Genomic DNA, 115,343 nt, shown 5'->3' with positions numbered 1-115,343 from the left:
CACCCGAAACCATAAATCCCACGACGATATCGAGGTTTTGGAATACAAGGCAGTGGAAGAGGAGAATGAAGTGTCGGAAAACAATGCCCACTTACAATTTGCCCTAAGCCAACTTGATCCATACGACAGGGAGCTCATTATCTTGAACCGATACCAGGAAATTAAGTACGATGACCTTGCGGAAATTATGGGAAGTACCCCTGGAGCCGTAAAGACCAGAGTGTGCAGGATTTTGAAAAAATTGAAGAATATCTATTTAGAAAGTATAGAGCCATGAAAAAGCAACAAGTTTTTGACCTAATACCTGACTATTTGGATAATACGATGGATGCAACGCAGAGAGCCGAATTCGAAAAGCATATCCAACGATATCCTGAGTGCAGAAAAGAACTGGAAGAGATGAAATCCTTTTTGCAGGTTTTTGAAGAAGAGATACCCACTCCTACAGATAGACTCCAATCCAAGTTCGAGGCAGCTCTGGAACTGGAAAAAATACAGCAGGGAAAAGTGGTTCACATGAAGAGCCAAAAATCATCCAACTGGGCAGGGAATGTATTGAAAATTGCAGCAAGCATTGCCCTATTGGTGGCTGCTTTTCAGATGGGAAGCATTTTTCAACAAAGAAAAGTAGACACGGATATTGCCCAACTCCAAGATGAAACCAAACAGATGAAGCAAACGGCGATGTTGTCCCTAATGGAAAATCAATCAGCAAGCAAGCGTATTCAAGGGGTAAACTATATCGAGGAATTTGAACAGCCCGATGAAGCCATTATCCAAGCTCTTGCCGACCGATTGCTGTACGATGAAAACGACAATGTACGGATGACCGCATTTGAAGCGCTGGTGAAATTTACCTCCTCCGAAACGGTAAAAACCACTTTTATCGAGGCCTTGGAGCAAGAAAAGAATCCAAGCATACAAGTGGCCATCATTCAAGCCTTGGTACAAATCCAGGAGAAAAAAGCGGCCGAACCCATGAAAAAATTATTGGAAAAAGAAGACACACAACCCTTTATCAAGGATCAAATCAGGGCAGTATTGCCAAGTATATCATAAACATCAAAAAAGCGAATATCATGAGAAAATTCACAATTATTGCAATGGCCCTTTTTGCAGGGGCCGTGGCCAAAGCGCAAAACGATTACACCAAATCCCTAAACGGAATACAATGGGTGAAAATCGAGTCCAAAACGGATATTGTGGTAAAAACACACAACACCAATGAATTGTTGATCAAATCCGGACCAGAGGTTAAAACACCTGATCGCGCCAAAGGCTTAAAATTGGTAGGCGAAGGTGGCACGGACAACACCAACGTAGGCTTCTCCGTGGTGCAGGACGGGAATACACTAATCGTGTACAACCTACGCAAAAACAAAGGGGCCGAAATCTATTTGCCCGCTTCGCAGAACCTCGCTGTAAAAAGCACTTGGAACGGAGATATTGAAATCGACGGTTTTTCGGGTGAAATTGAAGCCGATGCCCAACTCAATGGAGGGGTACGTATCACCAACGTAAACGGACCTGTCACCGCCAACTCCCTAAACGGACAACTGGAAGTAGTTTTTGGAACGGTAACCCAAAACTCTCCTATTTCTTTGTATTCGACCAACGGTGCAGTAGATGTCAGTCTTCCAGCCAACACTCCGGCCAATTTGGCCTTGAGCACCCTCAATGGAAATGTGTACACGGATTTTGACGTAAAAGCCGAGGATAAAAACGGATTAAAGTCCGTCTTGGGAAGGGATATCAAGGCATCCATAAACGGAGGTGGCGTCAAAATTTCCATGAAATCCACCAATGGAAACATGTACCTCAGAAAAAAATAAAGAAAACTGTTACATCTCGACTGCGCTCAAGATGACAAAACATCTATTCAATATTAAAATCAAAAATCGAACAGTCATGAAAAAAATCATTATCACGGCATTTTTAGGGTTGGCCACACTTACCCTAAGTGCACAGAAAGTCATCGAAAAAAACTTCAACTACTCTGGTCAGTCCATAGATTTGGATGTCAAATTTGCCAACAGCATCGAGGTAAAGACATGGGACAAATCCACCATTTATTTTAAGGCCGACATCACTATTGAAGATGGAAAGTACTTGGACAAGTTTAAACTGGATATTGATGAAAGCAACAGTTTCCTAAGCATCGCTTCCAACGTAAAGGATGTTTTTGACGCTTTTAAAGCCGAGTGGGAGAAAACAAGACCAAATAAAAAGGGATATTATTTTAAAGGGGACAGTTATGAGTTCAACTATGTGCTTTATGTACCCAAGGGAGCTACTTTCAAGGTAAGCAGCATTAACGGTGACCTTTCATCAGATTATGTTGAAGGAGACTTTACCGCAGATTTGATCAATGGAGATATCGAAATCAAGAAATACGATGGCAATATGGACCTTAAGACCATCAACGGCGAAATAGATTTGGTGATGAAGGATTCCAGATTGGTAGCAGAGACCATCCACGGGAATATTTATGCAGATGAAGGCTTAAACCTCACCGTGACCGACCGTTACGTGGGGCAAAAAGTGGAAGGCCGTTTCGATAACGCCACGCACCGCCTACAGCTGAATACCATTAATGGGAATATGTACCTGCGCCTCTAGATTAAATTGGCAACAAAGGAATAAAGCAAAAGGGCCCAACCAACGACCAACAATAGTCCCCCGATTGGGGTCACTGGGCCCAAAAAACGTGGCTTGTTGCCTTTTACCGCTCCCAAACAGAGTGCGTAAATACTAAAGGAAAAGAGTAACGTGCCAAAAATAAAGCAGTTGACTATCCAACCATCCAATGGCTTATCAAAGTTAAGGTTAAAGCCCAGGATCATTAGCACAATGCCATGGTACATTTGATATTTGACCCCTGTCTCAAAACTTTGTAGCAGTTCGGGGGTCAATTTCTTTTTTAGGGCATGGGCGCCAAAAGCTCCAAATATTACTGCTAAAAGTCCGTACAACGCGCCCATGAGCTGGGCCATAAAAATTGTTCCCATAGTACTGTTGGATTAAAGGTCAATATGGATTTCGTGGTCCGAAATCATCTTAAAAGCGCACTCGTGATATTTGGGCGGACCAAACGTCTTCATCTTGGCATTGGAGAATGCCACCTTTTCCTTGGGTATGCCCAACCAATTGGTGTCGAGTTTGCCGTTGTTGTTTTCATCATGAAATACGGCCAAGGCATATTCTCCAGGTGGAAGATCGGCAATATGGAGTTCCACACTGCCTATATTCGCAGCTACGCTGTCGGATTTCAACACACGGTCGAAGGATAAAAAGGTTTCGTCCGAATTATATACCGCAACACTGATACGACCTTTAGGATTGGCCACGTTGTTCACCCGAACGCTCAATGTGTTCTGTGCGAAGCCCACAACGGGCAATAAGAGAAAAAAGAGAAATGCCTTCATACCTATTGGACTTCTTTTTCGGTTTCCGTTTTGTTCAATAATTCAGTCCGTAAAATTGCGAATAATTCGGCAGTTTTAAGACTATCTCTCAAATTCACATACATCTTTAAGGAATCGTGGTGCACCAACTTTATTTTTTGTTGATACAAATCATCCACAAAAACATAGACCTTGGTGTTGGTGATGGAATCGTTAAAGACCCCTTTCTCCCTTTCCATCCAAGAAAATCCACTGGACCGTTCCATTTCCGGTAGTTTTTCCACCAAAAACACACTATCCAATTCCGCCAAAGGTATTTTTTGATAATAGATTCCAGAGTATATCTTAAGATACCCCTCCTCAATCTTGTGCCAGTTTTTATAATGTTCCACAAATACAAGAACACACAGCAACAGGGTCATGACAATCAACAAATTCCATAACCAATGTCTCTTTTTTGATTTCATCATATGTCTCGAAAATTCCTGTGCACAAATAAGCAATGCGTCACAAACAAAAGTAATCAATAGAACAACATGTGAATCTGTAGAATATTGTGTGCTAACTTATTATCTTTAAACAAACCACTAGCCATGCCGACCATCTTTAGAAAACTCAGGAAATCCCTATTGACCGAGAACAAATTCTCAAAGTATCTTGTTTATGCCGCGGGGGAAATTGTACTTGTAGTAATCGGTATCCTGATAGCACTGCAAATCAACACCTGTAATAATCAAAAAATACAGAACGACAAGGAACAGTTTTACCTCAGCGAAATCAAATCGACGCTCATTCAAGATTCATTGGCCATAAAAAAGGTGTTGGAATACAACATCCAAAAGAAGAAAGTGATCGGCGAAATGATGGGCATTTTTTCCGATACACTCAACAATAGGGAGCGCCTTGCCATATTAGATCGATCTACGGACGTATTTGTGGATTATCGCCTTTTTGAGCCCAGTTCCACCACCTTCAACAATATGATTTCGGCTGAAACAATTAGTGTAATCCAGGACAACCAATTGAAAAATATGTTAACCAATTACTATGAATACAACTATGCGGAAGGTCTCCAAGAACGTTTGGTGCAAATGAACCGAAAAGTAGTGGACGAGGCTTTTCCTGAATTCTTTACTCGGGAATTTGCCAAAGCACAATTAAACTTGGATACGGAGCTCAAACCCATTGATGAGGTGGAACTGCATAAAAGTTCTGTTTTTCTTTCCGATCTTTACGGCATCAGTTATCTTATCAATATGCAGGATGATTTTCTTAAACGAACCTTATCCGACATTGATAAACTCATCAAAAAAATAGACCAGAACTTAGACTAGCTATATTTGACCCTATGGATTTTACAGGAAAGTACGTATTGATAACAGGAGCTTCAAGAGGTATTGGAAAAGCGACCGCCATGGCATTTGCCAAAAAAGGCGCCAAGGTGGGCCTCAACTACAGGAGCAATGATGAAGTGGCAAAACAAACACTGACGGAATTACCGGGCGAAGGCCACCAACTTTTTAAAAGGGACATTTCCCAAAAACAAGAGACCGAAGCGCTCATTGAAGATTTTGTGAAAGCATATGGCCGACTGGACGTTTTGGTGAACAACGCCGGCATTTCCATTTTTCATGAAATTGACCAAGTGAATTTTGACCATTGGACCAATGCTTGGGAAAAAACCTTTGAAACCAATCTTTTTGCCGTGGCTAATTTGTGCTATTGGGGAGCCAAGGCCATGATGAAAACGGGGGGCGGACATATCGTAAATGTATCGTCGCGCGGAGCGTTTCGGGGAGAACCCACCAAACCGGCGTACGGAGCCAGCAAAGCTGCCTTGAATTCCATGAGCCAATCCCTTGCCAAAAAACTGGCACCCCATCACATTTATGTTGGAGTGGTTGCCCCTGGCTTTACCGAAACCGAAATGGCCAAAGAAACCCTAACCCCCGCCGAACGGGAAAATTTACTTCGCGAATCACCCTTTAAACGAATGGCCCAACCGGAAGAGGTAGCGCACGCCATTCTTTTTTTGGCATCTTCCGAAGCGGCCTATTCTTCTGGGACGATTATCGATGTAAATGGCGCATCTTACCTAAGAAGTTAAGGAATGAAGGCTGCTACCATTACACAACTCAAGAAAGAATTACAGTTCAAATCGCAAGAAGAGACCTTGCAGCTATGCCTTCGTTTGGCCCGCTTCAAAAAAGAAAACAAAGAATTGCTCACCTATTTGCTTTTTGAATCCGACAGCGAAGAAGGCTATATTGAGTCGGTAAAGGAAGAGGTCGACGCCATGTTTGAAGACATCAACACCAATAGTTATTTCTATATCAAAAAGAGTGTTCGGAAAATACTTAGGACCATCAAAAAATACATTCGATACTCTGGAAACAAGGCCACCGAAGTGGAACTGCTGCTCTATTTCTGTGAGAAGATGAAATCGCTACGGCCGTCCATCCACAGAAATAACACCCTAACCAACTTGTACAACCGCCAATTGGAGTATATCAAAAAGAAAATACCGTTGCTGCATGAAGATTTGCAGCATGATTATGGAGTGATTCTGGAAGAGCTTCATTATTGATTGACTTGTAAGAATCAATATATTCTTTCGAATAGTTCAAAATATTCAACGGTTTGGGTGATTTGGATCAATTTTCTCATCGATATTGAGTAAATTGTGTCATAAATTTTAACTACTCACAACCAACCTTTGACATCATGAGAATGCCAACAACCTCGATGAAAACATGGATATTACTCTCCATGTTCCTTTCAACATTGTTTATTTACGCACAAAATGCATCCCCTAGTATCGTCGACACCAGCTTTTATAGCGGTTTCGAATGGCGGAACATTGGTCCTAACCGGGGCGGACGTTCATTAGGAGCAGCTGGGAGTCCCTCTAGACCCAACGAATATTATTTTGGAGCCACAGGAGGCGGTCTTTGGAAAACTATTGACGGCGGAAACACCTGGAAATGTGTTACAGATGGCCAAGTAACGAGTTCGTCCGTAGGAGCTGTTGCCGTAGCCGAAACCAATCCGGATGTCGTCTATATTGGGATGGGCGAAACTCAGCTTCGTGGAAGCATTACCCAAGGAGACGGTGTATACAAATCCTCTGATGGCGGTGAAACCTGGACCCATTTAGGGCTGGAAGAAACCCAAGCAATTTCCAGAGTTCGTGTAGACCCCACCAATGAAGATATTGTTTACGTTGCCGCATTGGGACACCCCTACGGAGAAAACGAGGAACGTGGTGTTTTTAAATCCGTGGACGGAGGCAAAACATGGAAAAAAGTGCTCTACGTAAGCGACAAAGCCGGTGCCGCTGATTTGATCATAGACCGAAACAATCCCTATGTGCTGTACGCCAGTACTTGGCAAGTATACCGAAAAGCATGGAAAATGTGGGGCGGTGGACCCGACAGTAAACTTTGGAAGTCTACCGATGGCGGGGAAACTTGGACCGATTTGACCGAAAATCCTGGAATGCCCGAAGGTCCCATTGGTAAAATTGGGGTGACCGTCTCCCCGGTCGATTCCAACCGAGTTTGGGCTATTGTGGAAGCAAATGAAGGCGGTGTTTTCCGTTCCGATGATGCCGGAAAAACCTGGGAACTCACCAACAACGAACGTAAACTCAGACAACGCGCCTTTTATTATTCTAGAGTTTATGCAGACCCAAAAGACAAAGATGTGGTCTATGGATTAAATGTAGGGTTCTATAAATCCACGGATGGAGGCAAAACGTTTGATGAACGTATTACCACTCCACATGGTGACAACCATGATTTGTGGATTGACCCGAACAATCCTGAACGGATGATAAGTTCGAATGATGGAGGTGGCGTGGTAAGCATTAACGGGGGTAAAACATGGACCGAACAGGATTATCCAACCTCGCAATTTTATCATGTGATGGCGACCAGCGATGTCCCCTACCATGTTGCCGGCGCACAGCAGGACAATTCCACTCTGGCTATGCCCAGTGACGGCTGGGACTTTATGCAAGCTCGAGGACCGAGTTCGGAATGGTACTACGCTGTTGGTGGCGGAGAAAGCGGTTGGATTACGCAAAGCCCGACCAACCCCGATATTTTTTATGCAGGAAGCCAAGGAGCATTGTTGACCAGATACGACCGAAGCAATGGACAAACACGCGACATTCAGGTGTATCCAAGGTTTTTCTCCGGTGAACCTGCCAGTGCGTTGCCCGAGCGTTGGCAATGGACCTTCCCCATTATGTTTGCACCAAAAGACCCAAACGTAATGTATACCTGTTCCCAACATGTTTGGAAAACTACCAACGATGGACAGACTTGGGAAAAAATAAGTCCAGATTTGACCTATGCCGACCCTGAGACCTTGGGCAAAACCGGTGGGGTCATTACTATGGACATGAACGGCCCGGAGATTTATGCCACGGTATTTGCTTTGGCACCATCCAATCACGACATCAACACCATTTGGGCAGGGTCGGATGATGGAAAAATTCATATTACTCGGGATGGCGGTAAAAACTGGGAGGACATTACTCCTACGGAACTCCCAAAGTACTCCAGAGTAAGCATCATTGAGGAATCCATACACAATCCAGGGACTTTGTATGTGGCCGCCAACCGCTACCAAGTAGATGATAGGTCCCCGTATGTTTTTAAAACACATGATTACGGAAAAACCTGGACGAAAATCATTAATGGAATAGAAGACGGTCACTTTGCCAGAGCGATTCGCGAAGACCATATTAGGGAAGGCCTGTTGTTCTTGGCTACCGAGCATGGGGTTTACTTCTCCATAAACGATGGCGCCGAATGGCAATCCCTTCAATTGAACTTGCCCGATACCCCGATCAGGGATTTGGTGATAAAGGACAACGATGTAGTATTGGGCTCCCACGGCCGAGGATTCTGGATCTTGGATGACATTCAGCCGTTCAGGGAATACTCCGAAGACCTCAAAGAGCAGAGAAATGTTCTTTTTAAGCCCACCAATGCCATCAGAGGAATTTACAATGCCAATTTCCAATACTACTTGGAAGAAGAGGTGGACACTATCACTTTTTCTATTTTTGATGCAAACAACAACCTTATCGAATCTTTTGGTGGCAACCAACCCAAATATGAGGATTCGGGTGAATCTTCGTGGTGGAGCCGTTTTAGCAGTACCAAACCCACCACGGCAAAGGGCATCAACACTTTTACGTGGAACTTAAGGTATCCTGGACCTACCACTTTTGATGGTATCATTATTTGGGGAGCATCTGCTGAGGTTGGCCCGAAAGCTCCACTGGGTACTTATACCGTGCAAATGAAAGTAGGGGATGAAGTCATCAAGAGCTATCCGTTTGAGATTGAAATAGACCCCAACCTGAAGGGAATTACAGCGGAAGACCTACAACAACAGTTCGAATTGGCTTCCAAAATCACCCAAAAAGCCACTATTGCCAATGAAGCAGTCATTCAAATTAGAAGCATTCGCAAACAATTAGATAGTTTGGGCAAGGGAATCACCAGTAGAAAGTTTACAAAGCTATCCCAAGATTTTATGGAAACCTTGACCGAAATCGAGGAGGACCTCTATCAAACCAAAAACCAATCAGGACAAGATCCATTGAATTTCCCCATCAAATTGAACAATAGGTTCAATGCTTTACAACGAAGCATTGAAAACGGGGATGCACGTCCAACGGATGCCGCCTACGTGGTATACGAAGAACTGACAGAAGAGTTGAACGGCCACATGGCCAAACTAAACAATGCATTGGAGAACGACCTTCCAAAGGTGAATGCTATTTTAGCTGAGAACGGAATTTCAACCATAGAGGCCCAATAAGGGCCTCATGGTTTTAAAATGAGACTGATCCTAAATTAGAATCCCATAGGCTTCCTACGACCTATTATTTGTAATTTTATGTCGTCAGGATGAATAAAATTGTAATCATAGGGATATCCTTGCTCGTTCTGCTCCAAAGTGCCAATATCCATTTAAAGGATTTGATTGAACTTGGAGAATTAGTTGAGCATTACCAATTCCACAGTGAGGAATATGGTGACGACTTTATGGTATTTGTATCCAAACACTACGGAGAGCTCAAGGCTTCCCACAGCCAAAAACACCAAGAGGAACAGCAAGAGCACGAAAAACTTCCGTTTCAGCACCATCAAACCTCCTGTGCCCAACCACTCGTCTTTATTTTGAGTCAAGACAGTTTCATTAATTCCTGTCCGGAGTTGCTTCTAATCGATAAAGGAAATTTCCATTATCAAATATCCTATTCCCACATTTGGGGAGACAACCTTTTTCAACCTCCCAGACACGCATAATTCATAGTATTTCAGCTTTGCTGAACCACTTTTTACAAGCTTTATTCCATTTTTAATAATGCTATTATTCTATGAATCATGTTTTCAAAAATTATCAACTTTAGCATACGGAACAAGTTTATTGTTCTTCTTTTTACGGTAGCCATAGCCTTGGTGGGGCTATACTCGCTATCACAAATACCTATCGGGGCCGTTCCCGATGTCACCAACAACCAAGTGCAGGTCATCACTACCTCAAGGAGCCTTTCTACCCAGGATATGGAAAAATTTGTAACCTATCCCGTAGAGTTGGAAATGGCGAACCTTCCTGGCGTTAAGGAAATCCGTTCTGTTTCCAAGTTCGGTCTCTCGGTGGTCACTATCGTCTTTGAGGATGACATGGGCACTTTTTTGCCACGACAGCTCATTGCGGAAAAAATCAAATCTGCATCCAGTCGAATACCCGAAGGCTTTGGAACCCCGGAGATGGGTCCGATCACCACGGGATTAGGAGAAATCTACCAATACATTTTGGATGTAAAACCTAAATATAGGGACCAGTACTCCTCCACGGAGCTGCGCACCATCCAAGATTGGATCGTAAGACGGCAGCTTTCCGGAATTCCAGGAGTGGTCGAGGTGAACACGTGGGGAGGGCACCTCAAACAATACGAAGTGGCCATACAGACGCAAAAATTGAACGCTTTCAATATCACCGCCAGAGAAGTGTTCACTGCCTTGGAAAAAAACAATAGTGTTACCGGCGGTGGCTATATCGAGAAAGTAAACCAAGCCTATTTTATTCGAGGTGAAGGTTTGGTGAGCACCCTGAGCGATATTGAGAACATCGTGGTCACCACAAGGGACGGAATCCCAATTTACATCAAGGATATATCCAAGGTCGGTTTTGGAAGTGCGCCACGTTTTGGGGCGATAACAGGAAATGGGGAGGGCGAAAAGGTCCTCGGGCAAATCATGATGCTAAAAGATGCCGACTCCAAACGTGTTATCGAGGCGGTCAAGGAACGGGTCGCAGCGATATCGAAATCCTTGCCCGAAGGAGTTTACATCAACCCCTTCTTGGATCGTAGTGAACTGATCGGAAGAACAACCTTTACCGTTACGGAAAACTTGGTCTTGGGGTGCTTGATCGTCATTTTTGTGGTCGTATTGCTCCTGGGCAACTGGCGCTCTGGACTGGTGGTCGCCTCGGTTATTCCACTCTGCCTGTTGTTTGCCCTAACCTTGATGAACATTTTTGGGGTGGATGCCAATTTATTGAGTTTGGGAGCCATTGACTTTGGAATCATCATAGATGGTGCCGTAATCATTGTAGAGTACATTGCATTTCAAATAACCCGAAGGCAGGGAGAGCTGGTCAACTTGAGCAAGGACGACACGCAATCCATAAAGGATAAAATAACAGTTGAGGGCGCTACCAAAATGATGAACTCTGCCGTGTTCGGCCAGCTGATCATTTTGATCGTATTCATCCCAATCCTATCATTGAGCGGTGTAGAAGGCAAAATGTTCAAACCTATGGCGTTGACGTTCAGTTTTGCCCTTTTGGGAGCTGTATTGTTTTGCTTTACCTATGTGCCAGTGGCATCAGCACTGTTCTTAAAACCATCCAAGGAGTCCTCCAAAAACATATCCGTCCGTTTGGTAAACTGGATCAATAAGCAGTATGAACCTGTTATAGAATGGGCCATGAAAAGCAAAAAATTAGTGCTTTCCATCGCCGCTGCACTTTTGGTAGGAGCCATAGCCTTGTTCTCTTCCATGGGAGGTGAATTTGTGCCCACTTTGGACGAAGGGGATTTTGTGATTCAACCGGTACTAAAAACCGGGACTTCTTTGGCCAAAACCGTAGAAACGACCACCAAAATCGAAAAAATCCTAATGGAGCAATTTCCCGAGGTAAAACAAGTGGTGAGCCGTATCGGTGCAGCAGAGGTACCCACAGACCCTATGTCAATGGAGGAAAGTGACGTTATCATTTCCTTGAAACCAAAGAGCGAGTGGACCTCTGCAGAAACCAAGGACGAACTGGCCGATAAGTTTAAAGAAGCCCTCTCCATAATCCCAGGGATGGAAGTGGAATTTACCCAGCCCATTGAAATGCGTTTCAACGAATTGATCACAGGGGTACGGGCCGATATTGCCATCAAAATATTTGGGGAGAATCTGGAAACCTTGAGCAAAAAGGCCAACGAAATCAAAGATCTCATCCAAAACGTGGAAGGAGCGTCCGATATCGTCGTAGAAAAAGTGGAAGGTCTTCCCCAGATGAACGTCTCCTTCGATAGAGCCAAAATTGCGCGGCATGGGCTCAACATTGCCGATCTCAATGAAATGATTTCCATGGGTTTTGCCGGAAAGGTAGTAGGCAGCGTTTTCGAGGGGGAACGTCAATTTGATTTAGCTGTTCGCTTGGATTCAGAGAACCGACAAGATATTTCTAACCTGCGGAACCTTTATGTGGACATTCCCAATGGAGGAAAAATCCCGATGAGCGAACTGGCAGAAATTACCTATCAAAAAGGTGCAGCCAAAATCTCCCGTGATGATACCAAAAGACGTATCGTTGTAGGTATCAACGTCAGGAACCGAGATCTTCAATCTGTGGTCGATGATATCCAATTATTGGTTAAGGACAACATCGCTCTGCCCCCAGGCTATCTTATTACCTATGGCGGACAGTTCGAAAACCTCCAAAATGCCAAGTCCCGATTGATGGTTGCCGTGCCCATTGCTCTATTACTCATCTTTATTATGCTCTATTTTGCCTTTGGATCGGTCAAGGAAGCTTTACTTATTTTTTCCGCCATCCCGCTATCAGCGGTAGGTGGGGTACTCTTGCTTTGGTTACGCGATATGCCCTTCAGTATTTCGGCCGGGGTAGGCTTTATTGCCCTTTTTGGTATTGCCGTACTCAACGGCATCGTACTCATCGAACATTTCAAGGAACTCAAGGGAAAGGACTTTGATTCTATGGAAGATTTGATCAAACAGGGTACCAAGGACAGGCTTCGTGCGGTTTTATTGACTGCTTCGGCGGCAGCATTGGGCTTTTTGCCCATGGCCGTATCCACCAATGCGGGTGCCGAGGTACAGCGACCCTTGGCTACCGTGGTCATCGGTGGATTGGTAACGGCAACTATGCTCACCTTGGTCGTACTGCCTGTTTTATACGCTTATTCACATCACATAAAATTCCGTGGAATAAGAAAAAGAAGAAGTATGGGTAAATTGAACAAAAATACGCTAACCGCGTTATTGCTTCTGGTCAGCATTTCAGGTTTTTCGCAGACCCAATTGAATTTGGAAGACTTGATGGCCCTATCGTTGGAGCATAACAAGGGTATCCAAGCCCGCTCCTTAATGGTAGAGCAAGCGGAAACGCTTAAGGGAACCGCTTTTGAGTTTGACAAAACGGATATTTACTATCAATATGATGAGAACAACTTGGCTATTAACAATCAGCCTATACGGGTGTTTGGGGTACAACAGCAATTTGAATTCCCTACCGTTTACGGAGCCAAGAATAGGCTTCAGAAATCGAACTATGAGCTACAGAGATCATCGTTTGAAATTCAAAAGAAGCAATTGTACCAGGCCCTGAGCAATGCATATTACCGATACCAGACCTTACACCAAAAAGCAAAGCTTTACCGGACACTGGACAGTGTTTATAGTAGGTTTGCACATGCTGCCGACAGACGTTTTGAACTTGGCGAGACCAACTATCTGGAAAAGGTGACGGCCACGGCCAAACAACGACAGATTGTAAACACCTATGCCAAGATAAATCAGCAGCTGTTGACCACCTACGGTCAGATTGCAAGTCTGGTCCAGACAGAAGACAGTTTGCAAATAGCGACCGAAATGCCAGAAAAGCTTGCCGTGGTCAATATGCAAGGGATGATGCCAACGGAAACTTCTTTTTTGGACAATCGCCAACAGCTGAGCAATGCCCAAAAAAGCTTAGAGGAAAACCGATTGCTGCCCGATCTCAACTTGGAATATTTTCAAGGAACCAACAGCGGTCTGGGTACATCCCTTTACGGTCTTCAAGTGGGGGTACGCGTTCCCATTTTCTTCTTTGGGCACAGTAGTAAGGTGAAATCGTCCAAAATTCAAACTAAGATTACGGAAATGGAAAATACGGAGATTAGCGTAGCCATGGACCAGCGATATAAAACGCTGATGGGTCAATTGGAACAACAGGCCAAGGAGCTCTCCTATTATGAGGACGAAGGCGGTCTACTTTCCGATCAAATTTTGAAAGCGGCCACGGGAAACTTTCAAAATGGAGAAATCGACTTTTTCCAATACATCCAAAGTTTGGAAAATGCTTACGAAATCCAACTCAATTATTTGGATGTGCTCAACCAGTACAACCAAACTGTAATCGCTATTAATTATTTGACCATAACATTATAACAATGAAACATATATTTCAAATATCTGCTGCACTCCTTTTGATGGTGAGCTGCGGTAATAAAAACAGTGAAGCATCTAGTGCTGAAGAACAAGGAGAAGAAACAGGAATCGTGGTCACACAAGACCAATTCGATACCAATAATCTGATGATCGGCACCTTAGAGAAAAGAACCTTTCCCAAAATCATAGAGACCTCTGGAATGATCGACGTTCCTCCAGAAAACAGGGCCAGTATTACGGCATTTATGGGAGGATTTGTAAAGCAGACTTCCCTTTTGGTAGGCGATCGAGTAAAAGAAGGTCAACTTTTGGTGGTTTTGGAAAACCAAGAGTTTGTGCAGATGCAACAGGATTATCTCGAAATTTTCAACCAGTTGGATTTCTTAAAAGCTGAATTTGAAAGAAACCAAACACTGTTTGAAGAGAAAATTGCCTCTCAAAAGAACTTTCTTCAGGCCAAGAGCAATTATGATACAGCCAAAGCAAGATATCAAGGGTTAAAGGAACAATTACAGATGCTCAATATTTCCCCTAGCGCTGTGGAGCAGGGAAAAATCTCATCACAGGCTGCCATTTATGCCCCTATTACAGGAAGTATCACCAAAATGAACGTGGCCAAGGGAAGTTATGTCTCCCCTGCTACAGAAATATTGGAAATTGTAAACAATGATCACATTCACCTAGAGCTAACTGTTTTTGAGAAAGACATTTTGAAGGTGAAGAAAGGACAAAAGATCCTGTTCAAGATTCCCGAGGCGTCCGAGACAAGTTTTAATGCGGAGGTATACTTGGTGGGAACATCGATTGACAGCGATAAGCGAACCATAAAGGTGCACGGGCATTTGGAGCACGAAGAGGATACCAACTTTTTGCCAGGGATGTTTGTGGATGCCATGATCATGACCGATACGGTACAAACATGGGCATTGCCCGAAGAAGCGGTAATCGAATCTGAAGGAAACCATTACGTCCTAAAATTAATCAAGAAAGAAGATGGCTATACCTTTGAACGCATCCCCGTAGCTCAGGGAAATTCGTATGATGGTTATTCGGAAATCATTTCGGAACAACTAACCGAATCCGACGAATTTTTGATCAAAGGTGTATTCGATTTGATTGGGGGATAGTTTACCCCAATCCTACATCCAAGGTCATCATAATAATAAATCCACCGATAAAACCCATAGTGGCGATATCGGTGTATTTGTCCTGTTGCGTTTCTGGGATTACCTCTTCAACCACTACAAAAATCATGGCTCCTGCGGCAAATGCAAGGGCATAGGGCAAAATGGGTTCAAAGGTCAATACGGCCCAAGCGCCCAGTACACCGGCAATAGGTTCCACAATGGCGGATGCCTGACCATACATCCAACTTTTTCTGCGGCTGAGTCCATGCCTGCGCATTGGCACCGCAACGGCAAAGCCTTCCGGAAAGTTTTGCAGCCCAATACCCAAAGCCAAGGCCACGGCACCGCCAATGGTAGCGCCTTCAAAGCCGGAGGCTACACCCCCAAAAAGGACACCTACGGCCAATCCTTCGGGAATATTGTGCAGGGTAATGGCCAAAACCAGGAGTGTAGTGCGGTGCCAAGGTGTTTTGACCCCTTCTGCTTCGTCCATTTTAAAATTGATATGGATATGGGGCAGAATTTTATCCAGTCCAAAAATAAAGGCTGCGCCCAATAAAAATCCAACAGCCGCTGGTATGACCTTGACAAAGCCTTCCCCTTCGCTCATCTCAATGCCCGGTGCCAATAGGCTCCAGAAACTGGCGGCGACCATAACGCCACCGGTAAAGCCCAACATGCCATCCATTAGGGCCCTTTTTGGACTTTTAAACAAAAACACAAGACCTGCCCCAGCCGCGGTCAATCCCCAAGTGAACAAGGTGGCATAAAGCGCTGCCAAAATAGGGTCGATACCTTCAAAATAATCGATTACTGCTTCCATTAGCTATTCTTTTTCACAAATAAGTTTGATGCAATTTGATGGGATATCCGCATTTCATTCCCCTCCATTCGTATCCGAAGGGAATTGTCAAAATCCTCTTTATCCAAAATCTGGATGGTATTACCCAAAGCGATGTTGTTCTTGTCCAAAAACTTGAGAAAGGGAACCGAAGAATCCTTCACTCCAACGCACACCCCTTTGGAGTTGATGGGCATTTCGCTGAGCAATTTCTCATCTCGCTCCTGAAACTTCCCATCCTTGGTGGGAATGGGGTCACCATGAGGGTCATACTTGGGAAAATCCAAGAGTTCATCTATTTTGTCTATCAGCTTTTCACTTTTGATGTGTTCCAATTGCTCGGCCACTTCGTGTACCTCATCCCAAGTAAAATCGAGCTTCTTGACCAAAAAAACTTCCCACAAACGGTGCTTACGGATAATGGACAATGCTGTCTGTACCCCAGCCTCGGTCAACGAAACGCCTTGGTAGCGCACATAGTCCACCAACCCTTTCTCGGACAATTTCTTGGCCATATCCGTGACGGACGAGGGTTTGGTTTCCATCTGTTCCGCTATAGCATTGGTGGTAATGGATTTGGAATCTCCGCCACCCAAATGAAAAATGGCTTTTAAATAATTTTCCTCTGATCGCGTCATCAAAAATGTTTTTTCAAAAATACATTTTTATTTAACAAAATTTATTTTTCGTTTTGTCTAAATTAAATGACGGGCATTGGACACTGTTCCCTAACCCTAAAGGATCATTCTCTACGAAAGTAACTTCTTAGTATGCTTTTAAGAGTCCCTGAACAAAAAATAGAATAGTTATCTTGTAAAGGCTTAATTTTAAAAAATGCCTAAGTCCCAACCGTACTTTTTTGCCTGTTTGGCGATTATTATCATTGTCATAACACTCTTGATAAGCGGCTCCTCCATTTTGACCGTCCCGATTTATGAAGGGAGTTCCATTCCGATGGGAACCCCAATTACGTGGATGGGCCTAATTGCATTGCCCTTGACGATTTATTTTGGCGTGAAAAAGTTTAGAGATCATAACACAACATACAAACTCCTCAACCAACTTCTTAAGTTTTCCGTAGGTTTTGCAGTTCTTTGGGTACCCATATCGTATTTACTTTCTGGGAATTTATCGTTTTCATTTTCGGGAACGGCGACTGGTTTTCAGGGAGGCCAACTGGCCATGAAATTATTCTGGGGATACACTTACGGAATCGCTATTTTGCCCATGATATTATTAATCATACATTGGTTTTTGAAATTGATAAATACAATTAGAAAATAATATCGAATGAAGATTCATTTCCTATCCATTGTGGTAATCCTGTTTTCCCATTTTACAGGTTTAGGGCAAACTGAAAGAATTGAAAAACAGCTTATGGATTGCTACTATCAATCTTATGCCGATGACGGAGAGGGCTACAAACAATTATTGTTTGATTATCAAAATCTTCTGATTCGAGAGGGGTTCTTGATTGACGAAAGTGGAAAAAGCTATATCCAGTTGCTAAAAGGAATGGTTAATGGGACACATCCCAAAAAGGAACCGTCCAAGCTATTCTGTTTAGAGAGTCAAAAATTAAGAGGATATGATCCTCAAAAGACTATAGTTTGCAATCAGATCAAAAGTGCTGATTCAACAAATTACAATAAGTCAATAGTAAAACAGATAGAACAATTTGCTTTTGATTCTCCGAAATCCTTAGCCAGAAAGATGTTGGAATTATTATCCAAAGAAGATTTTACCCTAGATTATTACAAAAGACTGTCCTTTCTAGTCTTTTGCATGGTTGATACCCAAGCGGGAATAAACGAGGATTTCCAAGAAGTCAAAGATTACGACCCAGACAAGGCATTGCATATAACGATCACTGAAAAAGATGAAGTCTATGTTGGTCACAATCAAGTTTCAAAAGAAAAATTAGCCAGCTACATTGAACAACACGCTTTAAGAAACAAATCCGAGGCAACATTTGTGGTAGCCTATAGTGGTAAGACAACATATTCTGTTTACAGGAACACGATAGATATCGTTTATAATACAGTTAATGATTTAAGAGAAAAGCTTTCGCTAGAAAAATTTGGTGCCAGTTTTGAAGACTTGGATGATAGCCTTAGAAAACAAATAACAGCAATCTATCCTTTAATAATCGTAGAGGAATAATTGGAGTAAAAGAAAAAGTTATTCGAACTTTCAATTGCCTATTTTTGACAACATGCCCAACTACGACTACATCATCATAGGTGCGGGAGCCGCTGGTCTCCTTTTGGCGGATACCTTAGGAAAGGACCCTTTCTTTGCCTCCAAATCCATTTTGGTGTTGGATAAGGACGATAAATCCAAAAACGACCGCACTTGGTGCTTTTGGGAACGGGGCATCGGTCGATTTGACGACTTAATTCACAAAACTTGGAACCACATTTATGTGGGTGGCCAAAAGTTCCAACAATCCACATCCATTGCCCCCTATACCTATAAAATGCTGCGGGGGATTGATTTCTACGATCACTTTGTCCCAAGAGTAAAAGCCTACCCCAACGTCACTTGGATACAGGAAGAAGTGCAACAATTCGAAGAGCACGAACATGAGGTTGTTGTGACCACAGTTACACAAGAATTTACAGGACAAACGGTATTTTCCAGTCTGTACGACCCTTCCCTGCCGCTAAAACAATCCATATTCCCAGTTCTGCAACAACATTTTTTGGGATGGCATATAAAAACAGACCGGTCGGTTTTTAACCAGAGTGAAGCGACCTTCATGGATTTTTCAGTGCCCCAAAAGGGCAACACTCGATTTATGTACACCCTCCCCTTTTCGGAAACAGAAGCCCTGTTGGAATACACACTCTTCTCCGAGCATCTATTGGAAAAAAACGAGTATGAGGAAGCGATCAAGGCCTACATCGCCCAAAATTTTGGCGACATAGCCTACTCCGTTCAAGACACCGAATTTGGAAGTATCCCGATGACTTGCTATCCGTTTCATCAACATAATTCAGAGCAGATTTTTCATATCGGGATTGCCGGTGGATGGGCCAAACCCAGTACAGGATATACGTTTTACAACACCGCTAGGCAAGTACCCCAACTGGTTGCGTATCTCAAAACAGGAAGACCGTTGACCCAATATCACCAAAATAGCCGGTTCTTGTACTATGACATGTTACTATTGGACATTTTGTACAAAAAGAATCACTTGGGGCATGATATTTTTGAATCCATGTTCAAAAAAAGAAAAGCTTCATTGATATTGAAGTTTCTAGAAAATGAGACTAATGTTTGGGAAGAACTCCAAATGGTGACAGCTCCCAAACCCATGCCTTTCATCAAAGCCTTGCTCCATCGGCTTTTCTAAACCGTGCGCTCCATCAAACTTTGGCCGAACTGTTTCAACAACGCCTTATTTTTGTCAGGCAGTCCTGTTTCTGACAAAGCGTCAAATGCTTTTTGGGTGAAATCCTGTATCGCTTTTTTGGTTTCATCCACAGCTCCACTTTCCTTAAAAATGGTCTTAACGGCGGCTACTTTGGCCGTGGAATCGTCAGGTTTGATGGAATACAAATGCACTAGCCCTTCCTGATTGTCTTTAGAGGCGTTTTCGAGGGATTTGAGGTACAGATAGGTCTTTTTGTTCTCCATAATATCGCCCCCTACCTGCTTGCCAAAGGTTTTTGGGTCGCCAAAGGCATCCAAATAATCGTCCTGCAATTGAAAAGCAATACCCAGATTCCGGCCAAATTCGTAAATGGCATCGGCATCCTTTTGAGAAGCTTTTGCCACAATAGCACCCATCTTCATGGCAGCTGCCACGAGTACGGAGGTTTTGTATTCAATCATTTTTAGGTACTCGGGGATGGTCACATCGTCCCGGGTCTCAAAATCGACATCGTACTGTTGACCCTCACATACCTCAAGGGCGGTTTTACTAAATAGTTTGGTGAGTTCAGCGTACGTTTCAGGCGCGTAGCTTTCGAAACATTGATAGGAAAGTATCAACATGGCGTCCCCGGATAGAATTCCAGTATTCACATCCCACTTTTCGTGTACTGTGACCTTCCCTCTACGCAATGGGGCATCGTCCATAATATCGTCATGCACCAACGAAAAATTATGGAACATTTCCACGGCAAGAGCCGCATCCATGGCATCCTCAATTTTTCCGCCAAAGGCCTCGGCCGTCATCAAGGTGAGTATGGGCCGCATTCGTTTGCCCCCCAATCCCAAAATATACTGTACGGGTTCGTATAGGTTTTTGGGTTCCGCCAATTGGGTTCTTTCTTTGAGATACGTAACAAACTGCTCCCTGTACTGACTAATGATATCGATTTCTGACATGGAATCAAAAATACGTTCAAATATTGAAATTGAGAATGGCCCTCTTTCAAAATTAGAGTTGACCCATCCCAATATTCTAATTATGAGGTTTTTGAAAAAATTTTTCAAAAAAACTGCAATAGAATTCTTTTTACCCGTCTCTATAAGTGAAGTGCAACCTGAAGTAACCGAATGGCAGCCAAAACCGATAACCATAACAACCTGACCAACTTCTTTACGGAGGAGTATGGCTCGTTACGGTCGTATGTGCAGTCGAAGATCAGGGACACATCGGAACGGGATGCCGAGGATATAGTGCAGGATGTTGCGTTACGCATATTTTCGAGGTCAGATGATGCCATTCCCATCAATAACGTGGGTGGATTTGTGTACAACGCCATTCGCAACAGGATCATAGACATTATGCGGGGAAGGAAGGAAAAAAAACTGCCCAGTGAGCACATCGAACAACAATGGCGGGAGTTTGCGGAGTTTTTTTATGGTGATGCGGACAATAGTTACTCTCCCGAAATGGAGCAGGCCCTAAAAAAAGCGGTACAGGACCTAAAACCTCCCTACCGGGATATCGTCATTGCCATAGATTTTGAAGGATACCATTACAAAGAAATAGCAGAAAAAACAGGAATACCGGCAGGCACACTAATGTCCAGAAGACACCGCGCCATGTCGGAACTATCAAAAAAATTGGAAAACTTAAAAGAAATGAGTCATGGAACATAAAAAAGAATTCGAGAAAGCTGTAGAAAAAAAGGTAGAGAACACGGTAAAAAAAGTAATTAAGGTCATAGCCATGGTCATCTTGGGGATTTTGGTCTTCCTCTTGGCCAATTATCTGCTCATGCGCCTTTGGAACTGGCTCATGCCCGATCTATTCGGAGTTGGAACCGTCTCCTATTGGCAGGCACTGGGAATATTTGTTTTGGCCAAATTGTTGTTTGGCTTTGGTGGCGGTGGTGGAAAAAGCAAGGGCGGCAGTCACAAAAAGAAACTGAGGTCGTCCAACAAATGTGGTTCATGGAGACGGGATTTTGATGAATGGAAACACTACGATCAATTTTGGAAAGAAGAGGGCGAAGAAGCCTTCAAAGCATATGTACAAAAAATCAAAAACGACAATCATGATGAATCAAAAGAAGAATAGTCCCAGAAAAAAGTACCTGTATCCATTGCGTCCATTCTTTTGGCGGTTGGGCACCTCCATAGAAAAGGAATCCCACCAAAAAACAGCGGTGGTTCCTGTGTTTGCCCAAGGCAAAAAACGTAGTTAAAACAAATAATCAATCCTTCGTTAAAAAATTGTAAAACCATGGAAACTTTTTTTGTTTTTAAAGTTTCCATGGTTACATTTGCGCCCGATTATGAGGGAGACTATTATACAGAAAGCAACCGAAATGTTCTTAAATCTAGGCTTTAAGAGCATCACCATGGACGATTTGGCCCATGAGATGGGGATATCCAAAAAGACCATCTATTCACATTTTAAAAACAAAACGGAACTGGTGGAAGAATCTACCATGACCATGTGTGATTTTATCACTTGCGGAATCGACAACATTGTAGAACTGAAAAAAAATCCTATTGAAGAACTGTATGAGATCAAAAGATTTGTAATGGTGCACTTAAAGGATGAGAAGTCCTCACCCTTGTACCAATTGCAAAAATATTACCCAAAAATCCATGCAACCCTTAAGGAGAGGCAATACAGTTCCATGCATGGCTGCGTTATCGAAAATGTGAAGCGAGGCATGCAAATGGGCATCTACCGCGACAACCTCAACGTGGAATTTGTTTCCAGAATTTATTTCTCCGGGGTCATGAGCATTAAGGATAACAACCTTTTCCCCACCAAGATATTTAACAAGGTAGAACTACTGGATTACTATCTGGAATATCATCTAAGGGGCATCGTAACACCCAAAGGAAGACAAATACTCAACTCAATCATCAATTCAAATCAAGAATAAATGCGACAAACACTAATCACCTTACTATTCATATTGCCCTGGTTGGCTTCCGCTCAGGATTCCATACCCAGCTTTAGCTTGGGTCAGGCTATCACCTATGCACTGGAGCACAATTACACCGCCCAAAATGCAGAGAGAGATATACTGGATGCCCAAAAGCAAAAATGGGAAACCATTGCTTCGGGACTTCCGCAGATCAACGGAGGGGTAAGCTACCAAAATCAGTTAAAGCAACCTGTGGCCCAGATTCCGGCCGAATTTTTTGGTGGAGAGCCAGGCACCTTTCAGGAAGTGGTCTTCGGACAGCCACAATCCATGACAGCTACGGCAACCTTGACCCAGCAGATTTTTGACGGATCCTACATCGTGGGCGTTCAGGCTACCAAGACCTTTTTGGATTATAGTCAAAACAACAAGGAAAAAACCGAATTGGATGTACGTAAATCGGTGGTAGAAGCCTACGGCAATGTGCTCTTGGCGCAAGAAAGTGTGTTGATTTCCGAAAAGAACAAAGCCACTTTGGAGGAAAACCTCTACGAGACCAAACGTATTTACGAGAACGGCCTTGGAGATGAAGAGAGTGTGGACCAATTGCAGATCACATTGTCTTCCGTTGAGAATCAACTTAAGAATGCCCGTAGGATGGAGAAAATCACACGGCAAATGTTGAACCTGGTACTTGGACTCCCTATTGACGCCCCAACAGTGTTGACCGAAAATTTGGATGACCTTACCCAGAAGCAAATCGATTTGGGATTGATAGAATCTGAATTCAACATTGAAAAAAACGTGGACTTTAAAATGGCCGCCAACCTCAATGAACAGCGTTTCCTTGAGTTGAAATTGGCCAAGAGTAGAGCACTTCCAACCTTGAACGCTTTTGTCAACTATGGTGGAAACTCCTTTAGCGATCGTTTCAACTTTTTTAGCAGCGGCCAACAGTGGTTCGGTTCCTCTATTTTAGGGGTAGACCTCAACATTCCCATTTTTAGTTCGTTGCAACGAAGCGCCAGCACCCAACGTGCCAAAATTGCGTTGGAAAAAGCCAAGACCCAGTTTACGGAGACCCAATCTCGGATTCGCCTTCAGCTCGAAACGGCCAAGAGCGATTATATCCTGGCCATTGAGCAATATGGCACTTCCAAAGACAACCTGGACCTTGCAGAACGCATCGAAAAAAAGAACCAGATCAAATATTCCGAAGGTTTGGCCACTAGTTTTGAGTTGAGACAGGCACAGACCCAGCTATACACAAGTCAACAAGAATATCTACAATCCATGGTCGACGTAATCAACAAAAAAACGGCGTTGGAAAACATTATAAATCAATAAACAAAGGAGAAAACCATTCCATCATGAAGAAAGCAATATATATCACAATAACCGCCTTGATCCTGGCTTCGTGCGGAAGCGGGAGCAGCAATTCCGTAGAAAACGTAATAGCCAGCAAAGACGTGGAAGCCATTCGCGCCAAGCGTAATTCGGTTACCGAAGAATTAAAGGCCTTGGAAGCACAGGTAAAACAATTGGACGAGGCCATTGGCGAACTGGACGACAATTCCAAATTGCCGTTGGTTTCCGCACTTACCGTAGCGCCGCAAAAGTTCCAGCACTTTTTGGAATTGCAAGGAGATGTGATGACCGACCAAAACGTTTTGGTATACCCAGAAATGGCCGGAACCCTCTATCGCGTTTATGTTAAGGAAGGACAGCAAGTATCCAAAGGTCAACTCTTAGCCTCCATTGATGATGGCGGACTTTCCAGCCAATTGGCACAATTGAGGACCCAGGCAGAGCTGGCGAAGACTACTTTTGAGCGTCAAAAAAGGCTTTGGGAACAGAATATTGGTTCGGAAATACAGTACCTACAGGCCAAAACCCAGTACGAAGCCCAACAGAGCGCCGTGAAACAATTGGAAAGCCAAGTGGGGAAATCTTCCATACGTGCCCCCTTCTCGGGAATTGTTGACAACATTATCAAAGACCAAGGTACCGTAGTAAGCCCGGGGCCGGGGTCGGAGGTTTTCCGTATTGTCAACCTATCCGATATGTACATTGATGTGGAAGTACCCGAAAGTCATTTACCCAATGTGACCGTAGGTAAGGAGGCAGAAGTCTATTTTCCGGTATTGGGCGAGAGCATTACCACTCAGGTGCGTCAAACGGGAAACTTTATCAATCCCAGCAACCGTTCCTTTAGCGTAGAGATTCCTGTACCCAACAAGAACGGAAAAGTAAAACCCAATTTGACGGCCAAGGTAAAAATCAACGACTACACCAATGAGAACGCGATTCTAATTCCACAAAGTGTGGTATCGGAAAACGCGGAAGGAGAACAATATGTGTACCTGATTAGCGAGGAAAACGGAGAAATAATGGCCAAAAAATCAATCATTACCCCTGGAAAGACCCAAGGTGATTATTTGGAAGTGCTCGAAGGAATATCATCAGGGAGTCAAGTCATCGTGGAAGGAGCCCGAAGGGTACGAGATGGACAAAAAGTTCAGGTAATCGATTCAACCACAACTGCCAAAAACTAATTCAGCAAAATGAAAAAAGCCGAAAAAAACGCAAATAAGGAATTTCGACTGTCATCATGGGCCATAGACAACCCTTCTGTGATTTATGTGATGATCGGTCTGTTCTTCATCATAGGGCTATCCTCCTATTTTTCCATGCCTAGGGAAGATTTCCCAGAGGTGGAAGAGACCAAAATTTATGTAAGCACAATTTATCCCGGGAATACGGCCGAGGACATGGAACGACTGATTACCGATCCCTTGGAAGATGTACTGAAAAACATCAGTAATGTGGTCGAGATCACCTCCACTTCCCAAGAGGATTATTCCATGATTGTTGTGGAGTTTGATGAAGAAATTGCCGTGGAAACCGCGAAGCAAAAAGTAAAGGACGAAGTGGACTCAGAAAAGGCCGGTGAAGATTGGCCTATTTTTAATGGGGCCAAAGTGGAACCCAACGTATTCGACCTCAACCTCGCCGAGTCGTTTCCTATCATGAACGTGAACCTTACTGGGGACTATCCTGTTGAAAAACTAAAGGAGTTCGCCGAATATTTGGAAGACGAGATAGAAGACCTCCCACAGATCAAAGAGGTCGACATTAGGGGAGCCCAAGAAAAAGAAGTCGAAGTAGCTGTGGATGTCTATAAAATGATGGCATCCCGTGTGAGTTTTGATGATATTATCCAAGCCATTGCCAATGGCAACATGACCATGTCGGCCGGTAACTTGATTACCAGCGGCCAACGAAGGACCATTCGTATTCTGGGTGAAATTGAAAACCCATCGGAACTGGAAAACTTTGTGGTTAAATCGGAGAACGGGGCAATTTACCTGCGCGATATTGCAACGGTTACTTTCTCGGAAGAAGACAAAACCACATACGCCCGTGAACATGGCAGTCCAGTAGTGATGTTGGATATCAAGAAACGTTCTGGCAAAAATACCATCGAGGCCGCGGACCTCATCCGTGGTCTTGTGGATGAAGCCAGGGAAAACTACTATCCCAAAGATCTTACGGTAAGCATTGCCAACGATTCGTCCAGCAGAACCTTGAACCAAGTGGACGACTTGGTCAACAACATTATCTTCGGGATTATACTTGTGGTGACCGTTTTGATGTTCTTTTTGGGATTCCGAAACGCACTCTTCGTAGGTTTCGCGATACCTATGTCCATGTTCATGTCCTTCATGATTTTGTCTGCAATGGGCTACACGCTCAATACAATGATCCTGTTTGGTTTGATTATGGGATTGGGTATGCTGGTGGATAATGGTGTAGTGGTAGTCGAAAACGTATACCGACTCATGGAACAAGAAGGTATGTCCCGTAAAGAAGCTGCCAAAAAAGGGATTGGAGAAATTGCCATCCCTATCATCATTTCCACCGCAACCACAGTGGCCGCCTTTGTCCCGCTGGGCACATGGCCGGGCATTATGGGAGAATTTATGATCTTCTTCCCGATTACGCTCTCTGTGGTTTTGGGTTCCTCCTTGTTTGTGGCCATTTTTATGAACTCCATGCTTGTTTCCCAGTTTATGCAAATCGGGGAAAAAGAGCTTACGAGAAAACAATTGATTCGATTGAGCATCATTTTGGGCGGATTTGGGCTGTTCATCTACTTTGTGGGCGGACAAGTTCGGGGTCTTGGCACCCTAATGATCGTGGTGGCCGGCATGTTCTGGATCTATAAATACTTCCTGAAACCCTCGGCACGCCGTTTCCAGACCAAAAGTTTGGTGCGATTGGAAAACTTTTATGAGGGTCAACTGAAAAAGGCCCTAAAAGGGAAAAATGTCTATTGGTATTTTGGGCTCACCTCCCTTCTTTTGGTCCTTTCGTTTGTGTTCTTCGGGATGTCCCTGCAAACACAGCGAACCAAAGTGGAGTTCTTCCCGGACAATACCCCGAATGAAATTTATGTGTACATCGAGTATCCGCAGGGAACCGATATCGATAAGACCAATGCCATTACAAAGGATATTGAAAGTAGGGTCTACGGTGTCACGGACAGAAGTAAATACAACGATGGTGATTTCAACTATTTGGTACAATCCAGTGTATCCCAAGTAGGTAAAGGAGCGGAAAATCCTTTTACAGAGGGAGGGTCTGCTGCAGAGATGCCGCATCGTGGTAAGATCACCTTGTCCATGCGGGAGTTTAAATACCGCAATGGATTGGATACGGAACAACTTCGGCAGCAGATTCAGGATACCTTGACCGGCGTGTACCCCGGGGTAACCATTTCTGTGGAAAAAGATGCCGTAGGACCACCCGCAGGATATCCCATCAACATAGAGATTGAAGGCCAAAACTATGACACCTTGATCAACACGGCCGAACGGATGCGAAATTACATCAACAGCAAGAACATTGCTGGAATCGAGGAGCTAAAGGTCGATGTAAACAAGGGTAAGCCTGGAATGCAAGTAGTAGTGAACCGTGAAAAGGCCGGCGAACTTGGAGTTTCCGTAGGGCAAGTGGGACAACAATTGCGCAGGTCCATTTTTGGAGACAAAGCTGGAATTTATAAAAAGGATGGCGAAGACTACAATATCAATGTGCGCTTCAATGAAGACATTAGGTACAACACCAGCGCTTTGTTCAACCAGAAAATTATCTTTAGGGATCCTTCCAATGGACAAATCAAGGAAATTCCCGTATCTGCCGTAGCGGACCAAAAAAACACCTCTTCCTTTAGTGCCATCAAGCACGTGGACACGAAAAGGGTGGTAACGGTTTACTCGGCATTGAAACCTGGCTTTACAGATGCTGCGGCCATTGTAGCGGAAATACAGGAAGAAATGCAGGAGTTCAAAGGACTGCCCGAGGGAGTTAAAATTGATTATACAGGACAAATCGAGGAGCAAGAGAAACAGATGGCATTCCTTATGAGCGCATTCTTTTTGGGCTTAGGCTTGATCATGTTGCTTTTGATTTTCCAATTTGGCGGGATTTCCAAACCTGCCATAATCATGATGGCGATTTTCTTGAGTTTCATCGGCGTATTTGGCGGTCTCATAGTCACGGGATGGCCCTTTGTAATCATGATGACCATGATGGGAATTATCTCTTTGGCAGGGATTGTGGTAAACAATGGTGTGGTCCTCTTGGATTATACCCAAATCTTGATTGACCGTAAAAAAGTGAAACTTGGCATTTCCGACGACGATTTATTGAGTCGGGAGGATGTGACCGAAGCCATAATTACTGGAGGGAAAGCCCGTTTGCGTCCTGTATTGCTAACTGCCATTACCACGGTATTGGGCCTTATTCCATTGGCCATCGGATTGAACATCAACTTTGTCAGTCTCTTTTCAGATTTTGACCCTCAAATTTACATGGGAGGTGACAATGTGATTTTCTGGGGACCTTTGGCATGGACCGTGATTTTTGGTCTGGTAGTAGCTACCTTCCTCACACTGATTATTGTACCGGTATTGTTCAATATCTCGTACAGGCTTAAGATCAGAATCCGCCGGTGGACCTCCAAACATGAAACACCCGAGGTGGTAACGGAATAAATCTTTTTAAGCAGGAATATAAAAAAGCCCCGACCATTTGGTCGGGGCTTTTTTCTTAAACACTGATTTTAACTTATTGGTTGACCGTGACGGCATCGCCTTGGTTCCAATTTTTTACTTGTGCAACGCGGTTGTCTGAGTAATCCACTTCGCTTAATTCATCGTTCTGCCAGAAAAACCATTTACCGGTCTTTACGCCATTGTCGTATTGGCCAGTGGCAATTTTTTTACCTTCAACATTGAACATTACCCAGTCACCGTGTAACTTTCCGTTTAACATATAACCAGTTTGGGCAATTTCGCCGTTGTCATGAAAATAAGTGGCTTTCACCATTTTTCCCATTTTCTCAAAGGTCGGTTCAGTATCTTGAGCAGATACCCCAACCACAAACATCACCGCCAAAAATAATACTGCTTTTTTCATATTGTATGGGATTTAATATTGTTGATACCTAATTGATAACGTAACAAAGATACTTAAATTTTACATTAATAACACATTTAAGTAACATTTAGTTTACATTAAGTTAACATTTAAATTTTATTTTATTGGCTATCAGTATTTTAAATTCATAATGGTTGTATCATTGAAACCCTTTTAACGGATTTTTTAACCATTAAACACCCATAAAAATCACCAAAATGTAATTTTAATGTTAATTTAAAGTTACGTAATTATTTGTTACCAACCTTGAATATCCACCTAAAAGCGTCCAAAACAGAAAAAAGGCATATCCCCTGAAAATTACACACATTCCTATTAAATTTGCGCTCTAATAACAAGCAGTATGTACAGAAGCAATACTTGTGGTGCCCTTAGGGCATCGGACATTGGAACAGAGGTGGTTTTAAGTGGATGGGTTCACAAGCTACGGGACAAAGGTTTTGTGGCCTGGGTGGACCTTCGTGATCGATATGGGATTACCCAATTGGTCTTTGACGAAGAGCGAACCTCCAAAGAGCTTCTGGAAAAGGCACGGGAATTGGGTCGTGAAACCGTTATACAAGCCAAGGGTGAGGTTATCGAGCGCGCTTCCAAGAATCCCAATATCCCTACCGGGGAAATTGAAGTCCTCGTCAAAGAGCTTACCATTCTCAACACCTCCTTGCTTCCCCCATTTACCATAGAGGACGAAACCGATGGCGGAGAGGATATCCGTATGAAATACCGTTATCTGGATATTCGCAGGAATCCGGTTAAAAACAAACTGATCTTTAGGCACAAAGTGACCATGGAGGTCAGGAAATACCTGTCCGACCAAGGCTTTATCGATATTGAAACACCTTATCTCATCAAATCCACCCCCGAAGGCGCGAGGGACTTTTTGGTGCCCAGCCGTATGAACGAGGGTCAGTTCTACGCTTTGCCCCAATCACCGCAGACCTTCAAACAGCTGTTGATGGTGGGTGGCATGGACAAGTATTTCCAAATTGTAAAATGCTTTAGGGACGAGGACCTCCGTGCCGATCGCCAGCCCGAGTTCACGCAAATCGATTGTGAAATGGCCTTTGTGGAACAGGAGGACATCCTCAACACTTTCGAAGGTTTGACCAAGCATCTGTTAAAGGAAATCAAAGGAGTGGAAATAGAAGATTTCCCCAGAATGACCTATGATGATGCGATGCGACTTTACGGAAACGATAAACCGGACATTCGTTTTGGAATGCAGTTTGGTGAACTCAATCCAGTAGCGCAACATAAAGATTTCAACGTATTCAATTCGGCCGAGCTTGTAGTAGGTATTGCCGTTCCGGGAGCCGCCTCCTACACAAGAAAGGAAATAGATGGCCTCATCGACTGGGTGAAACGCCCACAAGTGGGCGCCAAAGGAATGGTCTATGTAAAGTGCAATGAGGATGGCACCTACAAATCTTCCGTGGACAAGTTTTATGATCAGGATGATTTGGCCCAATGGGCCGAGGTGACGGGGGCAAAAGCCGGCGACCTTATTTGTGTACTTTCGGGCAATACCAATGAAACACGCACCCAACTAAGTGCGCTTCGTATGGAGTTGGCAACGCGTTTGGGCCTTAGAAAACCGGACGAATTCGCTCCCCTTTGGGTGGTTGACTTCCCATTATTGGAACTGGACGAAGAAACAGGAAAATACCATGCCATGCACCATCCGTTCACCTCGCCAAAGCCTGGTCAGTTGGAGTTGTTGGATACCCAGCCGGGAGACGTTAAGGCCAATGCCTACGATTTGGTACTGAACGGAAACGAAATAGGTGGTGGTTCCATCCGAATTTATGACAAGGAGACCCAAGCTACCATGTTCAAACATTTGGGCTTTACCCCGGAAGAAGCGAAAGCGCAGTTCGGATTCCTGATGGATGCTTTCCAGTACGGAGCACCACCACATGGCGGTATCGCCTTTGGCCTGGACCGTTTAGTGGCCATTTTGGGTGGACAAGAAACCATTAGGGACTACATTGCCTTCCCTAAAAACAACAGCGGACGCGATGTCATGATCGATGCTCCAGCCAACATCGACGAAGAGCAATTAAAGGAGCTCCATTTAAAATTGGACTTGTGATATATTAAAATCCCGCTCACTGCGGGATTTTTTAATACTTTTATTAGTAGTACATACCTCAATGCCCTACAGCAACAAAAAACTGTTTACCCGATTTCTTAAATGGCGATATAGAAATATCTCCAACAGGACCTTTATTCAGTTTATGAGCCTGATCGTGGGCTTCTTGGCAGGAGCCGTTGCGGTCACCTTAAAAAACACCACCTATTTTATCGAGTCCCTTCTAAAGAAGGGAATTGTGTTCTCAGAAAACCAGCTATACTTCATATTGCCTACCATTGGGCTTACCTTGGTGTACCTCTATGTCAAATTTGTGCACAAGGAACCCCTTCAGCATGCCGTGTCATCCATCATTTTTTCACTGTCCAAGAAACGGGGACTGCTTAGGATAAAGGACATTTACACCCCATTGATTACTGCTCCGCTTACCGTTGGCTTTGGTGGTTCTGTAGGTTTGCTTGGCCCTGCGGTCAAATCAGGTTCGGCGGTGAGTTCCAACTTGAGCAGGCTTTTTCATATTGATGCCAAAACACGGACCTTATTGGTGGCATGTGCCTCGGCCGGGGCCATAGCCTCCATTTTTCAATCGCCCATTGCTGCCATCATATTTGCCGTGGAGGTTTTTACATTGGATTTGACCATGATGTCCATGCTGCCCCTACTGCTTGCCTCGATTTCCGGTGTATTGACGTCCTACTTTTTTCTGGGCAACGAGGTCCTGTTCAGCTTTTCCCTTTCTGAAGGCTTCGAATTGAACGACACTCCCTTTTATATTCTGTTGGGGGTAGGTACCGGTTTTGCCTCCATCTATTTTACCAAAATGTACTTTTACATCCTATCCCTTTTCAAGAAATTGAAAAGTCCCAAATACAAACTTTTGGTGGGAGGGATTGCCATCGGGATTATGCTTTATGCCATTCCCCCACTCTATGGTGAAGGTTTTGGATTTATCAACAACCTCTTGGACGGAGACCATTTGAAGGCATTGGGAACAACCCCCTTCGATGCCCATACTGATAATATTTGGGTGGTCATAGCCCTGTTGTTTGGCATCACTATTTTTAAGGCCATCGCCATGACCACCACTATTGGAGCCGGTGGTGCAGGTGGGATATTTATTCCCACCATGGTCATGGGCAGTGCCCTGGGCAATGTAGTGGCCAAGCTCATCAATAATTTGGGACTGGGATTCTCGGTATCCGAAAGCAACTTCACCCTGATCGGTATGGCCGGACTCATTGCGGGGGTAATCCATGCGCCATTGACCGCCATATTCCTTATTGCAGAAATTACAGGAGGGTACCAGCTTTTTGTTCCCTTGATGATTACCTCGGCCATCTCCTATTTGATCACCAAAAATGCCCTCGACTACACCATTTACACCAAAGAACTCGCCAAAATCGGTGCTTTATTGTCGCATAACAAGGACCAAATGGTACTTGGGCTGATGGAAATGGATGACGTGATCGAAAAAAATTTTAAACCCGTCCACCCCAAAATGTCCTTGGGAGAAATGCTGCACCAATCGGTTTCCAAGTCCAAAAGAAACCTGTTCCCCGTGCTGGACGACGATAAAAAGCTCATCGGCATCATCGTATTGGACGATATTCGGCCCATGATGTTCGACACGGAGCTATACGATACCGTCTTTGTTAAAAATTTGATGCATGCCCCGCCAGAGGTTATCTTTTACGAAACGGACAACATGAAAGAGGTGATGAAAAAATTTCAGGACAGCGGTGCTTGGAATTTACCCGTCATCAAAAAAGGAAAGTATGAAGGCTTCATCTCAAAATCCAAAATGTTAACGGCCTATCGCAGAAAACTCATCAATTATTCCCAATGAAAATCAAACTGAAACATATCATCTTTATCATCATGTTGGCATCCTTGGGTGCCATAGGTTATGGTCTTACCCTAGAAGAAAAGGATCCCCAAGCCCCCAAGTATATTGGAGGGGGAACGGTTGGACTTTTTTTGGTGGCCATGCCGCTTTTTCTTTGGAAGGAAAGTAGGTTTAAAAACATGAAAGATTACATGCTTACCAAGGAAAATATTATAAAAATGCAAGAAAAAGAGCGTAAAAACACTGAAAATCAATAATTTTCACAAGATTTAAACTTCATTTCACCCAATCAGTCGGAAAAAAAACTACTTTCGTATTTTAACATTTTATTTATTTTTTAATGACTGGTACAGTAAAATTTTTCAATGATTCCAAAGGTTATGGATTCATTACAAACGACGACACAGGAAAAGACATCTTTGTTCATGTTACAGCACTGAACGGGGTGGAATTGAACGAAGGCGACAAAGTAGAATACACAGAAGAAGAAGGAAGAAAAGGAGTGGTTGCTGCAAAAGTGCAGGTAATCGGATAATAATATTTTATTTTGAGTGATCTAAAACCCTGGCAATGCCGGGGTTTTTTATTTTAGTTCAGGTTCCTTCGCTGAATAAAGAATCTTTTAAGAAGTTCAGAGGCTTCCTTCTCCATCACCCCACCTACTACTTCGGTCTTAGGATGTAGATGTCCGCCCATCACGTTGAAGCCCCGTTCCAGATCTGATGCTCCATATACCACCTTGGATATTTGGCTCCAGTATAAGGCCCCTGCGCACATTTGGCATGGTTCGAGGGTAACATAAAGTGTGCAGCCCTGAAGGTATTTTCCGCCCAAAAAATTGGACGCCGCAGTAATGGCCTGCATTTCCGCATGTGCCGTTACGTCTTTTAGGCGTTCCGTAAGATTATGTGCCCTGCCTATAATTCTATTGTTCACTACGATTACCGCACCAACCGGTACTTCCCCTCGCTCAAAGGCCATTTCCGCCTCCTGTAGGGCCCTCTTCATAAAATAGTTGTCGTCAAACGGGTTTTCCACAATTTTTTACATCAATTTCATCAGATTGCTAAGCTACACATAAAATAATTTTGGCGAGAATCGATACTTTTGTTTTTTATTCGTTGGAAAGGCTACTATCACATATCGATTCCCCTGAAGACCTCAAAAAATTGACCTTGGACGAGTTACCCCAACTTGCCAAAGAATTGAGGGAGTTCATTATTGACATTGTCTCGACCAAGGAAGGGCATTTGGGGGCCAGCTTAGGGGTGGTTGAGCTCACCATTGCCCTGCATTACGTATTCAACACCCCATATGATAAACTTATTTGGGATGTGGGCCACCAAGCCTACGGCCACAAAATTTTGACGGGCCGAAAGGAAATTTTTGATACCAACCGTCAATTGGGCGGTATTAGCGGTTTCCCTAAACGTAGCGAAAGTGAATATGATGATTTTGGAACCGGGCACAGTTCCACTGCCATCTCGGCCATTTTGGGAATGGCCATGGCCTCTAAGCTAAAGGGCGGCCTATCCAAACAACATATTGCCGTAGTGGGCGATGCCTCCATTGCCAGTGGCATGGCCTTCGAGGGACTCAACCATCTCGGGGTAACGGATGTAAATGCCTTGATCATACTCAATGACAATGCCATTGGAATTGACCCAAGTGTGGGTGCCCTTAAAAAATACCTTACCAACGTCAAAGCAGGTACGGCAAAGGACGAGAATATTTTTGAGTGCCTCAACCTTAACTATTCCGGGCCCATTGATGGGCATGACCTAAAAAAACTGGTCGACGAGCTGAAGCGATTGAAACAGCTGGATGGACCCAAATTACTGCACATCATTACCACCAAAGGAAAAGGATTGAAACGGGCCGAAGAGGATCAAGTGGTATACCATGCACCAGGAAAATTTGACAAGATCACCGGGGAACGGTTGCCAAAGTCAGGAGAAGAAGAACCTCCTAAGTACCAGGACGTTTTTGGGCATACCCTAGTGGAACTTGCCGAAAACAACCCAAATATTGTGGGGATTACCCCAGCCATGCCCAGCGGTAGCTCCCTAAAATTTATGATGGACAAAATGCCCCACCGTGCCTTTGACGTTGGCATAGCCGAGCAGCACGCAGTCACCTTGGCTGCGGGTATGGCGACGCAGGGACTGGTGCCGTTTTGCAATATTTACTCTACCTTTTTGCAAAGGGCCTACGATCAGGTTATTCACGACGTAGCACTACAAAAGCTCCCCGTAATTTTCTGCCTGGACCGAGCAGGGCTTGTAGGCCAGGACGGGCCTACTCATCACGGGGTTTTTGACATGGCTTTTTTGCGATGCATCCCCAACCTCATGCTGTTCGCTCCCATGAATGAAATGGAGCTCCGCAACATCATGTACACCGCGCAATTGGGTCTCGACCTTCCCATCGCCATCCGATACCCAAGGGGACGGGGCGCAAACTTGGATTGGAAAAACAAGTTCGAAAAAATTGAAATCGGTACTGCGCGATGTCTTAAAAAAGGAAGCAAGCTAGCTATCCTAACTGTTGGACATGTGGGCAATACCGTTACCGAAATCATATCAAAACTGGATGAACCTGAAGAAGTAGGACATTACGATATGCGTTTTGTAAAGCCATTGGACAAAGAGACACTGCAAACCATTTTTAGCACATACGATCAAATTATTACGGTGGAAGACGGGACTATAATGGGTGGCTTTGGCTCGTCCGTTTTGGAATTTGCGAATGAAGTGGGTGTATCCATCCCAGTTTCCATTTTTGGAATTCCCGATGATTTTATCGAACATGGGGAAATGACAGAGACCCATCAACTTGCCGGTATAGATTTTGACACCTTATTTTCACACATACAATCAACCTTAAACCAATGCGATTAACTTGCTTTTTAATTCTTTTCCTTACGGTTTTCCTATCTGCCAACGCACAGGTAACCCGCATAAAAGCTTTTGAGATTGACAGTACGGATTCCGGTTTTCAAATTGTTCGCATCAAAGATGTCAAACTAAAATACCTCACCCGAAGCGCCAAGCTTACCGACCCAAGGACCGTACTGAACAGGGTAAAACCGTTAAAGGTATGGTACAACCGATTCAAACCTACCTCCTTTTGGAAAAAGGTGAACAAATTTGGGCTTAACATCAGCGAAGTGGCTTTTGTAAACTGGAACGCGGGGGGAGACAATTCGGTGACGGCCTTGGCAAGTGCGGATTTTGCCCGAAATTACAAGTTCAGGTATTTGAGTTGGAACAGTGAAGCACAATTTCGTTATGGCATAAACGCACAGGAAGGGAGAAAGTTGCGAAAAACGGACGACCAGATCCGAATGGCCTCTACCTTAAGTTTTAGAAAGGACACCATCACCAACTGGTACTATTCGGTCAGGGCCAATATAAGGACCCAATTCTCCAACGGTTACAAGTATCCCGACCGCGACAATCCCATTTCAAGGTTTATGGCCCCAGGTTATCTATTCGTGGGTATGGGTTCCTCCTACCTGCCACCTAAAGATCAATTCACGCTCTACATTTCACCAGCCACCATGAAATCAACCTTTGTTTTGGACGAAACGCTTTCCGAGCAGGGCGCTTTTGGTGTAGAAAAGGGTAAAAACCTCTTCTTGGAACTTGGTTTTTTGATTACCAATACTTGGGAAACCGAGGTAGGCCAAAATGTGCTGATGAGCCATCGGCTGAATCTCTACACCGATTACATTAGGAGTTTTGGCAACATCGATGTGGATTGGGAATTGAATTTTAACCTAAAGGTCAACGAGTACCTCAACGCAAATATTGGCACCCATATCATCTTTGATGACGACATCAAATTTAATGAGGAAATTGCGGAGGACGGGACCATCATAGACCCTGGGATAGCCCGAATACAGTTTAAACAGCTTCTCGGGGTGGGGTTGCTCTATTCCTTTTAAACCTTGCGCCCGGTCAATTTATCGTGGATGTGCACGGCTGCACTGTCCGACAGACTGGCCACGAAACAACTGGTGTCCAATAAGATGTTATAAATGGAAGTCGAGGTGTTCCTGTAGTTTTCCGGTAGACTTTTAATGAGCAATCGGTCATAATTGGTATCCAGACCTTTCTTTATATTGATCAATGCGGTAGTGTACATGTCCAATAAATCAGAAATGATTCGGTAACCCGCCAATTCCTTATCGATAACTTCTGTGGATTGATAAATTTTCTCCACGCTCAACTTGATGATATCGTCCACCTGTGCAGTATACTTTCCCTTGTCCAGTAAAGAAGTGTCAAACTCCCCCTTAAGGATTTTTTCTTCCTGCTGTACAAAAACATCAACGGCATCCCCGATCAGTGTGCTAATGGCCAAGGCCCTCAAATAGCTGAGTCGGTCACTGGACGTTGTCATGGCATTGTACTTTTTGGTATTGATATTATCCTTCACCAAATTGATTAGGTATTCCAAAGCATACTCCTCGGGTATCAATCCAAGGTTGATGCCATCCTCAAAATCGATAATGGTGTAGCAGATATCGTCCGCAGCTTCTACCAAATAGGTGAGCGGATGCCTTAAAAATCCCGTTTCGGGATGCGAAGGATTGGGCAAAAGGCCAAGTTCTTCCACAAGTTCATTGAAAAAAGCTTTCTCGGATTGAAAGAAACCAAATTTTTTATCGGCAATGTTCTTGGAAGGCTTTTTGGGCAAAGACCCTTTAGGGTATTTGATAAAAGCGCCCAAGGTACTGTAACTCAGTCGCAGACCACCCGGAACACCTTCCCGTGACTCGGTGAGCAGTTTGAATCCGTTGGCATTCCCTTCAAAATCGATAAGGTCTTGATATTCCTCCGGGGTGAGTATATCCTCGTAAAATTTTCCTGGTCCTTGTTTAAAATAATTCCCAATGGCCTTCTCGCCACTGTGCCCAAAAGGAGGGTTGCCAATATCGTGGGCCAGTGCAGCAGCGGCTACAATGGCTCCAAAATCGTTGAAATGGTGCCCGTGCACTTCGGCCAAAAATGGATATTTGTTCAATACTTTTTGCCCAGCGATGCGACCAAGGCTACGGCCCACTACGGAGACCTCCAAACTGTGCGTTAAGCGGGTATGGACGAAGTTCTTTTGGGAACCCACGGCGATGGGCATGGGAAACACCTGTGTTTTGTCCTGTAAACTTCTAAAGGCAGATGAAAAAATAATACGGTCGTAATCCACTTCAAACCCGAGGCGGGTCTCGTTCTGTTCCTTTCGAAGGCGTTTTCCTGTATCCCCGTGTCGCTTTAAAGAGAGTAGTTGCTCCCAATTCATTGATCAGTAATTTGCAACGAAGATATGGCAAAACCAGAACCTATGTCCAACACAAGAAAAATATTGATGCTTTTAGCGCCGTATTTGGTAACATTTTGTTAACCTTATTGCGGATTTATAATGGCATTTTTGTCATATTTCTGAAAGAATGGGTGAGAATATCTACATTTTTATGGTTATTGCCTTGGGCATCTTGGCTATTACCGATTTGGTTGTAGGAGTGAGCAACGATGCGGTCAATTTTTTGAACTCTGCCATCGGGTCAAAAGCAATTTCCTTTAGGACCATTATGGTTGTCGCTAGTATTGGTATTGCTTTTGGTGCCATATCGTCCAGCGGGATGATGGAGGTAGCCAGAAAGGGAATTTTTAATCCCGGTGAGTTCGTTTTCGAGGAAATCATGTTCATTTTTATGGCCGTGATGATTACAGATATTTTATTGTTGGATTTTTTCAATACCTTGGGAATGCCTACCTCCACTACGGTTTCCATCGTATTTGAATTACTGGGTGCATCTGTGGCCATATCCCTGATCAAAATTGCCGATACACAGGGTGGGGTTTCAGATTTGGTCACTTACATTAATACGGACAAAGCTGCCGAAATTATATTTGGGATTCTCCTTTCGGTTTTCATCGCCTTTTCTATTGGAGCTCTGGTGCAGTTTATTTCAAGGGCATTGATTTCCTTCAACTTCAAAAAGAAGTCGAAATGGGTAGAATCCATTTTTGGTGGTTTGGCTATTACCGCCATCGTTTATTTTATCTTGGTAAAGGGATTAAAAAGTGCTGCCCTTTTTGATGGCGCCCTTTCAGAGTTTGTCGCCACCCAACCTCAGACCTTTTTGGTAGGTAATTTTGTGTTCTGGACCTTGATTTCTTTCGTTACCGCCAGTCTGTTCAAGTGGAATATTTATCGCATCGTAATCGCGTTCGGTACGTTTGCATTGGCAATGGCCTTTGCGGGGAACGATTTGGTTAACTTTATCGGGGTCCCTATTGCGGCCTTACAATCATATCAAGATTGGCAAGCTTCCGAAATTGACCCAACGCAGTTCAATATGAAGGGGTTGGCTGCCGCAGTTCAGACCCCCACCATGCTCTTGCTGCTATCTGGAGCTGTGATGATTATAACTCTATGGTTTTCATCCAAGGCTAAAGGGGTTGTTAAAACCAGTGTGGATTTAGCCAGACAGGATGAGGGAGACGAACGTTTCCAACCCAACTATCTTTCACGGCAAATTGTAAAGTTTAGTGTTGTTGCCTTTGAAAATGTTTCAAAAGTAGTTCCCAATTCGATTCAATCTAGAATTGACAAGCAGTTTGTGCTTCCCAAAACATATGTGCCCAAAAGCAAGACTCAGGAACAACCGGCTTTTGACATGGTAAGGGCATCCGTAAATCTTATGGTTGCCAGTGTGCTTATTTCCATTGCCACTTCCATGAAACTGCCATTGTCCACAACTTATGTCACCTTTATGGTGGCCATGGGTACTTCTTTGGCGGATAGGGCCTGGGGAGCGGAAAGCGCTGTTTACCGAGTTGCGGGAGTACTCAACGTCATCGGCGGATGGTTCTTTACCGCGTTGAGCGCCTTTGTTGCAGCAGCCATAATAGCCTACCTTCTTTTCGTTGGCAAATTTGTATCCTTAGTCTTGATGCTCATCGCCGCGGCTGCAATTTTGTTGCGCAATTATATCTCCCACAACAAAAAGACAAAGGAAATTAAGGCCGAAGACAGCCTACGAAGAGCAGAAAGCAGTTCCATACAGGGAGTTATCGAAGAGACAGCAGCCAATATTGCCAATGTGGTAAAACGAAGCAATCGAATTTACTCCAACTGTATCCAAGGGCTATCCAAACATGACCTTGACTTTTTGAAGAAAAACAAAAAGCAAAGTAAAAAGTTGGCTAATGAAATTGAGGGTTTACGGAATGATACATTCTATTTTATCAAAAACCTGGACGAGGCCCATGTGGGAGCCAGTAACTTCTACATCAATATTATGGGGCACCTTACCGACATGTCCCAATCCTTGGAATATATTGGAAAGGTGAGCTATAACCACGTGAACAATAACCATAAAAAGCTCAAGTACAATCAGATCAAAGAGCTTAAGGAAATAGATGCGTCATTGGAAAAAGCATTTAACAACACTCAAAAGGCTTTCGAAGACCGCTCCTTTGAACAGATAGGTACCGTTTTAAAGTCCAAAGAGAAACTCTATGATTTGGTTTCACAGAAAATCAATCAGCAGGTTTCTCGAACAAGAACAGAGGAATCCAGTCCCAAAAACACTACCCTTTATTTCTCACTTTTATTAGAGAGTAAAGATTTGATTACTGCCATGATGAATCTTTTAGAGCAGTACTACGCGGAACATGACAGTTCCGTTTCCCCTGCCACCATCGAGAAGAAATAAAAAGCGGTATCTTTCATCCACATAATTTAGTTGTGATGAAAAAATACTGTTTTGTACTGGTTGTGGTAGGCCTGTTATGGGTTGAATCCGGATACTCCCAATCCACATCTGCCGAAGAGGTTCTGGAAAAGGCTATTGCCTTTCACGACCCAAATGGCAATTGGAAGCAATTGGAGGCTACCTTTAAAGTTGTCATGGAGACCCCAGATCGCCCAAAACGAACCAGTACCATTCATGTCGATTTTCCGAAGCAGCTATTTAGGTTAACCGTGGAGCAAGGGGAAAACACCTCTTTTTTTAACATTACCCCTAATTCATGCGTCATCACCTTAAACGATAGCGAAGATTTTTCGGAAGAGGATAAGGATAAGATGAGATTGACCTGCGAGCGAGGCAATTTTATGAAAGACTACTACACGTATCTGTACGGTTTGCCCATGAAGTTGAACGACCCCGGCACCCACCTCGACCCAAATATCCAAACTAAGACTTTTAAAGGTAAGGAGTATGTTGTTGTAAAAGCCACCTACGATGCCAAAGTGGGCAAGGATACTTGGTACTTTTATTTTGATCCCGTCACCTACGCCATGGAAGTATATCAATTTTACCATGATGAGCGTAAAAACGATGGGGAATACATCTTGTTGGATGGCTTGGAAAACATTGGAGGTATAAAAATGCCGAAAACCAGAGCTTGGTACACGAATAAGGAGGATAAGTATTTAGGGACGGATACCCTCTTCAAATTGTAAATCGATGAAAAAGACGTTAGTAGTTGCCATAGTTGGTTTTTGCAGTATTGGTCTATTTGGCCAAACTGAAGAGGGGGATTGGATGCTCGGTCCCTTTTATCGCGCTGAAAACGCACAACCTATTTTGCAAAAGGACAGTACGTCCACTTTTATAGATCCCATTTCACAAGAAACCGCACGTTGGGAATCCATGGCCACCTTTAACCCGGCCGCCATTGTAAAAGGAGATTCCATTTATGTACTGTACAGGGCCGAGGAAAAACTCGGGGAAAAGGAAATAGGTGGTCACCGTTCCCGAATCGGTATGGCGGCATCTGCCAACGGATTTGCTTTTACCAAAAGGCCCAGACCGGTTTTTTACCCCAGTCAGGATAATCAAAAGATACATGAATGGCCCGGCGGAGTGGAAGATCCTAGAATCGTGGAAACGGAAGAAGGGCTTTATGTGCTCACCTACACCCAATGGAACCGGAAAGTGCCCAAACTGGCCGTGGCTACTTCTAGGGACCTGGTGAACTGGCAGAAACATGGGCCTGTTTTTCAACATTATAGGGACGGAATGTATCACAATGCCGAGACCAAATCCGGAGCTATTGTTACCCAAATCAAGGATGGGAGATTGGTAGCTGCCAAAATCAACGGCAAATATTGGATGTACTATGGAGTGCCCCACGTATGGCTGGCCTCCTCCAACAATTTAATCGAATGGGAACCTGTGGAAAACTACGAAGGAAAATTGGCGCCTGTTTTAAGTCCAAGACCAGGCTATTTTGATTCGTGGCTGGTAGAGGCCGGACCACCCCCCTTGCTAACGGACAAAGGCATTGTAGTGCTGTACAATGCTGGCAATTCACAAAATATTGGAGTGAAAGCATTGGGTAACCGCGTATACACCGGAGGACAAGCACTGTTCGATTCGAACGAGCCATGGAAATTGATAGATAGAGTCAAAGAGCCCTTCATCCAACCTGAATTACCCTTCGAAAAATCGGGACAGTACAAGGATGGAACGACCTTTTTGGAGGGGTTGGTCCTTTTTAAAGAAACTTGGTATCTATATTACGGCACTGCCGATAGTATGGTAGGGGTGGTAACAGCGAAGGAGTAGGTCTATCGATAAAAATTCATCTCATCCATATAGGTCCAAACCGCTTCCGGTAGCAGGGGACGGATGTTTTTTCCAGCTTTGTGCGCCTTGCGAATGAAGGTCGAAGAAATTTCCATGATGGGGGCATCCACTTTTATAATCTTCGGATGGCCCTCAAACTGATGTTCTATTTTTCCTTCGGAAATTCGCGGATACACATGAATGGAATAATGCTCTAAAATAACCTCGTAGTTCTTCCACTTGTGGAAACCTTTCAGGTTATCTTCCCCCATGATAAGTGAAAAACGATGGTCCTTTCCATAGGTATCATCCAAATGGGCCAAGGTGTTCGTGGTATAGTTGGGCTGTGGAAGGTCGAACTCAATTTTACTCGGTCTCAGCTTGGGATAATCCTGCACCGCTTCGTACACCATTTGATATCGATGGTTGTTGTCCAAAAGTGATTGCTTCACCTTAAATGGACTTTGTGGCGTGATGACGAACCAAACCTCATCCAGATCGGAAAACTCCACCAAATGGTTCGCAATCACCAAATGGCCTATGTGTATGGGGTTAAATGTCCCGAAAAAAAGGCCTACCTGTTTCATGGCTTAGCTATCTTTTGAAGGAATCTCGACCCCTAAAAAATCGGCGACCAATTTATGGGCCTCATCCAAAGCGACATTCAGGTCATAGTTCTTGATGATCTTATCGAATTGGGGGGCCGTTGCCAGCTCTACGGAAGCTTTGGCTATCCTCATATTGATTTTATCGTCGCTTTCGGTACTTCTTTTTTTCAGCCTGATTTTTAGTTCATCAACGCTGGGTGGTTTTACAAATACGGCCAAGGTTTTATCCGGAAACTTCTTTTTGATTCGCAATCCCCCAGAAACATCAATATCGAAGATGACATTTTTGCCTTCTGCCCAAAGACGTTCCACCTCGCTTTTTAGCGTGCCATAAAAATTGTCGCGGTACACTTCTTCCCACTCCAAAAAGTCACCGTCCTTAATATGTCGTTTAAATTGGGAAACAGACATGAAATAATAGTTGACCCCATTTTTTTCCTTTCCTCTACGCGGACGTGAGGTGGCCGATATGGAAAAGGCCAGGTTCAGTTCGGGCTGGTCCAGCAAATGCTTCACTATCGTGGTTTTGCCACTGCCCGAAGGTGCCGAGAAAATAATAAGTTTACCGCCTTCTGTCATAGCACATTGAGCATTTGTTCCTTTATTTTTTCCAATTCATCCTTCATCTGTACCACCAATTGTTGCATTGGGGCGTAATTGGCCTTAGAGCCAATGGTGTTGATCTCCCTTCCGATTTCCTGAGAAATGAATCCCAACTTTTTTCCGTTGGAATCATCGGAATTTAAAGTGGTTTCAAAATATTTGAGGTGATTGGCCAAACGGACTTTCTCCTCGGTAATGTCGTACTTCTCCAGGTAATAGATCAGTTCTTGCTCAAATCGATTGGCATCCAACTCCACCTTTAGGTCGGCTACCGCCTTTTCCAAGCGTTCGCGTACCGTTCCCAAGCGTTCAGGGTCCATCGCTTTAACCGCCTCCAAAAGTTCGTTCAACGTATGGAGCCTTTCCACGAAATCCTGTTCCAACACTTTGCCTTCTTCATTTCTAAACTCGACAATATTGGAAAGTGCTTCGTTCATGGCTTCAAGGATTGCCTTGTATTCCTCTTCGTCGATAGCATCCTTTTCGGTCTTGAGGGTGTCTGGCATTCGCAAGGCCATTTCCAAGAGTTTGATGTCGTCTCCTTTTGCGATTTTAGAAAGCTGGTCCATGTAATTTTTGACCACCCCTTGGTTTACTTCGGCCGTAGTCTCTTCCCCTGTGATTTCAACATACAGATTAAAGTCGACCTTGCCCCTAACCAATACAGCTGCGATCATTTTACGTAACTCTAGCTCTTTTTCCCTGTAAAACTGGGGCAATCTGGCATTGATATCCAAATTCTTGCTATTCAGCGATTTGAGCTCTATGGTTATTTTTTTGGAAGGAAGCTGTAAAACGTGCTTCCCGTAGCCTGTCATGGACTGGATCATATATGTCTGTAAATTTTGCCAAAGGTAACCAAAATAGGTTTTGGCCCCTTATCGATTCTAACCGTCTAAAATGGACTAAGGGAGTTAATCCAACTCCCTTACCCAAATATTTCTGTAGCTTACCCTACTATTGTCTCCGTGGTCCTGCAAACGCAGTGGACCTTTGCCGTGCGGTGGGTTTTTGGGCCACCCAATGTAGGGTGTGGTGCCCTTGATCTCCACATGGTCCTGTATCAATACTCCGTTATGGATTACGGTAAGGGTTCCGGATTTTACCTTTTGTCCTTTTTCAAATTCGGGTGCGTGGTAGATGATGTCATAAGTGTTCCACTCGCCTGAAGGCACGGAGGCCATGGCCAAGGGTACGTGCTGTTTGTAAATGGACCCAACTTGCCCATTTACATAGGTGTCGTTATTGTTATTGTCCAATACCTGCACCTCATAAAGGTTGTTCAAAAACACGCCGCTATTGCCTCTGTTTTGGCCGTCACGTTGTACTTCGGCAGGGGATTTCCACTCGATATGCAGCTGAACGCTTCCAAAGTTTTGTTTAGTCTGAATGTCACCTGTACGGTCCTTCACCGTCATGCTTCCATCATCGTTCAATATCCATTTGGCCGCCGTGCTGTCCACGGAACTGATCCATTTGTCCAAGGAAGTACCATCAAATAGCACAATGGCATCGCTTGGCGGTGCGCCATCTTCCCCTGGGGTAACCTTGGGAGGAACAGGTTCGTAAATCTCCGTTTCCTCTGGTGTGGTGGGTTCCTTTTCTTGCGCTGTGGCCCATCCGAAAGTGAGCACAGCGAACATTAGTAAAAGATTTCTTGTTGTCATCTTATAACTCCTTAATTTTTATGTTTCTAAAGGCAACCATATCTCCATGGTCCTGTAATCCGATCTTACCTGTTGTAAAGGCGGCAAAATCTTCCCAATCGGCAAATTTTGAATCGGCGATCAATTGGTCCCAACCGGTCCCTTGCACGGGAAACTCTACTATTTTCGTCCCGTTCAACATCACATGGCCCTCATTGGTCTTATGGTTGATCATCAGTTCCACGGAATTCCATTCTCCCGCTGGATTTGTTACATCTTTGGACGGTGGAACCATGTCATATAAGGCTCCCGCCAAACGATCATCGCCATTTTGGGCATCGGGATGGCGTTCGTTGTCCAACACTTGTATTTCGGGGCCGGTAATATACGGCTGACCGTATTTTTCGTCCTCCTTTACGGCCCAAAAGATACCGCTGTTTCCTCCTTCGGCGATCTTCCAGTCCAAGGTCAGCACAAAGTCGGTAAACTCTTTATCGCTAACAAGGTTGTAACTGGCACCTTCGGGTCTTTCTTCAGGTGGATAAAACACCATGGCACCATCCTCCAATTTCCAAGGTTCTGTTACCTCTCCCCCGTTGTACAGATGCCAGCCATCAAAGCTTTCACCATCAAAAAGGGTAATCCAATCTGATTCTTTTTCTTCAACTACCTCGGTCATTTCTTCTTGAACTTCTTCTTGGTTCTCCTTTGGTTTATCCTTGCAGGCAAAAGCAACGGCAAGGGCTACGAATAGCAGTGTTTTTCTCATAATCCCAGTATGTTTTTCAGTTTTTCTTTATCAATGTCCGCTCCTGCGAAATCATCAAAGGTTTTGGTGGTGGCTTCTATGATGTGGTCTTGAATAAATTTCGCTCCTTCGCGTGCACCTTGCTCTGGACTCTTAATGCAGCATTCCCATTCCATTACGGCCCATACATCACAGCCATATTGTGTCAGTTTGGAAAAGATGGTCTTAAAATCAATCTGTCCATCACCCAAAGAACGGTACCTTCCTGCTCTATCCCCCCAATCATTGTAACCACCGAAGGCGCCTTTCTTGCCCGTTGGATTAAATTCGGAATCCTTCACGTGAAAGGATTTGATGAATTCATGATAGTGGTCGATATAGGCGATGTAATCCAATTGCTGCAACACAAAGTGGCTTGGGTCGTATAGAATATTCACCCGTTTGTGGTTACCGGTAGCTTCCAAAAATCGTTCAAACGTATCGCCATCGTGAAGGTCTTCACCGGGGTGGATCTCATAACAAACATCCACGCCTTCTTTATCAAAATGGTCCAAAATGGGCATCCATCTTTTGGCCAATTCCTCAAATCCCATTTCTACCAAGCCTGCAGGGCGCTGTGGCCAAGGGTGTGCGGTGTGCCAGAGCAGGGAGCCAGAAAAGGTGGCGTGCGCCTTAAGCCCTAATCTGCGGCTTGCGGTGGCTGCTTTTTTTACAGTTTCCACGGCCCATTGGGTACGTTCCTTGGGCTTTCCATGCAGTTCTTTTGGGGCAAAATTATCGAACATAATATCGTAGGCAGGATGAACCGCAACCAACTGCCCTTGTAAATGGGTGGATAGCTCGGTGATCTCCAATCCATAGGAATTGATCTTGCCTTTGAGTTCATCGCAATAATCCTGACTTTCGGCAGCCTTGTCCAAATCTATTAGGAACGATTCCCATGTTGGAATCTGAATACCTTTATAGCCTAAATCGGAGGCCCATTTACACATGCCATCCAAGGTGTTGAACGGAGGTTGACTGTCCACAAATTGTGCTAAGAACACCGCTGGTCCTTTGATTGTTTTCATTGAAATTAATTTTAAGGGATTGGATAACCCCAAATAAATTGGGATTTATCTTCTATATTTAAGAAAAAAACTATGCTATTTTTACGTCTCATGTGGTTAAGACCTAAAGATAGGAATTCGTTAACAATTAAAACAGCTAACCATTTTTTTTTAAACACTACTTATGGATAATGCTTCTGCCCGAAATCTATGGGGCGATTTTTTGGATGCCCATTTGGAATTTGCATCCGAGGACGCCCCGAAAGTCATTCACTTTGGCGACAATGAGAAAGATGCCAACCTATGTGCCGATTTGGTCTCTAAAGAGACCAAAAGAGCAACGTCCCATTCCTTACAGGCTTTACAATTAAAAGGGAAACCACTCCCGAAGATCGGAGACTTTGCGGTAGTGACCGATTGGGAAGGCAAAGCCAGGTGCGTTATTCGCACCGCTGCTGTTAAACTGCTCCCATACTTTAGTGTGAGGGAGGAACATGCGCGTTTGGAAGGTGTTGGCGATAAAAGTCTCGAATACTGGAAAAAAGTCCATTGGGAGAACTTTACGCGTGAGCTTGCCCAATTCGACAAGACTCCCAAAGAGAGCATGATCGTGGTTTTTGAACAGTTTGAAATGCTCTTTAAAAAGTAATGGCTGCCTGAAACAAGTTTTTCAACCTCAACTTTTTCAGGTTTACTTCGCTTTTTTCAAACAGCCACATGTTAGGTAGATGGTAAATCAATCCATATCTACCCAAATATTTCCTTGTTTGTGGGAAGCAACGGTATTCTCGATAAAATTAAGGCCCCTAACGCCATCGTTCATGGTAGGGAACTCACCACTATTGTATTCCTCGCCTCGAATGGCTTTGGCCACGCCAAGGTAAATATTGGCCATGGCATCAAAAATACCTTCTGGGTGTCCTGGCGGTAATTTGGTTCCGTCCAAAGAAAGTTCGGAATTGTATGGGTGACCCGGTTTATACACTTGCAACGGCTCTGGATCGTTCAGCTTATAGAGATAGTTGGGGTTTTCCTGTTCCCATTTCAATCCTCCTTTTTGACCATAAATGGCAATGCTAAGGTTGTTTTCTTCACCGGTGGCCACTTGGCTGGCCCTAATGACCCCTTTTACGTTCTTGTCCATTCGGATAAGTGCCGTACCGTCCATGTCCATTACGTTGTCGTCATACATATAATTGAAGTCGCACAGGAGTGATTGTACCTGTAATCCGGTAGTGAACTCAATCATGTTGAAGGCATGCACTCCAATATCTCCCATACAAGAGCTGATGCCGGCTTTTTTGGGGTCGAGCCTCCACACACTGCCTCTTTTTTCCTTATCGTGGATAATGGGGTTCATCCAACCTTGATAGTATTGGGCGTCTACCTTATGTACTTTTCCAATAACGCCTTCCTTGATCATCTCCCTCATTTGTCGCACCATAGGATATCCTGTATAGGTGTGGGTCACCGCGAAAACGGTCCCTGCTTTTTTAAGGGTCTCCTGTAAAATCTTAGCTTCTTCGTAGGTCGTGGTCATCGGTTTTTCGCAAATGACATGGAACCCGTGGTCCAACAGCTTTTTCGCCATGGGAAAATGAAGAAAGTTCGGCGTGAGAATAGAGCATACCTGAATACGTTCATCTTCCGGCAACTTCATTTCCTCCTCGACCAACGTATCAAAATCTTTATAGATACGGTTGGTAGGGATATCTATCTCTTTGGCAAAGGCAATACTGTCCTCATGGTTTGGATTAAAGACCGCCCCCACTATTTCGTAGTTGTCATTGATGAAGGATGCTACCCGGTGCAGCACACCAATTAGGGAGTCCCCTCCTCCACCAAGAATTCCTAGTCTAATCTTTTTTGGCATTTTCTACTCTTTATAATTATTAAACAATTTCTTCCGTTGCATGTCCCTGGGGCACTCTTCGCTCTTCAAGCTTTTTTCGCAAAAGGAACAAAATGAAGAACAGTACCGCTACCGCGAGCGGGAAAAACATCATTTTCCCCAAGGTCGCCTTTCCTGCGGTAAGTTCGGCCACTTGGTCGGCCAAACCAGAGGCCAGCGCCTCATTTTTTGCGGTGTCCAGCCATCCCCCGATTACAGGTTGCCAAATGGAAGTGGCAAACATGCCCGCTCCCCCTACCAGCGACATTCCCAAAGCACCTGTTTTGGGCAGATACTCAGAGGTAAATCCAATCATGGTAGGCCAAAAATAACAAACTCCCAAAGCAAATAAAATGGCTGCCAAATAGATCATGGATCCTTCGGCAATGCTCATACTATATACCGCGGCGGTAGTCACTACGGCAGACATGAGCAGTACACCTATCGGGTTGATGCGATGCACAATGGGCCCGGCAAAATATCGGCCAATGGCCATAATGCCCGTTACCATGGCCAACACCAACATGGGGCTTGCTCCAGAGTTTCCAAGAATACGCTCTACCCATTGCTGAGGGCCAAATTCGGAAATGGCCGTCAAGGTCATACAAATCATGATAAAGATGAACAAGGGGTCGGCAAGACCTTTGATGTTTTTGGTGGTATCCGTCTCGATATGTTCGCTTTCTGGGAACTGTTGCTTAAAGAACATGTAGCCGTAAATGAAAGTAGGTATCAACATGACCCCTATCTGCAATTGCCAGCCCATTCCAAAATCTGTCATGAACTTGGAAATCAAGGACCCGATTACGATACCTCCTGGAAACCATACGTGGAATTTGTTGAGCATCGCTGTGCGGTTTTTGGTGTACATGTCGGCTATCATAGGGTTACAGGCAGCTTCCACAGAACCATTGGCAAAACCGATAAAGAACGTGGAAATAATCAGCGTCCAGAACCCTCCGGCCACAATGGTGAGCACCAAGCCCAGTAAATGGCACACAAAGGCGGCTACCATAAGTTTACGGGCTCCAACCTTGTTGTAAAGTAGACCCCCAAAGATCATGGCAATCGGGAATCCAAAAAATGCCATACTATTGATCCAACCCAATTGTTGGTTGGAAAGTTCGAACTCTTCCCCCAGCTGGGTCAAAATGCCCGCCCGAATGGCAAAGGTCATGGATGTAACGACCAGTGAAATACAGGCCGCAATAAAAAGCTGGTTCTTGTTTACGTTTTTCATGTTTGTGTTAGTTGGTTTTGGTTGTACCTAAGATTTATATTCTACTTTTTCATTTTTAAAAAGTACGGCAAAAAGGATTCCGACCGCAAGGGCAAAGAACGCTGGGAACCTCCACACACTTACCCAATCGTGGGTATTATCGGGCAGTTGATAGGTGTCCACAATTTGACCTGCCACCCAGAATCCAATCAACATGCCCACTCCATAGGTGGCCAGGGTAATCAATCCTTGTGCAGCACTCTTGTATTTTTCACCTGCCTTGGTATCGGTATAAATTTGACCGGATACAAAGAAAAAGTCATAGCAGATACCGTGCAAGGCAATCCCGATGATGAGCATAAATATCAATTCGCCCGTGTTCCCATAGGCAAACAACACATATCGCACGAGCCAGGCAATCATTCCCACTAAAATGGTTTTCTTAAATCCAAACTTTTTAAAGAAAAAGGGCAGCAAAAGCATGAACAGGACCTCGGATATCTGTCCGATGGTCATCATACCGGCAGGTCCTACTTCCGAACCCACTACGTTTATAGAAGCTCCGATCTCTCCTAAATATTGACCCGCATGCTGATAATAGAATCCTAGGGGAATACAAATCAGAACGGAGGCTATAAAGAAAATCAAGTAGTTCCTATCATTTAAAAGCTTTAGTGCATCGAGTCCCAATATTTCCGAAATGGACACTTTTTCTTCTTTGTCCACCTTTGGAGGTGTTTTAGGAAGGGTAAAACTGAACACTCCCAAAATGGCCGAGGCAATGGCAGTCATGATAAAGGTGTTCCGCAATGCTCCGTTGGCTATATTTTCGGGAGAATCCCATTGAAATATCAAACTGATAAATACCAAACCGGCAATGATCCAACCGATGGTACCAAACACTCGGATAAAAGCAAATTCCTTGGATGGGTCCTTCATTTGGTTGAAGGAAACGGAGTTGACCAATGCCAATGTCGGCATATAGGCTATCATATAACCAAAAACATAAGGTACAAATATAGAAATATCGTCGGCCGAGGCCATTTGGTACATGAGGAAGGCCCCAATCAAATGGAGCACGCCCAAAATACGCTCTGCGTTAAAATACCTGTCTGCTATAAGCCCGATGATAAACGGGGCAATAATGGCTCCCCAGGATTGGCTTGAATACGCAAGGGCGGTTTCGCTGCCACTTGCACCCAAACTGTTTGGCAGATAAATTCCTAAGGTAACAAACCAACCTCCCCAGATAAAAAATTCGAGGAACATCATAAAGGAAAGTTGGAGTTTGATTTTGCTATTCATGTAAACTATACGTTAGCGGTTTCTATCTTTTGTAAAAAATATAATCCAAAGGTTCTGGCGTGCGCCCCGCATCGCGGAATGCACTCATCATTTGTCCCCGGTGGTGGGTTGAATGATTGATGATATGAAAAAGTATGTCCTTGACTTCGTTGGTGAATACCTTGCCCTCGCTATTGGTGTATTCCACCCGATTTTCGAAAGCATCCGTTTTGGAAACAATTTCAAAAGTGCTCCGTTGGTTGTCGTAATGGACATCTTCCCACATTTCGACCTTATGCAGGTCCCAAACCCCAAAATCGGAGGTATTCCCCAATATTCTTTGGTTCCAAATATGATGGGCATTGAGTATGTGACTAAAAAGTCTAATGCAGTTGTCCGGAACCTTGTCCGGACCACTGCATTGTTCAATCATTTTTTTGTTACAAAAAAATTGTAATCGAAGAGCTGTTGAAAAAATCCCTTCATCTACCCATTCATCGTTGATCGGATTACTCCAATATTCTTTCCAAGAGTCTTTTGGTGGCCAAAATACCTTCTTCTTCACTCAATTCGGAGCCTTCGTATTCAACTCCCACAAAACCTTCATATCCGGAATCGAGCACAATTTCCATGATTCTTGGGTAATCTACCCGTGTTTCATTTCCTTGCTCATCAAAACTGTAAGATTTGGCGCTTACTCCTTTGGCATAAGGCATCAATTCTTTGGTTCCTTTATAGCGATCGTACTCTTCCAGACATTTGGACGAATAGTAGTCGCCAGCTTCTCTTTTGATGCAGAAGTTTCCAAAATCGGGCAAGGTACCGCAGTTCTCCATACCTACTTTTTCCATCACTTCAGCCAATAATTGGGCATTGGATGATGGTCCTCCGTGGTTTTCCACAATAATATTGATATTCTTGTCCTTGGCATAGGTAGCCAATTGTGTAAGTCCGGCAACGGATGCTGGCATCCATACTTCGGGCTCCATGCTGCCGTTCAGGTTGACACGGATGGAGTGACAGCCCAATGCGGCGGCGGCATCTACCCATTTGTAATGGTTTTCCACAGCTTTTGCTCTCTCTGCTTCGTCCGGAACAGCGATATCGCCTTGTCCGTCCACCATGATCAACAGATTCTTTAAGCCGTACTTTTCACTTTCAGCCTTGCTCTTCTCCACCCAGCTGTTCATGGCTTCTTCTGAAAAATCGGCCGCTTCAAGTTCCTTGTAGTACAGGCCGCTCACATATTCCAGTCCTTCAAAACCCCACTCGCTAGCTTTTTCGGCAAAACTATAAGGATCCACGCCTTCCTCGAGTATCATTTTGTGCATGGACCATTGGGCCAAAGAAAGTTTGATGTCTGGTTTCGACGCTTCAACAGCCACTTCTTCGGTAGCGGTTTCATCTTCCGTTTCCTTCTTCGGATTCTGTTTACAGGAATAAAATCCCAAAAAAGCCACTGCGATCAAGGTGACGATACTTTTCTGTGCTAAACTACTTTTGTTCATATTTTTACGTTGGTTAATTTCTTCGAGAACCCAAAAACTATAACGTTATAGTGCTGAATTCTCAATAAACATAGGGTTTAAATGTAGAAAATTAATTTAATAATTAATACATTTAGCAAATAAACAATCCGAATAAATGAGTAAATTTTATTACAATCAAGAGCAGGAATCCTACGATGCCATTGTGGTAGGTACGGGCATCAGTGGAGGATGGGCTGCCAAAGAATTGTGCGAAAACGGTCTCAAGACCTTGGTCTTGGAGCGTGGGCCCATGGTGAAGCACCGCGACGATTACCCAACAGCCAATAAGGACCCGTGGGATTTTCCCCATGCAGGGCAGGCAACCCGAGAAGACATTAAACAGCAAGAAAAGCAATCCAGAACTGGGTATACCACATCTGCTGCATCCAAGCATTGGTTCGTAAACGACTTGGACCACCCGTATAACGAAGTAAAGCGATTCGATTGGATGCGCGGCTACCATGTAGGTGGGCGTTCCATTATGTGGGGTCGCCATAGTTACCGCTGGAGCGATATCGATTTTACAGCCAACAAGAATGAAGGTATTGCCGTGGATTGGCCTGTTCGCTATAAGGACATAGCCCCTTGGTACGATAAAGTGGAAAGTTTTATAGGTGTTTCCGGCGAAAATCTGGGCTTGCCACAATTGCCTGATGGCAAATTTGAGCCGATGATGGAGCTCAACTGTGTAGAAGATTTGGTGCGCGGCAAAGTGGCAGAGCACTTCAATGGTCGTGTGATCACTGCAGGAAGGGTTGCCCACATTAATAGCGATAAGCAATTTGAAGGCGATGGCCGTGTGCGTTGCCAATTTAGGAACCGTTGTATTAGAGGATGTCCTTTCGGAGCATACTTTAGCAGTGTTTCCTCTACGCTACCAGTTGCGGAGCGCACTGGAAACCTTACCCTAAGACCGGACTCTATTGTTCACGAAATCATTTACGACCCCAACACCAAAAAGGCCACGGGCGTAAAAGTTATTGATAGGGAAACCAAAGAAGCTTATGAATTCAAGGCCAAAGTGATTTTCCTTTGTGCTTCTGCGGTTGCATCCACTTCCATTTTGATGCAATCCAGATCGGACCGATTCCCCAATGGAATGGGTAACGATTCCGGTGAACTAGGCCATAACTTGATGGACCACCACTTCCAAGTAGGCGCTTCCGGTAAGTTTGATGGATTCGAAGACAAATATTATAAGGGCAGAAAACCCAATGGCGTTTACATTCCAAGATTTAGAAACTTGGGCGGTGACTCCGATGTAAGTTCCTTTAAGCGAGGTTATGGCTACCAAGGAGGTGCAAGCAGGGGCAATTACGAAGAATTGGTCGCTGAAGCATCCTTTGGTAAAGAGTATAAAGATGCCGTGCTGACCCCAGGTGGTTGGAACTTTAGCATCAATGCTTTTGGTGAGGTACTACCTTACCACGAAAACAAAATGACCTTGGATTACGATAAAAAAGATCAATGGGGACTGCCTACCGTTACCTTTGATGCGGAAATCCGTGAGAATGAACTCAATATGCGCAAGGATATGCAGGACCAAGCGGTTCAAATGCTTGAGAAAGCCGGTGCAAAGGACATTACTCCTTTTGACGCACCCTACGCCCTCGGTCTTGGTATCCACGAAATGGGAACCGCCCGTATGGGAAGCGACCCAAAGACCTCCGTGGTAAACGGGAACAACCAGGTGCATGGATGTGAGAACGTATACGTGACCGATGGAGCGTTTATGACCTCTGCCAGTTGTGTGAACCCTTCGTTGACCTATATGGCATTTACTGCAAGGGCTGCCAACCACGCCGCCCAAGAACTTAAAAAAGGTAATATATAATGGAAAGAAGATTAGCACTCAAAAATATGGGATTGGCTTTCGGATATGCCGTTGCCACCCCAACCCTGCTCTCGCTTTTACAGAGTTGTAAGGACAAGCCTGCATTTGCTGAATGGACACCAAGCTTCCTTAGCAAAGAACAGGGTTACGCCCTTGCACAGACCTTGGACGTAATTCTACCAAAAACGGATACACCCTCCGCTACCGAGATGAACGTACACGTGTTCATTGACGCATATTTGGACGAGGTAATGCCGTTGGAGCAAAGGGAGTTTGTAATGATGCAAATGAACAATTTCTACGACAAGGTTCTTACCGATTCCGGCAAAGAAGCACTGATGGACGTAGAACCAGCAGACATAGAACCAGCCTTGAAAACGTACTTAAGAAAAAGAACAAAAGAGGAAGAAGAAGCCCATTCCGAAGCCATCATGAACTACATGGAGGCCATTATGGAAGGTGGCGAAGGCATGCTGGATGACGAGGTCGTCCGTTTCTCCTTTGCCAACGATTTAAGAGGTTTGGCCACTTGGGCCTACAAATCTTCAGAATATGTCGGCGAAGAGGTATTGGCCTATGCTCCAATACCCGGGGAATACATACCCTGTGGCGATTTACAGACGTTGACCGGCGGAAAAGCATGGTCCTTGTAAATTTCACCGCATTGAAATCAAAAAAAAGCCTCCGAACTCGGAGGCTTTTTTGTATCCCTAATCATAAAAAAAATACCCCGGAATGTTCTATTGTGGGGTGAACTTGTCCGAGGTATTAAATCAATAAACACTATCACACGTACTGAAATGCAGTACCAAAACTGGTGATCAAAAAAATACCTTACTTTGATAAAATTCCAGACCTTTCCAGTTAACCTTTATGTATTACCTTTTAATGGAAAATGAATCCCTTCATTAGGCTGGACAAAGATTTAAAAATACGGTCAAATTCTAAAGCGTGTATGCTGCAAACACGGATAAAGTTTTTAACATAAAATGTTGACATCTAGAGGAAAGCGTAGCATTGGAATAAATAATGGGGACGGCTTTCTGCAAACAAAAAAGACCAAGAAGGATAACGACATCCCTGCTTGGTCTAACTTTTATGATGAACTGGCATAAGCCACTTATTACCAAAGAGTACGGCCTCTTCAATCTTGGTTTAAAAGATTCTTTTCTGTCCTAGGTAGTTCCCCCGAAACCTAAAATCAAATCTGAATCACACCTTGATCAAAGATGAATTGTGCAAGCGGTTTATACAATCAGATGATTGGTTGCTGTGGCCGTACCGTTATTGGTAATACAAAATTTTAAAGAACAAGTGTAACCCATGCTATTTCCTAGCTGCCATTTCTTTCCAGTCCGTGTTCCATTGAGCTTCTTTCTTCTCTGACACAGAGGCTAAGATCAACACGACCACAAAAATCAAGAACAAAACGACACATTTCCGCATGGCTTCATTAACTATTGGTTATTTAGTCAGGCCGAAGATAATTAACAACAAATACGGGATCGGGGTTCTATGTATGAACTGCATCATTTTATGTATAATTGGTTTGTGGTATTTGAACCCTTTGTAATCCTTTTCTTGTTTTTTGATTTTGATACTCTTAAAAAATGTAGCTTTTCCCCTTGATTTTGATTTTCATACCAGTTATACGTGCTGATTATCCATTAACACATAATTTTAGCACTATGTGAAGAATAATCCTAAATTTGAAATTAGGTATATAGTTATATGATAGAAGCCGTAATCGTTGATGATGAAATCAAAGCCCTTCAGAGTTTGAGTTGGGAGCTGACCAATTTGAGCGATGAGGTGGATATTATTGCATCCTTCACAGATGCCCGCGAAGCCTTGAACTATCTGGAACAGAACACTCCCGATTGTCTGTTCCTCGATATTGAAATGCCTTCCATGGACGGTTTTCAGTTTATCAAAAATCTAAAGAACAAGGATTTCCCCGTGGTCATTACCACAGCCTACAACCAGTATGCCTTGCAGGCCCTAAAAAACGAGGCCATAGACTACCTCCTTAAACCCATCGATTCGGATGATCTCGAGGTAACTCTTGCCAAGATCAAAAAGTATAATACAAAGAACCTGACCGTAGAGCGTCTGGAGAAAATCCTGCTCAATTTCAACTCGGAATCACAGAGTAAAAAAATCACTATCAACACGGACGGCAAATTGGTTTTTCTTCACAGCGACGATATTCTATATGCCGAATCGGACGGTAACTACAGTACTATTTTTTTGGCCGATGGGCAAAAGATACTTCTTACCAAAAAATTAAAGGAGGTTAATTCAATCCTGCCAGAAAACTGCTTTTTCAGAATCCATAATTCTTATATCATCAACCTGAACAAGATAAAGGAGTTCCTAAAAACGGACGGCTACGTAGTTTTGGAATCCAACCATAAAATCCCTGTGTCCCGTCAAAAAAAGTCCGACTTTTTGGATATGCTCTAATACCAGTTTTGCCGTGCCCATATCAAAGTTCCATCCCGTCGAAAACCTGCATCGAGCAAAAAGGTCGGTTACCTTGGCGTTATTGTTTGCCTGTTTTACTTTGGTGGGTGTTTGGGCCCAGGAAATCCCCCAAGCCTTTAAGGAAAAAGCCGAAACCCTCGTGCAACTGCAGCCCAAAACCTATGAAGTATTGGACAGGGAGCTTTATGAGGAAAAAAGGGATACCTCCCTATTACGCTATTTTGCCCATTTAAGTGCTGAGAACGACTATCCCGTGGGCCAGTCGTACGCCCTCAATTTATTGGGGATGAAGTACCGCAACATTTCCCAATACGAAAAGTCAGTGAATCTCCACGAGCAAGCTCTTGAGGCTGCCGAGAAGGGCAACAGTACCGATTTTAAGATTTTTAGCCTGAATATGCTTGGTGTGGTCTACAGGAGAACAGACGCTATAAAAACTGCTTTGGACTATAACCAACAGGCCCTGGAACTGGCAGAGCAAGTGGAAGATCCATCAAACCATATCAAAAGGAGCATCAATGTTGCCCTAAACGGAATCGGAAACCTGTACCAAACCTTGGAGCAGTACGATTTGGCCATTATGCAGTTTAAAAGGGCCCTTAAATTGGAAGAAGAGCTGAACAACAAGTTGGGACTCGCCATCAATCACCAGAACATAGGACACTGTTTGGAAGAAAAGGGCGATTTAGAGGGCGCGCTGGAAAACTACAGGAAATCACTGGCATACAATGAGGAAATCGATTCGGACATAGGTCGGGTCATCTGTAAAAACAGCTTGGCCCAAATCTACTTAAAGCAGGACATGCCCTATCTGGCGCTGGTACTGCTGGAGCCCTTACAGGATGAAGCCAAGAAAATTGGGGATTTTTCCATTACCTCATTGGTCTATATCAATACCGGATGGGCCCTTACCAAATTGGAGAATTATGAAGACGCGGAATATCATATTCAAGAAGGCTTACAAATGGCCCAAAATCGCAATATTCCAAGTAATATCGTCTATGCCTATGAAAAAATGTCCGATCTGGAAAAGACAAGGGGCGATTACAAACAAGCTTATGAATTTTATAAAAAGGCCAATAAGTACGATAAACAAATTTCCAGTGCCACCAACCTGCGGTATATGAACGACATCATCGTTCGGTACGAGAACGAGAAAAAGAACAACCAAATCGCGGTTCTGGCCAAAGAAAACGAAATTGTACGGCTGAGGCTTAAAAAAAACCAGACCACTCTCCTAGTCAGTGCCTTGATCGTAGGGCTGATTTCGTCCATCCTTTACATCCTTTACCGCCAATACCAGAGCAAAAACGAAAAAAGGGTACTCACCTTGGAGCAGCAAATGCTCCGTAGCCAAATGAATCCCCACTTTTTGTTCAACTCTTTGAATTCCATCAAACTCTACATCATCAACAACGAACAGAAAAATGCGGTTCACTACCTAAATAAGTTTTCCAAGCTCGTTCGGAAGATTCTTGAAGCCTCCTCACAGAAGGAAATCACTTTATCGGAGGAACTGGAAACCATGGAACTTTACATGAACATCGAAAACATCAGATTTTCCAATGAAATTGATTTTAAAATTGAAGTAGAGGAAGATATCAATGTCGACAACATCAAAATTCCATCGCTGACCTTGCAACCGTTTTTGGAGAACTCTCTATGGCACGGGCTTTCTCCCAAAGAAGGTGAAAAAAAGATTCAAATTAACGTGAAGCACAAAGACAGAGGCCATGTTTCCATCGAGATTGTGGACAATGGCATAGGTCGCACCATGGCCGAAGTAAACAAGGAAAATCGCGTTTTAAAACGAAAATCGCTGGGCATTCGGATTACCAAGGAACGCTTGGCCAATTTTGCCAAGGACTACCAGAATAAATTCGATGTGGATATTTTGGACCTGTTCGATGAAAACGGGGACCCCAAAGGCACCAAAGTGGTATTGGACATCCCTACGATCTAGCATTTTCAGCGGCAACTTCTTCCAATTCGCTGTACCATTTTTTACCAAACTTTTTGATGAGGGCGTCCTTCACAAATTTGTATATCGGCACTTTTAGTTCAGCTCCCAGGGTACAGGCAGGGTCGCATATTTCCCATTTGTGATAGTTCACTGCGGTAAATTCGCTATACTCACGTGTGCGAACCGGATATAAATAGCATGAGATAGGTTTCTTCCACTTGGTAGCTCCCGCTTCGTAAGCAGCCTCAAGACCACATTTGGCCACTCCCTGGTCAGAAAAAATTGCATACGCGCATTCGTTATTGTCCACCAATGGGGTTTCCCATTCACCATCCTCACCCTTTATAAAAGCTCCCTGCTCTTCAATGGCAGCAATACCTTCGGGACGTAGAAACGGTTTCACCTTTTGGTAGATATCCACCAACTTATCGGTCTCGTCGTCTTCCAATGGTGCCCCGTATTCGCCTCCCACGCAACAGGCTCCCTTGCATGCGGTGAGATTGCATACAAAATCGTTTTCCAAAATCTCTTCGGATACAATGGTTTTTCCAATCTGGAACATAGCTTGCCCTTACTTTTTGGGCAAAGGTAATCCAAAACCAAAAAATTGATGATTTCTAAACATTTTATGTGATCCAAAAGTATTTTTTACCCGTAAATTTGCCGTCCGAAAAAAATGACGCCATGAATTTTAACGTTAAGGAAATAGCGACTGCTGGAATGATTTTGTTTGCTGTGATAGATATCTTGGGCAGTATCCCCATAATTCTGTCACTTCGCCGTAAAGTGGGGCATGTGCAGTCCGAAAAGGCCTCTATTGTAGCCACTTGTATTATGATTGCCTTCCTTTTTGTTGGTGAAAGTATTCTAAAGTTGATAGGTATAGATGTCAACTCCTTTGCCGTGGCAGGGGCTTTTATCATCTTTTTCCTGGCCATTGAAATGATTTTGGGCATTTCCCTGTATCGGGATGACGAGCCCGAGACAGCTTCCATTGTTCCCATTGCCTTTCCCTTGATTGCCGGCGCGGGTACCTTAACGTCCATTCTCTCTTTACGGGCAGAATATCACGTGGAGAACATTATTGTGGCCATTATTATAAACGTTATCTTTGTATACATCGTGCTTAAATCCAGCGCCAAGATCGAACGGATTTTGGGCAAGAACGGTCTCAACATTATTCGCAAGGTATTTGGTGTTATCCTTATGGCCATCGCCGTAAAACTGTTTGCAACTAATGTAAACGAGTTACTGTCGCACGCTGCTTAAAATCATTGCTATGAACAAGACCTTTGCCGTAATTTTAATCGTACTTGCTTTGGCGCTCATTGCCTTCAATGTCACCCTGGTCGATTTTGAACAACCATTTCAAGGGGACAGCACCATTGCGTTGATAGGTATTTTCGCCTCCTTGTGCGCCATTGTGTTGATGTTGATTTTTATGACTTCCAAAAAAATCGACAAGAAGCTTAAGGATTGAATTAAGGTTTCATTTCCACAGCACCAAGTTGTGATGCTTCGATATCGGCCTTGTCCAGTTCCTTTACCCGTTTCAACATGCTGTCATAATCTCCTTTGATCTGCGCGGATAAGTTGGGCGAGAACAACTGTTCCGCAATATTGGCCTTTAGATAGGCCTTTATCTTGTCCTCGTAGGCGTAGAAGTCCAATTTTATCTTGCGGTCCAGTACAAATTGGATGAAATTATCAAAAAGGATGTCATCAACACGGAACTCATCCAAAAACTCGTTTTGGGTATATCCATCGTATCGTGTCCTATCCTCTTCCAAATGCTCAAAAACAAACCTGGCAAAGAATTGATAGGTCTCATCCATGCTCTCAATAGCTTCCTCCTGATTGCTTCCAATGGGTACAAAAACGTCGGGAATGATTCCTCCACCACCATAGACCACCTTGCCTTTTGGGGTGACAAACTTTAAGGAATCGGCTACTTTAATGCTGTCCGCAGAAAGCAGTTCCCCGCTTTCGTACCGTTCCATGAACCTATGGTAATAATCGTAATTGCCATCCTTATAGGATTTTTGGATGGAACGCCCAGTTGGGGTATAGTACCGGGAAACGGTAAGACGTACAGCCGAACCATCGCCCAGGTCCATTTCACGTTGAACCAGTCCCTTCCCAAAGGAACGGCGTCCTACAATGGTCCCAATGTCATTGTCCTGCAAGGCTCCTGCAATAATTTCACTGGCAGATGCGGAACGTTCATTGATTAGCACGTAAACCGGTTTATCCTCAAAATCGCCTTTTTTGGTAGCGTAGGCTTTGTTGATTCTACCCTTTTTGTTTTTGGTGAACAAAATCAATTTGTCCTCCCCCAAAAACTCATCGGCCAATTTCTCTGCAATGCCCAAGTATCCGCCAGGGTTATCCCGAAGGTCCAGGGTCAGCTTTTCAGCGCCCCGTAGCTTTAATTTTCTAAGTGCGTCCTTGAACTCATCAAAAGTGGACTCGGCGAAACGGTTGATCTTGATGTAGCCCATGTCCTTGGTGAGCATATAATAAGCATCCACACTGCGAATGGGAACCCTATCCCGAACCACGGGTACTTCCAATATGGTGTCTTCACTTTTTCGGTATACCTTTAGCTTCACCTTAGTGCCGATTTTACCCTTTAAGGTGGAAACCACATCGTCGTTGGCTATCCTACGGCCAAATAAGGTATCCTTGTCTGCCATAAGGATACGGTCACCAGGTTTGATGCCTCCTATATAGCTAGGGCCGTTTTTAATGGTCCTGATTACTGTAATGGTGTCGCGGTACATGTAAAAACTCACTCCTATTCCAGCAAAATCTCCTTTCATGCTCTCGGCAACATCCTTCATTTCATCTTTGGGAATGTATACGGAGTGCGGATCGAGCTTGCCCAAAATATTGTTTACGGTCACATCCACAATGCTATCGGTATCCACATCGTCCACATACTCATAGTCGATGTAGTCGATAAGCCTATTGAGTTTATCCTTTTTGGAATTGGTGGAGAAGAGTTTCTCCGGTGAATCATTAAAATGGAGCTTTCCTCCAACAAATATGCCGAGGGCCACCGCTAGAGCAAGTAAGGTAGGCCAAATATATCCTTTGATCTTTTTCATATAGCAATTATGGTTTTAAACCATTTCTTCCAAAACGGGCATGTGTACAATCTCCACTCCCGCTCTTTCCAGAAACTTCAGTCCAGAGTCGTCTTTGTACGCTTTCTGGTATACCACACGTTTTATGCCAGCTTGGTGAACAAGCTTACTGCATTCCCTGCAGGGGGATAGGGTAATGTACAAAGTCGCCCCTTCACAGGATTGTGTGGAGGAGGCTACCTTAAGGATGGCATTGGCCTCGGCGTGGAGCACATACCACTTGGTGTACCCTTCATCATCCTCGCAATGGTTTTCAAAACCAGTGGGAGTCCCATTGTAGCCATCGGAAATAATCATCCTATCCTTTACGATAATGGCTCCGACCTGCCTTCTTTTGCAATACGATAGTTTTCCCCACTCTTGGGCCATCCGCAAGTAGGCTTTATCGTATTTTTCTTGTTTGCTCGCCTTCATAAATCCAAAAACGCTGATATTTAATTAAATATACCCGCTTTGCAAGACCCTCACAACCTTATTCGATAAAATTTAACGAAGGTTCCTACTTGGGGAACGTAGCAATGAGCAAGGGTATTGTAATGGCAATGATCAAAATTGAGGCAACTGCGATAAAAATGGACCGCTTTACCTTTAATAGGTCCAGAACCACATAGGCGATGGCCAGAACCACCAATATAATGGTGATCTGGGACAGCTCGATTCCGGTTGCAAAACCTAAAAGCGGAGTTATCTTGTCCTCTTCTTCGGCCATTAACATTTTAAAGTAATTGGAAAATCCGAAACCATGGATCAACCCAAAGAAAGCCGTGGCCAATGCGTGCAGGAAGAGTCCAACGTCAAGTGCTTCCTTGTACACATAGGCAAAATTGAACAGGGCCGTAAGGAGTATGGTTACAGGAATCAAAAATTCTATCAGACTTACGTCAACGGTAGCGACTTCATAAACCGACAAAGCCAAGGAGAGACAATGTGTTATGGTAAAAATAGTAGCCAATATGAGCACCCGTTTCCAATGTCTAAAGGTAAAGGGTACGGCCAAGGCTGATAAAAACAAAATATGATCATAAGCGCCAAAATCCAGCACATGGTCCAGCCCAAGCTGGATATAAAATAAAAACTCTTGCATAGTTTATCGGTTAAGAAATACCTCTTTCTTTTTGTATGGTTTCGTAAGCCTTTTGCACTTCCTTGAACTTTTCCTCCGCTCCCTTTCGTATAGCTTCGTTCTCTGTCACCACCCTATCCGGATGGTACTTTTTGGCCATGGTTCGGTATGCCTTCTTGACTTCTTCGTCCGTGGCGGTCTTCTCGATTTCCAGAATTTTGTACGCCGTATCAGCCGATTTGATGAACATGGCCATGATACTTTCAAAATCGTGTTGGCTCAACCGAAAGTAGCCGGAAATTTCACGGAGCTTTTCCACTTCGCCCTTGCTTACCTGTCCATCTGACTGCGCAATTCCAAACAGAAAGTGCAACATCTGCAACCGTACTTCGTAACGGGTACGCTGCACCATAAAATTACAAATTCGTTGGGTAGATATCTCCCGTTTTTTAATGACCTCGTTAAACGTCCTGAAAATGGCGTTTGCCCTTTCCTTACCGTAGGTGCTCAAAAAATATTGGCGCACATAATCGAGCTCCCGCTGGTTCACCTGTCCATCGGCCTTAATAATGATGGAACACAAAGAAAGCAGGTTCAGCTCAAAATCGGCCGGGGAAACCGATTGCCGCGTCACATTCTCAAAAATGGAACCCGACCTACTGCTTGAACCGCCTAAATTGTCCAAGAATGTTCCTACGATAAATCCCAAAACAGCTCCGGGAAACCTAAACATAAAATAACCGATAAAGGCGGCTATCCACTTGATCATGCATCAAAATTTAAAGGGCAAAGATAGGGGTTTGATTGACAAACAAAGCTTTATGCAATGTTAAGGGTGATGAAAAAAACCAAACGATCCCTTATCTTTGTATCCTAATTAAATCGAAGTCTATGTATCCAGAAGAATTGGTAAAACCTATGCGCGAAGACTTGGCCGGAGCCGGGTTTGAAGAACTACATACAAGCGAAGCCGTTGAAAATGCTTTAAAAAAGAGCGGCACCACATTGGTCGTAGTAAATTCGGTTTGTGGCTGTGCGGCAGCCAATGCCCGTCCTGCAGCCAAATTGAGCCTCCAAAACAGCAAAACACCCGACAATCTGGTTACTGTTTTTGCAGGTGTTGATATGGAAGCTGTACAAACAGCAAGAAATCATATGGTTCCCTTTCCTCCATCATCACCAAGCATGGCCTTGTTCAAAGACGGGGAGTTGGTGCACATGATCGAAAGACACCACATTGAGGGCAGACCTGCCGAGCTTATTGCGGAAAACCTGATGGAAGCCTATAACGAGCATTGCTAACATCGGGCAAATCGTATAACAAATAGCCACCTTAACGGGTGGTTTTTTTATTTTTACGCAACCTATAAATTTTTAAGTGTGCCAAAACTGCTATCCTATCCGCTGACCATTATCTTTTTTTTGCTTTTTGGTCTGGTATTGGTCATTTTCCATCCTGTGCAATGGCTGTGTCTCAACCTGATTGGATATAATGCCCACAAAAAAAGTGTCTCCATCCTCAACTGGTTCATTATGCGATGTACCAATGTGTTGGGAACCCGATACACTTTTAGGAACAAGCAAGAAATCCCAACGGATAGACCGCTCATCATTGTTACCAACCACCAAAGCATGTACGATATTCCCCCAATTATCTGGTACATGCGCAAGTTCCATCCAAAGTTTGTCAGCAAAATCGAATTGGGAAAAGGAATCCCAAGTGTTTCCTATAACCTTCGCCATGGAGGTTCTGCGTTGATCAACAGAAAAGACCCGAAACAATCCATTGCCGAGCTTCAAAAGTTGGGCAAGTACATTGAAACCAATAACCGCAGTGCCGTGATTTTTCCTGAAGGCACCCGAAGCCGAAACGGTGTGCCCAAACCCTTCCGGACGACCGGCTTAAAAGTGATGATGAAAAATGCACCATCCGCCCTAATTGTGCCCATCAGCATTAATAATTCATGGAAACTGCTCCGTTACGGCAAATTTCCTATGGGATTGGGTTCCCATGTTACCTTTGATGTGCATCCACCTGTGGAAAATTCAGGAAATCCCGAAGCCTTGATCACCCAAGTTGAAAACTTGATTGTTTCTGGGATCAAAACTAAACCATAATGGAGAACCAGCTTATCCAAAATACCATCACTTTTGTAAAAGAAGAACTGAACAATGCCGAAGGAGGTCATGATTGGTTCCATATCCAACGTGTTTTTAATACTTCCAAACTGTTGTTAAAGCATGAAGAAGGGAATTCTTTGGTAGTTCAGCTGGCCGCTCTACTTCATGATATTGCCGACCCCAAATTCCATAATGGAGACGAACAAATAGGTCCGCAAACCGCCAAAATATTTTTGGAAGCACAAAACGTTGACAACGAAACCAAGGAGCATGTAGTCAATATCATCCGTCACATGTCCTTTAAAAATACTCTGGAACAGGGCGGGGAGCGATTCACTTCCAAAGAAATGGATATTGTTCAAGATGCCGACCGATTGGACGCCATTGGTGCCATTGGCATTGCCAGGGCCTTCAACTACGGAGGCTTCAAAAATAGGGAATTGTACAACCCAGCTATTCCGCCCAATCTCAACATGACCAAAGAGGAGTACAAAAAATCGAAAGCGCCCACCATCAATCATTTCTATGAAAAACTGCTCTTGCTCAAGGATGGGATGCGCACACCGACCGGCAAAAAACTGGCCGAAAAACGGCATGAGTTCATGTTGGGTTATCTTGAACAGTTTTACAGGGAGTGGAACGGGGCGGAATAAACCCTAGGATTTCTTTTGGCCTTTTTTGTATCTTGGGAACTGACATAAAAAATCAAACTAAACAAGATGCAAAGAAGAAAGTTCATCAAAAACACGGCAGCGGCTTCGGCTGCATTTTCCATTGTTCCGAGTCATGTGTTGGGCAAGACCCACGTTCCCCCCAGCGACACCCTGTATGTGGCAGGCTTTGGTGTTGGAGGTAGAGGGAACAGTGTGATCAATGGACTGAACAACACAGGACGTGTAAAATTTGTAGCGTTCTGCGACGTGGATGACCGCCGTGCCCAAGAAACCTACGAACAGTTCCCCGATGTAAAAAGGTACAAAGACTTCCGTAAGGTTTTTGATGAACGCTTGAGCGATATCGATGCCATTATGGTAGCCACGCCCGACCATACCCATGCCAGCATTGCCCTGCCCTTTATGCGCGAGAAAAAGCATGCTTACGTGGAAAAACCGCTCACACACAACATACAAGAGGCCCGTTTAATGACCAAGGTGGCCCGCGAAAATGGGATTACGACGCAAATGGGAAACCAAGGGGCTTCCAGCGACGATAGCCGTATCGCCCGCGAATGGGTCGAATCCGGTATTATTGGAAAAGTGCATACCATCGATTGTTGGACCAACCGACCCGTATGGCCACAAGGGGTACCCATGCCCACGCAAAAGGACCGTATTCCAAGAGGATTGGATTGGGACCTTTGGTTGGGACCGGCCAAAATGAGGGATTACAACGATGCCTACCTTCCCTTTAAATGGAGAGGGTTTTGGGATTTCGGAACCGGTGCTTTAGGTGACATGGGCTGTCATATTATGGAAACGCCATTCAGTGTGCTTGACCTCGGCTATCCTACGGAAGCTGAAGCTAGTTGTACCACGGTTTGGGTAGATGATTTTGTGGAGGCAGATTACAGCCATTCCTGCCCACCATCTTCCAAAATACACCTCAAGTTTGAGCATGAAGAGCATGGCGACATTGCCCTCAACTGGTATGATGGCGGTTTGAAGCCCGATTTACCGGACGAGTTGAAAGATGGCGAAACCATTGGTGACAGTGGGGGTGGAACCGTAATTTATGGTGACAAGGGCATCTTGGTGTGTGACACATATTCCAGAAATGCCCGTTTATTGCCCTCTGAGATGATGGAACTTTACAAAGCACCTGCTGCCAAATACCCTCGGGTACCTGGAGGCATGGATGGTCATATTGCCAACTTTGTGGACGGTTGCCAAAACGGAACACCAACCTCATCCAATTTTGAAAAGGCTGGAAAACTAACGGAAACCGTGCTGATGGGGAACCTTGCCGTAAAAGCCTACCAATATAAGGAGTTGCAACCGGGCAAAACAGCACGGGACTGGAACCCATACAACTCCCCTGGGCGCCGAAAGCTGATGTGGGATGGTGAGAACATGAGAATTACCAACTACGAGAAAGCCAACGAATGGGTGACCCGCGATTACCGCGAAGGATGGGAGTTGGAATAAGTAGACTAAAAAAGTGAAAAAGAAGAGGCTGCCTAAAAAGTGGTACTATTTGAAATTTGTCAGGTTGAGCGCAGTCGAAACCCATTGATCAGCAATGCATCTTAAGTTCTCGACTGCGCTCGAACTGACACATAAACTGCTTTTTAGATAGCCTCTTTTGTTCTTAATACGTCAGTTGATAAAGGAAATCCAAGGCTAGTTAAGTCATTTCGACATGAGCCGCGAAGCAGCGATGGAGAAATCTGTTAAAAAAACTCAAGTTCAAACTCAAAAGACAAGTTCAAGTTCAAAAAAGGCCATTTCGACATAAGGAACGAAGTGACTATGGAGAAATCTGTTTTAAAAACTCAAGTTCAAATTTCAAGTTGAAAGTAAAAAAGCAAGTACAAACCCATCCTTGCGCTATTATAAAATGGATTCCGTGTCAGGCACGGAATGACACCTAAACATTCGATTTAAGGGCTACCTTTCCGACTTCGCACTACCTAAAGATTTCTTGACCTACCTACTGCTGACTGCCAATTAAGCACCTTTCATTAGTTCTCGATACATTTTTTAGCTCCTTTTTTTCAAAAACTCACCAAAAAACACTCGAACTGACAATCAAATATTTGCTTCCGACTTCTGACTTTTGACTCCTTCCCCTTCGACTACGCTCAGGGGTCCTATCTCGAAATGACGAAGAACCCTATTAGTGTTAATTCGTGAAATTAGCGTCAACTGCCCATTGCCTATTTCCCATCAAACCAAGTCTATTTTCTATCGTCCTTTCTCTCCTGAGTCTTGATTCCTGGCTCATGACTCCTATAAAGATTTCTCAACTGCCCCCTCGACTGCCCCCCTCGACTGCGCTCGGGGTGACAGCTCGAAATGACATCTTAACTCATAACTTCGGACTTCGGACTTATTATCAAAACAACTTTAGCTGCCCGTCCTTGTATTGTTCGTGGAGTTCCGTGTTCAGGACCGGGAAGCTTTTATCTGGAAAATATCTTTTCTTGGCCAGCTGCGCCATTTTATGGATTTGCTCCGCAATTTTGCCCTCTCCCCTTGTCCGGGTTCCGAATCTGCTATCGTTTACCGTACCCCCGTGGCAATCCTGTATTTGGTGTAATACTTTTTCTGCCCTGTCTGGCATGGCCTTTCTGAGCCAATCCGAAAACAATTGTCCAATCGCTCCATTAAGCCGAACCACCGTGAGTCCAAAAGAACGTGCGCCATGATCAGCCACCGCCTTGGCCAGTGGCAATAGTTCATGTGAATTGATCCCAGGAATCATAGGTGCCAACATTGCGTTTACCGGGATGCCATTTTCGGATAGCGTTTGGATGGTTTTAAGACGCAGTGGGATGGAAGCAGTGCGTGGCTCGAGCAGACGTCTTGTTTTTTCGGACAGCGAATTGACCGAAATATAAACCCCGACCAACCCATATTGATTCAGTTCTTTCAATAGATCCAAATCACGTAAAACAAGGGCGTTCTTGGTAATGATGCCCACCGGATGGCGATACTTTAAAAACACTTCGAGACATTTTCGGGTAATTTCGTATTCCCATTCCGCAGGTTGGTAGCAATCCGTATTTCCTGAAAGTACAATGGTCTCTGCCTTCCAGTTTTTATGTTTGATTTTGGCCTCCAAAAGTTCTGGGGCCGATTTTTTGACCAAAATCCTGCGTTCAAAATCCAACCCAGCACTATAGCCCCAATACTCGTGCGTATTTCTAGCGTAACAGTACACGCACCCATGTTCACAGCCTTGATAGGGATTCATGGAATACTGCATGCCCACATCGGGACTCTCTACTTTATTCACTATGGTTTTGGGAAAAATGGGAATATACCTCGTTTTGTTGCTTTCCGCTTCCTCGCCTTCCAATCGACAGAATTCCAAAAAATCATCCCGCAACTCAAAACTGTGCTGCAAAAACCTGTTGTTGGTATTCTGCTGTGCTCCTCTTCCTTTGATAAAATCTTTGGGATTCATTTTTTTGGATTTATTCCAAATATATGGATTATTTCCTTTTTTAAATACTTAAGATTGGCACTGATTTTACGAATTATCTCGAATGCAGCGGCTCCCTGTCCATATATCAGGCGGGCGATCAGCAACCGTACGGAATGATACGTAAACATCCAGTTTAACTCCTTCCTTTCCGACTTCTGACTGCCTAAAGATTTCTCGACTGCCCCCTCGACTGCGCTCAGGGTAACAGCTCGAAATGACATCTTAACTCATAACTCCTGACTTCTAACCCGTAACCCGGAACTCGTAACTCTTAACCCATAACTTCGAGCTTCGGACTCCTGCCCAAAAAAGAAAAAGCCGAGCGAATGCCCGGCTTCTTTGCTTAGGTTAAGTGCCCCTTTTAGGGAAATATTATTCCAGACCCAAATACGCGGCAACTTGGTTGTAATCACTGGTGTCCACACCGGCGGCTTTTAGCTCGGCCATGATGTTTTCGCTGTTTTTATTAGCACTAGTAAGTTCAATCGCAACTACTATGACCTTGTCAAATTCACCTTGGGATACTTGATAATTTGAATTATCCGATGTGTCATGAAACCTAATATTAAAAAAACCTCCTGAGTTCAACCATACTCGTGCATAAAACACGTTTGCACTTAATGAGCCAGGAATTGAATATTTTAAACCTGTAGGAGTCTCAATATAATATAGAAAAGCATAGTTTGACGGGTTGTCAACTATAGTGTTTAAGTTCAATGAAAGGGAAGAATAATCATCTTCTCCACTAATATCGAAAATATGCTCTTGCACATTCGCATTACCGTCAACACCATCAGCACCATCAGCACCATCAGCACCATCTACTCCATCTACTCCATCTGCTCCATCTGCTCCCTGGCAATCCATGGCATCAAAATTACCATCGTTGTTCACGTCCTCTTCTGCATCACCGACACCATTGCCGTTCAAATCCCAACAGCTGATACCATCGGCTCCATCCGCTCCATCTGTACCTGCTACGCCAGCCGCCCCTGCGGGTCCTTGTGGCCCTGTTTCACCGTCTTCCCCAGAACAGGAAACTAAACTTACTGCCATGCACAACATGGCCATACATACTAATTTTAATGTTTTCATAATTTTTAATTTTATCAATTAGGGTTAATACTGCACCAAAGGTATGCTAGGAAATAAGCAACTTTTTAGGCTAATTGACGGATGCCCCTTGTGATCTGACGGATGGGGCTTCTGATCTGACGAATGCAAAATTGAGGGGGAGGTTTGTAGGGTAAAAGGTATAGGGTGAAGGGTGAAAGGCAACGAGGAATTTCTGATGTAATTATTGGAATGTTTGGCTTTGGTGGTGAGTGGTTGCTCAAAAACCTATGTCGTTTGTCATTTCAACATGAGGAATGAAGTGACGATGGAGAAATCCAGTGGAAAAACCAAGTTCAAATTCAAGTTCAAGGTTTAAGGAAAAAAGTGGTTTTTGGGAAATTCTCACCAAACCGATGCAAGCTAACCATCCTGAATGTCTCACGTCATTTCGACATGAGGAACGAAGTGACGATGGGGAAATCCAGTGGAAAAAACCAAGTTCAAATTCAAGTTCAAGGTTTAGGGTTTAAGGTTTAAGGTTTAGGGTAAAAAGGGGATTTTCGGGCAAGCAGAATCGGTGTAGCCATTTTTTGATTGCTCAACTGCCCACGGCCTACTGCAAATTGCACACTGACTTCCGACTTCCGACTTCGGACTACCAAACCGTAACACGGAACTGGTAACTCTTAACTCTTAACTTCAGACTTCCTAAAGATTTCTCGACTGCCCCCTCGACTGCGCTCGGGGTGACAGCTCGAAATGACATCTTAACTCATAACTCCTGACTTCTAACCCGTAACTCGTAACTCTAAACTCATAACTCCGGACTCCTCCCAAAAAATAAAAAGCCGAGCGAATGCCCGGCCTCTTTGCCTAGGTTAAGTGCCCCAAATGGGAAATATTCTTTTAGAAAAGAAAAATGCATTTTAGGATTTCTACCTTTTATTAGATACAAAATCCCACAACCAAAAATTATTCCTCTTTGCTTTCCAAATACCTGAACAAGGGTGCCATTCTTTCTTCATAAGAAAGGTTCGCCCAATTCAACTCTTTAGTACTTGATCCACTACTTTTGGAGGCTTCGCTGTTTATGTTCTCAGTTTCAACAATTAAGAGTGGTCTTAGGTCTTCTAAAGTATTTTCTTTTGCCACAATACGTAAATCTCCCTGACCATTTTCATCAGAATTAGGGTCAAGTCTTAAACGAATTCCTTTATTACTATCTGGATTACAAATCCAGTTTTCCACAACACTTCTAGGCAATATAATAGGGAACCAGCCATAGGCAGACCCAGAACCTTTCGGCAACAAAAGTGGATAGTCATCGGAACCTATTGGTCCTGCCCACATTGCGCTCTCTGCTCCAATATCCGCCCAATCATCATTGACATTTGCCATGGACCAGTTCACTTCTTCCTCAACGAAGATGGGGTCGTCAGCTCCATAAAAACCAACCTTCATGTATAAATTGTCAAAGGTTGCGTTTAGGTAAGAATCTATGTAAACATATAATGTAGCCTTACTCACATAAAAAGCATCAGAACAGGTTTGACCCTCCCCAACTAATTGAGAGGTAATGGTATCTCCAATTCCATCGAAACGAAAAAGTGCTCTTCTTTCCCCTGTTGCAAGTCCGTTAAATGAATAAAATAACTGAACAAAATCCTCATTCAGTCCTGTTCCGGTAGAAACAATATTCGCATCAGATGTTCCTTCATATCCTTTAAATCCATTTTGGAAATAAAAATCTACAGTTGGGCTATCTGCTCCTTGTTGACCTTGTATACCTTGTTCACCTTGTGGTCCTTGTGGTCCTTGTGGTCCGGTTTCCCCATCCTCTCCCGAACAGGAGACTAAACTTACTGCCATGCACAACATGGCCATACATACTAATTTTAATGTTTTCATGATTTTCAATTTTATCAATTAGGGTTAATACTTTGCCAAAGGTATGCTAGGAAATAGGCAAGATTTAAGGCTAATTGACGGATGCCCCTTCTGATCTGACGGATGGGGCTTTTGGGTTGATCTGTGAAAATTTGAATAAGAATATTCCTACGGAATTATAGTCAAAAAGAGGTTGCTGGGTGAAGGGAAAAGGGCAATGGGTTCACTTATTAACCAACTAAATCGGAGTTGGCACAACAATACATTCCATAATTTAGCAGGGTATTGATCGTAGGCTAGTATGCCCACCACAAACCCCAAGTGTACCGTTTCATACCCTCTAGCAGTAGTGGCTTAACGATCTGTCCGTTATTGAAAATTTACTTTGACCAATTGTTTTCGGCTTCCGCGTTTGGCGTAGAAGAGCATTTTGTCGTCGGACTCGTCCTTTAGTGGCATGGAGACCATTAAAGGCAATCTGGCTTCCTCTTGGTCGATGATCTTTTCATAATCCATTACCCCATTTTCGTCCAAGGAAATCATAAACACATTCCGATTGCGACTAAAACCTTGCTTAAAGATCAAACGTTCATTGTTGATCAATTGCGGATTTTCAGCAGCAGTACAGATAAAAAAGTAGGTGTTGCCATCCTTGCAATAAGCGCTGTAAGATGCATAGGCGCCATCACCTTGGGTTACTTCGGTCTTGTTGATGTTGCGCGCCCATTCCATTCTACCATTGGCATCCAGCTTCACGCTGACGATATCGTTATGATGGTAGCGCTCAATCTTGATGCGTTGTCCGGCACCTGTGGTTTCCAATCCCGTAGTGACAAAATATTCCTCGGCATTGAAGAAAATTTCCTGTTCATCGGTTATTTCCACTCCTTTAAAAACCAAGTTTTTGATGTCCTTATCTTCCTCACGGCCAAACTTGTCGTCCATAAACTGTTGTGAGAAGGGGTTGTATTTTTGGGAGCGGATGTCCAATGTATTCGGATCTACATCAAAATAGGCGATACCATTGTATCTATTGTCCTTTCTATCGGCATAAAAGCCCACACAGACCAATTTGTTCTTTACGAAAACCGGATACAAGGCTTCGGGATATTTCCCTGGATCTACAAACGATTGGGTTTTGTTTCCGTATTGTGACACCTTGATCAATTCGTACTGAAACTTTCGTTCATCTACACTAAAACGTCGCTTCTTAAAATAGGCCTTCCCCATAATATAGGCTGTTTGAAGATCGGCCGAAAAGGTTACATTTTCAAAGGCATAGTTTTTTTCCTCGATTTCATCCGAGAAATCATACTCGAACTTTTTATTGAGTGCGGTATCGAACATATGAATCATGTGCTTGTTGTCCTTCCCCTTTTTGTGATGTGTGCTGATCACAAAACCTGTTTTGTTCTCATCAAACAAAATCACCGTGGTAAAACCTCTGGAAAAGTCACGGTTGTAATAGTTCTTCCCTACCGGATCGTTCACTTCTTGCGAGGCGATGGAAAGCAACTTTTTCTCTTTGAAGTTAAAATCGATAACGGGACTGCTGTGGACCCAGTACTCATATTCGCCCCGGTCCAAATTATAGTTGAGGAACAAAAGGTGCAATTGCCCGTTTTTGAGGAAGCCATCCACAAAATCAAGTCCTTTCAACTTATAGTTGTACTCCGATACCAATTCTAGATTGCTGTTGTACTTTTCAATCAAGTAGCCTTTGGGTTTCAAGATCAATCCTTGGTAGTAGGCACGCACCAACACATAGCCACCAGAATCATCCTCGTTGATGGCTACTAGGTTAGAATATCGGTAGCGGTCGTGATATTTCTCCCCAAAATCATAGGATACAGGCATTTTTTGCGCATTCAGCATTACACTGCCGAACACTAGCAGACAAAGTACAAATAGGTTATTTTTCATGATCTGGCTATGTTAGGCCAATGGTCATGATCCAGGGAAATCGGCTTTTCGTTTTTCGAGGAAGGCAGTAGTACCTTCCTTAAAGTCATCGGTCCCAAAGCAAGTGCCAAAAGCATCAATTTCCACCGAATAACCATCAGCGTCATACTTAAAACCAGCATTTACGGCTTTTATTGCGTGTTTTATGGCCACGGATGAATTATTCGATATCCTGCTCGCGATCTTTTTACAAAAGGGAAGTAATTCTTCGCTGGAGACGACATGGTTTACCAATCCATATCCGAAGGCTTTGTCGGAATCAATCATGCCGGCCGTCATGATCATTTCCATAGCACGCCCTTTGCCCACAAGCTGTGGCAAGCGTTGGGTACCTCCATATCCGGGAATCACGCCCAAGGAAACTTCGGGTAATCCCATTCGGGCATTGCTACTGGCCACCCTAAAATGGCATGCCATAGCAAGCTCTAGTCCCCCACCTAGTGCAAATCCATTAATGGCTGCAATAACGGGGGTTGAAAGGTTTTCTACAAAATCGAACAGTTGGCGCTGTCCGGCGGCAGCCAATTGCCGGCCTTCCTTCACTGAAAAATCGGCAAACTCGGAAATATCGGCACCAGCAACAAAGGCTTTGTCCCCGCTTCCTGTAATTATGATGACCTTGGTTTCAGAATCCTCGTCCAACTCCTTAAAGGCCACGTGTAGCTCTTCTATGGTCCGTCTGTTGAGCGCATTGAGCTTTTTGGGCCTATTTATAACAATAGTGGCCAACTGGTTCTCTTCTTCAATGTAGATGTTTTCGTAATCCATAAAGATTGCTTTTGGGGCGGCCTGTACCTGTACCGCCATTATTTTTTCTGTTCCTTTGGAAAATCGATGGTAAACACGGTCCCTTTTCCAACTTTAGATGTAAAGTTAATGGTTCCGCCATAGTTTTCCACAATGTTCTTTACCATTCCCAAACCTAGGCCGGTACCACTGGATTTTGTGGTGAACTTTGGCTCAAAAATGCGATGCTTGTACTCATCGGAAATACCAAGGCCATTGTCGGCAACCGATATTTTTACCCTGTCACCAACAGATGCTACGGTAACCAAGATACGAGGGGATTCTACCTCAGGAATGGCCTGAATGGCATTTTTTACCAAGTTGGTGATCACGCGTATCAGTTGCGTGCGGTCCAGTTTGGCCACGACTTCCTCCTCGTCTGCTATAAAATGAATATAATCCTCATTAAATATTTCCAAGGCCAGCTTAACCACTTTTACCACATTCAACGTTTCGTTCTGCTGGGCGGGCATATCGGCAAAACTGGAAAAGGCGGTGGCAATATTGCTCATGGTATCTATTTGCTGGATCAAGGTTTTGGAAAACTCCTTGACCTTTTTTTGGATATCGGGGTCATTTGGGTCGAATTTCCGTTCAAAACTCTGTACAGTAAGCCTTAGGGGCGTCAAGGGATTTTTGATTTCATGGGCTACCTGCTTTGCCATCTCGCGCCATGCTTGTTCACGTTCACTACGAGCCAATTTTACGGCGCTCTCCTCCAGCTCATCGATCATGCGGTTGTAGGAGTCCACCAATTTTGCAATTTCCTCTCCCGGGCTTTCCAAATAGATTTTTTCGTTCTGATGGGTGAGGTTGGTCCGGTTGATCTTGTCGGAAATCGTCTGCAAGGACCTGGTGATATATTTTGAAATGAAATACGCCAATATAATGGCCACAATCAGCATTAACAAATAAACCATTGCCAACCTGAAAAGGAACTCCTTGAGCTCCATATTGTTGAAAGTGTTGTCTTCAAAATAGGGAAGATTCAAAATGCCGATAGGCTTAAACTTCAGGTCGTAGATGTAACGGTATGTGGCTTGATAATTATCGCCAGCCGCCCTTTTTTCTTCCACAAAACGGCTTTCGCCCTCCTCCCTCAGAAAGTTCAGTATTTCGGCATCCAAACAGGTGGCGATAGCGTTGGATTCGAAAGTGGGCCGGGAACTTTTGATCAGGTTTCCCTCTAAATCATAAATATTGAAATTGACATTCTGAATGTTGGCAATCTCATAAATCTCCTCGCTAAAAATCAGGTGAAGGTTCTCGGTGATTACGGGATAGGTGGTTTCCTTAAGGGTAAATTCGATGCTCTTCATCAACTGCTCTTCCTTACGCTCCAAGCGTTCCCTGTGGTAATCGTTGCCCTGCTCCTTGTATTGGTAAACCGTTACTCCGGCAATCAGCACAGAGGCCAATACCACCAAGGTGATCATGGAAATAAAGATGCGTGACCGTAAGGATAGTTTTCGTAGCAAGCTCGCTTGATTTGATGGTTAAATTTAAGCAATTATCGAGCCAAACAAAGTACAGCTTCGGGATTGGGATTCAACCACAAAAACGAGAAGAAAGAAAGGCCAACCTTTTCGTTTTCAAGCATTGGGGTTCCTATCCCGTACTTTTTTGTACCAGCGAATGCCCAACATCAATAAAACAATCAGGGCAAACATACCTACAATGCCATAGATCCAATTGAAGGCACTTTTGAGCACCACCAAAAAAACAACCGCAAAAAGGATAATCGTAGCCACTTCGTTCCACAAACGCATAAATTTCGAGGTATACTTGACCTCATCTCGCTGCAATTGCTTAAAGATCTGATGGCATTTCCCATGATACACAAAAAGTAGGAGCACAAAGCCGAGTTTAACGTGCATCCATGGTTGCTGCAACCAGCCGGGCATCAGAATGAGCAAAATAATGGCCGTTAGTGTACAGAGGACAGCTGACGGCCACGTAATGATATACCATAATCGTTTGGTCATCAATTTGAGTTGGTCGCTCAAGATTTCCTTATCGGGCGATGGTTTTTGCCAAGCTTCGATATGATAAATAAAGAGCCGTGGTATATAAAACAGGCCCGCGAACCAAGTGACCACAAATATGAGGTGCAACGATTTGATGTATGGGTACAGCAATTGCTACGTTTTTATGAATTACATCCGGATGGCTCCAATGCCATTCTCCCAGAGTTTGGTGTTAAAATTAGGAATTTCCGTGTTCATTAAGCTCTCTGCACGTTGTTTTAATCCCATCCATTGAGTATCGAGTTCCTTCTTTCGGTCCACGGAGGGCTGATTGATCTGGGGCAACGAGCTGTTACTGTGGTTCATTACAAAAAGATACTCGGCCGTAAACTTGTTGGGGAAATTCTCCACATCGTCATAGGCTTGCGATTTGCGCTGCACCATCTTTCCGTCCCACTCCTTGAGTTTGTCGAGCAATGACTGTCCTTCTTTTTTGAGTTCCTCGTCCTTCAAGTCCTTTAGCAATTTTGCTAGTTGATCTTGAACACTCTTCAAGGTGTTCACCTTGTTGTGCATATCGGTGAGTTTGGACTCAAAATCCGTCATGATGGCATGGTACTCCGCAAACCGTTCTTCCGAAACATTGGTATTGGGTGTAGGCACAATCGTTCCTTGGGTAGTAACTGCATTCCCTCCTGCGCTTATTTGGATGGTATACGTTCCTGGCGGCACTTTGTGCCCCGTGAAATCCGCTTCAATATATACCCCTGGAACACCGGGCACTATGGGCGTTTTGAGGTCCCATACAAAACGGTTCAGTCCTTTGGATGTTCCCAAGGTGGGTGCAGGGGGCGCCCCTCCTCCGTTATGGGGGACATAATCTTCATCTTTCTTGGAGCTAAAGGCGCGTACCAATTTACCCTGTGCATCTTTGATTTCCATGGTAACTTCAACGGAATCCATTTTTTCCGGGAGATTGTAATAGATGACCATCCCATTAGCGGGGTTGACTCCTTCAAAAGGATTGGTTCCGGACAGATTGGAAGAATTTCTGCTCAATGGGCTTCCCCAATAGCCATGAATGGCTTCTTCTGGTTGATACAATTTTAGGTCACCGGTGTTTCCTTTGTATTGTGAAAGTGTTGTGATATTGTCCAAAATCCAGAAGCTCCTACCCGATGTGGCCACAATCAAATCCCCCTGATGCACTTTTAGATCTGTGATCGGTGTTTTGGGCAAATTCAATTGTAGGGGCTCCCATTTTTTACCATCGTTCCAGGATACGTACAGTCCTTTTTCGGTGCCCGCGTACAATAATCCTTTTTGCTGTTCATCCTCTCGGACCACTCGTGTAAAAGCTCCGTAGGGAATGCCCTCACTAATATTGGTCCAGCTTTTTCCGTAGTCGCTGCTTTTGTAGAGGGCAGGGGTATAATCGTTGAACTTGTATCGGGTAGTTGCAATATAGAGGGTCGCTGGGTCGTGTGGCGAAACCTCAATGGCATTTACCAAACATTCCTTTAACCCCTTTGGGGTTATCTCTTCCCAAGATGCGCCACCGTTTTTGGTGATATGTACCAATCCATCATCACTCCCAGTAATCAATACCCCAGCTTCGTGTGGTGACTCCAAGAGATAAGAAATGGTTCCGTAGTTTTCAGCACCTACGGCTTCATTGGTGTAGGGACCTCCTCCCTTTCCTTGCAATTCATCTTGATCTCGTGTTAAGTCTGGTGATACTTCTTCCCAGGTTACGCCATTATCCCTTGTTCTAAGGACCAACTGTGCCGCATGGTAAAAAGTTCCGGGTTCGTGTTTGGACCAAATAATGGGTGCATTCCAATTGTATAAGTATTTCATGTCACGGGCATCTCGTCCCAAATACTGTATTGGGGCTGCCATGACATTGCTGGACATTTTAGATTCCATATCCAAAAGTTCAATGGTCCCCAAATAACTGCCTCCCATCACGTAACGCGGATTGTCGGGGTCGAAGCCCAAAAAGGCACTCTCTCCCCCAGCGGAATAATGCCAATCTTCTTGGTTAATGCTCCATCGACCTACGGAAAGGCTGGCAATCTTTACCGAAGTGTTGTCCTGTTGTCCACCATAAATGTTGTATGGGAACAAATTATCCGTGCTGATGCGATAAAACTGTGCCGTGGGCATATTGTCCTGCAGGGTCCAGTTTTCACCATAATCAAATGTAATGGTAGCTCCACCATCATCTGCCAAAACCATATTTTTCGAGTTGTTCGGATTGATCCACAGGTCATGGGTATCGCCATGAGGCACGGAAATGGTCTCCCATGTTTTACCACCATCTTCCGAACGGAACATGGAAGCACTAAGCACATACACGGTATCTTCATCGTTGGGGTCTACAAACACTTCGATGTAATACCAAGCACGCTGAACCAATCGGTTGTCCCCACTGACCATCTGCCAACTATCCCCTCCATTGTTGGAAACGAAGAGACCTCCTTTATCCTGATCGGAATCACTCTCAACCAAGGCATATACTTTTTCAGAATTGGAAGGGCTCACGGCGATGGCCATTTTTCCCTTTTCTTCGGGAAGCCCTTTGGTCATTTCCTTCCATGTATCGCCGCCATCGGTCGATTTGTACAATCCGCTTCCTGGCCCTCCACTGATGACTTTGTTGGGTTTACGCTGATGCTCCCACATCGCGGCATAGAGTACCAAGGGATTGTTAGCGTCCATGGACAGTTCTACTGCTCCAGTACCTTCATCCACATACAATATTTTTTCCCAATTTTTCCCACCATCCATGGAACGGTACACCCCTCTTTCCGGGTTTGGGGCATATAAAGCACCTTGGGCGGCTACGTACACCACATCTGGATTGGTAGGGTGAATTATGATCCGCGAGATGTGCTGTGTTTTTTCAAGTCCCAATTTTATCCATGTTTTTCCCGCATCATTGGATTGGTAGACACCATCCCCGTAGGAGGTCATCACACCTCTTGGGGCGTGCTCTCCCATACCACAATAGAGAATGTTGGGATTGGAAGGCGATACGGAAACCGCACCCACGGAGCCCATTTCAAAAAAACCATCCGATATGTTTTCCCATTGTCCACCAGCATTGGTCGTTTTCCACAGTCCCCCGCCCGTGGTCCCCATATAATAGGTGAGCGGATCCCCAATTACACCGCTAGCGGTCACGGAACGTCCACCCCTAAACGGGCCGATGTTCCTGAATATCATGGGTTCAAAATAATCGTTGGCTGTTTGCGCAAATGCTAAAGTCCCAAGTATGGCACTTAACAAAAAGAGTACACCTTTTTTCATGGTCTTGGTTGGTTTGTATGTATTCGATGTGTTTGTAATGTAAAAGCCCCCATGCAAGAACATAGGGGCTTTGTCTGCTTATTCTTCTATGCTCAAATAATTCAACTTGAGCTGGTTGAACTCTTCGTTAAAGTTGGAAATCTCCGTATCAATTAAATTGTCAAATGTCCGTAATTGCTCGTTGATCTTTTGTGTCATTTCATTTTTGACCGCGATATCCTGTTCGGTAGGAGGAAAATCGTCAAGAGAGACCAAGCTGTTCAAGTGCGCCAATTTATTGGTCAACCTTATTGGGAAGTTCAAAGGATCTTGATTACTTCTGTTTTGGGTCTGATAGAGTGCCTTTTCTACGGAGCCAAAATCTTCTTTCAAACTTTTGGCTTTCTCCACCAATGCTTTTGTCGCTTCGTCATCCTTATACTTTTTGATGAATTCATCCAACTTGCCATTTATGGCCCTGATCTTCTTTATGGATTGATGGGCCTTGTCCACAGTCTCGTTTACCTCGGTAATAAAATCGTACTGTTTTTGCATATCGGCAACGGTAACTTCGGCCCTTGGGTCTGGTAAAATGGTAAAGTTTTCACTTTGTGTTTCTCCATTAACGTTCAAATGCACCTTGTAAGTCCCTGGAACCGCTTTTGGACCGCTTAGGTTGGCCCACCACAAAATCATTCCGTCCAATCGTTCGGCGCCCTTTCCGCGAGTATCCCAAACGTAGGTGTTACCGCCTTTCTTGGCTTCCAGTTTTTTATCCTTTTCCTTGGCGTAGGTACTATAGGTGGCCAAGGTATCCCCGTTCATTTTGGTGTAGGTCAATGCGATGCTGTCCTTTTCGGAGACATCTTTAAGATAAAAATGTGTGATTACGCCATTGGCCAAGTTTTCGCCTTCCGTTTTGGATGGCCTTCTTGAAGCCCTACCTTTTGTTCTGTAGCTGTCCCTTGGTTTGTACAAAATCGCATCAGCAGATTTTTTGGCATTGTCCAATTGATGTAATACCGTAAGGTCATCGATAACCCAAATACTTCTTCCTTGTGTCGCTACGATGAGGTTGTCATCCTTGATGGTCAAATCGGTAATGGGTACAATAGGCAAATTCAATTGGAACTTCTCCCATTGGGCTCCATCATTAAAAGAGATATACATTCCCGTCTCGGTGCCTGCGTAGAGCAGTCCTTTTCGTTTTGGGTCTTCCCGAACCACCCTTGTGAAGTGCTCATCGGCTATCCCATCGGTGATTTTGGTCCATGTTTTCCCATAATCAGTGGTCTTGTAGAGGTAAGGCGCAAAGTCGCCCAACTTGTACCTCGTAGCGGCCACATAGCATGTTCCCTCATCAAATGCGGAAGGTTCAATGCTATTGATCATGTTCCACTCGGGCATGTTGGGAGGTGTTACGTTTTCCCAGGTCTGTCCTCCATCTTTGGTTACATGGATAAGTCCATCATCACTACCAACCCAAAGCAATCCTTCCTTTAAAGGGCTTTCATTGGCCGCAAAAATGGTACAGTAGTACTCCACACTGGTGTTATCTTGAGTGATGGGTCCACCGCTGGAAACCAGCTTTGTAGGGTCATTTCGGGTCAAATCACCACTCAACAGTTCCCAGCTCTGACCTTCGTTGGTCGTCATGTGCACATGGTTGGAGAAGGTGTAGAGTTTATTGGGGTCGTGCTTGCTGAACATGATGGGGAAGTTCCATTGGAAACGGTACTTCATTCCTTCGGCACCGTGCCCCATTGGGTTGTCGGGCCAAACGTTTACTGCCCTCACGGTTTTGTTCGCATGGTTCACACGGGTCAAAAAGCCTCCGTAGCTCCCACCATACACAATATCGTTGTTCTCAGGGTCCACGGCAATATGTGCGGATTCACCTCCTGCTGTTTCTTCCCAATCGTCCTCTCCGATAGATCCATCATCACTTCGGTAATTGATCCTGATGGTAGAGTTATCCTGCTGCGCCACATAAATTCGATATGGGAATGCATCATCCGTAGTTACTCGATAAAATTGGGCTGTAGGTTGATTGTGATAGGTACTCCAAGTTTCCCCGCCATCAAAACTTACCTGGGCGCCGCCATCATCGGCCATAATCATACGATTGGAATCTTCGGGTGCAATCCAGAGATCATGGTGATCTCCGTGAGGTGCATTATTGGATTTGAAGGTCTTTCCACCATCCGTACTTTTATGATAGCTCACATTGAGCACATAGACTACATCTTCATTATTGGTGTCGGCATAGACACGGGTATAGTACCACGCTCGTTGCCTTAGACTTCTATCACTGTTGACCAAGGTCCATGTTGCTCCGGCATCATCGGAACGGTAGAGACCTCCTTTTTCCTTGTTTTCTACCATGGCCCACACCCTATTGCTGTTGACTGGGCTTACGGCCACTCCTATAATCCCCAACGTATCGGTCGCGAAGCCTTCATTTTTTGAAATCTCCGTCCACGTTGCACCACTATCGGTACTCTTCCAAAGGGCAGAACCTTCTCCACCACTGCTCAAGCTGTAAGGTGTGCGTTGTATCCTCCAGGTAGATGCGTAAAGTATACGAGGGTTGTTGGGGTCAAAAGTAAGGTCAACGGCACCCGCCATATCATTGGCATACAGTACTTTTTCCCAAGTTTCGCCTCCGTTGGTGCTTTTATAGACACCTCTTTCGGTAGTGGGCTTGTACAGATTGCCCATAACCGCAGCGTAAACGATGTTGTGGTCCTTTGGGTGGATTCTCATTCGGGATATATGTCGGCTTTCGTCCAAGCCCAAGGATGTCCATGTTTTTCCGGCGTCTACCGTCTTCCAGACTCCGTAACCAGAGGATACGTTGCCACGAACGGTCTGTTCCCCACCTCCAACATAAATCACATTAGGGTCGCTTTGGGCCACCTCAACCGCGCCAATACTTCCTCCAAAATAACCATCGGAGATATTCTCCCAGGTTCCTCCGCCATCTTTAGTTCGCCATACTCCTCCTCCTGTGGCTCCAAAATAATATAGGTTAGGTTCTCCAGGTACACCAGCAACGGTTCCGGAACGTCCACCACGGAAAGGACCGATCAATCGGTATTCCAGACTCGAATAAAGTTCTTCAGGGTATTGCGCCCCACTTTGTTTTTTGTTCCTGCGCTGGGAATGGACCGGTGAAATAAACAGTGTCGCGGTAAGCAAGAGCATACCGATCTTGAAAAAGCAAATCTTCATTTTTAAAGTGTTGAGTTAGTCAGCCTTAAATGTACTAAAAAGCAACAAAAAAGTTATCTAATATTTTGTACTTTAACCCAGCATATAAAAACCAAAACCTAAACCATGCCTAAATTTTTGAGGCTCGCCGCTATCTTTTTGGCGTTGGCCGCTTGCAAAGACACATCAAAACAAAAAGACCAAACAACCCCTTCCGAAACAGCTGAAGAACAACCCGAATGGGTGTATTTGTTCAATGGCACCAGTCTAGACGGTTGGCGAGGGTACAACATGGACTCCCTACCTCCCGGATGGACCATTAAGGACAGTGTACTCACTTTTGACACTGAACTCGGCCTGGAACAGGATTATACCGGAGGCAAGGACATTATCTACGGTGCAGAAGAGTTCGATAATTTTGAGCTTTATATGGAATGGAAAATCCCAGAAGGTGCCAACAGTGGTATTTTTTATCATGTTAAAGAAGGGTACGATGGCCCGCCAGAGGTGGCACCAGAATATCAGATCATCGACGACGAAAACTATGCGGACATCCACGATTTAACAGGGTACAACTCGCAGTTTGGTGCAGAACATCCCGAACTCCTCCAGGATTGGCAAAAAACGGGAGCGGACTACGCCATGCACACCGCAGACGAATCTCAAAAACAATTGAATCCCGTCGGGGAATGGAATTCATCAAAAATTGTGTTTACCCCGGAAAAAGTAGAGCATTGGCTCAACGGCAAAAAACTATTGGAGTTTGAGCCTTGGTCAGAAGACTGGAAAGCCAAAAAGAATTCAGGAAAATGGGACAATGCCCCAGATTATGGAAAGTATAAGACAGGCTACATTGCATTGCAAGACCATGCAAGTCCCATTTGGTTCAGAAACATAAAAATTAGAAAACTATAATAACCTCCAGACCATGAACAAAAGAGAATTTATCAAAAAAAGTAGTGTGGGCGCACTTGGAATCATGTTGGCCCCTTCCATCCTAAAGGCAGGATTCCCCAAAGACAAACTAAGAACAGCCCATATTGGCGTAGGAAACATGGGCATGGAGGATTTAAAGGCGGTTTCATCCCACGAAGCCGTTGAGGTTATCGCTCTTTGTGATGTGGATGCCATCAACCTATCAGCGGCACACAAAATGCATCCCGGGGCACGTATCTTTTTTGATTACCGTGTCATGCTGGAAGAAATGGGAGATGAAATCGATGCGGTAATTGTCTCTACGCCCGATCATACGCATGCACCCGCTTCGCTGATGGCAATGAACATGGACAAGCCTGTGTACTGTCAAAAACCCCTCACCCACTACGTTTCCGAATCCAGGGAAATGAAACGTGTGGCCGCCGAGAAAGGCTTGGTAACTCAAATGGGCATACAGGTACACTCTTTTTACGATTATAAATTGGCTACACTTTTGATTCAATCCGGAATCATTGGCAAAGTACATACCGTACACGCATGGTCGCCCAAAAATTGGGGATATGATGGACCATTGCCCCAAGGCGAAGACCCTGTTCCAGACCAATTGGATTGGAACCTTTGGTTGGGTACTTCCACCAAACGGCCCTATAAAAAGGACATGTATCATCCAGGTAACTGGAGAAAATTGATGGATTACGGCTGTGGCACCTTGGGCGATATGGGAGTCCATATTTTCGATACGCCTTACAATGCCTTGGAGCTTGATGTACCCAGAACCATTATGACGGAATGCCGCCCCACCAATGGATTCGGCTTCCCAGAAAAAAACACCGTAACCTATGAATTTCCTGGCACCAAATACACTGGAAAATCCTTAAAATGGATTTGGTACGATGGTCCAGGTGCACCAGAGATGCACGAAGACCTGATGTTGCCCGGAATGGAAATGAAAAAGGACAACGCTGCTGCCAGAAAAAGTGACGAGAACAGTATCTCCTTGGACGCCGGAGTGGCAGGAGAAAACGAACTTCCAGAACAAGGTGCTATGTTCGTGGGCACCAAAGGACGATTATTGTTGCCCCACTTTATGCAATTGCCTAAAAAGATTGTGCGCGGAAAATATGTGGATATTTCCAAGGAGATTGCCGAAGTTTCCGAAAAACATAATTTGGGAGAACCCATTCGAAATTATGCCACGGAAGGGCCGAAACATTACCACCAATTTGTGGATGCCTGCTTGGGCAAAGATACCACGACTGCGCCGTTTGATTATGCCGCCCGGTTGACGGAAACTATTTTGTTAGGAACCATTGCTGGGCGTTTCCCAGGAGAAACGCTTCATTGGGATGCGGAGACAGCACAATTCAAGGAAGAAAAAGCCAATAAATATTTGGCCGGAGATTATCGGGATTTTTAAATACACGCTATGTCCTCCACCCAAGAATATTGGTTAAGCGGTCCCGTTCCCCATGTGCCTGCGCTTTTGCAACCTGCGGCACATGCCTTGCTGCAATCTGTGCGGCAAATAAAGGAATACTTGTCCGAGTTCCCGGAAGAGCAACTTTGGAAAAAACCCTACGGCAGGGCTTCGGTAGGATTCCACCTAAAACACTTAACAGGGGTATTGGACCGATTACTGACGTATGCCAAGCAAGAAACCTTGACGGAGGAGCAGTTCCAATTCTTAAAAAACGAAGGGAACGGAGAAGGAGCTCCTACCAGTGAACAATTGATCTCGGCATTTGAAAACAAAGTGGATGAAGCCTTGGCCTATTTCAAGACCATTCCAGAAAACACGCTTACCGACGAACGTTTTGTGGGCCGCAAAAAGCTGCCCACAACGCTAATCGGGTTGCTTTTCCATGCAGCAGAACATAGCCAACGCCATGTGGGTCAGTTGTTAGTGACGGTTAGCGTTTTAAAAGATCAATAATTGGGTCGTTAGAGCTATCCTGATAAAATTTGGTCACAAAGTAGATGGGAATCGGACTTGATGGCAGTCCAAGAAAACCTTTAAATTGGGATGAAAAGCAATACTTTAACTTCCAAAATAATGAGGTTTTGACAGTCTTCTCTTACAGCGTTTCCCCACAAAATAGTGGGCTTCCGGAGGATTAATACCTTAAAAGTGTACTGTCACCTCTGTTTTTTTACCAGTCACAACATTAATTTCACATCTCCTTTTCCATGGACTAGTTTCGAAAATGTATGGAAAGGATAAACCTCAATCAGTTTTCATTGATACTGGGCCTTCTGGCTTTATTCATTTTAACACCCGCTACACTTCATTCCCAAAAAGCGGCGCCTGTTGCAGTGGATGATACCTATTCAGCAGGGCTTAACAGCACCTTGACCATTTCAGCACCGAATGGCTTGCTCGATAATGATTCCGATGCCAATGGAAATGCCACCATGAGTGTGCAAACGGTGCCCATAGCGGATGTTTCCAATGGCGTTTTGAACCTGAACAGCGATGGTAGTTTTGACTATACGCCGAATTCAGGTTTTGTGGGAACTGATAGTTTCACCTACCGTGTTTGTGACGATGGCTCTCCTAGCGAAGTAGTTTCTCGTTTTGATTTTGATACTCCCACCATTACCACGGCCACCATTGGGCCCAATGCCACCTCTGTCAACCCCAATGCAGCACAAATAGGTTGCGGGATACATTTTCCTACCGGCTCAGGTGGGTCAACAGGTTTCGATATTGTGGTACCCAACACTTCGGGTATTTTTAATTTTACAAGTTTTGAAGTCTCCTTCGAGTATCGGGATCAAGAAAGTCAAGCCGACATTGTTACCGCGGGTAATTTTAGAATCTATCACTTTAGGCCCAATGAGATGGGTTTGGAAATTGACGTAGTCAACTCCGTAACCGGTCTTACGGAAACCTTTACCCAAGATTTTGGAAATTTTTTGAGCGGAAACAATCCGTATTCCGTAGCTTATAATGAAACAACTGGGGAAGTAACCTACACAGCAAACGGAAGTTCCACAGTATACGCAGTAGCCCCTCCAAACTCCCCTTTGGACAGTAGTTTGGCCACAGATATTGTTATCGGCGAACGTATGGATGGTTCAGGTTCTTCATTGCCTTCGTTGTGCAGCATGGAGTTTGTGGACAACAGTATACTTTGTGATGAAGCCGATGTCACAATCAACATAATCGCCTCAGTAATTACCAACAGGCAAATAACCTATAGGGTCAACCAAAATTAAAGCGCTTTTCTGTATCATCTCTATACCTTGTGCTCCAGCAAAGACTCGAATGAAACATATTTGAGTGCTTTTTCGTGGGTAGCTTCCAAAAGCACAGGTGGCGCAACTCCCTCCAAATAAGCCTCTTTCCAACGTGAGACGCAGAGACACCATTTGTCCCCAGCTTTCAAGCCTGGAAATTGATAAAAGGGCATGGGAGTTATCAAATCGTTCCCTTTGCTTTTTGAGAAATGTAAAAACTCTTCGGTCATAATAGCGCACACTACGTGTTTTCCCGTATCGTCAATACCCGTATTACAGAATCCATCCCGATAATAGCCCGTTTTGGGTTCCAAACAGCAGGAGATTAACGGAGTCCCAAGTACATTTTTATCCATAGTGACCTAAAAATAATTTAAGTTGAGCAGTTTGTAACATTATTGTTACTTTTTCTACAAATGAATGACAAGCTTTCATCATTTTTTATAGTTTTAAAGAGATAACAACTAAACACTATACCCATGGATATTTTTGGAAAAATAAAGGAAAAACTCAGCAACGAGTTTATTGATATTGTCGAGTGGTTGGATTACACCGACGACACCATTGCACATCGCTTCGAGCGATATCAGAATGAAATAAAGAACGGGGCCAAGCTCATTGTTCGTGAGGGACAGACAGCCGTTTTCATTAACGAAGGTCAATTGGCCGATGTATTCGGGCCCGGCACCTACGACCTCACCACACAAAACCTGCCTATCTTGGCGACCCTAAAAGGGTGGAAGTATGGATTTAACTCTCCGTTCAAAGCCGAAGTGTACTTTGTGAACACCCATCTTTTTACCGATGAAAAGTGGGGGACAAAGAGCCCAATCACCTTGAGTGATGACCGCTTTGGTCTAGTGGAAATAAGGGCTTTTGGCACCTATGCCTTCAAAATTTCCGATGCTGGAAAATTTATTAAGGATATCGTTGGTACGGACAGCAACTTTACCAATTTTGAAATCAACGAGCACCTAAAAAGTTTGATTGCCACGCGATTTACCAATACCGTTGGCCAAGCCAATCTTCCCATCGAGCTTTATGCAGCGAACACCACCGAGCTTTCGGACACCTGTCGTGAAGTAATGTCGCCTGAGTTCGAAAGTGTAGGTATTTCCTTGGAAAAATTCTATATCGAGAATGTTTCCATGCCCGAAGACCTCAAAAAGGAAATCTTTGAATATAGCCGTATCGATAAGTTGGACTTGGACAAACTGACCAAATTCAAGACGGCGAAGGCCATCGAGGCTGCCGCACAGAACGAAGGCGGGACCGCTGGTGCCGGAATGGGTATGGGTATGGGATTTGTGCTGGCCCAACAAATGGGCGGCATGATGGGTGGAAACGCACAAGCCGCTCCGCAACAGGTTGCACAACCCATGGGAGCTGCTGTTCCTCCTCCAATGCCAACACCTACCATGTACTACTATGCCTCCAATGGGGTGCAGCATGGACCGGTGACTTTTGAACAAATGCAATCCTTGTTTGCCTCACGAACCATCAATCGCGATAGTTTGGTGTGGAAACAGGGGATGTCCGCATGGACCGCTTTGAAAGAGGTGGAGGAATTAAAATCGTTCTTAGGGGGCAGCACACCACCACCACTGCCAACAGAGTAATTTTAATTTAATGTCATTTCGAAATGAGTTGCTTAGCAACGATAGAGAAATCTCAACTTTCCGATTTTGATTTCCCAGTCGAAGACTTCTTCGGAATGACGACAAAAGCACTAATTACCTTGTCATTCCTGTGAAAACAGGAATCCAAAAAAATGATCAAGATTTCCGCCTTCGCGGAAATGAAAGCATGGAAGAGCCAACAATCCAAAAGACGGAACTCAAAAAAGCCTGTGTCAATTGTGGCGCAGAGCTTAAATACAAGCCCGGTACCACTACTATAAGTTGTGAGTATTGTGGCCATCAAGAGACCATTGCCTTGGATGAAAACGGATTTGAGGAATTGGAACTCTATCCTTTCCTAAAGGAAATGGGCAGCCAAAAGCACAGTGAGGAGATTTCCATGCTCCATTGTAAGAATTGCGGTGCCGATCAGCATGTTGAAGAAAATTACAAGTCCCTTCATTGTGTGTACTGTGGCCAACCTCTGGTAATTGCCGATGCTTACACCGAAAAATGGATTTTGCCCGGTGCCGTACTGCCTTTTCAAGTTGACAAAAAACAGTCCTTTGCCATTTTCAAGAAATGGGTCAAGGGATTATGGTTCGCTCCAAACAATCTAAAAAAGGCTGCACTGGACCCGCAATTCACCAAAGGTCTGTATTTGCCCTACTGGACCTTTGATGCGCAGCTCTACGCTTCCTATACTGGCCAACGGGGAGAATATTATTACGAAACCAAAAGGGTTCGCGATTCCAATGGCAAAATGGTGACCAAAAGGGTTCGAAAAACAAGATGGTACCCTGCGGCTGGGGAAGTATCGGGCTTTGTAGACGATACGCTAATCAAAGCATCACATCAAAAGGCGGGGAGAATACCGAGTAAAATCGCCTTTTGGGATTTGAAAAAGCTTCAACCGTTCAACAGTGGATTTTTATCGGGATTTGTTACCGAAAAATATACCATCCCTTTAAAAGATGGCCACTTACACTCCAAAGAGGTGGCAAAGGGCATTGCAGACTCTTGGTGCAGACGCGATATTGGGGGAGACACCCAGCGTGTGCTTTCCATGGATATGAAACTGTCCGAGGAAACCTTTAAGCATATTTTATTGCCTGTTTACGTAAGTGCCTATCGCTACAATGGCAAGGAGTACAACTTTTTCATCAATGGGGAGAACGGACAGATATCTGGCACACGACCTTATAGTTTTTGGAAAATTTTCTTTACTGTTCTGGCGGTGATTGCAGTAATTGGCGTGATTGTGTTGCTTTCTAAAAAATAACGGCATCTGTTCTCGATACAAAAACGCTTCGCGTTCTCACTCGATATGACCAAATTTACTCAAACACCAAACAAACAGGGTTTGGATGACCGGTTTCGTTCAAAAAAGTCAATGTCCCCTTGTCCTGGTCTCTTTTGAAAACAACAATATTGCTGGTCTTTTTGTTGGCGACCAACAAGAACTCACCCGTAGGGTCCATGGAAAAATTTCGTGGCCAGTCTCCCCGAACGGATTCCCTTCCCACCAATTCCAATTGGCCATTTGCTGTATCCACTGCAAAAATCACGATGGTATTCTCACCTCGGTTGGACCCATACAAAAACTTGCCATCAGGTGAGAGATGAATGTCGGCACAAAAGCTTTCCCCATCAAAATCCGCAGCCAAGGTTGGCACTACTTGAACTTCTTGATAATCACCCTGAGTATCTTGTTCAAAAACAGAAATAGTGCTGTTCAACTCGTTGATGACATATAGCAATTGTCCACCTTTACCAAAGGTAAAATGGCGGGGGCCCGCCCCATCTTTAAAGGGCAGGGAGAATTGTTCAGCTGGAGTAAACTTGTCCTCTTCTTTCTGATAGCGCTTAACAGCATCCAGCCCTAAATCGGTCACCATTAGTCCTTCTGGAGTGAATTGCGCCATGTGCGCGTGAGAAGTCTTAACGGAATCCAATGATTTGTGGTCGATTACTTGCGGATTCTCGGCCAGCGAGCCATCTTCATTGAGGGCAAAAATAGAAACATTGCCTCCCGTATAATTCGCCACGGCCAATTGACCATTACCCGAAAGTGACAGATGACAGGGATGTGCCCCTTGGGTTCCTCTGCTATTTTGAAGCTCTAGCGATCCCTTATCCAAGCGAAACGCGGTAACGCCTCCACCCAGACTATCAAAATCGGCGGTTTCCTGAACGGCGTAAAGGTTCTTTTTATCCTCCGAAATGGCCAAATAGGAGGGATTGGTCAACTTAGCGACCAAATTTTGGTTGGAAAGCTCCCCTGTATTCGCATCAAACGAATACGTATAAATACCTTCACTATCACCATCGGTATAGGTTCCAACAAATAGGGTGTACATGGGTTTTTCTTGAGGTTTTTCTGCACAAGCGATTGCTAAAACAGCAACTAAGCCCGCTAGAATAATTTTTTTCATGGATGTTTAGTTAGGCCACCCAAATTAAACATTCTAAATCAAAGTAAAGGGGTTTAGGAGAGTTCGCTCTTGATTTCCTTTTGGAGAAAGAAGCCCGTTACTATGGTCGATAACACATCCGCTATACAAAACGAAAGCCATACGCCTATTTCACCCATGAACTTGGGCAGTATCAAAATCAATGGGATAAAAAAGAAACCTTGGCGGGTCAAGGTCAACAATAAGGCCGGGGTGGCTTTGCCTATGGCTTGAAAATAAGCTGCCCCGATCAACTGAATAGCAATAATAGGAGTCGCGGCAAATACCAAGCGCATGGCCAAGGGTGTATGCTGTAGCACAAAATTGTTCGCCTCCAGCTCTTCTGCCGACAAATCTGGGCGATTGCTCAAAAACAAAGAGGCGATTTCGGAAGGGAAGACCATCAGCACTACAAAAACCAAGGTTGCGACCAAGGCCGCATATTTAATCGCGGTGTAGATGGATTCCTTTACCCTGTCGTATTTCACGGCACCGTAATTATATCCCGCGATGGGCAAAAATCCTTGTGTGACACCAAAAACGGGGAACAGGGCAAACATCAACATCCTACCGATGATGGCGTACACCGCCACCATGGCCTCCCCGCCTAAATTGAACAATATATTGTTCATCAGCAAGTAGACAATACTGGTAACCGCTTGTCGTGCCAGGGTTACAAATCCCAAGGAACCAATTTCCCGAAGGATGGGTCGATCCAATCCAAAATGGGAAACATCAATCTTAAGTTCGGAGTTATCGGACAGAAAAAAATACAAGACGTAAAAGAAACAGAGCAAATAACCTACCGTGGTAGCCCAAGCGGCTCCGTGCATGCCCCAATCGAACACATAAATAAAAATATAGTCCATCAAAAGATTCCCAACGGACGGGATAATCATGGCAATCATGGCAAAGCGCGGTTTACCCTCGGCGCGGATTACCGAATTTCCCATCATACAGAGCGCCAAAAAGGGGACTCCGTACAAAATGATGGTGTAGTAGATTTTAGCAGGTTCAAAAATGGACCCTTTTCCCCCAAAGGCAGGAATCAGGCTATCCACAAAGTAGAGCCCAAGCGCCACCATGGTAATGGTTACCAATAAGGTAAGTGTAATCTGGTTACCGAAGGTTTTTAGGGCCTTTTCGCGGTTGTTGGCACCAAGTGCACGGGAAATGATACTGGAACCACCAATACCAATGGCCATTCCCAAAGCTGCGATAAAAAAGGATACCGGTAGCACTACGTTAATCGCAGCGATGGCTATGGAACCAATCCAATTCCCCACAAAAATGGAGTCCACCAATACGTTCAGAGACATCACCAAAATACCAATCGACGCGGGTACAGCCTGTTTGATCAGTAATTTTCCAATGGGTTCCTGTCCCAGTTCATCGGAGGTTATTTTGGTCATGCCAGCGGGTATTCTTTGGGTTTACATTCGAAGTGAACAGCAAATCTGTTTCAAAGCTACAACGCATTGACCATATTACCCCTGTTCTCCTTCAATTTTTCGGCAATACTGTTCCAGAGTTCAATTCGATATTGGACTGCCCGCTTGCTATATTCCAAAACATCGTTCCACTTTTGGTCGTTGGAACCGCAAAGCGCCTTGATCATGCGCAGCGCCAAAGGTCCATGCTCGTCGCCATCCAATTCAATATGCCTTTTAAGATAGTATTCCAGTTTTTTATACTGTCTGGCACCCTGCTCGCCTGATTGCTCGATGATGCCCAAGAACATATCGGGAATCAAATCTTCGCGACCAAAAGTAAAGGCAGCTGCGATAATATGTGGTTGTTGGGTATTGATAGCTTTGAAAGTGAACTGAAGAAAATCCTTCTCTGCACGATTGAGGGCAGCCATCTCAATTTGGGCCGATATCGTTTCCAAATCCGTGAAAGAGGAAATCGTTGCCCGCACTTTTTGGGTGTCTGCACCTACTTCTTTCATGGCATCTAAGTACATTTCAAAATGACTTTTGGCCTCCCCATTTTCATTAAAGTCGCTCTCCTCCTCCAACACAATCTCGTTGATGAATCGGGCTACAGCAGTATCCGCTGCTGGATGCCAAGGTAAACCAACGCAGGTAAGGTGCTGCTGAAGCGCCTTTAAAAGCGACATAAAATCCCAAACAGCATACACATGGCTCTCCATAAAGGTTTTAATATCCTCAATGGTTTCCAATTGGGCGTATAAGGGATGGTGCTTCAGTTGTTCCCGAAGAGGTTGGAGTTCTTGCTCCAAGATTTCAATTTTCATAGCGATGCTTTTTTATTCTTCTTACGGAATTTAGCGGATGTGGGTTTCGGGCAGGGCATCTTTTTCTTCCCATTCCTTGATCCATTTAGCCATCAGTTCGGCCCAATCGTCGCGGTCGTTCAAACAGGGAACGTGTTTATAATGTTCTCCGCCAGCTTCTTCGAACTGCTCCTGTCCTTCCATGGCGATTTCCTCCAAGGTCTCCAAGCAATCGCTCACGAATGCAGGTGTAATCACTGCCAGTTTTTTGATGCCTTCGTGACCTAGACGTTCAAACTCCTTATCTGTAAAGGGTTGCAACCATGGGTCGCTTCCCAATCTGGATTGAAACGAAGTGCTGACCTTATCTTTTGGAAGTCCAAGCTCTTTGATGACCAACTCGGTAGTGTCATAACACTGGTGCCGGTAACAGGTGTGGTGTGCTACGGAATTGGTTTTGCAGCATTGGCCATCTAATTTGCAATGAAACTTGGTAGGGTCCGATTTTCGGATATGCCTTTCTGGAATTCCGTGATAGGAAAACAAAATGTGTTCGTAATCAAATCCCTTTAATCCTTCCGCAATACTTTTTGATAACACTTTGATATAATCCGGGTTGCTGTAAAAAGCAGGAAGGGTCGTAATGTGCATTTCGGGGAAGTCGCTCTGTTGCACCTCCAATGCTTTAACCACCACAGTTTCATATGATGACATGGCATAGTGTGGATATAGTGGCACCAGAAAAACCTCATCAACTCCTTTGTCCTTCAATTCCTGCAATCCTTCCTTAATGGACATGGAGCCATAGCGCATGCCCAGAGCAATAGGAAGGTCGGTGTGCTTTTGTACTTTTTCCGTGAATCGTTTGGATAGAATGATCAAAGGAGAACCCTCCTCCCACCAAATTTTGGAATAGGCCTCCGCAGATTTTTTGGGACGGAAATTCAAAATGATGCCTCTCACGATGATGTTTCTCAACACAGGATTTACGTCAATAACACGTTCATCCATCAAAAATTCATCCAAATACGGCTTTACATCCTTTGCAGTAGGGCTGTCTGGAGACCCTAGATTGACCAATAAAACTCCTTTTTTCACGGCTTTTAATTTAGGTCGCTAAAATACAACACGTAGTGGACTTGACCTTTTTCACTTCAAAATACTTTCTTATGATTACATAATGTTTCTCGATTTTGTTTAATCATTCTTCCTTTCTTGGCCTTTTCTATCTTATTTTTGAGAATATGGAGTCTTTCTACGACAATGTTTCCAAAGAATCACTCATCTATTTGGGTGTAGTGCTGCTCGTTCTGGTAATACTCTATTGGCTCACCTCGATGGTAATGAGACGTTTGGGGAAAAACCCAAAATACCTCTTGCCCAAAAGTGCGTTTAAACGGTTGGCTTTTCCGTTGATCTTGATTTTCGTTTCCGTATTGCTTCGCATGAAGGCACTTAGAGACATTTTGGCCCTTGAAGATGCAGGGTTCTGGTTTAGAAAAGCGAGTACCATCCTCTTTATTTTTGCGATGGCCTGGGTAATGATTGCCTTGCTCAAAATCGTGAAGGAGGTGGTCATTCAAAATTATGACATCGGGGAGGCAGACAATCTCAAGGCCCGAAAGATCTACACTCAGTTCACCATATTGGAACGCATCTTTATTTTTATCATCATCCTCTTGGCCACTGGTTTTATGTTGATGAGCTTTGAGGAAATCCGTGAAGTGGGCATCAGCATTTTTGCTTCGGCGGGTGTAGCGGGAATCATTATCGGGTTTTCGGCCCAACAATTTATCGGAACCATTCTGGCAGGTATCCAAATTGCCATTGCACAGCCCATAAAACTGGATGATGTGGTCATCGTGGAGGGTGAATGGGGCCGAATTGAGGAAATCACCCTGACCTATGTAGTTGTAGGTATTTGGGACAAAAGACGATTGATCGTGCCCACGCCCTATTTTATCAATCAACCTTTCCAGAACTGGACCAAAACCTCCTCGGAGCTCATGGGAACCGTCTTTTTATACGTGGATTACGATGTTCCTTTTGATAAACTGCGGGAGGAACAGACTCGGATTTTGAAGAGTACCAACTTATGGGACGGCAAAGTGAATGTGATACAAGTAACTGATACCAAACCCAATTATGTAGAGATCCGATGCTTGGTAAGTGCCAAGGATTCTCCAACGGCTTGGGATTTGCGGGTACTTCTGCGTGAAAAGTTGATTGTGTATTTACAGGAAAATTATCCGGAGAGTATTGCCAGAACTACCCGATTATCGGTTGAACATAAAAACGACTTTAATGAGAAATAGCATTTTCATAGCCCTTTTGGTGCTCGGAAGCTTCGCCAATGCCCAACAAATTACCTGTTCTCCTGAGGACAAATCCTTGTTTGAGGATAAAATCACCAATCTAAAGCAAACAAAGGCATCAAGTCTGGGAGATACCATTGCTTTGGTGGGACAATCTTTTTTGGGAACGCCTTATGTGGAAAAAACGCTAGAGGTTGGCGACACGGAAACCTTGGTGATCAACTTTGGCGGACTGGATTGCACCACCTTTGTGGAAAATGTGATGGCATTTAGCATAATGCTGAAAGACCAGCAGTCCACTTTTGACAGCTTTACCGGAAATCTAGAGACCGTTCGGTATAGAAACGGAAGCTTGAATGGGTATCCCTCTCGTTTACATTACTTTACGGAATGGATTCGGAACAACGAGAAAAAAGGTTTGGTGAAAGATATTACCGCCGAATTGGGGGGCGTAGAGCTGGAAAAGTCAATCAACTTTATGGGAACCCACCGTGAGCTATATCCGTTTTTGGCCAACGATACGAATTTTGAAGCCATGCTTGCGGTGGAAAAAGAACTAGCCAAGGAAAAGCTTTGCTACTTGCCCAAGGACCAAATCGAAATCAAGGAACAGCTCATTAAATCGGGTGACATTATCGCGCTGGCCACTTCCATAAAAGGTCTGGATGTGACCCATACGGGCATTGCCATCCATCAACCGGACGGTCGACTGCACTTATTACATGCTTCCAGCAAAAATGGGGAGGTGGAAATTTCTGAACTGCCCTTGGCGGATTACCTCAAAAACATCAAAAGCAATATTGGGATTATTGTAGCGAGACCTACCTTACTTTCGCTTTAGGCACCACTCGATGGCCCCCAAAAGGTGTTTACGGAACATGGGTTCATCATAAGAATCATCAGTATGGCCTCCGCCGGTGTAAAAAGCCCTGCCCCCATCGAATTCGTGATACCATGCAATCGGATGATTGGAGCCGTTGGTTCCACCCTCATAGCTGCTTTCATCCAAATTGAGCAATATACTGGTTTCCGAACTTAGTTTTTTGTAATTGTACCACTCATCAGTTCTAACCCATGAGTCCTGCAGGTGTTCCGTAGCTGCATGCGACTTGTCAACGACATTGATGGTTGCTTTTCGAACATTAGGGTCGCTAGGATGGGAATCGAAGTAACCCCCTACTAACTTTCCATACCAAGGCCAGTCGTATTCGGTATCTGCCGCGGCATGGACACCCAAAAAAGCACCGCCACTTTTAATGTAGGTCTCAAAAGCCCGCTGCTGTGAATTGTCCAAAACATCCATGGTGGTGTTCAAAAAAACCACAAGCTTGTAATTGTTAAGATTTTGGACCGTAAAGTCCTCACCCGACTCCGTCTGCAAGGCAATAAAGCCGTTTTGACGTCCCAACTCCCTCAAGGTTTGTACGCCTTTTTCAATGGATTTATGCCTGTAGCCTTCCGTTTTTGTAAATACTAGTATCAATTCTGGCATTTTTTTCGCCTCTGCCTCCATCGTTGGGTCGTCTTGAGCCATAATCGGAAGCGTAAAACAAAGAGCGAGCAGGAAAAGTGATATGAATTTCATAAGGGTACCTTTAGACGTTTGAAGTTAAATATTTTTTGGGCGTAGTACCGAATTTCTTTTTAAAAGAGGCAATAAAATGGCTGGCAGTGCTGTATCCGACCTTTAATCCTACTTCGTTGACATTGTGCTTGCCGGTTTCCAGCATTTTGCGGGCATAGTCCATTTTATAATCGAACAAAAACCCAAAAACCGAGTCGCCATAAATCTGTTTAAACCCTTCCTTTAGTTTTTTAAGGCTCAAGCCTACTTCTTGCGATAATTCGGCCAAGGTTGGAGGTTCGGCCATACGGGAAATCATGATTTCCTTGGCCATTCGGATACGGCGCACATTGTCCTCATCGGCCAGATAAGGGCATTGTTCCAAATCGGCATCTTCGGTTTTGTTGAAATAGAGAGAAATCAACTCATAGACCTTTCCTTTCAGGTATAATTTTTTTATGGATGGATGCAGGTTATAGTTCATTAATTGACTCAGTACGACCGCGGTTGCAGGAGACACCATTTCTTGGGAGTAGTATTTTTTCTCCTTGTTTTCGTCACTCAAAAAAGGAATATAATCCGCTTCGTTGGAAAAAAGAGAGTGGAACTTTCTAATGGTCATCACCACCGAAAGCAGCCAAGAACCCGGTGATACGACCAAATCAAGTGGCAGATCCTTTTGGGTGTTGTAAAGCAAGAGGGAGTTTTCCTCGTTGACCTCCAAGTAGTAATTCCCTTCATTAAAGTTGAACTTGGATTTGCCCTTTAAACAGAAATGAAACTGGATGTAGGTGCTGTCGATATCCCTTTCGATAAGTTTAGGTTCTCGCGTGTCATTTTGGATTTTTAGGATGTAAAAGCCGTCTTCCACCAAAATTTCATCATATGAACCGCTAGCGATATTTTTAACATTCATTCTTCTTCTGATTTTGTTTTTTGATTAATTTAGAATCGCTCTAAATTATGAATCACATAAGCTAATTTATCAATAATAACAGTGCTTTCCATGAATATTGTCAAAAATAAAACATAAAATCACAGCTACGGTCATTTATAGTACCGCTAGCGTTATTTTTTGGCCTTTAAGCCTGTTATTTTTGTGCTGCGATTTATATCCTTTATGAGGGACTACCATATTTCAAAACATAATTCCTTCTATGCCATTGGGTTGAGTTATAAGAAGGCAGATGCAGAGGTTAGAGGAAAGTTCAGTCTGGATGTTCCTGCCATTGACCATATTTTGGGCAAGGCAAAGGAGGTTGGGATTGATGGTCTGTTGGCCATTTCCACTTGCAACAGGACCGAGCTCTACGGTTTTGCACAACACCCCTATCAACTTATCAAATTGCTCTGCGACGAAACCCATGGTACCGTTGAAGAATTTCAGGAAGTGGCCTACGTGTACAAAAACCACGATGCCATTTCGCATATGTTCAAAGTGGGCACTGGTCTTGACAGTCAGATTCTGGGCGACTTTGAAATCATCAGCCAAATAAAGCAAGGTTTTTACCGATCCAAAAAGCAGGATATGGCCAATCCGTTCCTGGAACGTTTGTGCAATTCAGTGATTCAGGCCAGCAAGCGCATCAAAAATGAAACCGAAATTTCGTCTGGGGCAACTTCGGTAGCCTTTGCCTCGGTGAAATACATCTTGGACAATGTGGAACATATTTCCGACAAAAACATTTTGCTGTTCGGAACAGGTAAAATTGGACGAAACACTTGTGAAAACTTGGTAAAGCACTCCAATAATTCCCACATCACACTAATTAACAGAACCCGTGAAAAGGCAGAGGATATTGCCGGAAAATTCCAATTGACGGTAAAAGATTATGGCGACCTTCAAACGGAAATCCGAAAGGCCGATATTTTAGTGGTGGCCACGGGCGCACAATTGCCCACCGTTTCCAAGGCCATCATCCATCCCAAGAAAGCCTTGTTGATTTTGGACCTCTCGGTTCCCAAAAACGTTTCCGACGATGTAAAGGAACTGGACAATGTGACCTTGGTGCATTTGGACCAACTTTCACAAATTACGGATGAAACCTTGTCCAAAAGAAAGGAATATGTCCCCAAAGCGGAAGCTATTATAGAAAAGGTAAAAAAAGATTTCCTAAAGTGGTTGGAAACGCGAAAATTTGCTCCCGTCATCAACGCCCTCAAGGACAAACTGAACACCATGAAAGCCGAGGAAATCGATTTTCAGACCAAAAAAATTGAAGGATTCGACCAAATCCAAGCGGAAATCATCTCCGACCGCATCATCCAAAAAATCACCAAGCAGTTTGCCAATCACCTAAAGAGCAACGAGATCGATACCGATGATAGCCTGGAACTTATCCAAAAAGTCTTTCAGCTAGAACTACATTCCAAATGAGCAAAATAATCCGCATTGGAACCCGCGACAGCGAACTCGCGCTGTGGCAAGCCACCACCGTGCAACAAAAACTGGAAGCGCTTGGGTACGACACTATTTTGGTGCCCACCAAATCGATGGGGGACCAAGTGTTGGATAAACCTCTTTATGAATTAGGGGTTACCGGAATATTTACCAAAACCTTGGATGTGGCCATGCTCAAAGGCGACATTGATATTGCCGTCCATTCCATGAAAGACGTTCCTACGCAACTACCCAAGGGGATTGTGCAAGTAGCCGTTTTGGAACGCGCCATAACCCATGACATATTGGTACACAAAGGTTCCAGTTTTCTGGAATCGGACCAACCCTCCACCATCGCCACAGGTAGTTTACGCAGAAAGGCCCAATGGCTCAACAAATATCCCCATCACAAAGTGGTTGACCTCAGGGGAAATGTAAATACCCGCCTACTCAAACTTATTGAGAACGATTGGGAGGGCGCCATTTTTGCCCAAGCAGGACTGGAGCGTATCAAACTATTGCCCAAAGATGCCATTCAACTGGATTGGATGATTCCCGCTCCGGCGCAAGGCGCGATGCTTGTTGTGGCTATGGATAATGACGCATTTACCAAAGATGCCGTGGCCCAACTCAACCATACCGAAACCGAATTGGCCACTACCATCGAACGTGAATTTTTACGAACCTTGGAAGGTGGGTGTACCGCACCAATAGGGGCTTTGGCCCAAATAAAAGACCAAAAGGTTTATTTTGAAGGAGTTGTTTTTTCATTGGATGGAAAGCAGAAAATAAATATCAAAAAAGAAGTTAAACTATCCAATGCCCAAGGGCTTGGTAAACGTAGTGCTGAGGAGGTACTGCAAAGAGGCGGTGATAAATTAATGCAGGAAATCAGAAATGAAAACAGTACTGTCCACTAAAATGTTGAGTCTACCACAAAAGGAGCTTTTTTTAAATTCCGGTTTGGGATTGGTGGAGTACGATGCCTTGAAAATCGAACTGCTGGACGTGAAAATTCCCTTGAATTATGTGAACTATATTTTTACGAGCAAAAACGCAGTGCACGCTTTTTTGAAGCAGGCTATGCATTCGGATGCTTCACGATTCAATGCTTTTTGTGTTGGGGAGAAAACCAAGGGACTTTTGGAAACCAATGGGATGAAAGTGGTGGAAATGGCGCAAAACGCCTTGGATTTGGCTGAGATACTTGTAAAAAAGCACCAAAAAGCGTCCTTTTTGTTTCTTTGTGGCAATAAGCGAAGGGATGAACTTCCTGAAACACTGACAAAAAATAACATTCAGTATAAAGAATTGATGGTCTATCGCACCCTTTTCAATTCCAAACCGTTTCAAAGAAAATTTGATGGCATCATGTTCTTTAGTCCTAGTGGCATCCAAAGTTATCTTTCGGAAAATACAGTAGAAAACAGCACCTTGTTCTGCATCGGGGAAACCACCGCAGCTGAGGCCAGAAAGTATTCAAAGAGAATCATAGTAGCCAACAAACCGACCGTAGAAAACGTGTTGGTCCAAACTATAAAAGAACTGTCATTTCGCACTTGATACTGAGGGTAGTCGAAGTATGACGCGGAAACCAAATAGAATATTAAAGATTCCTGTCTGCACAGGAATGACAAATTAACATTTATGATCAAAAACGACTTGTTCCTAAAAGCATTAAAAGGCGAAACCGTTCAACGTCCACCCGTATGGATGATGCGACAGGCGGGGCGCTATTTGCCCGAATTTATGGAACTCCGAAAAAAATACGATTTCTTCACCCGTTGCCAAACCCCTGAATTGGCATCCGAAATTACCGTTCAGCCCATACGCCGCTACGGTATGGACGCAGCCATTCTGTTCAGCGATATTTTGGTGATTCCACAGGCTATGGACATTGAGGTGCAGATGAAACCTAATTTTGGACCTTATCTGCCCAACCCTGTCCGTTCGCAAGCCGACGTGGACCGTGTCATCGTGCCCGATATTCAAGATTCGCTGGGATATGTGATGGATGCGATTGCCATGACCAAGGAAAAGTTGAACAACGAAGTGCCCTTAATAGGATTTGCAGGCTCTCCGTGGACCATTCTTTGCTATTGCTTAGAGGGACAGGGCAGCAAAAGTTTCGATAAAGCTCGAGGTTTCTGCTTTACCCAACCTCAGGCAGCCCATGAACTGCTTCAAAAAATCACCGACACCACCATTGCGTACCTTAAAGCCAAGGTAAAGGCCGGGGTAAATGCTGTGCAGGTTTTTGATTCCTGGGGAGGGATGCTATCACCACAGGACTACCAAGAATTTTCTTGGAAATATATTCAGCAAATTGTCGATGCGTTAAAAGACGAAGCGCCAGTCATCGTTTTTGGCAAAGGATGCTGGTTTGCTTTGAAAGATATGGCGAACTCCGGGGCTTCTGCTGTTGGAGTGGATTGGACGTGTTCCGCACAAAACGCAAGGTATTTGACAGGCGGAAATATAACCCTCCAAGGCAATTTTGATCCCGCCCGTTTGCTTTCACCCCCCGAGAAGATTAAGGAAATGGTCACACAAATGATACGTGATTTTGGAAAGGACAAGTATATTGTAAACTTGGGCCATGGCATATTGCCCACCATTCCCGTAGAAAATGCAAAGGCGTTTATTGATGCCGTAAAAGAATTCAAAGGGTGAACCTTTTCGCAGCACTAAAACGGGTTGATTTCAAAAATATACTAAAAGTTATATGTATTGGGTTAAGCCGACCCCATTTGGTGCTGCCCACCATAAAGGCTACCAAAGATTGCATCGCCATCTCTACCCAAAATTATGGGAAACTGCATCATAAAAATGGTCCGGCGAACGCGTTTAGACATGCTTTTTGGAATTATTTGATTGCGAAAAGGTGCTTCAATTGGCACAAAAACGAAAAGACCGTTTTAGCTTGGGCCAAAAAAGTCACCGATTGGCACGAAGATTCATTTCCAAACCAACCCTTACCTAGGACCATGGATTTGCACAATAATGAGGTCGGTCGTTTGGTTTTTGCCGAGCAGGGGCAAAAATCAGAGCAGGAAATTGTAGCATTCATGAAGCAAATGACCTCAGAATCTATTAAAATTGATTCAAAAACAATACTTTCTGAATACAAAAACCGAATGGTACATATTTTGGAACAATGAAAGATAAATTTTACGAATACATTCAACAATTACAAGATAGCATTACCTCCAAATTGGAAGAACTGGACGGAACGGCCAAATTTCAACAGGATTTTTGGGAGCGTGAAGAAGGTGGAGGGGGCAGAACCCGTGTGATTGAAAACGGTACTGTTATTGAAAAAGGTGGTGTCAACATTTCTAAAGTACACGGACCGCTGCCCAAAAGCATGCAAAATTACTTTGGTGTGGAAGACGTGGATTTCTTTGCTTGTGGCCTTAGTTTGGTAATTCACCCTAAAAGTCCAATGGTTCCCACCGTACATGCCAACTGGCGGTATTTTGAGATGTATGACAAGGATGGGAACATCGTAGATCAATGGTTTGGTGGCGGGCAGGACCTCACCCCATACTATTTGTTCGATGAGGATGCCGTTCATTTTCACGCTACTTGTAAAAAAGCGTGCGATGCGCATCATCCAGAATTTTACCCTACCTATAAAAAGAAATGTGACGAATATTTTTGGAATGCTCATCGAAATGAAGCCCGTGGGGTTGGCGGATTATTTTTCGATTACTGCAAGGCTACCGATACGACCAGCATGGAAGATTGGTACAATTTTGTTACCGAGGTCGGAGATAGTTTTTTGGATGCCTACGCACCTATTGTTGAAAGAAGAAAAGACCTTCCCTACTCAAAAGAGCAACGGGACTGGCAAGAAATTCGTCGTGGTCGCTATGTGGAATTCAATTTGGTGCACGACAAAGGCACCCTCTTTGGGCTTAAAACCAATGGCCGTATCGAAAGTATTTTGATGAGTTTACCACCGCACGTACAGTGGAGATACGACCATCATCCGGAGAAAGGAAGTGAGGAGGCCAAACTGATAGAAGTGCTAAAAGAGCCGAAAAATTGGGTTTAATCCGTAGTTTTGATAGCAAACCTAGCTTATGAGACAGAAAATATATCAAATCGATGCCTTTACCAATCGGACTTTTGGCGGTAACCCGGCCGCCGTCTGCATCCTGAATTCGTGGTTGAGCCCAGAGATGATGCAAAAGATAGCCCAGGAGAATAATCTGGCAGAAACTGCTTTCGCAGTCAAAAAAGATGAGCAGTACGAGCTACGTTGGTTTACCCCAGAAGTGGAGGTGGATCTTTGCGGTCATGCCACCTTGGCCACTGCCTTTGTGCTGTTTCACTTTTACGAATTCGAAGAAGATACCATTCAGTTTTATTCGCCTCGCAGCGGCAACCTAACCGTTAGTAAGGCCGATAATGGTTGGCTTACCTTGGATTTCCCAACGGACCACCTGATTGCCATTCAAAATATTGACGAGTTGGATACTGCTATTGGACACAGTCCAATAAAAACCTTAAAAGGCAAAACCGACTACTTGATGGTCTATCGTTCCCAAAAAGAGATAGAAGCTTTGAAACCCAACCATCATTTGTTGGCGCAATTGGATGTTCGGGGAGTTATTGTGACGGCACCAGGGGACGAAGTGGACTTTGTTTCCCGCTTTTTTGCCCCGGCCTGCGGTGTTCCCGAAGACCCAGTAACCGGTTCGGCCCATACCTCTTTGGTCCCGTATTGGACTGAAGTTCTTCAAAATACCAAAATGACGGCCAAGCAACTTTCCAAAAGGGGAGGCGATTTGGTCTGTGAATATTTGGGCGACCGGGTAAAAATATCAGGCAAAGCCGTACTTTATTTGACCGGGGAAATAGACATCTAAAAAAACAGCTCTCAGTTCGAAGCAATAAGCGCTAAGCTATGGGTAACTATAAAAATTATAAGGTTTGGGAAAAATCACATCAACTGGTGTTAAAAGTATATGGGTTGACCTATGATTTTCCAAAATCAGAGCAGTATAATTTAACCTCCCAAATGAACAGAGCTTCCGTTTCTATTCCAACAAACATTGCTGAAGGTTGTGGAAGGGAGACCCAAAAGGAATTTATTCGGTTTCTCTATATTGCTTCAGGTTCGGCCCACGAATTGGATTATCTTTTGCTATTGGCTTCAGAATTGGGATATATTGAATCAGAAACATCCAGAAATATTATTTCTGAAATAGACGAAATCAAGAAAATGCTGGCAGCATTGATCAACACCATTAAAGAATCACTAAAAACTTAAACGAAACAGCTTGAAGCTTAAGGCTTATAGCTTAAAACTAAATTATGTACCCACTTATACGAAATAGAAGACTCCGTGCCTCTGAATCCATCCGCAGGCTGGTGCGGGAAACCACTTTGACGCCTGATGACTTTTTAGTGCCGCTCTTTGTGACCGAAGGAAAGGGAATCCGGGAAGAAATTCCATCTATGCCCAACTATTTTAGGTTGAGCTTGGACCATTTGGAGAAGGAAGTAAAGGAACTTTGGAAAATGGGATTGTGTTCCGTGCTTCTTTTCGTGAAAGTGGACGATAAACTGAAGGACAACAAAGGAACAGAGGCCCTTAACCCCAATGGTTTGATGCAGCGCGCCATAAAAACAGTGAAAAATGCCTGCCCTCAAATGTTGGTGATGACAGATATTGCCCTTGACCCCTTTTCATCCTACGGTCATGACGGTATCGTGGCAGAGGGAAAAATCCTGAATGATGAAACCGCCGAAGTTCTGGCCGAAATGAGCGTGTCCCACGCCCAAGCAGGGGCGGATTTTGTGGCTCCCAGCGATATGATGGATGGAAGAATCTTGACCATTCGCGAAGCCTTGGAAGATGAAGGGTTCATCAATACGGGCATTATGGCCTATTCTGCAAAATATGCCAGTGCCTTTTATGGCCCGTTCCGGGATGCATTGGATTCCGCACCAGTGGACATTGCCAATGTGCCCAAGGACAAGAAAACCTATCAAATGGATTATGCCAATCGGTATGAAGCCATTAAGGAAACTCAAATGGATATTGATGAAGGTGCAGATATCGTAATGGTGAAGCCGGGTTTGTGCTATTTGGACATTGTTCGGGAAATCAAAAATGAGGTCGAAGTCCCCGTTGCCGTTTACCAAGTTTCCGGGGAGTACGCCATGGTAAAAGCCGCTGCCGAAAAAGGTTGGTTGGACCATGATGCCGTAATGCTGGAACAGCTCACGGCCATCAAAAGGGCTGGTGCCGATATAATCGCTTCGTATTTTGCTAAAGATGTAGTAACCTTAATAAGTTAATTCTTTTTCGTCGCCCTGAGCGCCCGCCTGCGGCAGGCAGGCAGTCGAAGGGTTGCGAAGGATTTTATCCGAACTTTGGGTTAAACCTCGACCATATGAAAAAACTGGTGGTTTCGTTCCTTTTCATCACTTTAGTGATGCCCCATGCTTTTGCCCAACGCGAGCTTATCCATGCCTTGCCATCCCACTTAGGGTTCGATGAGGCTTTCATCCACCACAAGGTGGATTCCATCATGGAAATGGGCATCGATAGCTTGGCTTTTCCCGGGGCACAGCTCTTGGTGGCCAAGAACGATACCATTATTTTCCACAAAGCCTATGGTTTCCATACCTACGATAGCATTCAACCCGTGGCTTTGAACAATCTGTACGATTTGGCCTCGGTCACTAAAATTTCTGGGGCCTTGCCGGCCTTAATGAAATTGGTGGACGAGGGAAAGCTCGATTTGGACCAACCCTTCAGCACATATTGGAAGCCTTGGCGACACCGAAAAGACAAAAAAGACCTCACCCTTCGGGAAATTTTGGCGCATCAAGCAGGATTGGTGCCCTACATCGTGTTTTTGCAAAAAGTGCTACGGAAGAATGGTACCCTCAAAAAGCGTTTTCTACGTGCGTCATACAACAACCGTTTTACAGGGCAAGTGTACGATGGACTTTACATCAACCCCCGTTTTGAACGAAAGATGAACCGAATCATCAATCGCTCCAAGGTCTCGGACGAAAAGAAATATGTGTATTCGGGACTTACGTTCTTGATTTTTCCCCAATTGATTGAACAACTTACGGGAACCGACTACCAGACCTATTTGGATAAAAACTTCTATCAACCTTTAGGTTGCCATACGTTGGGATACCTTCCAAAGGAAAGTTATTATGGAAACGCCATTGTACCTACCGAAATGGACACCTTGTTTCGAAAAACGGTGGTGCAAGGTTGGGTACACGATGAAAATGCATCGCTTAAGGGCGGTGTTTCCGGTAATGCCGGTCTATTTGGAACAGCGGACGACCTCGCCAAGTTGATGCTGTTTTATCAGAATTACGGCATAGTTGATGGCCAACAATTGATTTCAGCCGAAACCGTAAAAGAATTTACCGAAGTACAATATCCCGAAAACGAAAACCGACGTGGCTTGGGATTCGACAAGCCGCTGCTGAACAATTCGGAACTCCCGCTTAGCGAAGCCTACCCCTCCCCCTTGGCCAGCCCTAAAAGTTTTGGACATTCCGGATTTACGGGAACTTTCGTCTGGGCCGACCCTGAAAACAGGCTGACCTTTATTTTTCTATCCAACCGCGTTTATCCGTCCCGTAGCCATCGTCAATTATATGAACTGAACATCCGAACCGCGCTTCAGGATGTTTTTTACAAAGCTATGGCATTACCCATTCAAAATTGATTCCTATTCCCTATCTTGGTACAAAAGATTCGGCCATCCTATGGGACTACTCATTTTTTACGCCCTCATTTCCATCTTCTTTTCCTTTTTATGCTCCATTTTGGAGGCGGTATTGCTCAGTGTCACACCAACCTTTATCAATCTGAAGAAGCAAGAAGGGAAATATTACGCAGCCACATTGGAATCCCTTAAAAAAGATGTGGACAAACCGCTTATCGCCATATTGACCTTGAACACCATCGCCCACACCGTGGGAGCCATTTTGGTAGGGGTACAGGCCAAGGTAGCCTATGCGGAAATCTACGGAACAACAGAACGCACACTTTTTGGTTTTGCATTTACGGAAGATTTGATGGTCGGAATTGTCTCCACCCTGATGACCATTTTAATTCTAGTGGCCTCAGAGATCATTCCAAAGACCATTGGAGCGACTTTTTGGAAGCAACTGGCCAACTTTACCAGCAAGTCGTTGAACATTATGGTATTCGTCTTAAAATGGACAGGGTTACTGTGGGTATTGCAACTATTTACCAAACTTGTTGGTGCCAAAGGCGGGCACGGCAGCGTGCTGAGCCGTGAGGATTTTAGCGCTATGACGGAAATCGCTCACGAGGAGGGAGTTTTTAAGGAATCAGAGTCCAAGATGATTAAAAACCTGCTCTACTTCGATGAAATCTTGGCACGCGACGTCATGACTCCGCGTACCGTGATGAAAGTAGCGTCCGAGGATATGCCCATCAAGGAGTTTTTTGAGAAAAATAGACCCCTACGGTTTTCCCGCATACCCCTGTACAAAGATCGGATGGACAACATTACCGGTTTCTTTCTTAAGGATGAATTGTTGGAAGCCATCGTAAACAAAAAGGGGAACGAAACCTTGGCCACCATCCGCAGGGAATTGTTGGTGACCAACCGAAGCAAGTCCATCAACGACCTTTTCAAAAAATTTGTACAAAAACGCGAACATATTTCTTTGGTGGTGGATGAGTATGGCTCGGTGAGCGGTTTAGTGACCATGGAAGATGTGATAGAGACCCTGCTCGGATTTGAGATAATGGATGAAAGCGACAACGTGGAAGACCTCCAAAAGCTGGCTCGAAAGAACTGGCATGCCCGAGCCAAGCGATTGGGAATTATTGAAGATGAAGATGAAGTAGACTAATGGAACATGCTTACGTACAGACACCTATCGGAACGGTAGAGCTATTGGGCGATGAAAATGGGCTGGCTTCGATTACCGTATTGGAGAGTAAAAAACCAAAAGGTACAATTCCAACGGTTTTAAAGGATGCCGTTGAGCAACTTCAAGAATATTTTGACGGAAACCGAACGGTATTCGATCTTCAACTCAATCCTTCGGGAACAGATTTTCAAAAAAAGGTTTGGGAAGCCCTTTTGCAAATTCCCTTTGGAAAAACCATTTCTTATTTGGAACTTTCCAAACAACTCGGTGACGCAAAGGCCATTCGTGCAGTAGCCTCGGCCAATGGCAAAAATCCACTTTGGATTGTGGTTCCCTGTCACCGTGTAATCGGAACCAACGGAAACCTCACAGGATATGCAGGCGGACTGCATAGAAAAAAATGGTTATTGGAACACGAGAGTCCTGCAAAGCAGACGACTCTTTTTTAATGTATTGCCATGCTTTATAAACTTAACCTGGAGCATATCCTCTTTTTGGATATCGAGACCGTACCACAACACCCAAATTTCACTGATTTGGAGGAAACTGCCCAACTTTTGTGGGCACAGAAAACACAGTACCAACGCAAGGACGAATACACACCCGAAGAATTTTACGAACGGGCGGGCATTTGGGCCGAATTCGGTAAAATTGTTTGTATCTCCGTGGGCTATTTTGTGCACAAGGGAGAAAATCGAAATTTTAGGGTCACCTCCTTTCACGGCGATGAAATTGAAATTCTTAAACAGTTCAAGCAGCTACTGCAAGACCATTTTAGCCACACCAAGCACCTCTTATGCGCACACAATGGCAAAGAGTTCGATTTCCCCTATATCGCCCGTAGAATGGTGATACAAGGTATCAATCTTCCCTACAAACTCGACCTGTTCGGAAAAAAACCGTGGGAAGTTCCCCATCTGGACACCATGGAGCTTTGGAAGTTTGGCGACTACAAACACTATACTTCTTTAAAATTGCTCGCTTATGTGCTCGGGATTCCATCCCCTAAAGAAGATATGGATGGCAGTATGGTAAAGGATGTGTTCTATAAGGAAAAGGACATTGACCGAATCATTAATTATTGCGAATTGGACGTAGTGACCACGGCCCAAGTGTTCTTGCGACTTCAGAATGAGGAGTTATTGCATGATGATGAAATCAAAAAAGTTTAGAAATTAAAAATGAAACAGGAGCCAAGAACCAAGAGGGCAGCGTTTTGAACTTGATGTTTGAATTTGAACTTTTCAAATGGATTCCGTGTTGTGCTTCGACTCATTTCGATTCGGCTCAATGACCACCGCTCAGCAACCGTGCGGAACGACATCAAAATCAGTTTTTATAAAACTTCGTGCTCTTAATGCCCGCATAATCTTGGACTACCAAAACGTACAATCCGGAAGAAAGAGATGATACATTGATGGAACCTTGGGTTTTCCCTTTTTGGATTACATTCCCAGAAGTGGTCACAATGGAAAATTCAGCATCTTTTGACAGTTCAGCGTTCAGATTTAAATAATCCACTGTGGGGTTTGGGTAAACGGATATAGTCAACTCTTGCGGAATAAACATAGGTGCGTTTGCGATCAGTGTGGTTTCAGCTCCATTAAACTCAAACTCGATAGGTTCCGAAAACTCGGACACCACATTTTCGGTACAAATGGAACGAACACGAGCCTCATATACCTTTCCAACTTCCAAGTCCGTAAGTTCAAACTTGCTTTCCCAAATCAGTTCACTGTTCCAGTCGTCCGAATCCACACTTTTATACTGAATCTCGAAAAGGGTTTCTTCGGCTTCGTTCCAAGAAAGGGAGGCTCCATCTTCCGAAGCATTGTCCAAATCCAAATTGGAAGGGGTTTCAATGGAACATTCAGAAACTTGGGCTCCGGTAACGATCAATGAAAAATCTTGAACACCGTTCGTCAGTGTCCCTTTATGGGAGATGGTAATGGTATAAGTTCCACTTGCCTGTTCCACTTCTACCCGCTCAAAGGGGTCAACTAAATTGTCGCCTCTAGTGGCAGCATCGTTTGCTTTGGCTGGATTCAGTTTCCAAGGAAAATAGGTCTTCCCATCCTTGGTGATTCGAATGTCCAAATCATTTACCAAAGCAGCTACAGTGCTGTTCAATTCTCCTCGGTTAATGGCTTCGGATGCTGGGTCTGTCCACGAAATAGAGGCCATCAGCGGAACTCCTTCCATCGCATTTACGGTTATGGTGTAGGTTTCTCCATTGGATAAGCGCTCTTCGTTTATCAAGGTGTTGTATTCTTTATTTTGAAGGACCTCTGCGGCAGTTTTGGCGTTCATAATGCCCCAACCCATTTTGTAATCGGGTCCCTTGGCATCCACATCATCGGCGGTATGAAGTGCAAGACCTTTTAGGGTGGCTGCTTTCATGTATTTACCAAATAGTTCTTCGTGGTATTGTTGCAACAACAAAAGTGATCCTGTCACCCCAGGAGCGGCCATGGACGTTCCCGAAGAAACTTGATAACTGCTATTGGTAGCGGAACTGGTGGAAAGAATGTTTCCGCCATCTCCGGCCAAGTCGGGTTTTACCCGTCCGTCGTCCACTGGGCCAAAGCTACTGTACCCGGCAACAGATGCCTTTTTCAAGTCCCCGTTACCATCAATTTCAGTATTGGCACCAGCAACGGTCAAACCATTTTTAGTAGTAGTAAAGCCCAACAACAAATCGAACCCGTCAGCGGTTTTTCCAAAGTTGGGCGCTTCGTTATCATAAGACTTTTGGGCATTGCCCGCGGCGGTCACCATTAAATAGTGTGGCGCGTTGTACATGATTCGGTCCCAATCTTGGGTAACTTTAATGTAAGCTCCAAAATACCAATCGGGCACACGGTCCGATAGTATTCCGTAGGAATGGTTGCTCAACAAAAGTCCGCTGGCAGCAGCTTCCGCCACTTCTATTTTATCACGGCTCCAGTCGTGGGTCAGGGCCTCTGCGCCGTAGGCTACCCCTCTAGCACTGGGCTCCACACCGGCGGAGATTAGATTTCCCGTTACCAAGGTGGCATGCAGGCTCACCTCATCGGCTTGGTCGGCATTTTTTGCCCGAACATCAAATTCTTGATGGGAGGCCAAGGCAACACCGGAATCCCAAACACCTACTTGCATATGGGTTCCTGAAAGCCCTAAATTAAGAAGACCCTTATCATAAAGGGTATGCGCCCTAGAAGTTTGGGATGTAGGATCGTTTAAGGTGGTATAAAATAATGGGGTGCCATCGGTACCGATATCTTTAAGCGCAATGTCTGTACCATCAGCTCTTTTCTCTGAAGCTAAAATACTTTTGGATTTGACGAACTCACCTATTTGATTTAGTTTGGACTGATAATCAGCTTCCATCTCAGAAATAAATGATGACATTTGTCCTTGATGATGGTCAAGACTAACTTGTTCTTTGGTATCTCGGGATTGTCCTTGGATGGAACCCACGCCCAAAAGCGAAAATAAAATGGAGAAGATTGCTCCCTTAGCCGAAAAAGGAAATCTGTAGTCCATAATAGTTTAAGTTTAGGTAAGATTTGGACTACGAATATATGAGAAAACGTAAGTATTATCGATAAAATTCCTACTTTATTCGATGAAATACATAGTGATTTACGGATTTTTGTTGTGAAAATTAACTTTTATGATGTGTAGTCATATTCCTACTAATATTAATATTGCCCTTTGAGCCCAACATTCACATTTCTAGATTGGTATGCTGCCGACAAGGACATCACGCCCAAAAACACATTGCATCGCGGACTGCTTGGTTGTAGCAATGCCCATCCAAAGGTTGTTATGATATGCTCCTTAATCTCAAACTACAAAAATAGCTGCCAAACATTGTGTAAATTTGTATCCTAAACTCATTTGATGCTAGAAAAGAAGTCCATAGAATATGAAAAGGCGATTCTGATCGGGGTATTGAACCAACATCAGAATGAAGAAAAGGTAAAGGAGTACTTGGATGAGTTGGAGTTTTTGACCTACACGGCCGGTGGCGAAGTAGCAAAGAGATTTGTCCAGCGCATCGATGTGCCCAATCCCAAAACCTATATCGGTAGTGGTAAAATGGAAGAAGTACGTCAATATGTGAAGGAACATGAAATCGGCTCCGTCATTTTTGATGATGAACTCTCCCCTGCCCAACAAAACAATATTGAAAAACTGCTCCGGTGCAAAGTCTTGGACCGAACCAGCCTTATTTTGGATATTTTTGCCCAACGGGCACAGACCAGTTACGCCCGTACCCAAGTGGAACTGGCGCAGTACGAATATCTTTTACCTCGACTAACCGGACTTTGGACACACTTGGAGCGACAACGTGGTGGTATTGGAATGCGCGGACCCGGTGAAACGGAGATTGAAACGGATAGACGTATCGTGCGTGACCGCATTGCCCTGCTGAAAAAGAAACTCGCAAAAATCGACCGACAGATGGAAACCCAAAGGGGCAACCGGGGTTCCTTGGTGCGCGTGGCCTTGGTAGGCTACACCAATGTGGGCAAATCTACCTTGATGAACGTGATTAGCAAAAGTGATGTATTCGCGGAGAACAAGCTCTTTGCAACCTTGGACACTACGGTTCGTAAAGTGGTATTGGGCAACCTCCCCTTTTTATTGAGCGATACCGTGGGATTCATACGGAAGCTACCTACACAACTGGTAGAAAGTTTTAAAAGTACCCTCGACGAGGTTCGGGAAGCCGACCTCCTATTGCATGTTGTTGATATCTCCCATCCCAATTTTGAGGAACACATCGCCTCCGTTAACCAAATTTTGGACGAAATTGACAGCTCGGACAAGCCATGCATCATGGTCTTCAACAAAATCGACCAGTACAGACCCGAAACCATAGACGAAGACGACCTCGTCACGGAAAAAACCACGGCTCATTTTACCTTGGAAGATTGGAAAAAAACATGGTTCAACAAGATTGGGGACAAAGCACTTTTTATCTCCGCATTAAATAAGGAAAATCTGGATGAATTCCGTAAACGGGTCTACGATGCTGTAAGGAACATTCATGTAACCCGTTTCCCCTACAACAACTTTTTATATCCAGAGCATCTGGATGAATATAGCGAAGAGTAGACTTTATCGATGAACGGCAATATATTGCCTGTTTCACAACATTTTTGGACCTGTTCACAACAAAAGTTTAGGGAGTGACCACAGATGACCTACTTTCACTTTGTTTTTAAGTCATTTTAGTGTCACACGCAGATCTTGCAGATCTTAACCTACTTAGACCATGGTCTTAAAAACTTGAAAAACATTTTTCACCCCACAAAAAAGCCCTTTAAAAAGGGCTTTTTTTGTTCCGAAGGGGTTCGTGTTAAAACTTATAGCTCAACCCTAGGGTCCAATACGTTTGCAATTCGTTGTCGATGGTGTCAAAAGTGGCATCCGGATTGGGCGTAGGAGCATTGTTCACGATATAATTGAGTGTTTCCTGATTGTTATTCCTCAAACCAAAATCAAAACCCACCCCGATCATTTTCCAAAGCGTATAACTAAATGAATTGATCCAGGTCCAATTGCTCAAGTCGCTGCTCTCGTAGCTCTGAAAAAGGGAAAGGTTACTCTTAAAACTTACTGCCCCGATCTGTTTGGTATAGTCCGCAACAATCTTGGCACCCATAGACGATTCAAAAATGGCATCCTCGCTGCTGAATACAAAGTTGTAGTTGAGCGGATGGATGACCACCACCAAATCCGAAATTGGGGTC

The 115,343-nt window shown here is 44.2% G+C and carries 106 protein-coding genes (2 of these 106 running past the window's edge); 63 read left to right on the top strand and 43 right to left on the bottom strand.

Features of this window, described 5'->3' with window-relative positions:
- From EO130_RS05845 to EO130_RS05830, 4 genes are all read left to right on the top strand, one after another.
- Nucleotides 1-277: the 3' portion of an RNA polymerase sigma factor gene (locus tag EO130_RS05845; RefSeq protein ID WP_127140579.1), read on the top strand. The gene continues 254 nt to the left of window position 1, outside the view; the window shows 277 of its 531 coding nt (coding positions 255-531); the start codon falls outside the window, past its left edge; its stop codon occupies nt 275-277.
- Nucleotides 274-1,059 (top strand): HEAT repeat domain-containing protein, encoded by a 786-nt coding sequence (locus EO130_RS05840; RefSeq protein ID WP_127140578.1) that lies wholly within the window; start codon nt 274-276, stop codon nt 1,057-1,059. The genes EO130_RS05845 and EO130_RS05840 overlap by 4 nt, the downstream gene beginning before the upstream one ends.
- A 20-nt stretch (nt 1,060-1,079) precedes the next feature.
- Nucleotides 1,080-1,832 carry a DUF4097 family beta strand repeat-containing protein gene (locus EO130_RS05835; RefSeq protein WP_127140577.1) on the top strand — a complete coding sequence of 251 codons (753 nt, stop codon included), beginning with the start codon at nt 1,080-1,082 and terminating at the stop codon, nt 1,830-1,832.
- A gap of 76 nt (nt 1,833-1,908) precedes the next feature.
- Nucleotides 1,909-2,619, top strand: a complete 711-nt coding sequence (locus EO130_RS05830) for a DUF4097 family beta strand repeat-containing protein (protein WP_127140576.1) — start codon at nt 1,909-1,911, stop codon at nt 2,617-2,619.
- Here EO130_RS05830 and EO130_RS05825 read toward each other — a convergent pair.
- Genes EO130_RS05825 through EO130_RS05815 form a run of 3 tightly spaced genes read right to left on the bottom strand, consistent with a single transcriptional unit; the run spans nt 2,616 to nt 3,874 of the window.
- A complete protein-coding gene (locus EO130_RS05825) occupies nt 2,616-3,008 on the bottom strand; it encodes a DUF423 domain-containing protein (protein WP_127140575.1) in 393 nt (130 codons plus the stop codon). The genes EO130_RS05830 and EO130_RS05825 overlap by 4 nt on opposite strands.
- 12 nt (nt 3,009-3,020) lie before the next feature.
- Complete coding sequence (locus EO130_RS05820; protein ID WP_127140574.1) at nt 3,021-3,425, bottom strand: DUF2141 domain-containing protein; 405 nt, start codon at nt 3,423-3,425, stop codon at nt 3,021-3,023.
- A 2-nt stretch (nt 3,426-3,427) separates the two neighbouring features.
- Entirely contained in the window at nt 3,428-3,874 is a 447-nt protein-coding gene (locus EO130_RS05815; protein WP_241244303.1) for a hypothetical protein, read from the bottom strand.
- 123 nt (nt 3,875-3,997) lie between these two features.
- Between EO130_RS05815 and EO130_RS05810 the strand changes: the two genes are divergently transcribed.
- From EO130_RS05810 to EO130_RS05780, 7 genes are all read left to right on the top strand, one after another.
- The gene (locus tag EO130_RS05810) at nt 3,998-4,738 is read left to right on the top strand and encodes a DUF6090 family protein (RefSeq protein WP_127140573.1); all 741 of its coding nucleotides are present in this window, start codon (nt 3,998-4,000) and stop codon (nt 4,736-4,738) included.
- Between the two features lie 14 nt (nt 4,739-4,752).
- Nucleotides 4,753-5,511, top strand: a complete 759-nt coding sequence (locus EO130_RS05805) for an SDR family NAD(P)-dependent oxidoreductase (protein ID WP_127140572.1) — start codon at nt 4,753-4,755, stop codon at nt 5,509-5,511.
- A gap of 3 nt (nt 5,512-5,514) precedes the next feature.
- Nucleotides 5,515-5,991, top strand: a complete 477-nt coding sequence (locus EO130_RS05800; protein WP_127140571.1) for a hypothetical protein — start codon at nt 5,515-5,517, stop codon at nt 5,989-5,991.
- A gap of 137 nt (nt 5,992-6,128) precedes the next feature.
- On the top strand, nt 6,129-9,245 hold the full coding sequence (locus EO130_RS05795) for a VPS10 domain-containing protein (protein ID WP_127140570.1): 3,117 nt from the start codon (nt 6,129-6,131) through the stop codon (nt 9,243-9,245).
- A gap of 89 nt (nt 9,246-9,334) precedes the next feature.
- On the top strand, nt 9,335-9,736 hold the full coding sequence (locus tag EO130_RS05790) for a hypothetical protein (protein ID WP_127140569.1): 402 nt from the start codon (nt 9,335-9,337) through the stop codon (nt 9,734-9,736).
- A 78-nt stretch (nt 9,737-9,814) separates the two neighbouring features.
- Complete coding sequence (locus tag EO130_RS05785) at nt 9,815-14,161, top strand: CusA/CzcA family heavy metal efflux RND transporter (protein WP_127140568.1); 4,347 nt, start codon at nt 9,815-9,817, stop codon at nt 14,159-14,161.
- Between the two features lie 2 nt (nt 14,162-14,163).
- Nucleotides 14,164-15,288, top strand: coding sequence for an efflux RND transporter periplasmic adaptor subunit (locus EO130_RS05780; protein WP_127140567.1), 1,125 nt, complete (start codon nt 14,164-14,166; stop codon nt 15,286-15,288).
- Between the two features lies 1 nt (nt 15,289).
- Here EO130_RS05780 and EO130_RS05775 read toward each other — a convergent pair whose 3' ends face one another.
- The gene (locus tag EO130_RS05775) at nt 15,290-16,111 is read right to left on the bottom strand and encodes a ZIP family metal transporter (RefSeq protein ID WP_127140566.1); all 822 of its coding nucleotides are present in this window, start codon (nt 16,109-16,111) and stop codon (nt 15,290-15,292) included.
- Nucleotides 16,111-16,767, bottom strand: coding sequence for a metal-dependent transcriptional regulator (locus tag EO130_RS05770; protein WP_127140565.1), 657 nt, complete (start codon nt 16,765-16,767; stop codon nt 16,111-16,113). The genes EO130_RS05775 and EO130_RS05770 overlap by 1 nt, the downstream gene beginning before the upstream one ends.
- 196 nt (nt 16,768-16,963) lie before the next feature.
- Between EO130_RS05770 and EO130_RS05765 the strand changes: the two genes are divergently transcribed.
- The 3 genes from EO130_RS05765 to EO130_RS05755 are packed head-to-tail and all read left to right on the top strand — an operon-like array spanning nt 16,964 to nt 19,487.
- The gene (locus EO130_RS05765; protein ID WP_127140564.1) at nt 16,964-17,413 is read left to right on the top strand and encodes a hypothetical protein; all 450 of its coding nucleotides are present in this window, start codon (nt 16,964-16,966) and stop codon (nt 17,411-17,413) included.
- A gap of 6 nt (nt 17,414-17,419) precedes the next feature.
- Nucleotides 17,420-18,292 carry a hypothetical protein gene (locus EO130_RS05760; RefSeq protein WP_127140563.1) on the top strand — a complete coding sequence of 291 codons (873 nt, stop codon included), beginning with the start codon at nt 17,420-17,422 and terminating at the stop codon, nt 18,290-18,292.
- Between the two features lie 52 nt (nt 18,293-18,344).
- The gene (locus EO130_RS05755; RefSeq protein WP_127140562.1) at nt 18,345-19,487 is read left to right on the top strand and encodes a lycopene cyclase family protein; all 1,143 of its coding nucleotides are present in this window, start codon (nt 18,345-18,347) and stop codon (nt 19,485-19,487) included.
- On the opposite strand, the gene EO130_RS05750 is transcribed toward EO130_RS05755, so the two are convergent.
- The gene (locus EO130_RS05750; RefSeq protein ID WP_127140561.1) at nt 19,484-20,467 is read right to left on the bottom strand and encodes a polyprenyl synthetase family protein; all 984 of its coding nucleotides are present in this window, start codon (nt 20,465-20,467) and stop codon (nt 19,484-19,486) included. The two genes, EO130_RS05755 and EO130_RS05750, sit on opposite strands and share 4 nt — an antisense overlap.
- A gap of 171 nt (nt 20,468-20,638) precedes the next feature.
- On the opposite strand from EO130_RS05750, the gene EO130_RS05745 reads away from it, so the two are divergent.
- The 7 genes from EO130_RS05745 (at nt 20,639) to EO130_RS05720 (ending at nt 28,475) form a co-directional block, all read left to right on the top strand.
- Entirely contained in the window at nt 20,639-21,187 is a 549-nt protein-coding gene (locus EO130_RS05745; protein WP_127140560.1) for an RNA polymerase sigma factor, read from the top strand.
- On the top strand, nt 21,177-21,608 hold the full coding sequence (locus EO130_RS05740) for a hypothetical protein (RefSeq protein ID WP_127140559.1): 432 nt from the start codon (nt 21,177-21,179) through the stop codon (nt 21,606-21,608). Before EO130_RS05745 ends, EO130_RS05740 begins: the two co-directional genes overlap by 11 nt.
- A complete protein-coding gene (locus EO130_RS15400; protein ID WP_164732879.1) occupies nt 21,586-21,735 on the top strand; it encodes a hypothetical protein in 150 nt (49 codons plus the stop codon). The genes EO130_RS05740 and EO130_RS15400 overlap by 23 nt, the downstream gene beginning before the upstream one ends.
- Before the next feature lie 90 nt (nt 21,736-21,825).
- Nucleotides 21,826-22,431, top strand: coding sequence for a TetR/AcrR family transcriptional regulator (locus EO130_RS05735; RefSeq protein WP_127140558.1), 606 nt, complete (start codon nt 21,826-21,828; stop codon nt 22,429-22,431).
- On the top strand, nt 22,432-23,763 hold the full coding sequence (locus EO130_RS05730) for a TolC family protein (protein ID WP_127140557.1): 1,332 nt from the start codon (nt 22,432-22,434) through the stop codon (nt 23,761-23,763).
- Nucleotides 23,764-23,786: 23 nt separating this feature from the next.
- A complete protein-coding gene (locus EO130_RS05725) occupies nt 23,787-24,971 on the top strand; it encodes an efflux RND transporter periplasmic adaptor subunit (protein WP_127140556.1) in 1,185 nt (394 codons plus the stop codon).
- A gap of 9 nt (nt 24,972-24,980) precedes the next feature.
- A complete protein-coding gene (locus EO130_RS05720; RefSeq protein WP_127140555.1) occupies nt 24,981-28,475 on the top strand; it encodes an efflux RND transporter permease subunit in 3,495 nt (1,164 codons plus the stop codon).
- A gap of 73 nt (nt 28,476-28,548) precedes the next feature.
- On the opposite strand, the gene EO130_RS05715 is transcribed toward EO130_RS05720, so the two are convergent.
- Complete coding sequence (locus tag EO130_RS05715; RefSeq protein ID WP_127140554.1) at nt 28,549-28,899, bottom strand: toxin-antitoxin system YwqK family antitoxin; 351 nt, start codon at nt 28,897-28,899, stop codon at nt 28,549-28,551.
- 364 nt (nt 28,900-29,263) lie between these two features.
- Between EO130_RS05715 and aspS the strand changes: the two genes are divergently transcribed.
- From aspS to EO130_RS05695, 4 genes are all read left to right on the top strand, one after another.
- Complete coding sequence (gene aspS, locus EO130_RS05710) at nt 29,264-31,012, top strand: aspartate--tRNA ligase (protein WP_127140553.1); 1,749 nt, start codon at nt 29,264-29,266, stop codon at nt 31,010-31,012.
- A gap of 61 nt (nt 31,013-31,073) precedes the next feature.
- Nucleotides 31,074-32,858, top strand: a complete 1,785-nt coding sequence (locus tag EO130_RS05705) for a chloride channel protein (RefSeq protein ID WP_127140552.1) — start codon at nt 31,074-31,076, stop codon at nt 32,856-32,858.
- Nucleotides 32,855-33,115, top strand: a complete 261-nt coding sequence (locus EO130_RS05700; protein WP_127140551.1) for a hypothetical protein — start codon at nt 32,855-32,857, stop codon at nt 33,113-33,115. The genes EO130_RS05705 and EO130_RS05700 overlap by 4 nt, the downstream gene beginning before the upstream one ends.
- 83 nt (nt 33,116-33,198) lie before the next feature.
- Nucleotides 33,199-33,393: a cold-shock protein gene (locus tag EO130_RS05695; protein WP_127140550.1), complete on the top strand. Its 195-nt coding sequence runs from the start codon at nt 33,199-33,201 to the stop codon at nt 33,391-33,393.
- A 53-nt stretch (nt 33,394-33,446) separates the two neighbouring features.
- Here the strand turns inward: EO130_RS05695 and EO130_RS05690 are convergent, their stop codons facing one another.
- Nucleotides 33,447-33,896 carry a nucleoside deaminase gene (locus tag EO130_RS05690; protein WP_127140549.1) on the bottom strand — a complete coding sequence of 150 codons (450 nt, stop codon included), beginning with the start codon at nt 33,894-33,896 and terminating at the stop codon, nt 33,447-33,449.
- A gap of 50 nt (nt 33,897-33,946) precedes the next feature.
- On the opposite strand from EO130_RS05690, the gene dxs reads away from it, so the two are divergent.
- Together dxs and EO130_RS05680 are read left to right on the top strand one after the other, a co-directional pair.
- Complete coding sequence (gene dxs / locus EO130_RS05685; RefSeq protein ID WP_127140548.1) at nt 33,947-35,758, top strand: 1-deoxy-D-xylulose-5-phosphate synthase; 1,812 nt, start codon at nt 33,947-33,949, stop codon at nt 35,756-35,758.
- Nucleotides 35,749-36,807: a DUF3078 domain-containing protein gene (locus EO130_RS05680; RefSeq protein ID WP_127140547.1), complete on the top strand. Its 1,059-nt coding sequence runs from the start codon at nt 35,749-35,751 to the stop codon at nt 36,805-36,807. The genes dxs and EO130_RS05680 overlap by 10 nt, the downstream gene beginning before the upstream one ends.
- Here EO130_RS05680 and dgt read toward each other — a convergent pair.
- Nucleotides 36,804-38,162: a dGTP triphosphohydrolase gene (gene dgt, locus EO130_RS05675; RefSeq protein WP_127140546.1), complete on the bottom strand. Its 1,359-nt coding sequence runs from the start codon at nt 38,160-38,162 to the stop codon at nt 36,804-36,806. The two genes, EO130_RS05680 and dgt, sit on opposite strands and share 4 nt — an antisense overlap.
- A 148-nt stretch (nt 38,163-38,310) precedes the next feature.
- Between dgt and EO130_RS05670 the strand changes: the two genes are divergently transcribed.
- The 3 genes from EO130_RS05670 to EO130_RS05660 are packed head-to-tail and all read left to right on the top strand — an operon-like array spanning nt 38,311 to nt 42,444.
- Entirely contained in the window at nt 38,311-40,584 is a 2,274-nt protein-coding gene (locus EO130_RS05670; RefSeq protein WP_127140545.1) for an inorganic phosphate transporter, read from the top strand.
- Between the two features lie 35 nt (nt 40,585-40,619).
- Entirely contained in the window at nt 40,620-41,336 is a 717-nt protein-coding gene (locus tag EO130_RS05665; RefSeq protein WP_127140544.1) for a DUF6503 family protein, read from the top strand.
- Between the two features lie 4 nt (nt 41,337-41,340).
- A complete protein-coding gene (locus tag EO130_RS05660; protein ID WP_127140543.1) occupies nt 41,341-42,444 on the top strand; it encodes a glycoside hydrolase family 130 protein in 1,104 nt (367 codons plus the stop codon).
- Nucleotides 42,445-42,446: 2 nt separating this feature from the next.
- Here EO130_RS05660 and nadD read toward each other — a convergent pair whose 3' ends face one another.
- From nadD to EO130_RS05630, 6 genes are all read right to left on the bottom strand, one after another.
- Nucleotides 42,447-43,031, bottom strand: coding sequence for a nicotinate (nicotinamide) nucleotide adenylyltransferase (gene nadD, locus EO130_RS05655; RefSeq protein WP_127140542.1), 585 nt, complete (start codon nt 43,029-43,031; stop codon nt 42,447-42,449).
- 3 nt (nt 43,032-43,034) lie between these two features.
- Nucleotides 43,035-43,631 (bottom strand): guanylate kinase, encoded by a 597-nt coding sequence (gene gmk / locus EO130_RS05650; protein WP_127140541.1) that lies wholly within the window; start codon nt 43,629-43,631, stop codon nt 43,035-43,037.
- On the bottom strand, nt 43,628-44,485 hold the full coding sequence (locus EO130_RS05645) for a YicC/YloC family endoribonuclease (protein WP_127140540.1): 858 nt from the start codon (nt 44,483-44,485) through the stop codon (nt 43,628-43,630). Before EO130_RS05645 ends, gmk begins: the two co-directional genes overlap by 4 nt.
- Before the next feature lie 84 nt (nt 44,486-44,569).
- Nucleotides 44,570-45,298 (bottom strand): 3-keto-disaccharide hydrolase, encoded by a 729-nt coding sequence (locus tag EO130_RS05640; RefSeq protein WP_241244308.1) that lies wholly within the window; start codon nt 45,296-45,298, stop codon nt 44,570-44,572.
- Between the two features lie 25 nt (nt 45,299-45,323).
- Nucleotides 45,324-46,070 carry a 3-keto-disaccharide hydrolase gene (locus tag EO130_RS05635; protein WP_127140538.1) on the bottom strand — a complete coding sequence of 249 codons (747 nt, stop codon included), beginning with the start codon at nt 46,068-46,070 and terminating at the stop codon, nt 45,324-45,326.
- Nucleotides 46,067-47,119 carry a sugar phosphate isomerase/epimerase family protein gene (locus EO130_RS05630; protein ID WP_127140537.1) on the bottom strand — a complete coding sequence of 351 codons (1,053 nt, stop codon included), beginning with the start codon at nt 47,117-47,119 and terminating at the stop codon, nt 46,067-46,069. The genes EO130_RS05635 and EO130_RS05630 overlap by 4 nt, the downstream gene beginning before the upstream one ends.
- Before the next feature lie 163 nt (nt 47,120-47,282).
- On the opposite strand from EO130_RS05630, the gene EO130_RS05625 reads away from it, so the two are divergent.
- On the top strand, nt 47,283-47,747 hold the full coding sequence (locus tag EO130_RS05625; RefSeq protein ID WP_127140536.1) for an ASCH domain-containing protein: 465 nt from the start codon (nt 47,283-47,285) through the stop codon (nt 47,745-47,747).
- Between the two features lie 87 nt (nt 47,748-47,834).
- Here EO130_RS05625 and EO130_RS05620 read toward each other — a convergent pair whose 3' ends face one another.
- The 5 genes from EO130_RS05620 to EO130_RS05600 all read right to left on the bottom strand — a co-directional run bounded on the left by EO130_RS05620 (nt 47,835) and on the right by EO130_RS05600 (nt 53,000).
- Complete coding sequence (locus EO130_RS05620; RefSeq protein ID WP_127140535.1) at nt 47,835-48,971, bottom strand: Gfo/Idh/MocA family protein; 1,137 nt, start codon at nt 48,969-48,971, stop codon at nt 47,835-47,837.
- Between the two features lie 19 nt (nt 48,972-48,990).
- Entirely contained in the window at nt 48,991-50,229 is a 1,239-nt protein-coding gene (locus EO130_RS05615; RefSeq protein ID WP_127140534.1) for an MFS transporter, read from the bottom strand.
- A 27-nt stretch (nt 50,230-50,256) separates the two neighbouring features.
- On the bottom strand, nt 50,257-51,513 hold the full coding sequence (locus tag EO130_RS05610) for an MFS transporter (RefSeq protein ID WP_127140533.1): 1,257 nt from the start codon (nt 51,511-51,513) through the stop codon (nt 50,257-50,259).
- Between the two features lie 22 nt (nt 51,514-51,535).
- The gene (locus EO130_RS05605; protein WP_241244302.1) at nt 51,536-51,925 is read right to left on the bottom strand and encodes a DinB family protein; all 390 of its coding nucleotides are present in this window, start codon (nt 51,923-51,925) and stop codon (nt 51,536-51,538) included.
- A 76-nt stretch (nt 51,926-52,001) separates the two neighbouring features.
- Nucleotides 52,002-53,000 carry a sugar phosphate isomerase/epimerase family protein gene (locus tag EO130_RS05600; protein WP_127140532.1) on the bottom strand — a complete coding sequence of 333 codons (999 nt, stop codon included), beginning with the start codon at nt 52,998-53,000 and terminating at the stop codon, nt 52,002-52,004.
- 136 nt (nt 53,001-53,136) lie between these two features.
- Between EO130_RS05600 and EO130_RS05595 the strand changes: the two genes are divergently transcribed.
- The 4 genes from EO130_RS05595 to EO130_RS05580 all read left to right on the top strand — a co-directional run bounded on the left by EO130_RS05595 (nt 53,137) and on the right by EO130_RS05580 (nt 59,305).
- Complete coding sequence (locus tag EO130_RS05595; protein ID WP_127140531.1) at nt 53,137-54,855, top strand: GMC oxidoreductase; 1,719 nt, start codon at nt 53,137-53,139, stop codon at nt 54,853-54,855.
- Complete coding sequence (locus EO130_RS05590) at nt 54,855-55,508, top strand: gluconate 2-dehydrogenase subunit 3 family protein (RefSeq protein ID WP_127140530.1); 654 nt, start codon at nt 54,855-54,857, stop codon at nt 55,506-55,508. The genes EO130_RS05595 and EO130_RS05590 overlap by 1 nt, the downstream gene beginning before the upstream one ends.
- Before the next feature lie 1,078 nt (nt 55,509-56,586).
- Nucleotides 56,587-57,321: a LytR/AlgR family response regulator transcription factor gene (locus tag EO130_RS05585; protein ID WP_127140529.1), complete on the top strand. Its 735-nt coding sequence runs from the start codon at nt 56,587-56,589 to the stop codon at nt 57,319-57,321.
- A 73-nt stretch (nt 57,322-57,394) separates the two neighbouring features.
- Nucleotides 57,395-59,305, top strand: a complete 1,911-nt coding sequence (locus EO130_RS05580; protein WP_241244301.1) for a tetratricopeptide repeat protein — start codon at nt 57,395-57,397, stop codon at nt 59,303-59,305.
- Here EO130_RS05580 and EO130_RS05575 read toward each other — a convergent pair.
- Nucleotides 59,295-59,867 carry a DUF3109 family protein gene (locus EO130_RS05575; RefSeq protein WP_127140528.1) on the bottom strand — a complete coding sequence of 191 codons (573 nt, stop codon included), beginning with the start codon at nt 59,865-59,867 and terminating at the stop codon, nt 59,295-59,297. The two genes, EO130_RS05580 and EO130_RS05575, sit on opposite strands and share 11 nt — an antisense overlap.
- Before the next feature lie 122 nt (nt 59,868-59,989).
- On the opposite strand from EO130_RS05575, the gene EO130_RS05570 reads away from it, so the two are divergent.
- Both EO130_RS05570 and EO130_RS05565 read left to right on the top strand, forming a co-directional pair.
- Nucleotides 59,990-60,574, top strand: a complete 585-nt coding sequence (locus EO130_RS05570; protein ID WP_127140527.1) for a MarC family protein — start codon at nt 59,990-59,992, stop codon at nt 60,572-60,574.
- Between the two features lie 10 nt (nt 60,575-60,584).
- The gene (locus EO130_RS05565; RefSeq protein WP_127140526.1) at nt 60,585-60,785 is read left to right on the top strand and encodes a hypothetical protein; all 201 of its coding nucleotides are present in this window, start codon (nt 60,585-60,587) and stop codon (nt 60,783-60,785) included.
- Between the two features lies 1 nt (nt 60,786).
- Here EO130_RS05565 and EO130_RS05560 read toward each other — a convergent pair whose 3' ends face one another.
- The 4 genes from EO130_RS05560 to EO130_RS05545 form a co-directional block, all read right to left on the bottom strand.
- Nucleotides 60,787-62,415 (bottom strand): S41 family peptidase, encoded by a 1,629-nt coding sequence (locus tag EO130_RS05560; protein WP_127140525.1) that lies wholly within the window; start codon nt 62,413-62,415, stop codon nt 60,787-60,789.
- 15 nt (nt 62,416-62,430) lie between these two features.
- Nucleotides 62,431-62,868: a deoxycytidylate deaminase gene (locus tag EO130_RS05555; RefSeq protein ID WP_127140524.1), complete on the bottom strand. Its 438-nt coding sequence runs from the start codon at nt 62,866-62,868 to the stop codon at nt 62,431-62,433.
- Nucleotides 62,869-62,953: 85 nt separating this feature from the next.
- Nucleotides 62,954-63,538 carry a HupE/UreJ family protein gene (locus EO130_RS05550; RefSeq protein WP_127140523.1) on the bottom strand — a complete coding sequence of 195 codons (585 nt, stop codon included), beginning with the start codon at nt 63,536-63,538 and terminating at the stop codon, nt 62,954-62,956.
- 10 nt (nt 63,539-63,548) lie between these two features.
- Entirely contained in the window at nt 63,549-64,286 is a 738-nt protein-coding gene (locus tag EO130_RS05545; RefSeq protein ID WP_127140522.1) for a TerB family tellurite resistance protein, read from the bottom strand.
- 122 nt (nt 64,287-64,408) lie between these two features.
- Between EO130_RS05545 and EO130_RS05540 the strand changes: the two genes are divergently transcribed.
- From EO130_RS05540 to EO130_RS05525, 4 genes are all read left to right on the top strand, one after another.
- On the top strand, nt 64,409-64,819 hold the full coding sequence (locus EO130_RS05540) for a BrxA/BrxB family bacilliredoxin (RefSeq protein ID WP_127140521.1): 411 nt from the start codon (nt 64,409-64,411) through the stop codon (nt 64,817-64,819).
- Between the two features lie 78 nt (nt 64,820-64,897).
- A complete protein-coding gene (locus EO130_RS05535) occupies nt 64,898-65,635 on the top strand; it encodes a lysophospholipid acyltransferase family protein (RefSeq protein WP_127140520.1) in 738 nt (245 codons plus the stop codon).
- Nucleotides 65,635-66,291 (top strand): HD domain-containing protein, encoded by a 657-nt coding sequence (locus EO130_RS05530; RefSeq protein ID WP_127140519.1) that lies wholly within the window; start codon nt 65,635-65,637, stop codon nt 66,289-66,291. Before EO130_RS05535 ends, EO130_RS05530 begins: the two co-directional genes overlap by 1 nt.
- Before the next feature lie 66 nt (nt 66,292-66,357).
- Entirely contained in the window at nt 66,358-67,782 is a 1,425-nt protein-coding gene (locus EO130_RS05525; RefSeq protein ID WP_127140518.1) for a Gfo/Idh/MocA family protein, read from the top strand.
- 910 nt (nt 67,783-68,692) lie between these two features.
- Here the strand turns inward: EO130_RS05525 and EO130_RS05520 are convergent.
- From EO130_RS05520 to EO130_RS05480, 9 genes are all read right to left on the bottom strand, one after another.
- Nucleotides 68,693-69,766 (bottom strand): PA0069 family radical SAM protein, encoded by a 1,074-nt coding sequence (locus EO130_RS05520; RefSeq protein WP_127140517.1) that lies wholly within the window; start codon nt 69,764-69,766, stop codon nt 68,693-68,695.
- A gap of 393 nt (nt 69,767-70,159) precedes the next feature.
- Complete coding sequence (locus EO130_RS15395; protein ID WP_164732878.1) at nt 70,160-70,858, bottom strand: hypothetical protein; 699 nt, start codon at nt 70,856-70,858, stop codon at nt 70,160-70,162.
- A gap of 957 nt (nt 70,859-71,815) precedes the next feature.
- On the bottom strand, nt 71,816-72,751 hold the full coding sequence (locus EO130_RS05510) for a hypothetical protein (RefSeq protein ID WP_127140516.1): 936 nt from the start codon (nt 72,749-72,751) through the stop codon (nt 71,816-71,818).
- Between the two features lie 348 nt (nt 72,752-73,099).
- The gene (locus EO130_RS05505; RefSeq protein ID WP_127140515.1) at nt 73,100-74,653 is read right to left on the bottom strand and encodes a hypothetical protein; all 1,554 of its coding nucleotides are present in this window, start codon (nt 74,651-74,653) and stop codon (nt 73,100-73,102) included.
- A 24-nt stretch (nt 74,654-74,677) separates the two neighbouring features.
- Nucleotides 74,678-75,460: an enoyl-CoA hydratase-related protein gene (locus EO130_RS05500; RefSeq protein ID WP_127140625.1), complete on the bottom strand. Its 783-nt coding sequence runs from the start codon at nt 75,458-75,460 to the stop codon at nt 74,678-74,680.
- 38 nt (nt 75,461-75,498) lie between these two features.
- Complete coding sequence (locus EO130_RS05495; RefSeq protein WP_127140624.1) at nt 75,499-76,914, bottom strand: sensor histidine kinase; 1,416 nt, start codon at nt 76,912-76,914, stop codon at nt 75,499-75,501.
- A gap of 156 nt (nt 76,915-77,070) precedes the next feature.
- A complete protein-coding gene (locus EO130_RS05490; RefSeq protein ID WP_127140514.1) occupies nt 77,071-77,616 on the bottom strand; it encodes a CopD family protein in 546 nt (181 codons plus the stop codon).
- 18 nt (nt 77,617-77,634) lie between these two features.
- Nucleotides 77,635-80,760: a VPS10 domain-containing protein gene (locus EO130_RS05485; RefSeq protein WP_127140513.1), complete on the bottom strand. Its 3,126-nt coding sequence runs from the start codon at nt 80,758-80,760 to the stop codon at nt 77,635-77,637.
- Between the two features lie 78 nt (nt 80,761-80,838).
- Nucleotides 80,839-83,973 (bottom strand): WD40/YVTN/BNR-like repeat-containing protein, encoded by a 3,135-nt coding sequence (locus EO130_RS05480; protein ID WP_127140512.1) that lies wholly within the window; start codon nt 83,971-83,973, stop codon nt 80,839-80,841.
- Between the two features lie 105 nt (nt 83,974-84,078).
- Here EO130_RS05480 and EO130_RS05475 point away from each other — a divergent pair, with 105 nt between their 5' ends.
- The 4 genes from EO130_RS05475 to EO130_RS05460 all read left to right on the top strand — a co-directional run bounded on the left by EO130_RS05475 (nt 84,079) and on the right by EO130_RS05460 (nt 88,107).
- On the top strand, nt 84,079-84,867 hold the full coding sequence (locus EO130_RS05475) for a 3-keto-disaccharide hydrolase (protein ID WP_127140511.1): 789 nt from the start codon (nt 84,079-84,081) through the stop codon (nt 84,865-84,867).
- 13 nt (nt 84,868-84,880) lie between these two features.
- A complete protein-coding gene (locus EO130_RS05470; RefSeq protein ID WP_127140510.1) occupies nt 84,881-86,305 on the top strand; it encodes a Gfo/Idh/MocA family protein in 1,425 nt (474 codons plus the stop codon).
- A 9-nt stretch (nt 86,306-86,314) separates the two neighbouring features.
- Nucleotides 86,315-86,821, top strand: coding sequence for a DinB family protein (locus EO130_RS05465; RefSeq protein WP_127140509.1), 507 nt, complete (start codon nt 86,315-86,317; stop codon nt 86,819-86,821).
- Nucleotides 86,822-87,096: 275 nt separating this feature from the next.
- Entirely contained in the window at nt 87,097-88,107 is a 1,011-nt protein-coding gene (locus EO130_RS05460; protein ID WP_127140508.1) for an Ig-like domain-containing protein, read from the top strand.
- Between the two features lie 20 nt (nt 88,108-88,127).
- Here EO130_RS05460 and EO130_RS05455 read toward each other — a convergent pair whose 3' ends face one another.
- Nucleotides 88,128-88,484 carry a DUF2237 family protein gene (locus tag EO130_RS05455; protein ID WP_127140507.1) on the bottom strand — a complete coding sequence of 119 codons (357 nt, stop codon included), beginning with the start codon at nt 88,482-88,484 and terminating at the stop codon, nt 88,128-88,130.
- A 123-nt stretch (nt 88,485-88,607) separates the two neighbouring features.
- Between EO130_RS05455 and EO130_RS05450 the strand changes: the two genes are divergently transcribed.
- Nucleotides 88,608-89,747, top strand: coding sequence for an SPFH domain-containing protein (locus tag EO130_RS05450; RefSeq protein ID WP_127140506.1), 1,140 nt, complete (start codon nt 88,608-88,610; stop codon nt 89,745-89,747).
- A 187-nt stretch (nt 89,748-89,934) separates the two neighbouring features.
- Nucleotides 89,935-91,029 carry a TFIIB-type zinc ribbon-containing protein gene (locus EO130_RS05445; RefSeq protein WP_127140623.1) on the top strand — a complete coding sequence of 365 codons (1,095 nt, stop codon included), beginning with the start codon at nt 89,935-89,937 and terminating at the stop codon, nt 91,027-91,029.
- A 55-nt stretch (nt 91,030-91,084) separates the two neighbouring features.
- On the opposite strand, the gene EO130_RS05440 is transcribed toward EO130_RS05445, so the two are convergent.
- From EO130_RS05440 to hemH, 4 genes are read right to left on the bottom strand one after another with little or no spacing between them, the layout of a single operon-like run.
- A complete protein-coding gene (locus EO130_RS05440; RefSeq protein WP_127140505.1) occupies nt 91,085-92,182 on the bottom strand; it encodes a lactonase family protein in 1,098 nt (365 codons plus the stop codon).
- Between the two features lie 53 nt (nt 92,183-92,235).
- The gene (locus EO130_RS05435) at nt 92,236-93,612 is read right to left on the bottom strand and encodes an MATE family efflux transporter (RefSeq protein WP_127140504.1); all 1,377 of its coding nucleotides are present in this window, start codon (nt 93,610-93,612) and stop codon (nt 92,236-92,238) included.
- A gap of 56 nt (nt 93,613-93,668) precedes the next feature.
- Nucleotides 93,669-94,460 (bottom strand): DUF3050 domain-containing protein, encoded by a 792-nt coding sequence (locus tag EO130_RS05430; RefSeq protein WP_127140503.1) that lies wholly within the window; start codon nt 94,458-94,460, stop codon nt 93,669-93,671.
- Between the two features lie 30 nt (nt 94,461-94,490).
- The gene (gene hemH, locus EO130_RS05425; protein WP_127140502.1) at nt 94,491-95,537 is read right to left on the bottom strand and encodes a ferrochelatase; all 1,047 of its coding nucleotides are present in this window, start codon (nt 95,535-95,537) and stop codon (nt 94,491-94,493) included.
- A 146-nt stretch (nt 95,538-95,683) separates the two neighbouring features.
- Here hemH and EO130_RS05420 point away from each other — a divergent pair, with 146 nt between their 5' ends.
- Both EO130_RS05420 and EO130_RS05415 read left to right on the top strand, forming a co-directional pair.
- Complete coding sequence (locus EO130_RS05420; protein WP_127140501.1) at nt 95,684-96,754, top strand: mechanosensitive ion channel family protein; 1,071 nt, start codon at nt 95,684-95,686, stop codon at nt 96,752-96,754.
- Nucleotides 96,744-97,595, top strand: coding sequence for an N-acetylmuramoyl-L-alanine amidase-like domain-containing protein (locus EO130_RS05415; RefSeq protein WP_127140500.1), 852 nt, complete (start codon nt 96,744-96,746; stop codon nt 97,593-97,595). The genes EO130_RS05420 and EO130_RS05415 overlap by 11 nt, the downstream gene beginning before the upstream one ends.
- On the opposite strand, the gene EO130_RS05410 is transcribed toward EO130_RS05415, so the two are convergent.
- Together EO130_RS05410 and EO130_RS05405 are read right to left on the bottom strand one after the other, a co-directional pair.
- Nucleotides 97,581-98,339 carry a ThuA domain-containing protein gene (locus EO130_RS05410; RefSeq protein ID WP_127140499.1) on the bottom strand — a complete coding sequence of 253 codons (759 nt, stop codon included), beginning with the start codon at nt 98,337-98,339 and terminating at the stop codon, nt 97,581-97,583. The genes EO130_RS05415 and EO130_RS05410 overlap by 15 nt on opposite strands.
- 10 nt (nt 98,340-98,349) lie before the next feature.
- Nucleotides 98,350-99,234 carry a helix-turn-helix transcriptional regulator gene (locus tag EO130_RS05405; protein WP_127140498.1) on the bottom strand — a complete coding sequence of 295 codons (885 nt, stop codon included), beginning with the start codon at nt 99,232-99,234 and terminating at the stop codon, nt 98,350-98,352.
- A gap of 204 nt (nt 99,235-99,438) precedes the next feature.
- On the opposite strand from EO130_RS05405, the gene hemA reads away from it, so the two are divergent.
- The 13 genes from hemA (at nt 99,439) to EO130_RS05340 (ending at nt 110,771) form a co-directional block, all read left to right on the top strand.
- The gene (gene hemA / locus EO130_RS05400; protein WP_127140622.1) at nt 99,439-100,695 is read left to right on the top strand and encodes a glutamyl-tRNA reductase; all 1,257 of its coding nucleotides are present in this window, start codon (nt 99,439-99,441) and stop codon (nt 100,693-100,695) included.
- A complete protein-coding gene (gene hemC, locus EO130_RS05395) occupies nt 100,692-101,618 on the top strand; it encodes a hydroxymethylbilane synthase (protein WP_127140497.1) in 927 nt (308 codons plus the stop codon). Before hemA ends, hemC begins: the two co-directional genes overlap by 4 nt.
- Nucleotides 101,596-102,261, top strand: a complete 666-nt coding sequence (locus tag EO130_RS05390) for a uroporphyrinogen-III synthase (protein ID WP_127140496.1) — start codon at nt 101,596-101,598, stop codon at nt 102,259-102,261. Before hemC ends, EO130_RS05390 begins: the two co-directional genes overlap by 23 nt.
- A gap of 84 nt (nt 102,262-102,345) precedes the next feature.
- Nucleotides 102,346-103,371: a uroporphyrinogen decarboxylase gene (gene hemE, locus EO130_RS05385; protein WP_127140495.1), complete on the top strand. Its 1,026-nt coding sequence runs from the start codon at nt 102,346-102,348 to the stop codon at nt 103,369-103,371.
- Nucleotides 103,368-103,859, top strand: coding sequence for a DUF6973 domain-containing protein (locus tag EO130_RS05380; RefSeq protein ID WP_417935512.1), 492 nt, complete (start codon nt 103,368-103,370; stop codon nt 103,857-103,859). Before hemE ends, EO130_RS05380 begins: the two co-directional genes overlap by 4 nt.
- Complete coding sequence (gene hemF / locus EO130_RS05375; RefSeq protein ID WP_127140493.1) at nt 103,856-104,758, top strand: oxygen-dependent coproporphyrinogen oxidase; 903 nt, start codon at nt 103,856-103,858, stop codon at nt 104,756-104,758. The genes EO130_RS05380 and hemF overlap by 4 nt, the downstream gene beginning before the upstream one ends.
- Nucleotides 104,759-104,786: 28 nt before the next feature.
- Complete coding sequence (locus tag EO130_RS05370; protein ID WP_127140492.1) at nt 104,787-105,575, top strand: PhzF family phenazine biosynthesis protein; 789 nt, start codon at nt 104,787-104,789, stop codon at nt 105,573-105,575.
- Nucleotides 105,576-105,613: 38 nt separating this feature from the next.
- Nucleotides 105,614-105,979, top strand: coding sequence for a four helix bundle protein (locus tag EO130_RS05365; RefSeq protein WP_127140491.1), 366 nt, complete (start codon nt 105,614-105,616; stop codon nt 105,977-105,979).
- 44 nt (nt 105,980-106,023) lie between these two features.
- On the top strand, nt 106,024-107,013 hold the full coding sequence (gene hemB / locus EO130_RS05360) for a porphobilinogen synthase (protein ID WP_127140490.1): 990 nt from the start codon (nt 106,024-106,026) through the stop codon (nt 107,011-107,013).
- A 95-nt stretch (nt 107,014-107,108) separates the two neighbouring features.
- Nucleotides 107,109-108,416, top strand: a complete 1,308-nt coding sequence (locus EO130_RS05355) for a serine hydrolase domain-containing protein (RefSeq protein ID WP_127140489.1) — start codon at nt 107,109-107,111, stop codon at nt 108,414-108,416.
- 40 nt (nt 108,417-108,456) lie between these two features.
- Nucleotides 108,457-109,578, top strand: coding sequence for a CNNM domain-containing protein (locus tag EO130_RS05350; RefSeq protein WP_127140488.1), 1,122 nt, complete (start codon nt 108,457-108,459; stop codon nt 109,576-109,578).
- Nucleotides 109,578-110,048, top strand: a complete 471-nt coding sequence (locus tag EO130_RS05345) for a methylated-DNA--[protein]-cysteine S-methyltransferase (protein WP_127140487.1) — start codon at nt 109,578-109,580, stop codon at nt 110,046-110,048. Before EO130_RS05350 ends, EO130_RS05345 begins: the two co-directional genes overlap by 1 nt.
- A 9-nt stretch (nt 110,049-110,057) precedes the next feature.
- Nucleotides 110,058-110,771 (top strand): 3'-5' exonuclease, encoded by a 714-nt coding sequence (locus tag EO130_RS05340; RefSeq protein ID WP_127140486.1) that lies wholly within the window; start codon nt 110,058-110,060, stop codon nt 110,769-110,771.
- Between the two features lie 157 nt (nt 110,772-110,928).
- Here EO130_RS05340 and EO130_RS05335 read toward each other — a convergent pair whose 3' ends face one another.
- Nucleotides 110,929-113,124, bottom strand: a complete 2,196-nt coding sequence (locus EO130_RS05335; protein ID WP_127140485.1) for a S8 family serine peptidase — start codon at nt 113,122-113,124, stop codon at nt 110,929-110,931.
- A 360-nt stretch (nt 113,125-113,484) separates the two neighbouring features.
- On the opposite strand from EO130_RS05335, the gene hflX reads away from it, so the two are divergent.
- Nucleotides 113,485-114,705 (top strand): GTPase HflX, encoded by a 1,221-nt coding sequence (gene hflX / locus EO130_RS05330; protein ID WP_127140484.1) that lies wholly within the window; start codon nt 113,485-113,487, stop codon nt 114,703-114,705.
- Nucleotides 114,706-114,949: 244 nt separating this feature from the next.
- Here hflX and EO130_RS05325 read toward each other — a convergent pair whose 3' ends face one another.
- Nucleotides 114,950-115,343, bottom strand: the 3' end of a protein-coding gene (locus EO130_RS05325; protein WP_127140483.1) for a DUF3078 domain-containing protein. 539 nt of this gene lie beyond the right edge of the window; 394 of the gene's 933 nt are visible here — the last part of the coding sequence; its start codon lies off the right edge, out of view — the gene reads right to left on this strand; the stop codon is at nt 114,950-114,952.

It is taken from the genome of Flagellimonas marinaquae, from assembly GCF_003992675.1.
In the GTDB taxonomy this organism is placed as follows: domain Bacteria; phylum Bacteroidota; class Bacteroidia; order Flavobacteriales; family Flavobacteriaceae; genus Flagellimonas; species Flagellimonas marinaquae.
The sequence above is the reverse complement of the archived record's forward strand: the minus strand, read 5'-3'. Positions and strand labels throughout refer to the sequence as shown.

Coding starts and splice junctions, on each gene's coding strand:
- EO130_RS05365 (WP_127140491.1), top strand. CDS start 105,614: ATGGGTAACTATAAAAATTATAAGGTTTGGGAAAAATCACATCAACTG.
- EO130_RS05480 (WP_127140512.1), bottom strand. CDS start 83,973: ATGAAGATTTGCTTTTTCAAGATCGGTATGCTCTTGCTTACCGCGACA.
- EO130_RS05635 (WP_127140538.1), bottom strand. CDS start 46,070: ATGAGAAAAACACTGCTATTCGTAGCCCTTGCCGTTGCTTTTGCCTGC.
- hemE (WP_127140495.1), top strand. CDS start 102,346: ATGATCAAAAACGACTTGTTCCTAAAAGCATTAAAAGGCGAAACCGTT.
- aspS (WP_127140553.1), top strand. CDS start 29,264: ATGTACAGAAGCAATACTTGTGGTGCCCTTAGGGCATCGGACATTGGA.
- EO130_RS05670 (WP_127140545.1), top strand. CDS start 38,311: ATGGGTGAGAATATCTACATTTTTATGGTTATTGCCTTGGGCATCTTG.
- EO130_RS05785 (WP_127140568.1), top strand. CDS start 9,815: ATGTTTTCAAAAATTATCAACTTTAGCATACGGAACAAGTTTATTGTT.
- EO130_RS05390 (WP_127140496.1), top strand. CDS start 101,596: ATGAAAACAGTACTGTCCACTAAAATGTTGAGTCTACCACAAAAGGAG.
- EO130_RS05435 (WP_127140504.1), bottom strand. CDS start 93,612: ATGACCAAAATAACCTCCGATGAACTGGGACAGGAACCCATTGGAAAA.
- EO130_RS05565 (WP_127140526.1), top strand. CDS start 60,585: ATGAACAAGACCTTTGCCGTAATTTTAATCGTACTTGCTTTGGCGCTC.
- EO130_RS05505 (WP_127140515.1), bottom strand. CDS start 74,653: ATGAAAAATAACCTATTTGTACTTTGTCTGCTAGTGTTCGGCAGTGTA.
- EO130_RS05835 (WP_127140577.1), top strand. CDS start 1,080: ATGAGAAAATTCACAATTATTGCAATGGCCCTTTTTGCAGGGGCCGTG.
- EO130_RS05840 (WP_127140578.1), top strand. CDS start 274: ATGAAAAAGCAACAAGTTTTTGACCTAATACCTGACTATTTGGATAAT.
- EO130_RS05715 (WP_127140554.1), bottom strand. CDS start 28,899: ATGAAAAAAGCAGTATTATTTTTGGCGGTGATGTTTGTGGTTGGGGTA.
- EO130_RS05555 (WP_127140524.1), bottom strand. CDS start 62,868: ATGAAGGCGAGCAAACAAGAAAAATACGATAAAGCCTACTTGCGGATG.
- EO130_RS05540 (WP_127140521.1), top strand. CDS start 64,409: ATGTATCCAGAAGAATTGGTAAAACCTATGCGCGAAGACTTGGCCGGA.
- EO130_RS05755 (WP_127140562.1), top strand. CDS start 18,345: ATGCCCAACTACGACTACATCATCATAGGTGCGGGAGCCGCTGGTCTC.
- EO130_RS05445 (WP_127140623.1), top strand. CDS start 89,935: ATGGAAGAGCCAACAATCCAAAAGACGGAACTCAAAAAAGCCTGTGTC.
- EO130_RS05415 (WP_127140500.1), top strand. CDS start 96,744: ATGAGAAATAGCATTTTCATAGCCCTTTTGGTGCTCGGAAGCTTCGCC.
- EO130_RS05570 (WP_127140527.1), top strand. CDS start 59,990: ATGAATTTTAACGTTAAGGAAATAGCGACTGCTGGAATGATTTTGTTT.
- EO130_RS05345 (WP_127140487.1), top strand. CDS start 109,578: ATGGAACATGCTTACGTACAGACACCTATCGGAACGGTAGAGCTATTG.
- hemC (WP_127140497.1), top strand. CDS start 100,692: ATGAGCAAAATAATCCGCATTGGAACCCGCGACAGCGAACTCGCGCTG.
- EO130_RS05695 (WP_127140550.1), top strand. CDS start 33,199: ATGACTGGTACAGTAAAATTTTTCAATGATTCCAAAGGTTATGGATTC.
- EO130_RS05335 (WP_127140485.1), bottom strand. CDS start 113,124: ATGGACTACAGATTTCCTTTTTCGGCTAAGGGAGCAATCTTCTCCATT.
- EO130_RS05500 (WP_127140625.1), bottom strand. CDS start 75,460: ATGGATTACGAAAACATCTACATTGAAGAAGAGAACCAGTTGGCCACT.
- EO130_RS05750 (WP_127140561.1), bottom strand. CDS start 20,467: ATGTCAGAAATCGATATCATTAGTCAGTACAGGGAGCAGTTTGTTACG.
- EO130_RS05595 (WP_127140531.1), top strand. CDS start 53,137: ATGAGTAAATTTTATTACAATCAAGAGCAGGAATCCTACGATGCCATT.
- EO130_RS05800 (WP_127140571.1), top strand. CDS start 5,515: ATGAAGGCTGCTACCATTACACAACTCAAGAAAGAATTACAGTTCAAA.
- EO130_RS05355 (WP_127140489.1), top strand. CDS start 107,109: ATGAAAAAACTGGTGGTTTCGTTCCTTTTCATCACTTTAGTGATGCCC.
- EO130_RS05510 (WP_127140516.1), bottom strand. CDS start 72,751: ATGAAAACATTAAAATTAGTATGTATGGCCATGTTGTGCATGGCAGTA.
- EO130_RS05455 (WP_127140507.1), bottom strand. CDS start 88,484: ATGGATAAAAATGTACTTGGGACTCCGTTAATCTCCTGCTGTTTGGAA.
- EO130_RS05475 (WP_127140511.1), top strand. CDS start 84,079: ATGCCTAAATTTTTGAGGCTCGCCGCTATCTTTTTGGCGTTGGCCGCT.
- EO130_RS05665 (WP_127140544.1), top strand. CDS start 40,620: ATGAAAAAATACTGTTTTGTACTGGTTGTGGTAGGCCTGTTATGGGTT.
- EO130_RS05645 (WP_127140540.1), bottom strand. CDS start 44,485: ATGATCCAGTCCATGACAGGCTACGGGAAGCACGTTTTACAGCTTCCT.
- EO130_RS05485 (WP_127140513.1), bottom strand. CDS start 80,760: ATGAAAAAAGGTGTACTCTTTTTGTTAAGTGCCATACTTGGGACTTTA.
- EO130_RS05350 (WP_127140488.1), top strand. CDS start 108,457: ATGGGACTACTCATTTTTTACGCCCTCATTTCCATCTTCTTTTCCTTT.
- EO130_RS05585 (WP_127140529.1), top strand. CDS start 56,587: ATGATAGAAGCCGTAATCGTTGATGATGAAATCAAAGCCCTTCAGAGT.
- EO130_RS05725 (WP_127140556.1), top strand. CDS start 23,787: ATGAAGAAAGCAATATATATCACAATAACCGCCTTGATCCTGGCTTCG.
- EO130_RS05420 (WP_127140501.1), top strand. CDS start 95,684: ATGGAGTCTTTCTACGACAATGTTTCCAAAGAATCACTCATCTATTTG.
- dgt (WP_127140546.1), bottom strand. CDS start 38,162: ATGAATTGGGAGCAACTACTCTCTTTAAAGCGACACGGGGATACAGGA.
- EO130_RS15400 (WP_164732879.1), top strand. CDS start 21,586: ATGATGAATCAAAAGAAGAATAGTCCCAGAAAAAAGTACCTGTATCCA.
- EO130_RS05525 (WP_127140518.1), top strand. CDS start 66,358: ATGCAAAGAAGAAAGTTCATCAAAAACACGGCAGCGGCTTCGGCTGCA.
- EO130_RS05770 (WP_127140565.1), bottom strand. CDS start 16,767: ATGACGCGATCAGAGGAAAATTATTTAAAAGCCATTTTTCATTTGGGT.
- EO130_RS05610 (WP_127140533.1), bottom strand. CDS start 51,513: ATGAATAGCAAAATCAAACTCCAACTTTCCTTTATGATGTTCCTCGAA.
- EO130_RS05465 (WP_127140509.1), top strand. CDS start 86,315: ATGTCCTCCACCCAAGAATATTGGTTAAGCGGTCCCGTTCCCCATGTG.
- EO130_RS05620 (WP_127140535.1), bottom strand. CDS start 48,971: ATGCCAAAAAAGATTAGACTAGGAATTCTTGGTGGAGGAGGGGACTCC.
- EO130_RS05680 (WP_127140547.1), top strand. CDS start 35,749: ATGCGATTAACTTGCTTTTTAATTCTTTTCCTTACGGTTTTCCTATCT.
- EO130_RS05575 (WP_127140528.1), bottom strand. CDS start 59,867: ATGTTCCAGATTGGAAAAACCATTGTATCCGAAGAGATTTTGGAAAAC.
- EO130_RS05745 (WP_127140560.1), top strand. CDS start 20,639: ATGGCAGCCAAAACCGATAACCATAACAACCTGACCAACTTCTTTACG.
- EO130_RS05410 (WP_127140499.1), bottom strand. CDS start 98,339: ATGAAATTCATATCACTTTTCCTGCTCGCTCTTTGTTTTACGCTTCCG.
- EO130_RS05340 (WP_127140486.1), top strand. CDS start 110,058: ATGCTTTATAAACTTAACCTGGAGCATATCCTCTTTTTGGATATCGAG.
- EO130_RS05820 (WP_127140574.1), bottom strand. CDS start 3,425: ATGAAGGCATTTCTCTTTTTTCTCTTATTGCCCGTTGTGGGCTTCGCA.
- EO130_RS05405 (WP_127140498.1), bottom strand. CDS start 99,234: ATGAATGTTAAAAATATCGCTAGCGGTTCATATGATGAAATTTTGGTG.
- EO130_RS05640 (WP_241244308.1), bottom strand. CDS start 45,298: ATGTTCGCTGTGCTCACTTTCGGATGGGCCACAGCGCAAGAAAAGGAA.
- hemF (WP_127140493.1), top strand. CDS start 103,856: ATGAAAGATAAATTTTACGAATACATTCAACAATTACAAGATAGCATT.
- EO130_RS05775 (WP_127140566.1), bottom strand. CDS start 16,111: ATGGAAGCAGTAATCGATTATTTTGAAGGTATCGACCCTATTTTGGCA.
- EO130_RS05440 (WP_127140505.1), bottom strand. CDS start 92,182: ATGAAAAAAATTATTCTAGCGGGCTTAGTTGCTGTTTTAGCAATCGCT.
- EO130_RS05795 (WP_127140570.1), top strand. CDS start 6,129: ATGAGAATGCCAACAACCTCGATGAAAACATGGATATTACTCTCCATG.
- EO130_RS05720 (WP_127140555.1), top strand. CDS start 24,981: ATGAAAAAAGCCGAAAAAAACGCAAATAAGGAATTTCGACTGTCATCA.
- EO130_RS05370 (WP_127140492.1), top strand. CDS start 104,787: ATGAGACAGAAAATATATCAAATCGATGCCTTTACCAATCGGACTTTT.
- EO130_RS05590 (WP_127140530.1), top strand. CDS start 54,855: ATGGAAAGAAGATTAGCACTCAAAAATATGGGATTGGCTTTCGGATAT.
- gmk (WP_127140541.1), bottom strand. CDS start 43,631: ATGACAGAAGGCGGTAAACTTATTATTTTCTCGGCACCTTCGGGCAGT.
- EO130_RS05495 (WP_127140624.1), bottom strand. CDS start 76,914: ATGATCACCTTGGTGGTATTGGCCTCTGTGCTGATTGCCGGAGTAACG.
- EO130_RS05765 (WP_127140564.1), top strand. CDS start 16,964: ATGCCTAAGTCCCAACCGTACTTTTTTGCCTGTTTGGCGATTATTATC.
- EO130_RS05705 (WP_127140552.1), top strand. CDS start 31,074: ATGCCCTACAGCAACAAAAAACTGTTTACCCGATTTCTTAAATGGCGA.
- EO130_RS05700 (WP_127140551.1), top strand. CDS start 32,855: ATGAAAATCAAACTGAAACATATCATCTTTATCATCATGTTGGCATCC.
- EO130_RS05780 (WP_127140567.1), top strand. CDS start 14,164: ATGAAACATATATTTCAAATATCTGCTGCACTCCTTTTGATGGTGAGC.
- EO130_RS05660 (WP_127140543.1), top strand. CDS start 41,341: ATGAAAAAGACGTTAGTAGTTGCCATAGTTGGTTTTTGCAGTATTGGT.
- EO130_RS05805 (WP_127140572.1), top strand. CDS start 4,753: ATGGATTTTACAGGAAAGTACGTATTGATAACAGGAGCTTCAAGAGGT.
- EO130_RS05730 (WP_127140557.1), top strand. CDS start 22,432: ATGCGACAAACACTAATCACCTTACTATTCATATTGCCCTGGTTGGCT.
- EO130_RS05430 (WP_127140503.1), bottom strand. CDS start 94,460: ATGAAAATTGAAATCTTGGAGCAAGAACTCCAACCTCTTCGGGAACAA.
- EO130_RS05625 (WP_127140536.1), top strand. CDS start 47,283: ATGGATAATGCTTCTGCCCGAAATCTATGGGGCGATTTTTTGGATGCC.
- EO130_RS15395 (WP_164732878.1), bottom strand. CDS start 70,858: ATGGCCATGTTGTGCATGGCAGTAAGTTTAGTTTCCTGTTCTGGGGAA.
- EO130_RS05605 (WP_241244302.1), bottom strand. CDS start 51,925: ATGATTGAACAATGCAGTGGTCCGGACAAGGTTCCGGACAACTGCATT.
- EO130_RS05450 (WP_127140506.1), top strand. CDS start 88,608: ATGGATATTTTTGGAAAAATAAAGGAAAAACTCAGCAACGAGTTTATT.
- EO130_RS05630 (WP_127140537.1), bottom strand. CDS start 47,119: ATGAAAACAATCAAAGGACCAGCGGTGTTCTTAGCACAATTTGTGGAC.
- EO130_RS05790 (WP_127140569.1), top strand. CDS start 9,335: ATGAATAAAATTGTAATCATAGGGATATCCTTGCTCGTTCTGCTCCAA.
- EO130_RS05460 (WP_127140508.1), top strand. CDS start 87,097: ATGGAAAGGATAAACCTCAATCAGTTTTCATTGATACTGGGCCTTCTG.
- EO130_RS05830 (WP_127140576.1), top strand. CDS start 1,909: ATGAAAAAAATCATTATCACGGCATTTTTAGGGTTGGCCACACTTACC.
- EO130_RS05545 (WP_127140522.1), bottom strand. CDS start 64,286: ATGATCAAGTGGATAGCCGCCTTTATCGGTTATTTTATGTTTAGGTTT.
- hflX (WP_127140484.1), top strand. CDS start 113,485: ATGCTAGAAAAGAAGTCCATAGAATATGAAAAGGCGATTCTGATCGGG.
- hemB (WP_127140490.1), top strand. CDS start 106,024: ATGTACCCACTTATACGAAATAGAAGACTCCGTGCCTCTGAATCCATC.
- EO130_RS05825 (WP_127140575.1), bottom strand. CDS start 3,008: ATGGGAACAATTTTTATGGCCCAGCTCATGGGCGCGTTGTACGGACTT.
- EO130_RS05810 (WP_127140573.1), top strand. CDS start 3,998: ATGCCGACCATCTTTAGAAAACTCAGGAAATCCCTATTGACCGAGAAC.
- EO130_RS05470 (WP_127140510.1), top strand. CDS start 84,881: ATGAACAAAAGAGAATTTATCAAAAAAAGTAGTGTGGGCGCACTTGGA.
- hemA (WP_127140622.1), top strand. CDS start 99,439: ATGAGGGACTACCATATTTCAAAACATAATTCCTTCTATGCCATTGGG.
- EO130_RS05740 (WP_127140559.1), top strand. CDS start 21,177: ATGGAACATAAAAAAGAATTCGAGAAAGCTGTAGAAAAAAAGGTAGAG.
- EO130_RS05520 (WP_127140517.1), bottom strand. CDS start 69,766: ATGAATCCCAAAGATTTTATCAAAGGAAGAGGAGCACAGCAGAATACC.
- EO130_RS05615 (WP_127140534.1), bottom strand. CDS start 50,229: ATGAAAAACGTAAACAAGAACCAGCTTTTTATTGCGGCCTGTATTTCA.
- EO130_RS05760 (WP_127140563.1), top strand. CDS start 17,420: ATGAAGATTCATTTCCTATCCATTGTGGTAATCCTGTTTTCCCATTTT.
- nadD (WP_127140542.1), bottom strand. CDS start 43,031: ATGAAACAGGTAGGCCTTTTTTTCGGGACATTTAACCCCATACACATA.
- EO130_RS05530 (WP_127140519.1), top strand. CDS start 65,635: ATGGAGAACCAGCTTATCCAAAATACCATCACTTTTGTAAAAGAAGAA.
- EO130_RS05815 (WP_241244303.1), bottom strand. CDS start 3,874: ATGATGAAATCAAAAAAGAGACATTGGTTATGGAATTTGTTGATTGTC.
- EO130_RS05560 (WP_127140525.1), bottom strand. CDS start 62,415: ATGAAAAAGATCAAAGGATATATTTGGCCTACCTTACTTGCTCTAGCG.
- EO130_RS05735 (WP_127140558.1), top strand. CDS start 21,826: ATGAGGGAGACTATTATACAGAAAGCAACCGAAATGTTCTTAAATCTA.
- EO130_RS05550 (WP_127140523.1), bottom strand. CDS start 63,538: ATGCAAGAGTTTTTATTTTATATCCAGCTTGGGCTGGACCATGTGCTG.
- EO130_RS05600 (WP_127140532.1), bottom strand. CDS start 53,000: ATGAACAAAAGTAGTTTAGCACAGAAAAGTATCGTCACCTTGATCGCA.